The 115013-nt window shown below is 59.9% G+C and carries 102 protein-coding genes and 2 other RNA genes (1 of these 104 running past the window's edge); 42 read left to right on the top strand and 62 right to left on the bottom strand.

The genetic code is table 11. The annotated features are described in order from the left end of the window. Nucleotides 1–39: 39 nt before the first annotated feature. Nucleotides 40–348, bottom strand: coding sequence for a DUF2853 family protein (locus tag AC5I5B_RS02390; RefSeq protein ID WP_060727396.1), 309 nt, complete (start codon nt 346–348; stop codon nt 40–42). A 142-nt stretch (nt 349–490) separates the two neighbouring features. Between AC5I5B_RS02390 and ssrA the strand changes: the two genes are divergently transcribed. From ssrA to AC5I5B_RS02410, 4 genes are all read left to right on the top strand, one after another. Then, nucleotides 491–863, top strand: a transfer-messenger RNA (tmRNA) gene (gene ssrA / locus AC5I5B_RS02395). Nucleotides 864–1092: 229 nt separating this feature from the next. Next, nucleotides 1093–1605: an SspB family protein gene (locus AC5I5B_RS02400; RefSeq protein WP_020009331.1), complete on the top strand. Its 513-nt coding sequence runs from the start codon at nt 1093–1095 to the stop codon at nt 1603–1605. Between the two features lie 42 nt (nt 1606–1647). Next, entirely contained in the window at nt 1648–1851 is a 204-nt protein-coding gene (locus tag AC5I5B_RS02405) for a DUF4169 family protein (protein WP_111834743.1), read from the top strand. A gap of 112 nt (nt 1852–1963) precedes the next feature. Beyond that, nucleotides 1964–2173 (top strand): ribbon-helix-helix domain-containing protein, encoded by a 210-nt coding sequence (locus AC5I5B_RS02410; RefSeq protein ID WP_003507527.1) that lies wholly within the window; start codon nt 1964–1966, stop codon nt 2171–2173. A gap of 358 nt (nt 2174–2531) precedes the next feature. On the opposite strand, the gene AC5I5B_RS02415 is transcribed toward AC5I5B_RS02410, so the two are convergent. From AC5I5B_RS02415 to AC5I5B_RS02430, 4 genes are all read right to left on the bottom strand, one after another. Beyond that, complete coding sequence (locus AC5I5B_RS02415; protein ID WP_111834742.1) at nt 2532–6245, bottom strand: AsmA family protein; 3714 nt, start codon at nt 6243–6245, stop codon at nt 2532–2534. Nucleotides 6246–6336: 91 nt separating this feature from the next. Then, a complete protein-coding gene (locus tag AC5I5B_RS02420; RefSeq protein ID WP_495752294.1) occupies nt 6337–7749 on the bottom strand; it encodes an FAD-binding oxidoreductase in 1413 nt (470 codons plus the stop codon). Between the two features lie 59 nt (nt 7750–7808). Beyond that, nucleotides 7809–10955, bottom strand: a complete 3147-nt coding sequence (locus tag AC5I5B_RS02425; protein ID WP_080866284.1) for an efflux RND transporter permease subunit — start codon at nt 10953–10955, stop codon at nt 7809–7811. Next, nucleotides 10952–12100 (bottom strand): efflux RND transporter periplasmic adaptor subunit, encoded by a 1149-nt coding sequence (locus tag AC5I5B_RS02430; protein WP_495752295.1) that lies wholly within the window; start codon nt 12098–12100, stop codon nt 10952–10954. The genes AC5I5B_RS02425 and AC5I5B_RS02430 overlap by 4 nt, the downstream gene beginning before the upstream one ends. 224 nt (nt 12101–12324) lie before the next feature. On the opposite strand from AC5I5B_RS02430, the gene AC5I5B_RS02435 reads away from it, so the two are divergent. From AC5I5B_RS02435 to AC5I5B_RS02455, 5 genes are all read left to right on the top strand, one after another. Beyond that, nucleotides 12325–12735, top strand: coding sequence for a carboxymuconolactone decarboxylase family protein (locus tag AC5I5B_RS02435; protein ID WP_495752296.1), 411 nt, complete (start codon nt 12325–12327; stop codon nt 12733–12735). 100 nt (nt 12736–12835) lie between these two features. Next, nucleotides 12836–15310, top strand: a complete 2475-nt coding sequence (locus tag AC5I5B_RS02440; protein ID WP_077998920.1) for an ATP-dependent helicase — start codon at nt 12836–12838, stop codon at nt 15308–15310. Nucleotides 15311–15414: 104 nt separating this feature from the next. Then, a complete protein-coding gene (locus AC5I5B_RS02445; RefSeq protein ID WP_087744553.1) occupies nt 15415–16227 on the top strand; it encodes a glycosyltransferase family 25 protein in 813 nt (270 codons plus the stop codon). A 271-nt stretch (nt 16228–16498) separates the two neighbouring features. After that, on the top strand, nt 16499–16981 hold the full coding sequence (locus AC5I5B_RS02450) for a DMT family transporter (RefSeq protein ID WP_111834739.1): 483 nt from the start codon (nt 16499–16501) through the stop codon (nt 16979–16981). Continuing rightward, a complete protein-coding gene (locus AC5I5B_RS02455; RefSeq protein WP_111834738.1) occupies nt 16978–17403 on the top strand; it encodes a DMT family transporter in 426 nt (141 codons plus the stop codon). Before AC5I5B_RS02450 ends, AC5I5B_RS02455 begins: the two co-directional genes overlap by 4 nt. A 63-nt stretch (nt 17404–17466) precedes the next feature. Here AC5I5B_RS02455 and AC5I5B_RS02460 read toward each other — a convergent pair whose 3' ends face one another. After that, nucleotides 17467–18738 carry a DUF2778 domain-containing protein gene (locus AC5I5B_RS02460; RefSeq protein ID WP_099086068.1) on the bottom strand — a complete coding sequence of 424 codons (1272 nt, stop codon included), beginning with the start codon at nt 18736–18738 and terminating at the stop codon, nt 17467–17469. A 456-nt stretch (nt 18739–19194) separates the two neighbouring features. On the opposite strand from AC5I5B_RS02460, the gene pncA reads away from it, so the two are divergent. Next, nucleotides 19195–19821 carry a bifunctional nicotinamidase/pyrazinamidase gene (gene pncA, locus AC5I5B_RS02465; protein ID WP_111781808.1) on the top strand — a complete coding sequence of 209 codons (627 nt, stop codon included), beginning with the start codon at nt 19195–19197 and terminating at the stop codon, nt 19819–19821. Between the two features lie 151 nt (nt 19822–19972). Here pncA and AC5I5B_RS02470 read toward each other — a convergent pair whose 3' ends face one another. Continuing rightward, on the bottom strand, nt 19973–20209 hold the full coding sequence (locus tag AC5I5B_RS02470; protein WP_004430806.1) for a DUF2164 domain-containing protein: 237 nt from the start codon (nt 20207–20209) through the stop codon (nt 19973–19975). Between the two features lie 179 nt (nt 20210–20388). Here AC5I5B_RS02470 and AC5I5B_RS02475 point away from each other — a divergent pair, with 179 nt between their 5' ends. Together AC5I5B_RS02475 and AC5I5B_RS02480 are read left to right on the top strand one after the other, a co-directional pair. After that, the gene (locus AC5I5B_RS02475; RefSeq protein ID WP_060725086.1) at nt 20389–21108 is read left to right on the top strand and encodes an AzlC family ABC transporter permease; all 720 of its coding nucleotides are present in this window, start codon (nt 20389–20391) and stop codon (nt 21106–21108) included. Further along, on the top strand, nt 21105–21419 hold the full coding sequence (locus AC5I5B_RS02480) for an AzlD family protein (RefSeq protein ID WP_004430802.1): 315 nt from the start codon (nt 21105–21107) through the stop codon (nt 21417–21419). The genes AC5I5B_RS02475 and AC5I5B_RS02480 overlap by 4 nt, the downstream gene beginning before the upstream one ends. Here the strand turns inward: AC5I5B_RS02480 and AC5I5B_RS02485 are convergent. Further along, nucleotides 21416–23257 carry an aminopeptidase P family protein gene (locus AC5I5B_RS02485; protein WP_111834737.1) on the bottom strand — a complete coding sequence of 614 codons (1842 nt, stop codon included), beginning with the start codon at nt 23255–23257 and terminating at the stop codon, nt 21416–21418. The genes AC5I5B_RS02480 and AC5I5B_RS02485 overlap by 4 nt on opposite strands. Before the next feature lie 295 nt (nt 23258–23552). Here AC5I5B_RS02485 and AC5I5B_RS02490 point away from each other — a divergent pair, with 295 nt between their 5' ends. Beyond that, nucleotides 23553–23726: a hypothetical protein gene (locus AC5I5B_RS02490; protein ID WP_003522343.1), complete on the top strand. Its 174-nt coding sequence runs from the start codon at nt 23553–23555 to the stop codon at nt 23724–23726. 149 nt (nt 23727–23875) lie between these two features. On the opposite strand, the gene AC5I5B_RS02495 is transcribed toward AC5I5B_RS02490, so the two are convergent. The 3 genes from AC5I5B_RS02495 to AC5I5B_RS02505 form a co-directional block, all read right to left on the bottom strand. After that, a complete protein-coding gene (locus AC5I5B_RS02495) occupies nt 23876–24754 on the bottom strand; it encodes a 50S ribosomal protein L11 methyltransferase (protein ID WP_004430796.1) in 879 nt (292 codons plus the stop codon). 80 nt (nt 24755–24834) lie between these two features. Then, nucleotides 24835–25443, bottom strand: a complete 609-nt coding sequence (gene sco, locus AC5I5B_RS02500) for a cytochrome oxidase assembly protein Sco (protein ID WP_004430794.1) — start codon at nt 25441–25443, stop codon at nt 24835–24837. 140 nt (nt 25444–25583) lie between these two features. Then, nucleotides 25584–25880 (bottom strand): hypothetical protein, encoded by a 297-nt coding sequence (locus AC5I5B_RS02505; RefSeq protein ID WP_223564867.1) that lies wholly within the window; start codon nt 25878–25880, stop codon nt 25584–25586. A gap of 87 nt (nt 25881–25967) precedes the next feature. On the opposite strand from AC5I5B_RS02505, the gene AC5I5B_RS02510 reads away from it, so the two are divergent. After that, nucleotides 25968–26435: a chemotaxis protein CheW gene (locus AC5I5B_RS02510; protein ID WP_004430791.1), complete on the top strand. Its 468-nt coding sequence runs from the start codon at nt 25968–25970 to the stop codon at nt 26433–26435. Nucleotides 26436–26472: 37 nt separating this feature from the next. Here the strand turns inward: AC5I5B_RS02510 and AC5I5B_RS02515 are convergent, their stop codons facing one another. From AC5I5B_RS02515 to gcvA, 3 genes are read right to left on the bottom strand one after another with little or no spacing between them, the layout of a single operon-like run. Continuing rightward, complete coding sequence (locus AC5I5B_RS02515) at nt 26473–26964, bottom strand: CreA family protein (protein WP_004430787.1); 492 nt, start codon at nt 26962–26964, stop codon at nt 26473–26475. Between the two features lie 46 nt (nt 26965–27010). Continuing rightward, nucleotides 27011–27619 carry a 3'-5' exonuclease gene (locus tag AC5I5B_RS02520; RefSeq protein WP_004430786.1) on the bottom strand — a complete coding sequence of 203 codons (609 nt, stop codon included), beginning with the start codon at nt 27617–27619 and terminating at the stop codon, nt 27011–27013. A 43-nt stretch (nt 27620–27662) separates the two neighbouring features. After that, nucleotides 27663–28565, bottom strand: a complete 903-nt coding sequence (gene gcvA / locus AC5I5B_RS02525; RefSeq protein ID WP_020809655.1) for a transcriptional regulator GcvA — start codon at nt 28563–28565, stop codon at nt 27663–27665. A 197-nt stretch (nt 28566–28762) separates the two neighbouring features. Between gcvA and AC5I5B_RS02530 the strand changes: the two genes are divergently transcribed. Beyond that, nucleotides 28763–29692: a DMT family transporter gene (locus AC5I5B_RS02530; RefSeq protein ID WP_162695564.1), complete on the top strand. Its 930-nt coding sequence runs from the start codon at nt 28763–28765 to the stop codon at nt 29690–29692. Between the two features lie 180 nt (nt 29693–29872). Beyond that, entirely contained in the window at nt 29873–30406 is a 534-nt protein-coding gene (locus tag AC5I5B_RS02535) for a GNAT family N-acetyltransferase (protein WP_020809657.1), read from the top strand. A 6-nt stretch (nt 30407–30412) separates the two neighbouring features. Here the strand turns inward: AC5I5B_RS02535 and AC5I5B_RS02540 are convergent, their stop codons facing one another. From AC5I5B_RS02540 to AC5I5B_RS02580, 9 genes are all read right to left on the bottom strand, one after another. Further along, entirely contained in the window at nt 30413–31306 is an 894-nt protein-coding gene (locus AC5I5B_RS02540) for an aminoglycoside phosphotransferase family protein (protein WP_111834736.1), read from the bottom strand. Between the two features lie 64 nt (nt 31307–31370). Further along, nucleotides 31371–33545, bottom strand: a complete 2175-nt coding sequence (gene ligA / locus AC5I5B_RS02545; RefSeq protein WP_111834735.1) for an NAD-dependent DNA ligase LigA — start codon at nt 33543–33545, stop codon at nt 31371–31373. 116 nt (nt 33546–33661) lie between these two features. Further along, nucleotides 33662–35335 carry a DNA repair protein RecN gene (gene recN, locus AC5I5B_RS02550; protein ID WP_111834734.1) on the bottom strand — a complete coding sequence of 558 codons (1674 nt, stop codon included), beginning with the start codon at nt 35333–35335 and terminating at the stop codon, nt 33662–33664. Between the two features lie 16 nt (nt 35336–35351). Beyond that, nucleotides 35352–36218, bottom strand: a complete 867-nt coding sequence (locus AC5I5B_RS02555) for an outer membrane protein assembly factor BamD (protein WP_060725092.1) — start codon at nt 36216–36218, stop codon at nt 35352–35354. Nucleotides 36219–36451: 233 nt separating this feature from the next. Beyond that, nucleotides 36452–37411 (bottom strand): UDP-3-O-acyl-N-acetylglucosamine deacetylase, encoded by a 960-nt coding sequence (lpxC, locus tag AC5I5B_RS02560; RefSeq protein ID WP_004430769.1) that lies wholly within the window; start codon nt 37409–37411, stop codon nt 36452–36454. A gap of 271 nt (nt 37412–37682) precedes the next feature. Continuing rightward, a complete protein-coding gene (gene ftsZ, locus AC5I5B_RS02565) occupies nt 37683–39440 on the bottom strand; it encodes a cell division protein FtsZ (protein WP_020809663.1) in 1758 nt (585 codons plus the stop codon). A 91-nt stretch (nt 39441–39531) separates the two neighbouring features. Continuing rightward, a complete protein-coding gene (ftsA, locus tag AC5I5B_RS02570; protein WP_004442783.1) occupies nt 39532–40863 on the bottom strand; it encodes a cell division protein FtsA in 1332 nt (443 codons plus the stop codon). After that, on the bottom strand, nt 40860–41792 hold the full coding sequence (locus tag AC5I5B_RS02575) for a cell division protein FtsQ/DivIB (protein WP_004430763.1): 933 nt from the start codon (nt 41790–41792) through the stop codon (nt 40860–40862). The genes ftsA and AC5I5B_RS02575 overlap by 4 nt, the downstream gene beginning before the upstream one ends. Next, entirely contained in the window at nt 41780–42706 is a 927-nt protein-coding gene (locus AC5I5B_RS02580) for a D-alanine--D-alanine ligase (protein WP_004430761.1), read from the bottom strand. Before AC5I5B_RS02580 ends, AC5I5B_RS02575 begins: the two co-directional genes overlap by 13 nt. A 544-nt stretch (nt 42707–43250) precedes the next feature. Between AC5I5B_RS02580 and AC5I5B_RS02585 the strand changes: the two genes are divergently transcribed. Further along, nucleotides 43251–44555 carry an MFS transporter gene (locus AC5I5B_RS02585; RefSeq protein ID WP_004430756.1) on the top strand — a complete coding sequence of 435 codons (1305 nt, stop codon included), beginning with the start codon at nt 43251–43253 and terminating at the stop codon, nt 44553–44555. An 89-nt stretch (nt 44556–44644) separates the two neighbouring features. On the opposite strand, the gene AC5I5B_RS02590 is transcribed toward AC5I5B_RS02585, so the two are convergent. The 19 genes from AC5I5B_RS02590 to AC5I5B_RS02680 all read right to left on the bottom strand — a co-directional run bounded on the left by AC5I5B_RS02590 (nt 44645) and on the right by AC5I5B_RS02680 (nt 65304). Next, nucleotides 44645–45448: a GGDEF domain-containing protein gene (locus AC5I5B_RS02590; protein ID WP_111834733.1), complete on the bottom strand. Its 804-nt coding sequence runs from the start codon at nt 45446–45448 to the stop codon at nt 44645–44647. A 206-nt stretch (nt 45449–45654) separates the two neighbouring features. After that, the gene (murB, locus tag AC5I5B_RS02595) at nt 45655–46620 is read right to left on the bottom strand and encodes a UDP-N-acetylmuramate dehydrogenase (RefSeq protein ID WP_004430753.1); all 966 of its coding nucleotides are present in this window, start codon (nt 46618–46620) and stop codon (nt 45655–45657) included. Further along, the gene (gene murC / locus AC5I5B_RS02600; protein ID WP_004430751.1) at nt 46617–48032 is read right to left on the bottom strand and encodes a UDP-N-acetylmuramate--L-alanine ligase; all 1416 of its coding nucleotides are present in this window, start codon (nt 48030–48032) and stop codon (nt 46617–46619) included. Before murC ends, murB begins: the two co-directional genes overlap by 4 nt. Continuing rightward, complete coding sequence (gene murG / locus AC5I5B_RS02605) at nt 48029–49165, bottom strand: undecaprenyldiphospho-muramoylpentapeptide beta-N-acetylglucosaminyltransferase (protein WP_004430750.1); 1137 nt, start codon at nt 49163–49165, stop codon at nt 48029–48031. The genes murC and murG overlap by 4 nt, the downstream gene beginning before the upstream one ends. A 6-nt stretch (nt 49166–49171) precedes the next feature. Continuing rightward, complete coding sequence (ftsW, locus tag AC5I5B_RS02610) at nt 49172–50326, bottom strand: putative lipid II flippase FtsW (protein WP_004430748.1); 1155 nt, start codon at nt 50324–50326, stop codon at nt 49172–49174. Between the two features lie 5 nt (nt 50327–50331). Next, nucleotides 50332–51741 carry a UDP-N-acetylmuramoyl-L-alanine--D-glutamate ligase gene (gene murD / locus AC5I5B_RS02615; protein WP_080866292.1) on the bottom strand — a complete coding sequence of 470 codons (1410 nt, stop codon included), beginning with the start codon at nt 51739–51741 and terminating at the stop codon, nt 50332–50334. 3 nt (nt 51742–51744) lie between these two features. After that, nucleotides 51745–52845, bottom strand: a complete 1101-nt coding sequence (gene mraY, locus AC5I5B_RS02620; protein WP_004430746.1) for a phospho-N-acetylmuramoyl-pentapeptide-transferase — start codon at nt 52843–52845, stop codon at nt 51745–51747. 23 nt (nt 52846–52868) lie between these two features. Beyond that, complete coding sequence (locus AC5I5B_RS02625) at nt 52869–54302, bottom strand: UDP-N-acetylmuramoylalanyl-D-glutamyl-2,6-diaminopimelate--D-alanyl-D-alanine ligase (RefSeq protein WP_004430744.1); 1434 nt, start codon at nt 54300–54302, stop codon at nt 52869–52871. Next, nucleotides 54299–55768: a UDP-N-acetylmuramoyl-L-alanyl-D-glutamate--2,6-diaminopimelate ligase gene (locus tag AC5I5B_RS02630; protein WP_060727410.1), complete on the bottom strand. Its 1470-nt coding sequence runs from the start codon at nt 55766–55768 to the stop codon at nt 54299–54301. The genes AC5I5B_RS02625 and AC5I5B_RS02630 overlap by 4 nt, the downstream gene beginning before the upstream one ends. A 57-nt stretch (nt 55769–55825) precedes the next feature. Further along, a complete protein-coding gene (locus AC5I5B_RS02635; RefSeq protein WP_004430740.1) occupies nt 55826–57568 on the bottom strand; it encodes a peptidoglycan D,D-transpeptidase FtsI family protein in 1743 nt (580 codons plus the stop codon). Beyond that, nucleotides 57568–58128, bottom strand: coding sequence for a cell division protein FtsL (gene ftsL, locus AC5I5B_RS02640; protein WP_004430738.1), 561 nt, complete (start codon nt 58126–58128; stop codon nt 57568–57570). The genes AC5I5B_RS02635 and ftsL overlap by 1 nt, the downstream gene beginning before the upstream one ends. A 1-nt stretch (nt 58129) precedes the next feature. Further along, complete coding sequence (rsmH, locus tag AC5I5B_RS02645; protein ID WP_004430736.1) at nt 58130–59155, bottom strand: 16S rRNA (cytosine(1402)-N(4))-methyltransferase RsmH; 1026 nt, start codon at nt 59153–59155, stop codon at nt 58130–58132. Between the two features lie 14 nt (nt 59156–59169). Continuing rightward, a complete protein-coding gene (gene mraZ / locus AC5I5B_RS02650) occupies nt 59170–59610 on the bottom strand; it encodes a division/cell wall cluster transcriptional repressor MraZ (RefSeq protein WP_004430734.1) in 441 nt (146 codons plus the stop codon). Between the two features lie 401 nt (nt 59611–60011). Next, nucleotides 60012–60413, bottom strand: an RNA gene (gene rnpB / locus AC5I5B_RS02655) — RNase P RNA component class A. A gap of 56 nt (nt 60414–60469) precedes the next feature. Continuing rightward, entirely contained in the window at nt 60470–61660 is a 1191-nt protein-coding gene (locus AC5I5B_RS02660) for an FAD-dependent oxidoreductase (protein ID WP_111834731.1), read from the bottom strand. A gap of 59 nt (nt 61661–61719) precedes the next feature. Then, nucleotides 61720–62907, bottom strand: a complete 1188-nt coding sequence (locus AC5I5B_RS02665) for an FAD-dependent oxidoreductase (protein ID WP_080866298.1) — start codon at nt 62905–62907, stop codon at nt 61720–61722. A 92-nt stretch (nt 62908–62999) separates the two neighbouring features. Continuing rightward, a complete protein-coding gene (locus AC5I5B_RS02670; protein ID WP_003522187.1) occupies nt 63000–63539 on the bottom strand; it encodes a lytic transglycosylase domain-containing protein in 540 nt (179 codons plus the stop codon). A 248-nt stretch (nt 63540–63787) separates the two neighbouring features. Continuing rightward, a complete protein-coding gene (locus AC5I5B_RS02675; protein WP_035263585.1) occupies nt 63788–64567 on the bottom strand; it encodes an N-acetylmuramoyl-L-alanine amidase in 780 nt (259 codons plus the stop codon). Continuing rightward, a complete protein-coding gene (locus tag AC5I5B_RS02680) occupies nt 64564–65304 on the bottom strand; it encodes a J domain-containing protein (RefSeq protein WP_004430712.1) in 741 nt (246 codons plus the stop codon). Before AC5I5B_RS02680 ends, AC5I5B_RS02675 begins: the two co-directional genes overlap by 4 nt. Nucleotides 65305–65623: 319 nt before the next feature. On the opposite strand from AC5I5B_RS02680, the gene AC5I5B_RS02685 reads away from it, so the two are divergent. The 7 genes from AC5I5B_RS02685 to AC5I5B_RS02715 all read left to right on the top strand — a co-directional run bounded on the left by AC5I5B_RS02685 (nt 65624) and on the right by AC5I5B_RS02715 (nt 73300). Next, nucleotides 65624–66835, top strand: coding sequence for a pyrophosphate--fructose-6-phosphate 1-phosphotransferase (locus AC5I5B_RS02685; RefSeq protein WP_004430709.1), 1212 nt, complete (start codon nt 65624–65626; stop codon nt 66833–66835). Between the two features lie 52 nt (nt 66836–66887). Continuing rightward, nucleotides 66888–67523 (top strand): LysE family translocator, encoded by a 636-nt coding sequence (locus tag AC5I5B_RS02690; RefSeq protein ID WP_111834730.1) that lies wholly within the window; start codon nt 66888–66890, stop codon nt 67521–67523. A 125-nt stretch (nt 67524–67648) separates the two neighbouring features. After that, nucleotides 67649–68722 (top strand): lytic transglycosylase domain-containing protein, encoded by a 1074-nt coding sequence (locus AC5I5B_RS02695; protein ID WP_020009278.1) that lies wholly within the window; start codon nt 67649–67651, stop codon nt 68720–68722. Nucleotides 68723–68970: 248 nt separating this feature from the next. Beyond that, the gene (locus tag AC5I5B_RS02700) at nt 68971–70221 is read left to right on the top strand and encodes a BtaA family protein (RefSeq protein WP_060727415.1); all 1251 of its coding nucleotides are present in this window, start codon (nt 68971–68973) and stop codon (nt 70219–70221) included. After that, a complete protein-coding gene (locus AC5I5B_RS02705) occupies nt 70218–70937 on the top strand; it encodes a class I SAM-dependent methyltransferase (RefSeq protein ID WP_004430702.1) in 720 nt (239 codons plus the stop codon). The genes AC5I5B_RS02700 and AC5I5B_RS02705 overlap by 4 nt, the downstream gene beginning before the upstream one ends. A 234-nt stretch (nt 70938–71171) precedes the next feature. Continuing rightward, nucleotides 71172–71951: a glycoside hydrolase family 25 protein gene (locus AC5I5B_RS02710; RefSeq protein ID WP_060725255.1), complete on the top strand. Its 780-nt coding sequence runs from the start codon at nt 71172–71174 to the stop codon at nt 71949–71951. Nucleotides 71952–72073: 122 nt separating this feature from the next. Then, nucleotides 72074–73300 (top strand): lytic murein transglycosylase, encoded by a 1227-nt coding sequence (locus AC5I5B_RS02715; RefSeq protein ID WP_004430698.1) that lies wholly within the window; start codon nt 72074–72076, stop codon nt 73298–73300. Between the two features lie 465 nt (nt 73301–73765). Here AC5I5B_RS02715 and metF read toward each other — a convergent pair whose 3' ends face one another. The 3 genes from metF to ettA form a co-directional block, all read right to left on the bottom strand. Next, nucleotides 73766–74659, bottom strand: a complete 894-nt coding sequence (gene metF, locus AC5I5B_RS02720; RefSeq protein ID WP_004430696.1) for a methylenetetrahydrofolate reductase [NAD(P)H] — start codon at nt 74657–74659, stop codon at nt 73766–73768. Nucleotide 74660: 1 nt separating this feature from the next. Further along, nucleotides 74661–75674, bottom strand: a complete 1014-nt coding sequence (locus AC5I5B_RS02725) for an ArsR/SmtB family transcription factor (RefSeq protein ID WP_004430694.1) — start codon at nt 75672–75674, stop codon at nt 74661–74663. A 160-nt stretch (nt 75675–75834) separates the two neighbouring features. Next, nucleotides 75835–77484 (bottom strand): energy-dependent translational throttle protein EttA, encoded by a 1650-nt coding sequence (gene ettA, locus AC5I5B_RS02730; protein ID WP_004430692.1) that lies wholly within the window; start codon nt 77482–77484, stop codon nt 75835–75837. A 147-nt stretch (nt 77485–77631) separates the two neighbouring features. On the opposite strand from ettA, the gene AC5I5B_RS02735 reads away from it, so the two are divergent. From AC5I5B_RS02735 to AC5I5B_RS02750, 4 genes are all read left to right on the top strand, one after another. Further along, a complete protein-coding gene (locus tag AC5I5B_RS02735) occupies nt 77632–78582 on the top strand; it encodes an alpha/beta fold hydrolase (RefSeq protein WP_162692596.1) in 951 nt (316 codons plus the stop codon). Between the two features lie 100 nt (nt 78583–78682). Then, nucleotides 78683–79885: a succinate--glutarate CoA-transferase gene (gene caiB, locus AC5I5B_RS02740; RefSeq protein WP_111834728.1), complete on the top strand. Its 1203-nt coding sequence runs from the start codon at nt 78683–78685 to the stop codon at nt 79883–79885. Beyond that, on the top strand, nt 79882–81549 hold the full coding sequence (locus tag AC5I5B_RS02745; protein ID WP_162695563.1) for a thiamine pyrophosphate-dependent enzyme: 1668 nt from the start codon (nt 79882–79884) through the stop codon (nt 81547–81549). The genes caiB and AC5I5B_RS02745 overlap by 4 nt, the downstream gene beginning before the upstream one ends. Before the next feature lie 80 nt (nt 81550–81629). Then, nucleotides 81630–82382: a HugZ family pyridoxamine 5'-phosphate oxidase gene (locus tag AC5I5B_RS02750; RefSeq protein WP_004430685.1), complete on the top strand. Its 753-nt coding sequence runs from the start codon at nt 81630–81632 to the stop codon at nt 82380–82382. Nucleotides 82383–82654: 272 nt separating this feature from the next. On the opposite strand, the gene AC5I5B_RS02755 is transcribed toward AC5I5B_RS02750, so the two are convergent. From AC5I5B_RS02755 to AC5I5B_RS02765, 3 genes are all read right to left on the bottom strand, one after another. Beyond that, nucleotides 82655–82996, bottom strand: coding sequence for a RidA family protein (locus AC5I5B_RS02755; RefSeq protein WP_006310481.1), 342 nt, complete (start codon nt 82994–82996; stop codon nt 82655–82657). A 46-nt stretch (nt 82997–83042) separates the two neighbouring features. Continuing rightward, complete coding sequence (locus tag AC5I5B_RS02760; RefSeq protein ID WP_004430682.1) at nt 83043–83381, bottom strand: protein tyrosine phosphatase family protein; 339 nt, start codon at nt 83379–83381, stop codon at nt 83043–83045. A gap of 116 nt (nt 83382–83497) precedes the next feature. Continuing rightward, on the bottom strand, nt 83498–84331 hold the full coding sequence (locus AC5I5B_RS02765) for an aldose 1-epimerase family protein (protein ID WP_111797218.1): 834 nt from the start codon (nt 84329–84331) through the stop codon (nt 83498–83500). Between the two features lie 155 nt (nt 84332–84486). On the opposite strand from AC5I5B_RS02765, the gene AC5I5B_RS02770 reads away from it, so the two are divergent. Then, nucleotides 84487–85878 carry a L,D-transpeptidase family protein gene (locus tag AC5I5B_RS02770; protein ID WP_004430680.1) on the top strand — a complete coding sequence of 464 codons (1392 nt, stop codon included), beginning with the start codon at nt 84487–84489 and terminating at the stop codon, nt 85876–85878. Between the two features lie 68 nt (nt 85879–85946). Here the strand turns inward: AC5I5B_RS02770 and AC5I5B_RS02775 are convergent, their stop codons facing one another. The 3 genes from AC5I5B_RS02775 to AC5I5B_RS02785 are packed head-to-tail and all read right to left on the bottom strand — an operon-like array spanning nt 85947 to nt 88439. After that, nucleotides 85947–87152, bottom strand: coding sequence for an MFS transporter (locus AC5I5B_RS02775; protein WP_004430678.1), 1206 nt, complete (start codon nt 87150–87152; stop codon nt 85947–85949). Nucleotides 87153–87199: 47 nt separating this feature from the next. Next, nucleotides 87200–87847 carry a TetR/AcrR family transcriptional regulator gene (locus AC5I5B_RS02780; RefSeq protein WP_111834727.1) on the bottom strand — a complete coding sequence of 216 codons (648 nt, stop codon included), beginning with the start codon at nt 87845–87847 and terminating at the stop codon, nt 87200–87202. Nucleotides 87848–87884: 37 nt separating this feature from the next. After that, nucleotides 87885–88439, bottom strand: a complete 555-nt coding sequence (locus AC5I5B_RS02785; RefSeq protein ID WP_004430675.1) for a Crp/Fnr family transcriptional regulator — start codon at nt 88437–88439, stop codon at nt 87885–87887. A gap of 58 nt (nt 88440–88497) precedes the next feature. Between AC5I5B_RS02785 and AC5I5B_RS02790 the strand changes: the two genes are divergently transcribed. Then, nucleotides 88498–89016 carry a Spy/CpxP family protein refolding chaperone gene (locus tag AC5I5B_RS02790; protein WP_111834726.1) on the top strand — a complete coding sequence of 173 codons (519 nt, stop codon included), beginning with the start codon at nt 88498–88500 and terminating at the stop codon, nt 89014–89016. A 65-nt stretch (nt 89017–89081) separates the two neighbouring features. Here the strand turns inward: AC5I5B_RS02790 and AC5I5B_RS02795 are convergent, their stop codons facing one another. The 6 genes from AC5I5B_RS02795 to AC5I5B_RS02820 form a co-directional block, all read right to left on the bottom strand. Next, complete coding sequence (locus AC5I5B_RS02795) at nt 89082–89798, bottom strand: AAA family ATPase (RefSeq protein ID WP_099086046.1); 717 nt, start codon at nt 89796–89798, stop codon at nt 89082–89084. Between the two features lie 273 nt (nt 89799–90071). Then, entirely contained in the window at nt 90072–91217 is a 1146-nt protein-coding gene (locus AC5I5B_RS02800) for an iron-containing alcohol dehydrogenase (protein ID WP_080866307.1), read from the bottom strand. Further along, a complete protein-coding gene (locus AC5I5B_RS02805; RefSeq protein WP_080866308.1) occupies nt 91214–92602 on the bottom strand; it encodes an aldehyde dehydrogenase family protein in 1389 nt (462 codons plus the stop codon). The genes AC5I5B_RS02800 and AC5I5B_RS02805 overlap by 4 nt, the downstream gene beginning before the upstream one ends. Before the next feature lie 18 nt (nt 92603–92620). Beyond that, nucleotides 92621–93988: a glutamine synthetase family protein gene (locus AC5I5B_RS02810; protein WP_004430664.1), complete on the bottom strand. Its 1368-nt coding sequence runs from the start codon at nt 93986–93988 to the stop codon at nt 92621–92623. 66 nt (nt 93989–94054) lie between these two features. Next, nucleotides 94055–95569 carry an amino acid permease gene (locus AC5I5B_RS02815; RefSeq protein ID WP_004430663.1) on the bottom strand — a complete coding sequence of 505 codons (1515 nt, stop codon included), beginning with the start codon at nt 95567–95569 and terminating at the stop codon, nt 94055–94057. Between the two features lie 212 nt (nt 95570–95781). Then, on the bottom strand, nt 95782–96555 hold the full coding sequence (locus AC5I5B_RS02820; protein ID WP_020813584.1) for an N-formylglutamate amidohydrolase: 774 nt from the start codon (nt 96553–96555) through the stop codon (nt 95782–95784). A 176-nt stretch (nt 96556–96731) separates the two neighbouring features. On the opposite strand from AC5I5B_RS02820, the gene AC5I5B_RS02825 reads away from it, so the two are divergent. The 6 genes from AC5I5B_RS02825 (at nt 96732) to AC5I5B_RS02850 (ending at nt 102984) form a co-directional block, all read left to right on the top strand. Next, complete coding sequence (locus AC5I5B_RS02825) at nt 96732–97610, top strand: MurR/RpiR family transcriptional regulator (protein ID WP_026363416.1); 879 nt, start codon at nt 96732–96734, stop codon at nt 97608–97610. A gap of 290 nt (nt 97611–97900) precedes the next feature. Continuing rightward, a complete protein-coding gene (locus AC5I5B_RS02830) occupies nt 97901–99007 on the top strand; it encodes an ABC transporter substrate-binding protein (protein WP_004430660.1) in 1107 nt (368 codons plus the stop codon). A gap of 102 nt (nt 99008–99109) precedes the next feature. Next, a complete protein-coding gene (locus AC5I5B_RS02835; RefSeq protein WP_004430658.1) occupies nt 99110–99994 on the top strand; it encodes an ABC transporter permease in 885 nt (294 codons plus the stop codon). Beyond that, entirely contained in the window at nt 99991–100773 is a 783-nt protein-coding gene (locus tag AC5I5B_RS02840) for an ABC transporter permease (RefSeq protein WP_004430656.1), read from the top strand. Before AC5I5B_RS02835 ends, AC5I5B_RS02840 begins: the two co-directional genes overlap by 4 nt. Nucleotides 100774–100786: 13 nt before the next feature. Then, complete coding sequence (locus tag AC5I5B_RS02845; RefSeq protein WP_004430654.1) at nt 100787–101845, top strand: ABC transporter ATP-binding protein; 1059 nt, start codon at nt 100787–100789, stop codon at nt 101843–101845. Between the two features lie 95 nt (nt 101846–101940). Then, the gene (locus AC5I5B_RS02850) at nt 101941–102984 is read left to right on the top strand and encodes a zinc-dependent alcohol dehydrogenase family protein (protein ID WP_111834724.1); all 1044 of its coding nucleotides are present in this window, start codon (nt 101941–101943) and stop codon (nt 102982–102984) included. Nucleotides 102985–103025: 41 nt separating this feature from the next. Here AC5I5B_RS02850 and AC5I5B_RS02855 read toward each other — a convergent pair whose 3' ends face one another. Continuing rightward, nucleotides 103026–103664, bottom strand: a complete 639-nt coding sequence (locus tag AC5I5B_RS02855) for a hypothetical protein (protein WP_111834723.1) — start codon at nt 103662–103664, stop codon at nt 103026–103028. 331 nt (nt 103665–103995) lie between these two features. On the opposite strand from AC5I5B_RS02855, the gene AC5I5B_RS02860 reads away from it, so the two are divergent. Beyond that, on the top strand, nt 103996–104772 hold the full coding sequence (locus tag AC5I5B_RS02860) for an AAA family ATPase (protein WP_060725257.1): 777 nt from the start codon (nt 103996–103998) through the stop codon (nt 104770–104772). Nucleotides 104773–104850: 78 nt separating this feature from the next. Further along, nucleotides 104851–106182 carry an MFS transporter gene (locus AC5I5B_RS02865; RefSeq protein WP_111834722.1) on the top strand — a complete coding sequence of 444 codons (1332 nt, stop codon included), beginning with the start codon at nt 104851–104853 and terminating at the stop codon, nt 106180–106182. A gap of 70 nt (nt 106183–106252) precedes the next feature. On the opposite strand, the gene metH is transcribed toward AC5I5B_RS02865, so the two are convergent. Continuing rightward, nucleotides 106253–110026, bottom strand: coding sequence for a methionine synthase (gene metH / locus AC5I5B_RS02870; protein ID WP_111834721.1), 3774 nt, complete (start codon nt 110024–110026; stop codon nt 106253–106255). A gap of 178 nt (nt 110027–110204) precedes the next feature. Between metH and AC5I5B_RS02875 the strand changes: the two genes are divergently transcribed. Next, nucleotides 110205–111464, top strand: coding sequence for an AGE family epimerase/isomerase (locus tag AC5I5B_RS02875; protein WP_004430639.1), 1260 nt, complete (start codon nt 110205–110207; stop codon nt 111462–111464). 133 nt (nt 111465–111597) lie between these two features. On the opposite strand, the gene AC5I5B_RS02880 is transcribed toward AC5I5B_RS02875, so the two are convergent. Next, complete coding sequence (locus tag AC5I5B_RS02880; RefSeq protein WP_035212709.1) at nt 111598–112158, bottom strand: dual specificity protein phosphatase family protein; 561 nt, start codon at nt 112156–112158, stop codon at nt 111598–111600. On the opposite strand from AC5I5B_RS02880, the gene AC5I5B_RS02885 reads away from it, so the two are divergent. Further along, nucleotides 112051–112326, top strand: coding sequence for a hypothetical protein (locus AC5I5B_RS02885; protein WP_162690287.1), 276 nt, complete (start codon nt 112051–112053; stop codon nt 112324–112326). The genes AC5I5B_RS02880 and AC5I5B_RS02885 overlap by 108 nt on opposite strands. 42 nt (nt 112327–112368) lie before the next feature. On the opposite strand, the gene AC5I5B_RS02890 is transcribed toward AC5I5B_RS02885, so the two are convergent. After that, nucleotides 112369–112821, bottom strand: a complete 453-nt coding sequence (locus AC5I5B_RS02890) for a hypothetical protein (protein ID WP_080866314.1) — start codon at nt 112819–112821, stop codon at nt 112369–112371. 443 nt (nt 112822–113264) lie between these two features. Here AC5I5B_RS02890 and AC5I5B_RS02895 point away from each other — a divergent pair, with 443 nt between their 5' ends. Both AC5I5B_RS02895 and AC5I5B_RS02900 read left to right on the top strand, forming a co-directional pair. Continuing rightward, entirely contained in the window at nt 113265–113897 is a 633-nt protein-coding gene (locus AC5I5B_RS02895) for an outer membrane protein (RefSeq protein WP_004430633.1), read from the top strand. Nucleotides 113898–114108: 211 nt separating this feature from the next. Continuing rightward, nucleotides 114109–114480: a hypothetical protein gene (locus AC5I5B_RS02900; RefSeq protein WP_004430631.1), complete on the top strand. Its 372-nt coding sequence runs from the start codon at nt 114109–114111 to the stop codon at nt 114478–114480. A 264-nt stretch (nt 114481–114744) separates the two neighbouring features. On the opposite strand, the gene AC5I5B_RS02905 is transcribed toward AC5I5B_RS02900, so the two are convergent. Beyond that, a protein-coding gene (locus AC5I5B_RS02905) for a hypothetical protein (RefSeq protein WP_495752297.1) crosses the window boundary here: on the bottom strand, nt 114745–115013 show its end. 412 nt of this gene lie beyond the right edge of the window; only the last 269 of its 681 coding nucleotides appear in the window; the start codon falls outside the window, past its right edge — the gene reads right to left on this strand; it ends in the stop codon at nt 114745–114747.

Genomic DNA, 115013 nt, shown 5'->3' on the forward strand with positions numbered 1-115013 from the left:
AGAACCAATCACCTAATGCGGGCTTATCCCCGGATCAAATCAAAGCGACTGAAGCTTACCCAGTTCCTTGGCGACCAGATAGTAGAAAGTCACGCGCGACTTGGAGCGGTCCGCGGCCATGGCCTTGGCGACAGCATCGATCGCCTGATCGGCTGCACCGTCGGTAACGCCGAGCTTCTTGCCGCACCAGCTCGCCTTCACGCGCGCAAGCTCTTCCGGATCGGAAGCGGACACCAGCGAGGAATCCCGGTTGCGCAGGGCAATGCCGAGATGCTTGACGATCTTGCCGACAACGGCTTCGTCGGCTGCTGCGTCGTATTTCTTCACATCTGCGAGATAGTCAGTCATGTCCACTCCTTCGTGTGTCCCCGGCCCGGTGTTGCTTCTGGTGACCGGTTGCAGGGAGAATGGGACAGCAATCCCTCGTCGTCAAGAATTGTCTAAAGTGCGGGCCGCAATCACGAAACCTTTTCATGGAATTGTCATCACCCCCCTTTTCTCGGGCGGGCGAAACGCCTATATGAGCCTTGCCGGGGCAACCCGGCTATGGCGATAAACGGTCGGTGTAATAAACCTATTGGACCCGGGGGCGGTACCCGGCGCCTCCACCAAAAACCGGCGGGCTTTTCAAGATGAAGGCCGGCTTTTGATGGGGGCGAAATAGGATCGACAAGGGCGTAAAGATCGAACTTTTGCTCGGCATGATACCGCCGTTATCGGGTCACAAGTGTAGTTGCAAATGACAACAACGCTAAGGAATATGCTCTCGCTGCCTAATGGCGGTGCGGGAATTCCGCTCTAAGTCCTCACGGTTAGCCCCGTGAGGCGGGGTTCGGAGGTACCTGGCAACAGAAACCTCCACCTTCTCCATTTTGCCTGAATTGATTATATGATAGCTGACTTGCGAACGGCGTAGGCTTTTCCGTTGCTGCCGTTCAGGACATTGCGTATACTTGGGCAACGCGTGAGCGTCAGGATCGGAAATGATCCCGGCTCAAGGATTACGCGAAGATTCAAAGTGTTACAGCGTCCTTGGCGCGCGAGCCGCGCCGCACATGAAAAGACGTTCGAATAAGGGAAAGACAGGACCGCATGGGGCAGGATCATATCCGTTACGACATTCTCGCACAGGATGCCCTTCGCGGCGTTATTCGTAAGGTTTTGGGTGAAGTGGCCGCAACCAGCCGCCTGCCCGGCGACCACCATTTCTTCATTACATTCCTGACCGGCGCGCCGGGCGTGCGGATTTCCCAGCACCTCAAGGCGAAATATGCCGAACAGATGACCATCGTCATCCAGCACCAGTTCTGGGACCTCAAAGTAACCGAAACCGGCTTTGAAATCGGCCTCTCCTTCTCTGATACGCCGGAAAAGCTGGTCATTCCCTATAATGCCATCAGAGGTTTCTACGATCCTTCCGTCAATTTCGAACTCGAATTCGACGTGCCTCTGGCCGAAGAAGAAGAGATGGAAGAAGCCGAAATCACCGCTTATCCCGTTTCCCATGAGCCGAAGCCGGCTGCCGCTTCCGAAACGCCCAAGGCCGGCGAGGAAAAGAAGGAAGGCTCGGTCGTTTCGCTGGATGCCTTCCGCAAGAAGCAATAACGGCTTACCCCGAGCGTACGAGATCCGAGGAGACATATCCCCATGGCGGCCGATATCGTCAATCTACGTCAGTTTCGGAAACAGAAAGCCCGTAGCGAAAAAGAAAAGCAGGCGGAGCAGAACCGCCTGTCCTTCGGCCGCGGCAAGGCGGAAAAAAATCTCACATCAGCCCTGAACGAAAAAGCCGAAAAGGCGCTCGATCAGGGGCGGCTCGAAAAACCCGATGACGCGGTCGGCAAAGACTGACAAGCCGACAGACCGCGCGAATTTCGGGACTATCGGAAAAGAATCGCAAAACAGGGACTTGCTGGGGAGATATGATTCAGACCTCCAACCGGATCCACCGGAGACCGATCTGATGATCCGCAAGCACTCCGCGACGTTGCACGGCCACCGCACCAGCATTTCACTCGAGGACGCCTTCTGGGACGAGCTGAAAATCATTGCGGACAGACGCAAGATCAGTTTCGCGGCCCTGCTTGCCGAAATAGATGACAACCGCGCCGCCGACAGCAATCTGTCCTCGTCGCTGCGGGTTTATGTGCTGAACTGGCTGAAAAACCGCTGAGATTTTCTGACGTACGGTAAAGACACGCAATCGATCACGACCTGCGATGCCTCTATCCGGATTTGTCGTCCTAGACTACAAAAATTACTGCCGAAAACTCGTAACGCCGTGAAAGCATTCATTAAACATTAGCGGCCTAGTCTGCGCTGCAAGGCATTTCCCGTATTGCGTAGCCTTGCTTTCAAATACTGTTTCCAGACCTTTCCCATCCACCACGAGGCGTTCCGGGGCTCCCCCCGTTAGGGAACGAGTTTGCCGTGAGATTCTCGGCTCATGCTCGAGGATGATGCAACGTTCCGGGACAGGTTTCCGCACTTTCGCAATATGAAGGCCGATCAGCCTTACCCTGCCCGCAAGCTTACGGCGTGGCAGGAGCGTTTTCCGGCGCCAGTTGCCGGATGGCGTTTTCCGTCGGAGGCACCACCAGAACCGGCGCGGATTGCCGCTCGGGTACCGGCTGTTGCCCCTGTTCCTGCTGCTGTTGTTGCAACCGCTCCTGCTGTTCCTTTTCCTGGCGCAGACGTTCTTCGGCTGCCGCCTTCAGACGCGCCTCTTCGTCAGCCTTGGCCTTGGCTTCCGCCTCCGCCCGCTCCTTCTCGGCCTGCCGCTCGGCCGCCTGAGAGCGATAAAGCGCGACTTCGCGGCGCAGGCGCTGCTTTTCAAGAACACTCGCCTGCATGGCCTCCACCCGGCGGCGTTCCTTTTCGAAAGCCCTGAGCGACAGGTAATTGCTGAGCGCTGAAACATCGGTCGTCAAAGCCGGCGCGGCAAGCGGACCGTTATAGTTGAGACGCACCGATGGCTCGGCCCCTGCGACCGTTTCGGTACCGGGATTGAACAGAAGATCGAGGTCGCCATTCACGGTCGAAGCCGCAAGATCAACCGTCGCGTCGGCCGTCAGCGTTACGGGATCGATCCCCGCACGCAGATTCTGGAAATGAAGCGCGCCGCCATTCAGCGAGAACGGCAAGGCCACATCGCCAAGCCCGATTTCACCCTGCCACAGGCTCTGGTCCACCAGCGGCCGCACCTTGGGCGCGTCGATCGGCTGCTGCAAACCATCAGCCGCCTGCAGGATCGGCGGGAAGGCACCGGGATTAAGTCCCTTCAGCACAAGCCCGCTGGCCCTAATTTCACCCGATCCACCCGCTGATTTCAGCATCTCACCGACACTTTTGCCCGTCGATTCGGCCGTCAGGTCAACGGCCACCCGACCTGTCGCAACCGGCCCGTTGGCATTGGCCCAAAGGATCGGCTCCGGATTGGCATCGGTCACCGCGATCTTGGTGCGGAAAATGCCCGCACCTTCGCCCGTCGACATGGCAAGCCGCCCCGTCAGCTTACCGCCCATGAAGGTGCCGGCAACGTCATCGAGCGACAGACTGCCCGCATCATGCGTGACCCTGGCCGAAACACCGGTGACGGTACCAAAGGGACCGGCCTCGAAGCTTTCCGCTTTCAAGGCGAGCGAAGCCTTGAGCTGCGGGAAGGCTGGCATGGCCAGAGGCTTGGCATTGAGCGCTCCGGTTTCCGGGTCGATCACCGGCCCATAGATCGCATCCCCCAGCCAGGCGAGTTCGACGGTTCTGACGGAGAGATCACCGTCTACAGGATGGGGCGTGGCACGCTGGAATGTCAGATTGCCCGAGAAAGGGTTTCCGCCCGCCTGCCCGCCGATCGAGGAAAGTGCGATCTTTTGCCCGTCCACCGCCACTTTCGCATTGGCCTTCAGCGCCATGCCGCCGCCAAGCTGCGGCAGACCGACAGCGTTCATGATGAGGTATGGCTCGATGTCAGCGCTTTCGAGCGCCACATCGGCGCTGCCCTCGCCGAAATTGGCGGCCGAAACGGCAAAGGAACCGTTCATCGAAAAATGCGTCCGTTCCGTCGAGAAGCGCAGCTCCGTCTGGGCGGGTGAGCCGAGCGTGCCGTTGAGCTTGACCGAGAGAAGTCCTTCGCCATCCGCATCAAAAGGCAGCGGATCAAGCCCCGCCTGCCCGAACAGGATTGCGGTCGACTGGTTCTTCAGGACGGCTTCCAGCGACATGGCCGTATCATCGGTGATCGACAGGAAATCTGGCATCTTGGCAACGGCCGAGAGCCGGCTGCCATTGACGGTGCCGGAGACGGCGACATTGGCCCCGCCATTTTCGCTGTTGACGGAAACATCCATGGCAAGGTCGGAATTGGCGTACCATGGCGCGCTCGCCGCCAGACGGCTGAGGAATGGATGGTTTGGCAATTTCTGCTGCAGCATGGTGAAGAAAGGCTGCATGTCCGCAGCATGCAGGTTCACCGTGCCCTTGCCGGAATAATTCAGCAGCGAACCCTGCAATTGCCCTCTGGCCTTCACCTCCGCGCCGGCAATATCGCCGGCCGTCATGTTTTCAAGCGAGAGAATCCCGCCGGCCATGGTGAAGGCGGTTTCGACGTGATTGGCGGTCACACCGGCCATGTTGAACCGGTCGGCCTTGAATTTTGCGGTAATGCGGTGGTCGAGGACGGAACTGCCGACCTGATCGCCAAGCGCCAGACTGCCGAGCGCCCTCAGCGCATCGAGATCGATTTCGTTGCCCGACAGATCAATGGAGAGATTGGAAGTCTTGCCGTCGGAACGCCGCTCCAGCTCGCCCTTCAGCGAGGCATCGCCGATCGCAAGCTCCAGATTGTCGAAACGCTGATTGAGCGTCGTCAGTGAAACATCGGCGGAAAAACCGGCGGCATTGAGCTGGCGGATCGCCGGATCGACGGAACCGGAAAGCCAGTTCGCCAGCCCCGAAGGCTGGTTGGAGGCGAGCAGCAGATTGCCGTTGAAAGCGGGGCCGCCAAGCAGCGTCAGCGATCCCTTGGCTTCAAGCTGGGTCCTGCCCGGCAGCGTCGCCACGGCATTCACCACCTGCCAGCCACTGCCTTCCGGGCGCACATCCAGCCGGATGTCGCGGATGGTCGTATCGTCGGAAACGAGTGCGGGAAGGCTGATGCTCGCTTTGCCCGGCACCGGCGGAACCGGGATGCGGGCCACCATGGCCGCAAAGGCTTCAATGCGCTGGCGAACCGAGGCGGTGGGCTGGCGTGAGGTCTTGCCCGTTTGCACGACAGGCGGCGCGAAGCGGGCGACATCTATCTGCTGGCCGTCGGCCGTCAGCAGGAACTCTGGCTTGGCGCCGGTATCGAGCGTCGCCTCGCCCGTCACGACATAGGGATTTTCGCTGCCGCCGAGTTCCATGCGGTAACTCGGGATACGCACGCTTTCATTGGTCAGTTCAAAACTGCCGCGGGTGCGCGGCGAAGAAAACAGCGATTGGCCCGCCTGCTGCTTCTGCTTTTCATCCTCACGGAAACTGAAGGAGAAAGAACCGCTATAAGCGGGCTTTCCCGCCGTTGCAGCAATCGCACCATCGAGATCGACCTCGACCGGATGTTCGTCAGGCACCACGCGGACCCTGAGGCCCATGCGGCCGGCGGCATAATCCGGCTCGCTGCTGGAGAGCGAGAACGACCCCGGATGCCCGTCAATGGCGGCGCGCCCTTCGGCCTTCCACGGCCCGGCCAGCGAATTGGCGGACATGTCGGCGTTGAGACCGGTCACCACGCGATTGCGGCCGGATTGCTCGTCGATGAATTCGATCTGCCCGCCTTCGATCTGCACGCTTTCCAGAACCACGGTGCGGGCGGGAATTTCCGCCCGGCTGCCGCGCATCCAGTCCAGCGTGCCATCTTTCAGCAGCCTGATCTTCGCCTTGGGCTCCTCGATGCGCATGTCGAAGATGCGGGCCTCGCCCGAAAGGAAAGGCGCAAGCTCGGCATCCATGGAAAAACGCGCGACCTGAATGAGCGGCGATCCATCCGCATCCGTTCCGGCGCGCACATCATGCAGCGTTACCGAGGGGAAAGGCAGGATGCGGGCCTCAACGCGGCCATGCACAACCACCTTCTTGCCGAGAATACGGCTCGCCTGGTCTTCAAAATCGCGGCGGAAATCCGTCCAGTCGACGAAATAGGGAATAAGCAGCGCCGAGAACAGCACCACGGCCAGCAGTCCGCCCAGAAAAACCAGAATACGCCCGAGCACTGACCTGCATCTCCCTTCGCGAACGCTGCAAACCTATTCTTTTCTGCCTTAACGGCAAGCAGCCTTTTGTACCAATCAATTGTGAGGATGATCAGACAAGCCGGAACAACTTGCCCGGATTGAAGATATTATCCGGATCGAGCGACGTTTTGATGGCGCGCATCACATCCAGTGCATTGCCGGCCTCTTCGGCAAGAAAACTCATCTTGCCCTGGCCGATGCCGTGTTCGCCGGAGCAGGTGCCGTCCATAGCAATGGCGCGGCGGTTGAGACGGGCGACAAAGGCTTCGGTTTTCGCGACGCTTTCGGCATCCTTGCCATCAAACAGAATAAGGACGTGGAAGTTCCCGTCGCCCGCATGACCGACGATCGGCGCGAGAAAACCGTTCTCCTCAATATCCCGCTGCGTTTCCACCACGCAGTCAGCGAGGCGCGAAATCGGCACGCAGACATCGGTGGACAACCCATCGAGATGCGGTGCGAGCGCCCGCGACGCCCAATAGGCGTCATGACGCGCTTTCCAGAGCTTGTTGCGCTCGGCGGCATCGCTCGTCCAGCGGAAGTCGACGCCGCCGCATTCCGCCGCGATCTCGGCAAACTGCTGCGATTGCAGAGCCGCCGTCTCCTCGGTCCCGTGGAACTCCACGAAAAGCGTCGGCTTCTCCGCGTAGTTCAGGCCGGAATAGGCGTTGCACGCCCGCACCTGCACCTCGTCAAGCAATTCGATGCGGGCAACCGGAACGCCCATCTGGATCGTCATGATGACGGCATCGCAGGCCGCCTTGATCGTGTCGAAGGTGCAGACACCGCCGGCGATCTTTTCCGGAATGCCCTGAAGCCGCAGCGTCACGGACGTGATGACGCCGAGCGTCGCCTCGGCCCCCACGAAAAGCCGCGTCAGGTCGTAACCGGCGGAGGACTTGCGGGCGCGGCGAGCGGTGCGGATTTCCTCGCCATTGGCGACAACAGCCGTAACGGCAAGCACATTGTCTTTCATCGTGCCATAACGAACGGCATTGGTGCCTGAGGCCCGCGTCGAGGCCATGCCGCCGATCGAGGCATTGGCGCCCGGATCGATCGGGAAGAACAGGCCGGTATCGCGCAGATAGACGTTGAGGTCCTCACGCGTCACGCCCGGCTCCACCGTCACGTCAAGATCTTCGGCATTCACCTCAATGATGCGATTCATCCGGCTGAAATCGATGCAGATTCCGCCGTTGGGCGCATTGACCTGCCCTTCAAGCGAAGACCCCGTTCCGAAGGGAATGACCGGAACCTTGTATTGGGCGCAAGCCTTCACCACGGCCTTCACATCATCGGCGCTTTCGGCAAAAACCACGCCATCCGGCGCCTGCAGGGTCAAATAGGTGGTGGTGTGGCCATGCTGCTCGCGGAACGCCTGGCCCGTCTGGACCTTGTCACCCAACTGCTGCTTCAGCACCGCGAGCGCAGACGCAATGCCCTCTTCATTCCGCTCACCCGCAACAACGTCTTTCAGCGCCATCATCCATCTCCACCGCAACATCTGCCCGTAACGGATTCGATCCGTTACGAAATTCCGTCCTATTCCGCTGCGAGCAACGGCTTGTCCTCCTCCAGCGCCTTGCGGCGGGCGGCAAGTTCAAGCTCGCGATGGAGGCGGATTTCCTCATCCGCCTGCGGCTTGGCAAAGCGGGCGATGAGCAGATAGGAGACCGGCGTGATATAAAGCGTCACCAGCGTCGCGAAACCGAGACCGCCGACAATGACCCAGCCGAGCGCGATGCGCGCTTCCGCGCCCGCGCCCTGCGCCAGCACCAGCGGCACACCGCCGAGAATGGTGGCGATCATCGTCATCATGACAGGACGCAGGCGGATGCTGGTGGCCTTTTCAATGGCTTCCCGTACGGTCGCGCCCTGATCGCGCAGATGATTGGCGAATTCCACGATCAGGATGCCGTTCTTGGCCATCACGCCAACAAGCAGCACAAGACCGATCTGACTATAGACGTTGAGGCTCGATCCGGTGACCAGCAGCGCGATGACGGCGCAGGCAAGGCCGAGCGGCACCGTCGTCATGATGATGACCGAACTCAACACGCTTTCGAACTGCGCGGCCAGCACGAGGAAGATGATGGCAATGGCAAAACCGAAGGTCAGCAACATGCCGCTGGAGTTCTCCTCAAGCGTCGCCGCCTCGCCGAGCGGCAGCAGACGGGCGCCGGGCGGCAGGACGGATTGCGAAAGCTCGTTCACCTTCTCCAGCGCCTGACCGAGCGAAACACCGTCCTTCAGATTGGCCGTGAAGCCGACGGAGGGAAGCTGCTGCTCGCGATTGAGCTGCGGCGCGACCGCATTTTCCTTCAGCGAAGCAATGACCGACATCGGCACGATCTTGCCGTCGCCCGTTTTCAGGAAGACATTTTCAAGATCGGTCGGATCATTGATCGGCCGGGTGGAGGACAGGAGCCGCACCGGGATTGCATCGCCATCCACGAAAACGTCAACGACCGAGCGTCCTTCCAGCAGCGACTGCATGGCGCGTGACAGCCCGGTGATATCGATGCCGAGATCGGAGGCGCGCTCGCGGTCGATGGAAACGGAAAGCTGCGCCTGATTGGGCTCATTGTCGAAACGCGGCGTATCGAACAGGCCGCTTTCCTCCATGGAAAGCAGCAGTTTCTGCGTCGCCGCCGTCAGCGCCGCATAGTTGCTGCCGACCATCGCCATCTGCAAACCGTTGCCGGCGCCACGAATACGCAGGCTGTTCGGCTGCATCGCACTGCCGCGCAGCGCCGGCACCTTGTTGGCGGCGGACGTGACGTCAGCGGCGATCTGATTCTGGGTGCGCTCGCGATCGGCCCAAGGGGCGAGCGTCAGCACCATGAAACCGGTATTGGAGGAACCGTTCATGCCCGTGATGGAATAGATATTGCGGATTTCCCCGCTGTCGCGCAGCGGTTGCAGATTTTCCTCGATGCGCTGCAGCTGGTCGCGGGTATATTCAAGGCTGACGCCCTGCGGCGCGGTAACCCGCATCATGATCGAGGCACGGTCCTCGCGCGGCGTCAGCTCGTTCTGGATCATGCCGAAGGCAATCCACGACAGACCCGAAAAGATCAGCGCCACGATAATGACGATCAGCGGATTGTTCAGGCAGGCGGAAAGCGTCGACTTGTAGGTGGAGGCAAAGACATTGCCAAACCAGGCGAGCGGTCCCGTCTGTTCCTTCAACCCCTCCTTCAGCATGCGGGAAGCCAGCATCGGGCAGAGCGTCAGCGCCACGATGGAGGACAAGCCCACGGCGAAGGCCAGCACGAAACCGAATTCGCGGAACAGGCCGCCAAGCTGGCCCGGCAGGAAGGAGAGCGGAATGAAGACGGCGGCTAGCGTTGCCGTCGTTGCGATGACCGCGAAGAAGACTTCCTGCGTGCCGAGAACGGCAGCGGCGCGCGGCCCCATGCCTTCCGCCCGGCGGCGCACGATATTTTCCAGCACCACGATGGCGTCATCGACCACCAGACCGGTCGCAAGAACGATGGCGAGCAGCGTCAGAATATTGACCGAAAAGCCGACCATGTAGATGGCGACAATGGTGCCGATCAGCGCCACCGGCATGGTGATCGCCGGAATGAGGGTGGCGCGCCAGTCGCGCAGGAAGAGATAAAGCACGACGACGACGATGATCGCCGAAAGACCGAGCGCCAGTTCGACCTCGTGCAGCGCGCCTTCGATGAAGACGGCGTCATCACTGGTGACGACGATGCGTGTGCCTTCTGGCAGATTGGCCGACATGGCATCGACGGCGGCCTTCACGCCGGTGGAAATATTGAGCGTGTTGGACTGCGCCTGACGGATGACACCAAGACCGACACCCTGCACGCCATTGGAGCGCAGCGAGGTGGATTCGTCATCCGCACCGAGCATGACGGTTGCCACGTCGCGAAGGCGGATATTGTTCTTAATGAGAAGGTTGGAAAAATCCTCGGGCTTCGTCAGGCTCGCCGTGGCGCGCACGACAATGTCCTGCGTCGTGCTTTTCAGCGACCCCGCCGGCACGTCGAGTGCCGCGCTGGCGAGCGCGTTGGAAACATCGGTCACGGTCAGACCACGGCTGGCGAGTGCTGCCTGATTGAGATCGACGCGAAAAACCTTTTCCTGATCGCCATAAAGCTCGACATCGGCAACGCCGTCGACAGCAGCCAGACGGTCGATGATCTCGTCATCCACCAGCTTGGTCAGATCTTCCATGCTGAGCGTCGACGAGGTGACGGCAAGGCGCATGATCGGCTGGCTGTCGGAATCCGCCTTGATGATCTGCGGCTCGTCGGCATCATCGGGCAGCTGATTGGTGACGCGGCCAATAGCGTCACGCACATCGTTGGCCGCAACGGCCATGTCGACATTGTCGCCAAATTCCATCGTCACGCGGCTGGTGCCGAATTGCGAGTTGGAAGCGATGGATTTGATGCCGCTGACACGCGCCACCGCACCTTCGATGGTCTGCGTCACTTCCTGGTCGATCGTCTCAGGTGCAGCACCTTCATAGGTGGTCCTGACGCTGATCGACGGCCGGTCGACGTCGGGCAATTCGCGCACCTCGACGCCAACCAGAGCGGCGAGACCAGCCACGACCAGCAGCGTGTTGAGGACCGCCGCCAGAATAGGCCGGCGCACGAACAATGCGGTAAAAGCGAGCTTGGAATCCTGACCGGAAGGCGACTGCGTCATTGGCTGGCGACCTCCTCCGGTTTCGGCTGTTCGCCGACGCGGACAGCACCGCCTTCACGCACGCGCTGAAGGCCCTCGATCACGACAGGCTCGCCTTCCGCCAGCTCCGCCTTGACGAGAACCGCATCAGGGTTGCGCTGCACGATCTGCACCCGAACCTTGTTCGATTTGTTGTCGGTGACGCGCCAGACATAGGAGCCTTCCGCATCCCACTGCACGGCCAGAGGATCGACCGAAGCATAGGTCTCCCCGGCAAAACGCATGGTGACGCCGAAGGACATGCCGGCCCTCAGCTCGTCCTTCTCGTTACCGAACTTCGCCCGGATGCGGATCGTGCGGCTTGCTTCATCGACACGGTTGTCGACAGCTTCGATTTCACCCTTGAAGTTTTCGCCGGGACGCGAAATGGAGGTCGCCTCCACCGGCATTCCGACCTTGATCACGGTTGCAAACCGCTCGGGCGCCCAGAAATTGACGAGAATTTCCGACCGGTCGTCGATGCTGACGATGGTTGACTGCGTGGTAACGTTGTCGCCGATATTGGCGGCGACGATACCGGCCACACCCTCAATCGGCGCGACGATGTCGCGGCGCCTGAGATTGAGTTCGGCGGTGCTGAGCGCCAGCTTGGCGGACTCCTCGGCAATCTGCGCATCCATCACATCGAGGCGGGAGACGGATTTCAGGTTCTTGTAGGAACTGGATTTTTCAATCGCGCTGCGCAGCGCGACCTGCGCCTTGTCGCGTTCGATCACCTGCTCTTCGTCATCGAGCCGCGCAAGCACCTGCCCCTTCACGACGCGCGCGCCGGCGGCCGTGCGGATTTCTGAAAGCGTGCCCGATGTCTGCGGCATGACGACGACCGACTGGATCGCCTGGCCGTTGCCGATGGCGTTCAGCCGGTCATTGACCGTGCCCTTTTTCACGGGAGCCGTCACCACCAGGGTGGCGTTGCCGTTGCGCCGCGAACCACCATTCTGGCCTGCGGGCGAGCCGGCCGCTGCGACTTCTACCGCGCCTGCCGGCGTTTTGCCGAGCCCCATGCTGGCGAGCACATTGCGGGCTTCGGGCGAATAAAAGCCCCAGAGACAGAGCCCTGCTCCCACCACGGCCAGACTGACACCCACCTGTTTCCAGACCCGCATATAGTTCTCCGGTTGATCATCGCAGCATAAAGCAGCCCCTAAAGCGCAGGCTTCGGGACAGCAGCAGTATTCCCCCTCGTTTAAAACGAGGCAACGCACAAATCCGTTTCTTACGTAATTGTAATTTGTGATGGATTCTCGTCGAGCACACGACGAAGGCCATTTTTATCGCAAATATTCTTCAGCGCGGTAATCTGCCCACAGGAAAAGAACCGGAGGAAGCCATGAGCACCGTAACGAAAGTACAAAATCCCGAAGCCGATCCGCGCGTCAAGGCGGTATTTGACGACATCCGCACCACCCGCAAGTCGGGCTTCATCAATAATATGTGGCTCTACCTCGCCTTCGATCCTGACCTTCTGGAAAAGACATGGGCCGAGGTCAAGGCGGTGATGGCGACACCTTCGGCGCTCGACCCCGTGGTCAAGGAAATGCTTTACATCGCGGTGTCCGTCACCAATGGCTGCTCCTATTGCGCCCATTCCCACACGGCCGCCGCCAAAGCCAAGGGCATGACCGGCGAGCAGCACGCCGATCTCCTGCGGGTCATCGCGCTTGCCGCCAAGACCAACCAGCTTGCGGTGGCGCTGCAAGTCCCGGTGGATGCCGCTTTTGATGCCGACAGGCAGGCATGAAGCAAAAAATGCCTTGGAATAGGCGTTTTGACCGATGATACCGGAATAAAAGCAGAACGCGGTTCTGGCCTTTATATCCCGAATCACTACATTGGGCCGCATGAGCAACAGTTTCGACGATATGCCGTTCTTCGATGAAGAACCCGTGACGCCGCGCAGAGCGACGAATAATGCAGGCGCGGAAAGCGCCGGCGGGCTCGGCATTGCCGCCCGCGCGATGGCTGCGCGCGATCAGACGCGTGCTGCGCCCGATTATCTTTCCGGCCTCAACCCGGAACAGCGCGACGCCGTGGAAACGCTTGACGGACCCGTTCTTGTCCTTGCGGGCGCCGGCACCGGCAAGACCCGCGTTCTGACGACCCGCATCGCCCATATTCTCGCGACCGGCCGTGCTTATCCCAGCCAGATCCTTGCCGTGACCTTCACCAACAAGGCGGCCCGCGAGATGAAGGAACGTATCGGCGTTCTGGTCGGCGGCGCTGTCGAGGGCATGCCCTGGCTTGGCACCTTCCACTCCATCGGCGTCAAGCTTCTGCGCCGCCATGCCGAACTCGTCGGCCTGAAGTCGGATTTCACCATTCTCGATACGGACGACGTGGTGCGGCTGATCAAGCAGCTCATTCAGGCCGAAGGTCTCGATGACAAGCGCTGGCCGGCAAAGCAGTTTGCCGGCATGATCGACGGCTGGAAGAACAAGGGGCTGACGCCGCCGGATATTCCGGAGGGTGACAGCCGCGCTTTCGCCAATGGCAAGGGTCGCGAACTTTACACCGCCTATCAGAACCGGCTGAAAACACTGAACGCCTGCGACTTCGGCGATCTTCTGATGCACCCGATCAGCATCTTCCGCCGCCACACGGATATTCTGAAGGAGTATCACCAGAAGTTCCGTTACATTCTGGTGGACGAATATCAGGACACCAATACGGCGCAATATATGTGGCTGCGGCTTCTCGCGCAGCGCGCCAAGGACGAGCCGCAGAACGTCTGCTGCGTGGGTGACGATGACCAGTCGATCTATGGCTGGCGCGGCGCGGAAGTGGACAATATCCTCCGCTTCGACAAGGATTTTCCCGGCGCCAAGGTCATCAAGCTCGAACGCAACTATCGCTCCACCGAGCATATTCTCGGCGCAGCCGGGCATCTGATCGCCCATAATGAGGGCCGTCTCGGCAAGACGCTGTTCACCGAACGCAGCAGCCCTGACGATGAAAAAGTCGTTGTGCATGCCGCCTGGGATTCCGAGGAGGAAGCCCGCGCGGTCGGCGAGGAAATCGAACAGCTTCAGCGCAAGAACCACAAGCTGAACGACATGGCGATCCTCGTTCGCGCCTCCTTCCAGATGCGCGAATTCGAAGACCGTTTCGTGACGCTCGGCCTCAATTATCGCGTCATCGGCGGCCCACGCTTTTATGAGCGCCTCGAAATCCGCGACGCCATGGCCTATTTCCGCCTCGTCTGCCAGCCGGCCGACGATCTGGCCTTCGAGCGGATCGTCAATACGCCGAAGCGCGGCCTCGGCGATACGACCATCCGCAACCTGCACGACTATGCCCGCGCCCGTGATATTCCGATGCTGGCGGCAGCCGCCGATATCATCGAGACCGACGAGCTGAAACCGAAGGCCCGCAAGGCGCTGTTCGATGTGGTGCAGGATTTCCGCCGCTGGCAGGGTCTCCTGGAAAATACCGAGCACACCACGCTTGCCGAGCAGATTCTCGACGAAAGCGGCTATACCGCCATGTGGCAGGCCGACAAGACGGCCGAAGCGCCAGGCCGGCTGGAAAACCTCAAGGAACTCATCCGCTCGATGGAGGCCTTCGAGAGCATGCGCGGCTTCCTCGAGCATGTGGCGCTCGTCATGGATGCCGAGCAGAACGAAAATCTCGATGCCGTCTCCATCATGACGCTGCATTCCGCCAAGGGCCTGGAATTCGACACCGTCTTCCTGCCCGGCTGGGAGGAAGGCCTGTTCCCGCACCAGCGGGCTCTGGACGAAGGCGGTCGCTCCGGTCTGGAGGAAGAACGCCGCCTCGCCTATGTCGGCATCACACGCGCCAAGAAGCTCTGCCATATCTGGTTCGTCTCGAACCGGCGCATTCACGGGCTGTGGCAATCCACCCTGCCCTCGCGGTTCCTTGATGAACTGCCGTCGGCCCATGTGGATGTCGCGGCATCCGACAGCAATTACGGCGGTTATGGCGGACGCGGCGGCTACGGCCAGTCGCGCTTCGACAAGGCCGACCCCTTCACCAACAACTATTCCACCCCCGGCTGGAAGCGCGCGCAGCAGAACCGCAGCGACGCCACCCGCGACAATTGGGGCACCCGCTCCGGCCATGCGGTGGAACGAATCGGTTATGGCGAGAGTGGCCCGCGCACCCGTACGATAGAGGGCGAGCTGGTGGCGAAATCCGTCGCGGACAAGCCGTCGAAATTCTTTGTCGGCGACCGCGTTTTCCACCTCAAATTCGGCAACGGCAATGTTTCCGCCATCGAAGGTAACAAGCTGACGATCGACTTCGATCGCGCCGGACAGAAGCGCGTGCTGGATGGATTTGTGGAAAAGGTTTGATTCGACAACTATGAGTGCCCGCAGACCGCTTTTTCCGTAGCCCACGTCATGCCGTTGCAATAAAGGAGTTGCAATGGGGATGTGAAAACCGGGTGAGGACTGCTTTGCATATATTACCGAAAAGCCAGCGCAAGCTTGCGGTTTTCCTGATCAACATGGACAGCGCCACCAAACGCCTCGCGGATATGAACGCCCGCCTTGACGCCATGGGGCTGAAGGCGGAGCGCGTCCCCGGCGTCAATGGCAGGGAGCTGAATTACCCGATCCCGGAATTCAGCGAGATTTCCTACATGCTCATGCATGGCCGCCGCACCTCGCCGCCGGAAATCGGCTGTTATCTCAGCCATGTCGCCTGCGCCCAAAAATTCACGGAAGGCGACGCCGATATAGCACTCATCCTTGAGGATGACGTGGTCTTCGATGATGATTTTCTCAACGCCATCGATGAGGCGGTGCTGAACGGCGGCGACTGGGATCTGCTGAGGCTGACAACGGTCAGCAATGGCCGGAAATTTCCGTTCCGCCCGCTTTCCAATGGTCGTTCGCTCGCCATTGCGATCACGCGGGAAAAAGGGTCGGGAGCCTATCTCGTCAACCGCCGCGCCGGAAAATGGATATCGAAACTGATCCCCATGCGGCTCGCCTATGACATCGCATTCGATCTGGAATATCTCGCGGGCCTCAAGGCGGCGTTCATCTCCCCGCTTTGCGCCACGCAAGATGCGGACGGAGAAAGCCAGATCCAGAACAATCTGCGCATCTACCGCCTCCCGCGCTGGCGTTATTTCACCGTACTGCCCTATCGCGCCTTTCTGGAAACCAGTCGTTTCCTGCTGCGCGGCATCCGCTTCGTCATGGCGAAGGCGAAGGTGGCTATGGGAGGCGGCAAGGGCAAGACCGCTCCAGCCAGTCATTGAATTATCTGTCTTACACTTCGCCGGGCGTGAACCCGACAAGATAGACGGCCGCGACCACGGCTGCGATAAGGAAAATCGAAACGACGAAAATCGTCATCCGGTTCAATGGTTTGCGCGTCGTTTTCTTCATGCTGCAATAATGCGCGGCAGGGTGGCTTGTTCCGCAACGCACAGGATAATGTCGCGTGAAGCAGCAAAGCGGCGCAATTCGATTCCGCTTCAGGCACATATCGGCTAAAGCTCGGGTTCCTCTTCAGCTTTCCGGCCCGCCATGACAGACACGACGCATCCACGCCTCAACCCGCTGCATCTTGCCGCCGCCTTCGCCAGCGGTTGCCTTTTGACATTGATGGTGCATTTCAACGGTCAGCTTGCCCATTACGGCAATGCGCTGTTTTCCTCCTGGACAGCGCATGGAACCGGCACGGTGGCCGCCCTGATCTATCTCGCCATCATGCGCCCGAAGAAAGACGCAGCAGCACCGGCAAAACCGAAAGCGCCGCTCTGGGCCTATTGCGGCGGGGTGGTGGGTGCCGCCATCGTCATCCTCACCTCCACCGCCGTCAATTCGCCGCTGGCGCTTTCCGGCACCATTGCGCTTGGGCTTGGCGGACAGGTGATTTTCAGCCTCCTGGCTGATCTTTTCGGCCTCTTCGGTCTGCCCAAAAGAAAGCCGGACCTGCGGGACATGGCGGCGGTGGCGCTGATCCTGTGCGGCAGCGCGCTTATCATCCTTGTGGGGAGAACGGCATGATACTCTGGATCGCCATGGCCTTTGCCGGCGGCGTCTTCGTGGCGCTGAGCCGCCAGATCAACGGCCGCCTCAGCCTGTCGAACTCGCCGCTCATCGCCTCCTTCTGGAACCACATTGTCGGTTTTGGTGTGCTGACCGTCATCGGCCTTATTGTCGGCGGCCTCATTCCGCCGGGCGCCGCCGATGCGCCATGGCTCGCCTTTATCGGCGGCCCGATCGGCGTCGTTTTCATCGCTTCGGGAAGCTGGCTCATACCGCGCATCGGTGCGGTCAATACCGCCCTTCTGGTCATCAGCGGCCAAATGGTTTCAGGCGTGGTTCTTGATCTTTTCAGCGATCATCCGCCGAAAATCTGGGCAAGCGCACTTGGGATTCTGTTGATCCTGGCCGGCATGGTGCTGACACAGCGGCGCAGTCGCTAAAGCATTTTCAGTAAAAATGCGCAGCGGTTTTACGTCCGGAAAATGCGTAGAACTTAAGAAAGCTCAGGAGTCGCTGCCTCGCGAGAACATGCCGATCAGGGTCTTGCCGCCGCTTTTACCGCCGCTGCTGGCAAGTGTCGGCCGGTTACCGTTCAGTTTCGGCACCACCACCATGCGCTTGACTTCGCCGCGTTTGAAGGCCGCAAGGAAGCGCGAATAATCGCGGAACACAACGCAGCCGTTCGATTCACCGCGTTTTGCCAGCATGTAGGTGTGCGCCAGAAGACCGTCGCGGCCGTGCGGGTTGACGCCGCTTTCCGGTGTCAGACGAATGGCTTCGACTCCGTGGAACCGCGCCTCGCGCATCGTCAGACGATAGCTGGAGGGCGGCGTCGAACCGCGCATTCTCACATGCACGTAATCGGGGTTGTCGCGCATCTTGCCGATGCCGGAATGCGCTTCCAGCTTCTCGCCGTTCGGCATGTGCACGACACCGGAGGAAATATCGTAGATCGCCGTGCCGTTGCCGCGATCCGGCCACGGAACCGCATCCATCTTGCTCGGCTCGCGTATCGGATTATCAGGCTTTGCAAAGGCGAGCATGGCGCCGGTGCTCTGCTTGGGCGGCGCAGGTGCGCGCAGGGGAACCGGCGCATCAAAAGCAGGCGCCGAAGCAACCTCGGCCCTGGACGGTGTGGCAGGACGCGGTGACGGCTCGACCGCCTGAGCCGTCGCGACTTCAGGCCGGAAACTCGGCAGCGGCACATCATCGGGCAGCAGGCTGCTTGCTTCTTCCTCGATCTGCGGCCGCGCCAGCGCCACTTCAAATGCCGGATGCTGCGGAACGGCGCTCTGATAGGCGACCTCGGAGGTGCGTCCAAGCGCCGAATCGACGATTGCCGAAGGCTTGAGCGCGGCGAGTTCCTTAACGGTCGCCTGCCCTTTCGCGTTCGCTGCCGCGCCGAAGCGCTCGCCGAATTCCTTCGCACCAATCTCGGGCATGATGCCGGCAAGGCGAACAGCCTTCTGCTGGCCGTGGCTATGGTCACTCAAACGGGAAAACTTGCGGATGTGAATATCTCGCGCGGCCGTGCGGACAATCGCCGTTTCAGCCGAATCGAGCCTCGTCACCAGGGTCTTTTCAAACTGTCCGACACCATGCGAGGCAGCGGCCATGCTATGCAGCGAGGCAAAGGCTGCGACTGCGAAAAGGCTGGCAAAAACGCCGCCGCCGAGAAGCGCGGACATCCGTCCGAGCGAAGAGGATTTGCCTCTCTTGGCGGAAGACGAACCGGCAAAGCCGGCACCATTATAGGCCGCAGCAGAAAACGCCATGATACTCGTTACTCGAACCGTTCACGCATACCCGGCCGACGCCGGAGGGATTTTGGGACATCCGAAGAGCGGGCGGACACCACGCCGGTTTCGGAATTGACTGGTTCGAAGCATGACGAATTATGGTAACCAAAGTGTTTACGAGTCCCTGCAAAAATATTTCGTTAAGGTCTGCGCATTGTAAGGCGAAGGCAAAACAATGACTTGCGCGGGTACTGCGTGCATCCGCACTGCATCGTCCCGGGAAATACCCCTTAAAGGAGCGCCATCGGCCTAAAAATTTCCGTCGCCGCATTGTCAGGTAAATTCCGACTTGGCCGGAAATTTGCTGCAAATGCGGCAGGACTGCGACAGGGCAAGCCCCTGCCGGAAACACCCATGCTTACCGGAGAAATCGAAAGGGGCTTGATCCGCCAAAGCCGGCTTGGCATCCTGCCCTCAAAAGGGAGGCACATCATGAAGGCGCTGCTGCTCATCGATATCCAGAACGGGTTTTGCCCGGGCGGCAATCTGGCCGTTGCCGATGGCGACAGGGTCGTGCCCATCGCCAATGCCCTGATCGACAATGGCGGCTACGATCTCATCGTCGCCTCGCAGGACTGGCACCCGGAAAATCATGGCAGCTTCGCCTCGCAGCATCCCGGCAAGAAACCTTTCGACATGGGCGAACTCTCCGGCAAACCGCAGATGATGTGGCCGGACCATTGCGTGCAGGGTACACCGGATGCGGAATTCCACCCTGATCTCAAGACGGAAACCTTCGATTACATCCAGCAGAAGGGCGAAAACCCCGCCGTCGACAGCTATTCCGCCTTTCGCGACAATGATCAGGGCGCGACGACGGGACTGGCCGACTATCTGAACCGCCAGGGTATCACGCAACTCGACGTCTGCGGCCTCGCCACCGATTACTGCGTCAGCTTTTCGGTGCTCGATGCCCTCGACATGCTGCCTGATGTGAAGGTGCGTTTCATCGAGGATGCCAGCCGCGGCATCGATCCGCAGGGCATCAAGGCCGCGATTACCACCATGCGGGAAAAGGGCGCAATCGTTCTCAAAAGCCGCGACATTCTGCGGGACTGAAGAACACTGGGCTTACCACTCTCCTCATCCCTGTGCCCGTCACAGGAATCCAGCCGACGCGCGTCTGCGCGGCGAGAGAGTCTTTCCAGCCCAAGGACTTGGGCTGGCTGGATCCCTGTGACGAGCACAGGGATGAGGAAGGAGAGTGCCGTTACCGCGGCTTCGGTTTCTCCAGAACGTCGATATCGCCTGCTGCATCCTCAAGGCGTCTCAGGATCGCGGCATGCGCATCCCTGAGCCCCTCATTATAAAAAACATGCCCCAGCTCCTCTGCCAGAAAGTCGACGAAGATCTCCGCCTGCAGATGGCCGATCTCGGTTTCGGTCTCACGGGCAAGATAATCCCTGATACGTGCGGCCAGCGCGGCCTTTTCCTGCTTTTCCAGCATCGATCTTCCATCGTCTGACTGTTGAGGTGCACGAGAAGACGGCGGTGAAGCCGGCCCGGCACCGGCCATATGGGGCGATACCGTAACGGAAGCTTCAAGTTAATCAATCGATCCATTCATGCAATTCGTTTGCCAGCCGGACGGGACGGCGATAGAGCGGCGGCAAGGAGTTTCCAGACATGTTCAATGCAGATTTTCGCGAGGGATTGAAGAGCGGTTTCCCGATCGCCCTCTCCGCCGCCCCCTTCGGTGCGCTGTTCGGCGCCGTCGCAGTCGATAACGGGCTGAGCGTCACCGAAGCCACGATCATGAGCGGCACCGTCTATGCGGGTGCAAGCCAGCTCGTTGGTATCGAACTGTTCGGCCAGAAGGTTGCCCCCTGGCTGATCGTTCTTTCCGTCTTCGCCGTCAATTTTCGCCATATCCTCTATTCGGCCGCCATTGCCCGGATGATCTCGAACTGGTCATTCCTGCAAAAAGCCGCTGGTTTCTTCGTGCTGGTGGATCCGCAATTCGCCGAATCGGTCAGGAAATATGAAAATACCGGCACGGTCGGCTTTTCCTGGTACATGGGCTTTGCCGCGCCCGTTTATGTGCTGTGGCTGGCCATGACCATTCTCGGCGCATCGCTCGGCAATATGGTCGGCGATCCGAAAGCCATTGGCCTCGATGTGCTGCTGCCGATCTATTTCATGGGCATGGTGCTGAGCTTCCGTCAGCGGGAGAATTTCTACCCTGTCATGCTGGCAAGCGCGGTTGGCGCAACGGTTGCCTATCACATCGTCGGCTCCCCGTGGCATGTGAGCCTCGGCGCGGTCGCCGGAATTCTCGTTGCGGTCCTTTATCCGCCAAAACCGAACGGCGCATCGAATTCTGAAAACGGGGTGGAAACGCCATGAGCGACATGCTGCACGCCGATACGCTGATCCTGATCGCGCTCGCCGCCATCGCCACCTACCTCACCCGCATCGGCGGCTATGTTCTGATGACGCGGATGAAATCCATCCCGCCACGCATGGAGGCGGGACTGAACGCCGTTCCGGTCGCGGTTTTGACCACGCTCGTCGCACCCGCCTTTTTTGAAGGCGGATACGAGGTGAAGATCGGCATGGTGGCAGCACTTCTGGTCTGTCTGCGGTTTCCCGGCCTGACGATGCTGGCCGTCGGCTGGGCCATCGTCATCGCCATCAGGCATTTCGGGCTGCTTTAAGCGACCCGCTCCAATGGCTTCGTTGCGGCAACGAGCCACGCCTTAACCTCCTCGTCGGTGATCAAGGGAGAAAGCTTCTCCAGAACCCCGGCGTGATAGGTGTTCAACCAGTCGAGTTCTTCGTCGGTCAAGAGAGCGGTGACCACCAGCCTGCGGTCGATAGGGCACCATGTCAACGTCTCGAAGGAGAACATCGGCTGGTCACCGCCGGCGACCTCTTCCGCCTCGCGCACATAGATGAGGTTCTCGATGCGGATGCCAAAAGCGCCGGGCCGGTAATAGCCCGGCTCGTTCGACAGGATCATGCCGGACAGCAGTTCCTGCGTCGAAAGCCTTGAGATACGCTGCGGCCCCTCATGCACCGAAAGATAAGAGCCGACGCCGTGGCCGGTGCCATGGGCGTAATCCGCTCCCGCTTTCCAGAGCGCGATGCGCGCCAGCGGGTCGAGATCGCAACCACGCGTTCCCTTGGGAAACCGTGCGGTGCTGATGCCGATCATGCCTTTCAGCACCAATGTGAAGAAACGCTTCTGCTCCTCCGGAACGGCGCCGATCGCAATCGTGCGGGTGATGTCAGTGGTGCCGTTGACATATTGCGCACCGGAATCGACGAGGAACATCTCCCCATCCGCAAGTGTGCGGTCCGTATCCGTCGTGACGCGGTAATGGATGATGGCGGCATGTTCGCCGGCACCTGAAATCGTGTCGAAAGATACGTCCTTGAGCGGGTTTTGCAGCCCCTGCCCCACCTTGACCCGAGCGGCCTCGAGCGCCCTGACGGCGGCAATTTCGGTGACGCTGCCGGGCTGCTGACGGTCCAGCCAGCAGAGATATTCGACCATGGCCGCCCCATCCTGCACATGAGCGGCTGCCGAGCCGGCCAGCTCCGCCTTGTTCTTGCGCGCGCGCGGCAAGCGGACAGGATCAGCCTCCTCGATCAGGGTGCCGCCCGCCGCGGTAATCGCGCCGGTCAGCGCCACCGGCGTCAGATCGGCATCCACCATGACGCGACCTTTAGCGCTGGCAATGGCATGCAGGCGGTCGGCGATTTTCGAAGGCGGCAATTGTGTCGCGAGCTGCGCCAGATAAGCCTCGGTCTCAATGCCGGTCTTCCGCTTGTCGAGAAAAATATCCGCCCTGCCATCCGCATAGATGATGGCGCGCGCGAGCGGATGCGGCGTATGCGGCACGTCATTGCCGCGAACGTTGAAAATCCAGGCAATGGACGACGGATCGGTAACCAGCAGGGCATCTGCGCCCTTTGCCGAGACCGTTTCCGCCAGCGAGGCGATCTTTTCCTTCGCCAGCTTGCCGGTAAAGGCCTCGGGCTGGATAACGACGGGCTCCAGCGGCTCGGATGGACGGTCCTGCCACAGGACATCAAGCGGGTTCTTTTCGAGGAGAACGACCGAACCGCCTTTGCCGGCAAGCACCTTTTCCAGTCGCTTCAACTCCGCGCCGGTGTGCAGCCACGGATCGATGCCGAGCCGGAAACCCTGTGGAGCATGTTCGGCCAGCCAGACGGAGGGCGGCGCGCCAACCAGATCGCCGCCGCTGAAGATCGATTGATCGACCTGCGACTTGAGTTGCGTTGTGTAACGGCCATCGACAAAAACCACCGCCTCCGCGCGCGTCACCAGCGCAATGCCGGCGGAACCGGTAAAGCCGGTCAGCCATGAGAGGCGCTCGGCGCACTCAGGCACATATTCTCCCTGATATTCATCGGCGCGCGGCACCAGAAAACCGTCGATGCCGAGGGCGTCGAAACTGGCGCGCAGCGCCTCGACACGGGCCTTGCCGAATTGCGGCGCGGATTTGTTTTCGAAGGTCTGGAACATGAGCGTCTTTCGGGAACTGTCATGAGAAAAACTGTATGATCGCGCCATCAAACCGTTGGCGCGGCACGACAATGCCATGCGGACAAAGCCGGTTTCAAGCCATATATGACAGATGGGATTGCGACGATAAATTGTGCATGTTTCGCGAAATAAGTAATACTCAAGGCAATATGTCATGCGAAAAACGCATATCTACCCTGAGATATCCCCTCTAACCAAACAAAAACACATCGCTTATCTTCAGGGCAACACAGCGAGAGAGAGACACTCTCATGGCAAACAAGGATTTGAAGCAATGGCAAAATCTTTCCTCCGCACCGCCTTCGATCGCGTCGTTGAAGCACGCGAGCGTCAGGTCAGCCGCCACGTCAACGCCGCCCTTCTGAACCTCGACGACAAGTCGCTGGAAGCGCTCGGCATGAACCGCGCCGATCTGCGTCGCAAGGCAAAGTCCAGCTACGTATTCTGATAGTGTCCGGTGCGGAGATCCTCCCTCCGCCGCGCCGAACAGGAATACGTCGACCCGCTTGAGCAAACTCCTCCCATCTGCTCGCGGGTTTCCAGGCGGCGCGAAAGCGCCGCCTTTTCTTTTACCCCGAAAGGGATGCTGGGGAAGCTTCAGTCCTTGCGCAGGTGCAGCGTCACCCAGCCATTACGCCAGATCGTGCGGACATGGGAAAGCCGCGCGCCATTATAGGCGGAAAGCACTTTCCAGCGCTGTGACGCCAGAATGCCCGACAGGATGACGGTGCCGCCGGGCGCCAGATGCGTGACGAGCTGCGGTGCCATCTTGATAAGCGGCCGCGCCAGAATATTGGCAATGATGAGATCGAACGGGCCATGCTTGCGGAAAGCGTCCGAGTGGAAACCCGGCGCGGTCTCCAGCGCAAGCCCGGAGACGATACCGTTCAGCCGCACATTCTCCTTCGCCACCTTCACCGCGATGGGGTCGATGTCGGTTGCAAGCACGGGAATTGGACGCATCTTGCGTACAGCAATCGCCAGAACGCCGCTGCCGGTGCCGAGATCCAGCGCATTGCGCACCGTTCTCGCCCGCAGAACTTCCTCGATCATCTCAAGGCAGCCGGCCGTCGTGCCATGATGGCCCGTACCGAAAGCCTGCCCCGCCTCGATTTCGATTGCCAGATCGTTCGCCTGCACCTTATCGCGATCATGGGCGCCATACACGATGAAGCGCCCTGCCCTGACCGGCTTCAGCCCCTCGAGCGACTTGGCGATCCAGTCAACGTCAGGAACGGTCTCCTTCTCGATGACGAGACCGGGAAAGGCAGGAGCAAGCAGCGCGCTGACACGCTCGCGGAACTCTTCTTCCTGTTCAGCCATCAGATAGACCGAGGCTTCCCAGATATCGCGCTTTTCATCCACCTCGGTGGTGGCAATCGCGACATCCTCCTCGCCGAAATAGTCCGACATGAGATCGAGGATTTCACCCGCCTGGATTTCGGTCGTGGTGACGTAAAGTCGGATTTCGCTCACGGCGGGCTGCTTTCTCTGGCTAATAGTTCTGTGTCTGCCTTTGCCACAAAACCGCAGTCAGTCCAATAAGCCGCGCGTAATTAAACCTTCGTACCCTTCAGAAGATTCTGAAGTTTCTGCTCGGCGACATCGGGATTTTCCCCATAGGCAATCGTCCCCGCAAAGCGGCCATTGGCATCGAGCAGGATGACGGACGCCGTGTGATCCATGGTGTAATCGCCATTCGGATCCTTCTCGTCCACCGGCACCTTCTTGGCATAGATGCGGTAGCCCTTCAGCGTCTCGGCAATCTTGTCGGCCGGGCCGGTGATGCCGGTGATCCGCTTCGAGACGTTGGAGACATATTGCTGCATGATCTCAGGCGTATCGCGCTCGGGATCGACGGAGACGAAATAGGCCTGCAGCTTGTCGCCGGCCGGGTCCACCTTCTCCATCCAGCCGTTCAGCTCGAACAGGGTTGTAGGGCAGACCTCCGGGCAATGGGTGAAACCGAAGAACAGCGCTGTCGGCTTACCCTGAAAGGCTTTTTCGGTAATCGGCTGGCCGGTTTGCGCCGTCAGTTCGAACGGCACGCCATAGGCCGTCTCCACCATCTGCTCCCGGGTTTTCGTCATTTCGATCGTCAACCAGCTGACGACACCGGCGAGAACGAGCACGACAGCCCACAATACGATGCGAATATTTCTCATTTTCCAATCCTACCCCGAAAGCCGGCGGCATATCGCAGGCTCTGGCAGACAGATAACGAAAGGCGGTGGCGACGGCAAATCAACTGGACGTATTTGAGCCGACCGCGCTGATTTGTCACAAATCCGCAGCCGAAAAAACGTCAGAGGCACCAGGCGATGCCGCTCTGCACCGTAGACAGGAAAATATCCGTGCCGTGCCGCACCCAGCCGTCAAAGGCAAGAAGCACGATGGCAAGCGAGGCCACAGCCGCAAGACTTGCCAGAATAAACTTCAGCGGATGGGAAACGAGCGCGTTCATATGCCTATCATAACCTGTTTGCGTGGGCGCGAAAACCGCCAAAATACTGGGTTTTGCCGGCAGGCGCGGGGCAATTGTTAGGGAAAGTTTAAAATCTTGCTGTGCATTATGACCATAGCGGTTTTTAAGCCTCGACATGATGTCTCCCGGTCCATTATCCGGCTACCGCATAAAGCTCAATCCTGCGCGGGCCTGTTAGAGAGCCATCAGAGGAAACCTGCCGTCATGTCCAACGCCATCAAGCAATCCGGCGCATATCTCGAAATCGTTTCCTTCCATCTGAGCGATCAGGAATTCTGCATCGACATCATGGCGATCCGCGAAATCCGCGGCTGGGCGCCGGTTACCCCGATGCCGCACACCCCGCCCTATGTTCTCGGCCTCATCAACCTGCGCGGCGCCGTCATTCCCGTCATCGACATGGCCGGCCGCCTTGGCATGAAAATGACCGAGCCCTCCGAACGCTCCGCTATCATCGTCACCGATATCGGCGGCAAGCTGGTTGGCCTTCTGGTGGAGCAGGTCTCCGACATGATGACCATCCGCTCCGAAGACCTGCAGCCCGCGCCCGATATCATTCCGGAAGAGCAGCGCAGCTTCTGCCGCGGCATCGTCGCGCTGGAAAAGAGCATGGTCTGCTTCCTCAACCTCGACACGGTCATTGCCGACGAGCTGGCGCGCGAAGCAGCCTGATCCAGGCATCAATAACGCAATTGCGAGGGGGCGAGCCTTACGGCTTGCCCTTTTCCCATGTGACCTGCTGGTTATAGAGCGGCACCGTGGAAATCGCCATCTTGGCCGAACCGTCAGTCAGCTCCCGTGCATGCACCAGATAGATAAGCGTGTCATTGGCCTTGTCATAGACGCGGCTGACGACCAGCTTCTTCCAGACCAGCGACATGCCCTGCCGGAACACCTCTTCCCCGCCCTTCGAGAGATCGATATCGCCGATCTCCACCGGCCCCGTCTGGCTACAGGAAATGGCGTTGTTGGATGGGTCTTCAAACCAATTGCCGTTCTTCAGCCGGTCGATCACGCCGCGCTCGAAATAGGTCACATGGCAGGTCACGCCCTTGATCTTCGGATCGGCAATCGCCTCGATGACGATGTCGTTGCCGATCCAGTCGACGCCAACCTCACCCACGACCTGCGAATGCGCGGCAGTGACCGGAAGCAATGTCAGAAAGCCCGCAAACAAACCCGACAGAGTTTTCGTCGTCATCGCATCTTCTCCGTTACGCTGCTTCAAACATAAGTGCGCGGAACGGTTACGCAACCCGGGAGACGGCGCGTTTTTTCATGCTGCAGGGCTGGTAACCGGTGGAGGTGAGACGGCCTGCGACCATGCCGATCTTTTCCGGCAGGTCGCGAACATGGGTGACGCGCAGCGCCTTGGCCGCCGCAATCGACGCTGCCGCGCAGACAACGGCATCTTCGGCGGCATTATGGTGCACGAAACGCAGCTGGAGGTGATGGGCAATGACATTCAGCTTATGCGATTCCAGCTGCGGCCAGACGTGCCGGGCGATCTTGACGCTGCACAGATAAGAAAGATCGGGATAGGACTGCCGGTACTTGTCGAACGACGCCCGCATGACACTGAAATCGAAGGCGGCATTATGGGCGATCATCGTCGCACCGTGGAAGTCGTCGATGAACTCCTCCATCACCTCAGGGAATTCCGGCGCGTCCTCGACATCGGCAGGGCGAATCCCGTGGACGGCGATGTTGAAGGGCGAAAACCGCATGTCCTTCGGCCGGATGAGACGCTCCTCGACGCGAACGATCTCGCCGCCCTCTATCCACGCAAGCCCGACGGAGCAGGCGCTGCCCCGCTCCTCATTGGCGGTCTCGAAATCGATGGCGATGGTTTTCAAGAGTGATTCCCGTTGTTTCATTCCGGCATAAACCGGATTGACCTCAAAGAGAACCGGCCTCGGCTGAACGCGCTTCCGAAAGCATCCAGTCGATGAGCGTCACCAGATCGGGATTATCGAGCATACGCCTGGGATAAACGAGGAAATAGGCAAGCGTGCTGGCCATGTCCTTGCCGAAGGGGGCGATCAATGCGCCTTCCGCAAGCTCGCGGGAAACGAGCGAACGCCGGGTCAGCGCAATGCCGTGCCCGGCCTTGGCCGCATCCAGCGCGCCGTTGCTGTCGATGAAGACGGTGCCGCCGGTGGCATCGACATCAGATGCCCCCGCCGCCTCCAGCCACCGCCGCCATTCATTGCGGTTTTCATCATGCAGCAGGGGAACGGACTTCAGATCACCCGCCTCCTGAAGCGGCCCGTATTTTTCAAGAAGCTGCGGCGAGCAGACCGGCAGCGTGCTGTCATCGATGAAGCGGATACTCTCAAGCCCTTCATACCGGCCAAAACCATGCCGCACCGCCAGATCGACGTCGTCCCTTGAAAAATCCACCAGCCGGTTCGTCACGCTGATGCGGACATCCACATGCGGGTGTTGCTGCTGGAAGGCCGGCAATCGCGGCATTAGCCATTGCACGGCGAAAGTCGGGGTGCAGCTGAGCGTCAGAACGGTGATCTCAGATCGCGCCGTCAGTTCCGCCGTCGCCTCGCGCATCATCCGGAAGGCCGTGCGAAGCGCGCCGTAATAACGTTCCCCTTCACGCGTCAGCTGGATGCTGCGCGGTTTGCGGGAAAAAAGCTGCACACCAAGCCGCGCCTCCAGCTCCCGGATTTGCAGGCTAACCGCGCCGGGCGTGACATTCAGCTCATTGGAGGCAAGCGTGACGCTGCGATACCGCGCTGCGGCCTCGAAGGCCTGCAGTCCTTTCAGAGAAGGAAGTTCGGCTGCCATGATTTAGCTCACCTCAATTATCGCACGAGAAACAATCGTTTGAAAACACCATAAAACAGGGAGTAAATAGACGCAACAAGACCTGAAATGCAGTGAAAGCCATCCAACTTCGATTTGAGCTAAACTCAACCGATATCGGGTGGATGGCGGCGGTCCCGTCTGCGATCATGTCGATGCTCATGCTTTGGGAGATGATGATGGCGATACAGAAACAGATGGATGCCCGCGAATGGGCGATGCTTGTCGCGCTTTCGCTCCTGTGGGGCGGATCGTTCTTTTTCATCGGTGTCGCGGTCAAGGAATTGCCGCCGGTCACCATCGTTACGCTGCGGGTCACCCTTGCCGCCACAGCGCTTCTAATCGTCTGCCGCATCATGGGCCTTCGCCTGCCGCGCGAAGGGGCGGTGTGGCGTGCGTTTTTCGGCATGGGCCTGCTGAATAACATCATTCCCTTCTGCCTGATTGTCTGGGGCCAGACCCATATTGCCAGCGGGCTTGCCTCGATCCTCAATGCCACGACGCCCCTCTTCACCGTCATCGTCGCGCACTTTCTGACCGCCGACGAGAAGATGACCGGCAACAAGCTCACTGGCGTGCTGATCGGCTTTGCCGGCGTGGCGACCATGATCGGCCCGGTCGCCTTTACCGGCTCATCCGGTCTCTGGGGCCAGATCGCCATTCTTGGCGCGGCCGTCTCCTATGCCTTTGCCGGCATTTTCGGCCGCCGCTTCAAGGCCATGGGCGTGCCGCCACTGATGACCGCCACCGGCCAGATTTCCTCTTCAACGCTGATGCTGATCCCGGCCGCCCTTCTCATCGATAAGCCTTGGACACTCGCCATGCCGAGCCTTGGCACCTGGGGCGCGCTGATCGGCATCGCCCTGCTGTCGACGGCGCTCGCCTACCTCATCTTCTTCCGTATTCTTGCCAGCGCCGGCGCCACCAACCTTGCCCTCGTCACCTTCCTCATCCCCGTCAGCGCCATCCTGCTCGGTTCGCTGCTGCTCGGCGAGCAACTGGAAATGAAGCACTTCGCCGGCATGGCAATGATCGCCGCCGGTCTTGCAGCGATCGACGGCAGGCTGCCGGCGAAACTCAGAAGCCTGCTGCGCAACGCACCGGCTTGACAGCGCTACACGGCAAAAGCATTCTGCGCGCATGATCGCGAAACAGAACACCACCCGTCGCCATACCATCACCGGCCACCCGGCAGGGAAAGGTATGTCGTCGCGTTAAGCGATCCATTTCCACCCTGCCATTAGAGCAGGGTTCGCAAGCCTGCTCCCATACGCCCCAAGGAGACAGGCATGCAGAACGTGAAATTTGCCGATAATGAAGATGATCAGTTCCAGTTACGCGACATCCTCCTGCGCGCACCGCGCCTGGATGATGCCGAAGCCCTGACCGAACTGTTCAACCTGCCGGGCGTCCGTCACGGCACGCTACGGCAACCTTTCCAGTCTGTGGAAAAGACCAGAAAGGCAATGGAGAACCGCGGTCCGAACGATATTTCGATCATAGGCGAATGGCGCGGAAAGATCGTCGCCAATGGCGGGTTGTTTCGCAGGGCAGGACGACAGGCCCATATCGCCGACCTGGCGATCAGCGTTCACGACGATCTCGCGGGAAAAGGGGTGGGGTCGCACCTTCTTGGGGCGCTGATCGACACAGCGGATAACTGGCACGATATCCGCCGCATCGAGCTCAACGTCTTCACGGACAATCTCCCGGCAATCCGGCTCTACGAGAAATTCGGTTTCGAGCGCGAGGGCACCCTGCGCAACGATGCCTATCGTGATGGAAAATACGTCGATGCCCATGTGATGGCACGACTTCGATAGGCGCTTTCAGCGTAGAAGGTGATCCGCAAACACTTCCCGAATGGTCCGCCGCGACCATTCGGCCATTCTTTCGTTCCGCCCGCGCTCGGCATCCAGCACGATCAACGCCTTCCACAGCGCCCAGCCGCGCCCGCGCTGCCATGTGGCATCATCAAGCTCCAGCGCCTGACGAAAAACGGCACGGCTTTCGGCATTGAGCACATTCCAGGCGAGAATGAGATCGGAAGATGGATCGCCGACGCCGGAACTGCCAAAATCGATGACGGCTGAAAGGCGGCCGTTCTGCACCAGCAGATTGCCCTCGGCAATGTCGCCATGCACCCAGACACCCTGCCCCTGCCAGCGGCTGGAAAGCGCCAGCTGCCAGATCTCCATGGCCAGCGCATGATCCACCTCATCGGCAAGGCGTGCTGCCGAGGCCCGCGCCTCCCCGTCATAGACCGAGAGGGACCCGCCGCGATGAAAGTTATGCGCGCCCGCGCGTGGGCCATCCGAAGCATCCACGCCGTGCAATGTTTTCAAAAACGCTGCAATATCAATAGCGACAGTCGAAAGATCGACGCGCTCCAGATGCCGTGCGAGAGGTTCGCCCTCAAGCCAGCGATAGACGGACCAGCAGAACGGATAGCCTTCTCCCGGCTGCCCCAGCGCCAATGGTGCAGGGATCGGAAAAGGCAGGAGCGGTGTAAGCGCCGGCAGCCACCGGTGCTCCTTTTCCACCTGCGCAACATAACGGGCGGCACTTGGCATGCGGATCAGCATGTCGCCACCAAGGCGAAAGCTGCGATTGTCCCAGCCGCTCAGTTCCACCGGCCGGACCTCGAGATCGGCCCATTGCGGAAACTGGTTGGTGACCAGCGCCCGGACCTGCTGTGTGGTGACGACGATGCGGTCATCCATGCTGTGCTCTCCGTCTCAGGCGCAAAGCTTTAGCGGCAGAGGACAACATTGCCATGACGGCGCATCAGCCGCCGATCAGCGCCAGCCACTCGTCTTCATCCATGGTCTGAACACCCAGTTCCGCCGCTTTGGCAAGCTTGGAACCGGCTCCCGGTCCTGCGACCAGAATATCGGTCTTTTTCGAGACGGAACCCGCAACCTTGGCGCCGAGGCTTTCGGCCCGGGCCTTAGCCTCATCGCGGGTGAACTTTTCCAGCGAACCGGTAAACACAACCGTCTTGCCTGCCACCGGGCTGCCTTCGGTAGAGGGCTTTTCGGCCTCCTTCGGGCGAAGCTCCCGTATCAGACGGTCGATGACATCGAGATTGCGCGGTTCCTTGTAGAACTCGATGATGGCGCGGGCCACCACCTCGCCAATGCCGTCGATGCTGTTGAGTTCGGCCCAGGCATCGCTCGCCGGATCGGCCGCCGCCTTCATGCTCTCTTCGAAATGTTCGTAAGTGCCATAGGATCGCGCCAGAAGCTTCGCCGTGGTCTCGCCCACATGACGAATACCGAGCGCGAAGATCAGCCGGTGCAGATCGATCTCGCGGCGGGCGTCGATGGCATCGAACAGCTTCCTGACGCTGACCTTGCCGAAGCCGTCGATATTCTCGAGCTTGGTGAGCGTAGACGCCTCCTGCCGAACCTTCAGCGTAAAAATATCCGGTGCGGTCTTGATCGACAGGGTGGGATCGTCGCTTTCGAAGAAGAAGTCGATCTGCTTGGTGCCAAGCCCTTCGATATCGAAGGCATTGCGCGAGACGAAATGTTTCAGGTGCTCTACGGCCTGCGCCCGGCAGACGAAACCGCCGGTGCAGCGCGTGACCGAATCGAGCTTGCCGGTCTTTTCGTTGCGCTCCCGCACCGCATGGCTACCGCAAACCGGACATTTCTCCGGGAAGGCATATTTCGCCGCCTCGGCCGGGCGCTTCTCCAACAGCACATCCAGAACCTGCGGAATGACATCGCCGGCGCGTTGCACAATGACCGTGTCGCCAATGCGGATATCATGATCCTCCGGGCGGATGCGCTCGCCGCTATTGCCGATACCTTCGATATAATCGGCATTATGCAGCGTCGCATTGGTGACAACGACACCGCCGACGGTGATCGGGGTGAGACGCGCGACCGGCGTCAAGGCGCCGGTACGTCCCACCTGAATTTCAATGTTCTCAACCGTCGTGAATGCCTGCTCGGCCGGGAATTTATGCGCGGTCGCCCAGCGCGGGCTGCGCGAGCGGAAGCCCAGTCTCTCCTGAAGGTCGAGCCGGTCGACCTTATAGACCACACCGTCGATATCATAATCGAGATCGGGCCGCGCAACGCCGATTTCATTATAATGTTCAAGCAATTGCTGGGCGGAGGTGAATCGCTTCATCAGCGGATTGACCGGGAAGCCCCATTCCCTGAACTTCTCGACGATGCCGTATTGCGTATCGGCAATCCGCGTCGGCTGGCCGCCATTCGAAACCTCACCCAGGGCATAGGCAAAGAACCTGAGTTTGCGTTTCGCCGTCACATTGGCGTCGAGCTGGCGCAGGGAACCGGATGCCGTGTTGCGCGGGTTCACATAGGTCTGCTTGCCTTCCGCTTCCATAGTCGCATTGAGCGCCAGAAAGTCGCTCTTCGCCATATAGACCTCACCACGAACCTCCACCACATCGGGCGCGTCCGAAGGCAGCTCGTTCGGGATTTCCTTGATGGTCCTGATATTGGCGGTGACGTTTTCGCCCGTCGTGCCGTCACCACGCGTCGCCGCGGTCTTCAGCCTGCGGTTCTCGTAGCGGATCGACATGGAAAGCCCGTCGATCTTCGGCTCGGCGGTAAAGGCGATGGAATCATCAGGCAGATGCCCGAGGAAGCGATAGACAGAACTCACGAAATCCCGCAGATCCTCTTCCGAAAACGTATTGTCGAGCGACAGCATCGGCCGCGCATGCACGATTGGCGCAAAGGTCGGAAGCGGCGCGAAGCCGACTTTCTTCGATGGGCTATCGGCCCGCACCAGCGCTGGAAAAGCCGTCTCGATGGCATCGTTGCGCCGCTTCAGCGCATCATAATCGGCGTCCGAAATCTCCGGCGCGTCCTTGCCGTGATAAAGGGCGTCATGGCGAGCAAGCTCGGCCGCCAGAAATGCGAGCTCGGAAGAGGCTTCAAGCTCGGTGAGGTTTTCGACGGATTTCTGGTCTTTCGACATGACGGCCTCTTTTCGGAATTACCGAACGCTTTTAGCCGAAATAACAAACATTAAAAACAGTTTTGCCGCTGGACTCACAACGCCGAAAGGCGCTCCAACGGCATTGTCGCGAACGATCAGTCCTTGGCGGCAAGCAGACGAGCGGCCGCAGCCCTCGCCTCGTCCGTTACCGATGCGCCGGCGAGCATGCGGGCGATCTCTTCGGTGCGGTGTTTCGGCTCCATGGTGGCCACGCGCGTGGCGATGCGCTCGCTGCCGTCGCCGGATGGGCCTTTGGAAATGAGGAGATGAGTGGCAGCCCGTGCGGCCACCTGCGGCGCATGGGTGACGGACAGGACCTGCACGGTTTTCGACAGGCGGCGCAGCCGCTGGCCGATGGCATCCGCCACAGCGCCGCCAACACCCGTATCGATTTCGTCGAACACCAGCGTCGGCGCCGATCCGCGATCGGCGAGCGCCACTTTCAACGCCAGCAGGAAACGGGACAGTTCGCCGCCCGAGGCCACCTTCATGATCGGACCGGGGCGCGTGCCCGGATTGGTCTGGACGTGAAACTCCACCGTATCGATACCGTCAGCCGTCGCCTGCTCGGGATCGGAGGTCACCTCGACGGTAAACCGCGCCCGCTCGAGCTTCAGCGCCGGAAGCTCGGCCATGACAGCGTTGGAAAGCGCTTCCGCCGCATTGCGGCGTTTGTCGGAAAGCGATTGGGCGGCACGGTCAAAATCGGCCTTTACGACGCCGAGATTGGCCTCGAGCTTGCCGAGTTTTTCTTCACCGGCATCGAGATCGGCGAGATCGGCCACCATTTTTTCGGCAAGAGCCGGCAGGTCTGGCACGGCGACATTATATTTACGGCCCGCCGCGCGCAGCGCAAAAAGCCGCTCTTCCACCCGCTCCAGCTCACGCGGATCGAATTCGGTGCGGCGCAATGCCGCTTCCACTTCCATCTGCGCATTGGAAAGGCTGTCCAGTGCTGCATCCAGCAATTGCACGGTGTCTTCAAGCAGGCCGGGAGCCTCGTGGCTCTTGCGCTCGAGCCGGCGCATCATCGATGCAATGACAGGCACGGGCGAGGCATTGCCGTTCAGAAACTCGCTGGCCTCAGCGATGTCGCCGGCAATGCGTTCGGATTTCTGCATCGCCGCCCGGCGCTCGGCCAGTTCTTCCTCTTCACCGTCACGCGGCGAGAGCGTTTCCAGTTCCTCAACGGAAGAGCGCAGGTAATCCGCCTCGCGCGCCGCCGCCTCCACCTTGGCGCGGTGCGTCTTCAGAGCCCGGTCAGCATCTTTCCAGGTGCGGTAGAGGCCCTGAACAGCGCGAGCCTCATCGCTCAGCCCGGCAAAGGCATCCAGCAGCGTCCGGTGTGCATCGGTGTCGACAAGCGCGCGATCATCATGCTGGCCGTGGATTTCGACCAGGAATTGACCGAGCTGGCGCATCATCTGCACGCTGATGGCCTGATCGTTGATATAGGCCTTGGTGCGCCCGTCAGAGGATTGCACCCGGCGGAAAATCAGGTCGCCGTCGTCATCGAGACCGTTTTCGCGCAGGAGAAGCCGGGTCGGGTGATTGTTCGGGACTTCGAAAGTGGCAGTAACCTGCCCCTTTTCTTCACCGTGGCGCACAAGGCCGCCATCGCCGCGGCCGCCAAGCGCCAGCGAGAGACTATCGAGAAGAATGGATTTGCCCGCACCCGTCTCGCCCGTCAACACGGAAAGGCCTGCCTCGAAACCGAGGTCAAGCCTTTCGATCAGAACGATATCGCGAATCGAGAGCTGGACCAGCATGGCCTATGCCCCGGTCTCAGGCGCCGATAAGCTTCTTGCCGGCGCGCGAAATCCAGGACCCCTTGTTTTCACGCGGCTCCAGCCCCTGACCCTTCAGCAGCTTGTAGGAATCCGCATACCATTGGCTATCAGGATAGTTGTTGCCGAGAACGGCGGCCGCTGTCTGTGCTTCATCCACCAGGCCCATAGCGTAATAGGCCTCAGTCAGACGCGCCAGCGCTTCCTCGATCTGGTTGGTGTTCTGGTACTGCTCGACGACGATGCGGAAACGCGAAACGGCGGCGAGATATTCCTTGCGCTCAAGGTAATAACGACCGACCTGCATTTCACGGCCGGCGAGCTGGTCGCGGGCGAAACGGATCTTGGCCTGCGCGTCAGCGACATATTCCGAATCGGGATAGTCATTGACGACCTTGTTCATCGCCTCGACGGTGCGCTGTGCTGCGCGCTGATCCTGCGTCACGTCGGAAATCTGCTTCGAATAGGCAAGGCCGATCATGTACTGAACATAAGCGGCGTCCTTCGAGCGTGGATATTGCCGCAGGAAGCGGCTGCCGTTCGTGATGGCCACATCGTTCTTGTTGGTGCGCGTGGCAATGAAGGTCTGCATGACAAGCGCCTTCTGGCCCCATTCGGTAAAGGGATATTGCTTGTCGATCGCCTCGAACTTGCGTGAGGCCTCCGTCATGTTGCCGGCGTTCATGTTGGCAAGCCCCTGCTTGTACAGAACGTCAGGCGGATCGGTCTCGACGCCGAGCTTGGTAATGTCGATATCCGGATCGGACTGGCAGGCCGTGACGACGACACTCGCGCCGACCAACATCAACGAAACGGCGATCCCCCGCATCGTACCCTTCATTGCACCAGACCCTACATGCTTCATTCGACAGTTCCCACTTCCCGCGCAAATACATAAGCATCGGCTTTGCACTGGCGTTCTAGCCATAAAAGCATCCGCAGGGCAACGCAATGATGACGCATTAACGCATTTTTATGGCATCGACCCATGCAATCGCATGAATATCAGACGATATAACGCAACTTCTTGTTCGCATCACGAAAAAGCCGCCCCAAGGGGAGCGGCTTTTTCTGTCAATTGATAGCCTGCGAAGGAACTCAAGCAGACCAGGGTGCGAATTCCGGCATGTTGACCGCAACGAATTCGCGGGCGCGCACCATCTGGTTGCGGGCAGCCGGAGCCTCGACGATCTCGTAAGCGGTGCGGTCGCTCAGCAGGGCCTTCAGCGCATTCGCATTGACCTTGTGGCCGCCGCGATAAGAGCGGTAACAGCCGATGAACTGCGCGCCGGCAAGCGCCAGGTCGCCCACGGCGTCCAGCGTCTTGTGACGGACGAATTCGTCCTTGGCGTAACGCAGGCCTTCCATGTTGATGACGCTGTTGTCGTCGGAGATGACGACCGAGTTCTCAAGCGAGGAACCGAGCGCATAACCGGCGGCCCACAGACGCTCCACGTCACGCATGAAGCCGAAGGTGCGGGCGCGCGACAGTTCATTCTTGAACGTATCCGCCGTCAGGTCGCCCTTCCAGGACTGCTTGCCGATCAGCGGCGTGTCGAAATCGATGTCGACTTCAAAACGCGTGCCGTCATAGGGACGGAACTCCGCCCAGGAGGCACCCGAATCGATGCGCACCGGCTTGGTGACGCGGATGTAACGGCGCTTCACGCCCAGGTTCTTGATGCCAACAGATTCGATCGCCTCGATGAAAGGTGCGGAGCTGCCATCCATGATCGGCGCTTCCGGACCGTCAACCTCAACGACGAGGTTGTCGAGGCCCATGGCGTAGATGGCAGCCATGACGTGCTCGATCGTCGCTACCGACTGGGAGAGCGAACGGCCGAGCACGGTGCACAGATCGGTATTGCCGACATTGGCCGAAACCGCCTTAAGCTCTGTAACACTGCCATTATCGTGAAGGCGGTGAAAGACGACGCCCGTTCCGGCTTCTGCAGGCTGGAAGGTCATCGAGACCGGATTGCCGGAATGCACGCCAATGCCTTTAAGCTGAACAGCATGTGCGATAGTTGTCTGAAATCCGAGCAGTCCGATAGTCATGCGTCTATGCCTTTTTTGCAAACCGCGCTGCTTCAGCCAGCGCCGTTCAAGTTTTTCAAGCCGGTTTTTAACGACCGGAAAAGTCAATCTGTTCCTTCACCCAGCCTCATACATACGCACATGTAGGTGCCACGACAAATCACTGTTCGTTTCGGATTGTTACATGCGTAAGCCATTGAAAACGCGAATTAATTTAGTATTAACAACGTAAAATAAACAAAACGCCCGGATCGTGTGATCCGGGCGTTTCAAGAGGCTTATGGAATCGCCTTTAGTTCGACTGGCGGCGCAGGAAGGCCGGGATTTCCAGCTGGTCATCGTCGTGATGGCTGGACGAGGCAGGCGTTGCACGGCCGTGGTCGTCAAGCTGGCCACGACGCGGTGCGTAGAGGCTTGCTTCCGGCGAAAGCGGTGCGCGGCGCTGCTGCGGAGCCATGCTCGGCGCATCCATCATGTCGGAAGGAACTTCTTCCTCTTCACGGCGACCAAGCGAGTTGGTGATGCGCTTCAGAAGACCCATCGGGCCACGCTCTTCCTGTGCGGCAGGAGCGGCATGGGTGCGGTGGTCCAGCTCGGCCTTCACGACCGGCGGGAAGTCTTCGACCTTCGGCATGCGAACCGGCTCAGGCTGACGGGCAACCGGCGCGGGTTCCTGGTAGACAGGAGCCTGCGGCTGCTGCATCCGCGGAGCCTGAGCGGCAACCTGTTCCGGAGCGTGATAGACCGGCGCCTGCGCAACCGGTGCCGGAGCGGCCTGCTGAACCGGCTGGGCCGGACGGAGGGCAGCCGGTGCTTCAGCCGGGGAAGATGCGAACAGCTTGCTCTGCGGACGGAAATCCTGGGCGGGCTGCTGGTGTGCGGCGAAACCGAGTTCACGTTCCATTTCGGCTTCCGCCGAACGGATGGTCTGGGCGATCGGGTCTACGGCCTTCTGTGCCTGCGAGACTGCTGCAGGCTGTACTGCGGCCGGTGCGGGAGCAACGGCCGCGGAAGGACGGATAAGCGGCTTGGCAACAGCAGCTGCGGCGCGCATCTCGGCAATGTTCTGTTCGCCAACGCCAGCAACGCGGTCAATGCCGGTTGCGACGACGGAGACGCGGATGAGGCCTTCAAGCGCTTCGTCGAAGGTTGCGCCGAGGATGATGTTGGCATCCGGATCGACTTCTTCGCGGATACGGGTCGCCGCTTCGTCGACTTCGAAGAGGGTGAGGTCGCGACCACCGGTGATGGAGATCAGGAGGCCCTGCGCGCCCTTCATCGAGGTTTCGTCGAGCAGCGGGTTAGCGATCGCCGCTTCCGCAGCCTGCATTGCGCGGCCCGGACCGGAAGCTTCGCCGGTGCCCATCATTGCGCGGCCCATTTCGCGCATGACCGAACGGACGTCGGCGAAGTCGAGGTTGATAAGACCTTCCTTCACCATCAGATCGGTAATGCAGGCAACGCCGGAGTAAAGAACCTGGTCGGCCATGGCGAAGGCGTCCGCAAAGGTCGTCTTGTCATTGGCAATACGGAAAAGGTTCTGGTTCGGAATGACGATCAGCGTATCGACGGACTTCTGCAGTTCCTCGATGCCCTGTTCGGCAAGACGCATGCGGCGGCCGCCTTCGAAGTGGAAAGGCTTTGTGACGACGCCGACCGTCAGGATGCCCTTGTTGCGCGCAGCCTGTGCGACGACCGGGGCAGCACCCGTGCCGGTGCCGCCGCCCATGCCGGCGGTGACGAAGCACATGTGGGTACCGTTCAGGTGATCGATGATCTCGTCGATGCACTCTTCAGCAGCCGCGCGGCCGACTTCCGGCTGGGAGCCGGCGCCGAGGCCTTCGGTGACGTTGACGCCGAGCTGAATGACCCTGTCTGCCTTCGTCATGGTCAACGCCTGAGCATCCGTGTTGGCGACGACGAAGTCGACGCCCTGGAGGCCAGCCGTGATCATGTTGTTGACAGCGTTACCACCACCGCCACCGACACCGAAGACGGTGATGCGTGGCTTCAGCTCTGTGATATCAGGCTTCTGCAGCTGTATCGTCATTTTAACATTCCTTCTTTCTCTGGCCGCATCGCCCCGCTGGCCGATTCTTGAAACTCAACTCTGAAACCTCCGACTTGCGCCACGAGGCCACTCAAAAACTCTCTTTCAGCCATTGCCCCACCCGGGCTATCCGGCCGCTACCGTTACCAAACGGCGAGAACATTCCGCCTTGCGCCGCATGAATTTCGATGTCCGCCACCTGCGGGTAGATCATCAGTCCGCAGGCGGTTGAAAATGCCGGTCCCTTCGCCGCCACCGGAAGACCGGCAACCCCCATGGGGCGGCCGATGCGAACGTTGCGGGCGAGAATGCGCCGTGCCGTTTCCGGCAGCCCCGTCAGCTGGCTTGCGCCGCCGGTCAGGACAACGCGCTTGCCAACGATGGGACTGAAGCCGGACTTCTGGATACGATCACGGATCAATTCCAGCGTCTCTTCGATACGCGCCCGCACGATGCGGGTTACAAGTGCTCTTGAAACTTGCGATGGTTGATCGCGATCATCTTCGCCAATCGGCGGGATCGAAATCATGTCGCGCTCATCCGCGCCATTCAGCAAAGCCGAACCATGCACCACCTTCAGTCTCTCCGCATCTTCGATTCGTGTCGAGAGGCCTCGTGCAAGATCTGTCGTGACGTGATGGCCGCCAAGGCCGATTGCGTCGGTGTGAATGAGACGGCCTTCGGCAAAAACAGAGATCGTCGTGGTGCCGCCACCCATGTCGATGGCCGCGCAGCCAAGCTCGACTTCATCGTCCACCAGAGCGGCAAGACCGCTGGCATAGGGCGTCGCCACCATGCCTTCCACGGAAAGATGCGCGCGGTTGACGCAAAGCTCGAGGTTCTTCAGCGCCGTGCGTTCGACAGTCACGACATGCATATCGACGCCGAGAAGATCGCCATACATCGACAGCGGATCACGAATGCCGCGCTCGCCATCCAGCGAATAGCCCGTCGGCAGAGAATGCAGGATCGCCCGGTCCTGACGCATGGACTGCTGGCTTGCCGCCACCAGAACCTTGCGCAGGTCACTTGCTTCCACTTCCTGACCGCCGAGATCAATGCTCGCGGTATAGATATCGCTCGCCAGTCTTCCAGCCGAAACATTGACGATCAGGCTGTCGACGGTAAGTCCCGCCATACGCTCGGCCGCATCGACCGAAAGACGGATCACGCCTTCCAACGCGTCAAGATCAGCAATCACGCCGGATTTCACGCCACGCGAACGCTGGTGGCCAATGCCGATGATTTCGACCTTATGGGTGCGGCCGGGCAGGATTTCGCTTTCCTGGCGCGGCGTCAGCCGGCCGATCATGCACACGACCTTGGTCGAACCGATGTCCAGCACCGAAACGATATGGCTGCGTTTGGAAGAAAGCGGCTTCAGGCGAGGCAGGCCGAAATGGGAAGAACCGAAAAAGCTCATGTGTTCTTCTCCGCCTTCTTGAGAGCCTTGGTGCGCGCATCGACAGCGGCCTGGCGGCGCTCCGTGGCGCCCTCGGTCAGCTGGATCGTGGTGCGGTCCGCAAGCCGGAGATCGACGGCGGCGACATCGCGCGACAGCACCTTTTCCTCGAGATCGAGCCGCGCCAGCAATTGCAGCGCCTGCGGCAGGTTTTCTTCCGGCAGCTTGACGACGATGCCGTTGTCGAGGTGCAGATCCCAGCGGCGACCGGCAATGCGCACATAGGCGCGGACGCGGTTGCGGATTTCCGGCCAGTCGGCCAGCTGCTCGACGAAACCGGCAGCGCCCGTTTCCGCGTCGCGTCCAACGAACAGCGGCAGGGAAGCGAATTTATTGTCACGCAGCGGCGCGATGACGCTGCCGCTCTTTTCGATCAGCGACAGTTCCGAGCCATGCTGCCAGATGCCGAAGGCCTGGCGTTCTTTCAGGCGAACCTCGATCGTCTTCGGGTAGACCTTGCGGATATCCACGTCTTCCACCCAGGGAAGCTGCACGAGCTTGCGGCGCGCCGCATCGATGTCGAGTGCAATCAGCGAGGTGCTGCCATCAAGGCCGAGAAGCTGGAAGACATCGATTTCGGAGGTCTGCAGATTGCCGGAGACCTTCACGTCCTCAACGGCGAAACCCGCAGCAGAGGTCGTCGCCTGCGTAACGATATTCGTGTGGCCGCCGAGCGACATGCCATAAAGGCCAGTCACCGCGTAGAAGGCGACGGCCGAAATCGTGCCGGTATGGGCGGGAATATGGATGCGTCCGGTCGCAAGGCTGACGCAGAAGCGCACGACACGACGCAGCGGGCGCGGCAGCACCATGCGATCGTCGGCATTTGCCGTCGCTGCGAATTGCTCGCGCTTTTTTGCCGTCGACTTTTTGCCGGTCACCGCAAACACGAAGCGTCCTCCACCATCCAGCTGACAAGGTTACCAAAGGAGCGGCCAGCGTGGGCCGCCATTTCCGGCACCAGGGAGGTCGGCGTCATGCCCGGCTGCGTATTCACTTCAAGCCAGATAACTTCGCCATCTTCTGAGAAGCGGTCGTCGTAACGAAAGTCTGAACGGCTTACGCCACGGCACCCGATCGCCCGATGCGCCATAACCGCCAGTGTTTGAATTTTTTGGTAAATTTTCGGTGAAATTTCTGCCGGAATGACATGTTTCGAGCCACCAGCAGCGTATTTAGCGTCAAAATCATAGAAATTGTGACCGAGCGGCACCACTTCGGTGACGCCAAGCGCCTCGCCGTCGAGCACGCCGCAGGTCAATTCGCGGCCATGGATGTAGCGCTCGACCATCACCTGATCGCCATAACGCCATTCCGACGAAGTGAGGATTTGCGGCGGATGCGATTGGTCTTCCTTGACGATGACAACGCCGAAGCTCGAACCTTCACGCACCGGCTTCACCACATAGGGTGGAGCAAGCGGATGTTCGCTGGTGAAATCGAAGCGGTTCATGACGCGCTCGGCAGCAACCGGCACCCCGGCAGCCGCAGCGACTTTCTTCGCCTGCGCCTTGTCCATGGCGAGTGCGGAAGCCAGCACGCCGGAATGTGTATAGGGAATGGCCAGATATTCGAGAATACCCTGAATGGTGCCGTCTTCACCGAAGGGACCGTGCAGCGCATTAAAGGCGACATCCGGGCGCAGCTCATCGAGCACGGCCGCGACATCGCGCCCCACATCGACCCGGGTGACCTTGTAGCCCTCGCCCTCAAGCGCGAGCGCGCAGGCATTGCCCGACGACAGGCTGACTGGCCGCTCCGACGAAAACCCACCCAAAAGAACAGCTACGTGCTTGCCGCCCATCGATACCTCTGACACCAACTCTCCGTTACGAACCACGCTCCGAACCGACCGAATTTGAAGAGCGGTGATTCTGGCACATGACCCTTGAGATCAGTTAAACGCCATTAAGGTTAATGAATCGTTTACTTTCGTTAACCACCGCGCCCAACGTGCCGAGTTCCGTTAAAGAATCAGCACCGATCCGGATTCCCTCCTTGGAATCAGAGAGTTGCATGGATTGCAACATGCAGGTTTTCAATGATCGGAAATAAAATCGCACGAGCGCAACTGCTGCTCCGCGATAAAGGCAAGATCGAAACGTTAACGGACGGGATTATTCCCCAGGGAAAATTATCTGGCGTTTCAGCGTTTTAAAACCGCAGCCTGAATCAGTCTCTCAATCGCCGAAGCGCATCCGGCAGCACGCAGCCGAGCCTGTCGCATTCATCAATCACATTATTTGCATTATTTCTTTTTTAGCATTCCATAGGAACAAAAATTGCGTTAACGCAGACATCGCCTCCCAAGGCATGACATTGCAATCATCCAAAATGGAAACAATACCATGACCGACGCGATATCTCCGGTATCGCCGACCGCTGACAATTCGAACGCTGTAAAGACAAATTCGCCTGCACGAGTTCTCACTGCCAGCCTGGTCGGCACGACCATCGAGTTTTTCGATTTTTACGTTTACGCCACGGCCGCAGTGCTCGTGTTCCCCGCCTTGTTCTTTCCGAACAATGACCCGATGACGGCGCTTCTGGCGTCCTTCGCCACCTTCTCCATCGCCTTTTTTGCCCGTCCGCTGGGTGCTGTGGTCTTCGGTCACTATGGTGACCGCGTCGGCCGCAAGACGACACTTGTCGCCGCGCTACTGACCATGGGTGTATCGACCGTCGTGATCGGCCTCCTGCCCTCCTATGAGACCGCCGGCGTCCTTGCACCGCTGTTGCTGGCGCTGTGCCGCTTCGGCCAGGGCTTTGGCCTTGGCGGCGAATGGGGCGGCGCCGTCCTGCTCGCCACGGAAAACGCGCCTCCCGGCAAGCGCAGCTGGTACGGCATGTTCCCGCAGCTTGGCGCACCTGTCGGCCTGTTCCTCTCCTCCGGCGTGTTCTGGATCCTGCTGCACTTCATGTCGCAGGAAGCGTTGCTCAGCTGGGGCTGGCGCATTCCCTTCGTCGCTTCGATCATTCTGATCGCGGTCGGCATGTGGGTTCGCCTGTCGATCACCGAGACGCCCGACTTCCAGAAGGCGATCGAGAAGGAAGAACGTGTGGCCGTTCCGGTCGCGGAACTGTTCCGCAACCACAAGCGCAGCCTCGTGCTCGGCACCTTCGTGGCGCTGGCCACCTTTGTGCTCTTCTACATCGGCACCGCCTATCTGCTGTCCTATAACGTCAAGGTCCTGAAAATCCCGTTCCTTGACGCGCTGGAAGTGCAGATTCTCGGCTCCATCGTTTTCGGCATCTTCATCCCGATCGCCGGCAAGCTCGCCGAAAAATTCGGCCGTCGTGAAATTCTGATCATTACGACGGTGCTGATCGGCCTGTTCTCCTTCCTGCTGCCCGGCCTGATGACCGGTAGCGAAGGCTCCATCTTCGTCTTCGCGGCCCTTGCCATGATGCTGATGGGCATGACCTACGGCCTGATCGGCACGGCGCTCGCAGCCCCCTTCCCGACCCGGGTGCGCTACACCGGCTCGTCGATCACCTTCAACATGGCCGGCATCTTCGGCGCATCGCTGGCGCCTTACATCGCCACATGGCTGCAGGTGAATTACGGCATGGGTTATGTCGGCTACTACCTCTGCGTATCCGCCATCATAACGCTGGCCTGCATTCTGCTTTCCCGCAAGGACGAAGTCTGAGCCACACAAGCGTTCCGAATATGGGAAGGCCCGCGAAACCTGGCGTTTCACGGGCCTTTTGCTATTCAGCATCTTTTACTGGAAACGCTCTAGGCGACGGACTGACGGATATCCCGCTGGCCCGCCACGCAGATACGATTACGCCCCGCGCCCTTTGCCTGATAAAGCGCAAGATCGGCATTATGCAGGACTTTTTCAAAGACTTCGGCGTCCTTCCGGAAAGCCACTCCGATCGATATGGTGACACCGATCCGCATATCCTGATAGTCGACCGGCACCGCCTCGATGCTCGCCCGCAGCCTTTCGCAAACATCCAGAAACGATGACGACCCTGTCTCGCGCACGACGACGAATTCCTCGCCGCCTATTCTGGCGACTTTGGCAGAGGCGTCAAAGGAAGCACGTATCCGCTGTGCGACGCTGGAAATCACCGCGTCACCGGCCAGATGGCTGAACCTGTCGTTCACCGACTTGAAATGATCGATATCGAGGAACGCGACGCAATAATGCTGACCGAGATTCATGCATCCGGCATAAAGCCCGAGCCGATTGCTGAGGCCAGTCAATGCATCGGTATGGCTCAGATGCAAAAAACGCTCGTGCGATTGCGCAAGAATCTTCACTTCCCTGGCATTGAGCCAGCAGACCAGCCACGTCATCGTGAATGCGATGACGGAACACAAGGTCACGCCGAGTATAAGACCGTTGACAAGGTCCGTCACCAGCCCGAACTGCGCCAGGAGAACCAGACCGCCGGAACATATCAGCAGAGCCAGGATCGTTGTGACACAGGCAACCCGAAACGAAAATTCCAAAGGTTCAAGCCGCCTGCGGCCCTCTGGCGTCGCAATCGAAAAACTCATCATTTCGATCAGTTTTCTCCAGAGATCCAAGACCGTCTCCAATAGTACCTAAATCAAATCACTGAAAATTCTTGTCAAACACCCTTTGATCGACGAGCGGCATGCTATCTGAGATAACATGCCGCTCGTCGCTTATGTCAAAAAACTATAAGATACAACTATTGACCGACCGTTACGGCCAACGCCAACGGTCATATGACGGAGAAGCCCCTGTAAGAAAATCGGAAGCCAAAAACTCAGCTTCCCAGAAAAGGCTCCACCTCACGGCCCGGCATGAAAAGCCCCAGCCGCTTGATTTCCCACTCCAGCCGGATACCCGACTTCTCGAACACGCGCTTGCGGATGGTCTCACCCAGATATTCCAGATCGTAGCCGGTCGCATGGCCGGTATTGATCATGAAATTGCAATGCAGTGATGACATCTGCGCGCCGCCGATGACCAGACCGCGGCCGCCCGCCTCATCGATGAGTTCCCATGCGGAATGACCTTCGGGATTCTTGAAGGTCGAACCACCAGTCTGCTCACGGATCGGCTGAACTGTTTCGCGATGGTGACGCACGGCGTCCATATCGGCGCGGATTTTCGCCTTGTCTTCCGGATAACCCTCGAACAATGCGCCGGTGAAGATCAGGCCCTTGTCGGCGCCGGAATGGCGGTAGCTGTAGCCCATATCGGCATTGGACAGCACATGCTGTTTGCCCTGACGGTCAACCGCATAGACTTCCACCACGCGCTCGCGCGTCTCACCGCCGTTTGCGCCCGCATTCATACGCAGCGCACCGCCGATGGAGCCGGGAATGCCGTAATAGAAATGGAAGCCGCCAATGCCGTTATCCATGGCCATGGCCGCAATATGCTTGTCCGGGCAGATCGCACCGGCCTTGATGCGGTTTTCGCCGGCAAGCTCCACCTGGCCGAAACCTTTGGCCGACAGACGGACGACAACGCCCGGGATGCCGCCATCGCGCACCAGAAGGTTGGAGCCGACGCCGACCACCGTCAGCGGCACGTCTTCCGGCAGAATTTTCAGGAAGGCAATCAGATCATCGGTATCGTGCGGCTGGAACATGACTTCCGCCAGACCGCCGGCTCTGAACCACGTCACGCGGTCCATGGGCGCATCCGGTGTCAGACGTCCCCTCAGTTCGTTTACCCCGTCGCCGAGCCTCCCCAGCAATTTAACCCCATCGACCTGTCTCATTCAGACTTTCCTGATATGCTCTTCAATTCCGAAGGCAGCGCTGCTGCCCATTGCGTGATATTTCCAGCCCCCAAGAGAACCACGAAATCACCCGGATTCGCAATGCCTGCAACCACTGAGGCGAGATCTTCCCGTTTCTCAAGAAAACGGGCGTCACGATGGCCGGCGGCCTTGATGGCCGAAACCAGCGCTTCCGAACTTGCGCCTTCGATCGGATCTTCGCCCGCAGCATAAACCGGGGCAAGAAGAATCGTATCCGCATCGTTGAAACAATGCGCGAAATCGTCAAACAGGCTGGAAAGGCGGCTGTAGCGGTGCGGCTGATGCACCGCGATGATACGGCCATTGCAGGCTTCCCGCGCCGCCGCCAGCACAGCCTTGATCTCGACCGGGTGATGACCGTAATCGTCGAAGACCTGTACGCCATTGGCTTCGCCCGTCAGCGTGAAACGCCGCTTGACGCCTGCGAAGGAGGCGAGACCCTTCTTGATGTCAGCTTCCGAAATACCGAGACGATTGGCGACGGCAATCGCGGCCGTCGCGTTCGAAACATTGTGTCGGCCGGGCATCGGCAGGACGAGATCCTTGAAGGAGAATATCTTGCCGGTACGACGACGGCGGATTTCCACGTCGAAAACCGAGCGTGTGCCATCGATGCGCACATTCGAAAAACGCACGTCGGCCTGCGGGTTTTCACCGTATGTGATGACCTTGCGATCCTCGATGCGGCCGACCAGCGCCTGCACTTCCGGGTGGTCAAGGCACATGACGCCGAAGCCGTAGAACGGCACGTTCTCGACGAACTGGCGGAACGCCGCGCGCACAGCATCAAAATTGCCGTAATGGTCCAGATGCTCCGGATCGATATTGGTAATGACGGCCACGTCGGCCGGCAGCTTCAGGAAGGTGCCGTCGGATTCGTCGGCTTCCACCACCATCCACTCGCCCTCGCCCATACGCGCATTGGTGCCATAGGCATTGATGATGCCGCCATTGATGACGGTCGGGTCGAGATTGCCGGCTTCCAGCAGGGTCGCGACCATCGAGGTGGTCGTCGTCTTGCCGTGGGTGCCGCCAATGGCGATGGCGTTACGGAAACGCATCAGCTCGGCCAGCATTTCGGCACGGCGAACGATCGGCAGGTGTTTTTCCCGCGCGGCGATGAGTTCCGGATTGTTCTTCTTGATGGCGGTGGAAACGACCACGACCTCGGCGTCACCGAGATTGTCCGCCGTATGGCCGACGAACACCTCGATGCCCTTGTCGCGCAGACGCTGCACATTGGCGCTGTCGGCCTGATCCGACCCCTGAACGCGGTGGCCGAGATTGTGAAGCACTTCGGCAATGCCGCTCATGCCGATCCCGCCTATGCCGATGAAATGGACAAGGCCTATGGCTTTCGGCATCTTCATGCCCCAACTCCTTCATTCTTCTTCTTGAATTCCTGTACGGACTGGCCGGAAGCAATGGCCTCCACCAAATCGGCCAGCACATCCGCCGCATGCGGTTTACCCGTTGCCTTGGCCGCCGCTGCCGTTGCCGAAAGACGATCCGGTTCCGAAAGCGCCGAGGACAGGAGGCCGGAGAGCTTCTGCGGCGACAATTCCGCCTGCTTGATGACGCTAGCCCCGCCCGCCGCCGAAAGTGCTGCCGCATTGGCGGCCTGATCGTGATCCAGCGCATGCGGATAAGGCACGAGAATGGACGGGCGGCCGATCACCGACAGCTCCGATACCGTCGAAGCGCCCGAGCGGCTGATCACCAGATCGGCCTCGCCGATGCGCGACGCCATGTCGCCGAAGAAGGGCGAAACGTCAGCCTTTACGCCAAGCTTCTGGTAGGAGGCGATGACGCTGTCCTTGTCTTCAGGACGCGCCTGCTGGGTGACGACGATGCGCTTACGCTGCTCGTCTTTCAGCAGGCAGATAGCCGCAGGCACCGCGCTCGAAAAGAACTGCGCGCCCTGGCTGCCGCCGAACACGACAAGCTGAAAAGTTTCACCCGTCTGCGACGGGGTATAGGGAATTTCAGAAGCCGCCAGCACCGCCGGGCGCACCGGATTGCCGGTCGCCACCGTCTTGTCGGAATATTGGCCATTGGCGGGCGGCAGGAAGCCGCCGGCGATCGCCTTCACACGGCCTGCCAGCGCCTTGTTAGCGCGACCCATCACTGCATTCTGCTCATGAATGATGGAAGGCACGCCAAGGCCGGTGGAAGCCAGAAGCGGCGGCACGGTGGGATAACCACCGAAACCGACAACCGCGACCGGCTTCAGTTTCGCCACCAGCCGGCGCGCCGCGCGCAGGCCAACCCAGAGCTTCCAGAGCGAACGCGCCACGGAAATCGGGTTTTTCGAGCCGATGGTGGCAGACGGCACCACATGGATTTCATCCGCCGGGAACTTGCCGGCATAACGCTCAGCGCGGCTGTCGGTGACGAGATGCACCTGATAACCGCGCGCCTTCAGCGTATGCGCGAGCGCCTCCGCCGGAAAAACATGGCCGCCGGTTCCCCCGGCGGCAAGAAGAACAATACCCTTGCTCATGATCGTTTACTCCGCGGGAACGCCGGAACCGACGCGGAAGAAACTCCGCTCCTGCGCCCGCTTTTCGGGTCTGTGGCGTGTCAGCGCCAGAAGGAAGCCGGCGGTCACGCAGATCGCCATCATCGACGAACCACCATAGGAAATCAGCGGTAGCGTCATGCCCTTGGCGGGCATCAGCTCGAGATTAACGCCGATATTGATCATCGACTGCATGCCGATCTGCAGCACGAGACCGGCCACGGCAAAGCGGCAGAAATCGTCCTTCTCCTTGAAGGCGTGCGACAGGCCGCGCAGCACGATGAAGGCGAAGATCGCAACGAGGAACATGCAGAAAACGATGCCGAATTCTTCCGCCGCCACCGAGAAGATGAAGTCGGTATGGCTGTCGGGAATGATGCGCTTGACGATGCCTTCACCCGGTCCGCGACCGAACCAGTCACCACGAATGATCGCTTCGCGTGCGGTATCGACCTGAAACGTATCGCCCTCACCCGTCCAGAACCGGTCGATACGACCGGCGACGTGCGGCAACATGAGATAGGCAGTCACAATGCCGCCGACGCCAAGGCCGCCAAGCATGATGATCCAGAACCACGGCACGCCGGCCATGAAGAACATGCCGCCCCAGACCACGGATGTCAGAATTGTCTGGCCGAAGTCCGGCTGGGCGATCAGGAGTGCCGCCACGATGCCGAAAGTGATGATGGCGAAGAGATTGCCCGGAATTTCCGGATGGCGCGCCCGCTCGGCAAAGAGCCATGCGCAGACGATGACGAAGGCCGGCTTCATGAATTCCGACGGCTGGATCGAGAAGGTGCCGATGGAAATCCAGCGCCGCGCACCCTTGACCTCGATGCCGAAGAACAGCGCGAAGATCATCATCAGCAGCGAGGCGATCAGCATGATGACCGCCACACGGCGCACCTGGCGCGGTGACAGGAAGGAAAGGCCGACCATGATCGCCAGCGACGGCACCATGAACATCGCCTGACGTTCCACGAAGAAGAAGCTGTTGAGACCGATACGCTCGGCAACCGCAGGCGACGCTGCAAAGGACAACATCAGGCCAATGCCCATCAGCGCGATGAACGCCGCCAGAAAGAAACGGTCGATGGTCCAGAACCATTCCGCGACCGGACCTCGATCAACTCGGCTTACCATGGCCTTCAGCCCCCTTTTCCAGAGTCAACCAGCATCGTCATGCCATCGAGCGCCGCGACCTGCGCGACGAACGAATCACCTCTGATTTCAAAGTTCTTATATTGATCGAAGCTTGCGCAAGCCGGAGACAACATCACGATATTGCCGGCCGTCGCATCTTTTTCCGCATCCGCCGCCGCATGCTGCACCGCTTTGTCCAGCGTGCCGGATATTTCGTATGGCACGGCCTCGCCAAGCGTTGCGGCAAATTCCGCCGCCGCTTCACCGATCAGATAGGCTTTGGCGATGCGCGGAAACAGCGGCGAAAGGCTGGTAATGCCGCCCGCTTTCGGCAGACCGCCGGCGATCCAGTAAATGCGGTCGAAACTCGAAAGCGCTGGCGCTGCCGCATCGGCATTGGTCGCCTTGCTGTCGTTGACGAAAGTGACATTGCCGCGCCGGCCGACCGGCTGCATGCGATGTTTGAGGCCGGGGAAGGATTTGAGACCGGCGCGGATTTCCTCTTCCGAAACACCCACGGCAAGGCAGGCGGCAATTGCGGCCGCCGCATTCTGCGCATTGTGGCTTCCACGAAGAGTCTGGATACCGTCGAGATCGACCAGCAGCGAGAAGGTGCCGCCATGCGCCCGCAGGATGTGGCTGCCTTCGGCATAAAGACCTTCGGAAACAACATTGCGTTTCGAAATGCGCTCGACCTTCACGCCGGCACGCTCGATGCGGTCGGCAATCAGCGTCGAATGGCTGTCATCCACACCGACGATAGCCGTGCCGCTGCCCGCCACCAGCCGTTCTTTGACGTCGGCATAATGCTGCATCGTGCCATGCCGATCGAGATGGTCAGGCGTGAGGTTAAGCAGAATGCCGGCAGTCGGATTGATCGTCGGCGCCAGATCGATCTGGTAGGACGAGCACTCGACCACGTAAAAGCGCTGCGCCTTCGGTGGATCGAGGCTCAGCACCGCCGTGCCGATATTGCCGCCGAGCTGCGTATCGCGGCCCGATGCCTTGAGAATATGCGCGATCAGCGCCGTCGTCGTCGACTTGCCGTTGGTGCCGGTGATGGCGATAAAAGGGCAATCCGGCGCATGGGCGCGCCGCTCGCGGATGAAAAGCTCGATATCACCGATGATCTCCACGCCCGCTGCCTTCGCAAGGTCGACCGACCAGTGCGGCTTCGGATGCGTCAACGGCACGCCGGGCGCCAGCACAAAGGAAGAAAACGAGGCCCAGTCTATCGTGTGCAGGTCCGCCGTGGTGATGCCTTCGGCCTCGGCCTTCGCGACGCTGTCGGGATTGTCGTCGAAAGCAACGACATCGGCTCCGCCGGCAACCAGCGCCCGGGCGGTAACGAGGCCCGAACCGCCGAGCCCGAAGAGAGCGACTTTCTTACCCCTAAACGACGTGACCGGGATCATCGCTCACCTCAGCTTCAGGGTGGCGAGGCCGAGCAGCGCAAGGCCCACGGAGATGATCCAGAAACGGATCACCACCTGGCTTTCCGTCCAGCCTTTTTTCTCGAAGTGGTGATGGATCGGCGCCATCAGGAAAACGCGCCTGCCGGTGCGCTTGAACCAGAATACCTGGATGATGACCGACAGCGTTTCCATCACGAAGAGACCACCGACAATCACCATGACGATCTCGTGCTTGGTGGCGACAGCGATCGAGCCGATCAGGCCGCCGAGCGCCAGCGAACCCGTATCGCCCATGAAGATGGCGGCAGGCGGCGCGTTGAACCACAAGAAGCCGAGGCCCGCGCCGATGACCGCGCCGACGATAACGGCAAGCTCACCCGTGCCAGGCACGAAATTGATCTGCAGGTAATTGGCAAAAACCGCGTTGCCGGCGAGATAGGCGATCACGCCGAAGGTAGCGGCAGCGATCATGACGGGCACGATGGCAAGCCCATCGAGACCATCCGTCAGGTTCACCGCGTTACCCGCACCGACGATGACGAAAGCACCGAACAGCACGAAGAAATAACCGAGATTGATCACGAGTTCCTTGAAGAAGGGAAAGGCGATGGAGCTGCCGAGCGTGCCGCCATGCGGTGCGGAAGCTAGCGCCATCTTCATCATGAAGAACACGGCAATCGCCGCAATCAGGAATTCGATGCCGAGACGGGCCTTGCCGGAAAAACCCTTGTCGCTCTGTTTCGTGACCTTGAGATAATCGTCGTAAAAGCCGATTGCCCCGAAACCGAGCGTCACCATCAAAACGGCAACGACATAGACATTCGAGAGGTCGCCCCAGAGCAGCGAACCGCCGAGGATACCGGCAAGGATCATCAGCCCGCCCATGGTCGGCGTGCCGGCCTTCTTGAAATGCGTCTGCGGCCCATCGGCACGGATCGGCTGGCCCTTGCCCTGACGCACGCGCAGCGAGTTGATGATGGCCGGTCCAAACAGGAAGACGATCAACGCAGAGGTGAACATCGCCGCCCCCGCCCGGAAGGTGATGTACCGGAAGAGGTTGAAGACTTGAATTTTATCCGACAGTTCGACGAGCCAGATCAGCATAATTGCCCTTTCAAAAGGCTATTTCAGACTTGGCGTTCCGTCTCGGGGAATGCCGGATACTTGTCAAGCAGCGCGGCGACAATCTTGCCGAAACCGAGGCCAAGTGACGATTTTACCATCAGCGCGTCTCCCGGTTGCACCCATTGCAGGGCGAAATCGGTGAGTTCCGCCGTCGTCGGGAACCAGATGACGGTCACGCTATCAGGCAGCGCATCGCGCAGCGCCGCCATTGCCTCGCCCGCAAGCCACACATGTTCGATACCGGCTGCGAGCAACGGCCCGGCCAGTTCCTCATGCAGCTGCGCGGAAAACTCACCCATCTCCAGCATATCGCCGAGAACGGCGACGCGCCGGCCGTGACCCTGCGTTTCCGTTTCCGCCAGCACGGCAATCGCGGCGCGCATGGAGGCCGGATTGGCATTGTAGCTTTCATCAATCAGCAGGAAGGAGCCGCCATTGATGGAGAGATGGTGGCGCTGGCCACGCCCCTTCACCGCCTCGAGCGATCCCAGCGCCTCAAAGGCGCGGTCGAGATTGGCGCCCGTTACGGCAACCGCGCCAAGGACCGCCATGGCGTTATCGGCGATGTGCCGGCCGGGAATATTGATGTGCAACTCGCTGGTTTCGCCGTTCAGTATCGCCCAGATCGTCGAGCCCGTCGCCGTGCTCTCGAAATCCGCGAGGCGGAAATCCGCCTTGGCGTGCTGCCCGAAGGTGAGGATATGTTCGATGCCCTGTTCCTGCGCCGCCTCTTCAAGCTGCTCGAACTGGGCATTATCGCGGTTGAGGATGACGGAACCACCCTCCTCCAAACCTTCGAAAATCTCGGCCTTGGCTGCGGCGATCTCTTCGATATTCTTGAAATTGCCGAGATGGGCAGGCGCAATCGTGGTGATGATCGCCACATGCGGGCGGACCATCTTCACCAGCGGCCGGATTTCGCCGGAATGGTTCATGCCGATTTCGAACACGCCGAATTCCGTATCGGCGGGCATGCGCGCCAGCGTCAGCGGCACACCCCAATGGTTGTTAAAGGAAGCCACTGCCGCATGCACCCGGCCGGATGGGGCCAAGGCCTGCCGCAGCATTTCCTTGGTCGTCGTCTTGCCGACCGAGCCGGTCACCGCGATGATGCGCGCTGACGTTCTTTCACGCGCCGCGATGGCGAGTTTACCGAGTGCGGTAAGAACATCTTCCACGACGATCATCGGCACCGTCAGACGGCCAAGAGCCGGCAGTTTGCCTTCGGCCACGACGAGCAGACTGGCCCCGTTGGCGACGGCAAAACTCGCATAGTCATGGCCGTCAACCCGGTCGCCCTTGATGGCGAAAAAGGCCTCGCCGGCTTTGACAGTCCGGCTGTCGATGGAAATGCCGGTGATTCCGGTCGACAGGTTGCCCACGGGGCGTCCTGCCGTAATGGCGATCATGTCGGCGACTGTCCATAACCAGCTCAAATTTTCGATCCTTCCAGCCCTGCCAGTGCAGCGCGCACCTGTTCATGATCGGAAAACGGCAGCGTCACGGAACCGACGATCTGCCCCTCCTCATGCCCCTTGCCCGCGACGATCAGCGTATCGCCATGCGACAGCATCGACACCGCATGCCGGATCGCCTCCGCCCTGTCGCCGATTTCCAATGCGCCGGGTGCCGCCGCCATGACTTCCGAACGGATCGTCGCGGCGTCTTCCGAGCGCGGATTGTCGTCGGTGACGATGACGATGTCGGAAAGCCGCGTCGCAACCTCGCCCATGATCGGGCGTTTGCCCTTATCACGGTCGCCGCCGCAGCCGAAGACGGTGACGATGCGGCCAGAGGTGAAAGGCCGGACCGAGGTCAGCACGTTCTCCAGCGCATCCGGCTTGTGGGCGTAATCCACATAGGCGAGCGCACCGTTCCCCGTCTGGCCGACAAGCTCCAGACGTCCGGCAGCACCGATCAGCTTCTCAAGCGCCTTGAGCGCTGTTGTCGCGGCAACGCCGGTGGACATGGCGAGACCTGCAGCGACGAGAGCATTCGCAACCTGAAAATCACCCGCCAGCGGGATGTCGACTTCATGGATCACGCCGTCATGATGCACTTCGATCATCTGCTTGTGACGGAAGTGCTCCACCCGTTTCAAGGTCAAATAATCACCCTTGCGGCCGACGGTGCGCACATCGAGACCCGCTTCGCGCGCCGCCCGGATTGCCTGGTCCGACCACGGATCGTCAGCAAAGATCACTGCGGGAGAGCCCTTCTCCATCAGCGTATCGAAGAGCCGCATCTTCGCGGCCATATAGTCCTCGACGGTCGGATGATAATCCATGTGGTCGCGGCCAAGATTGGTGAAACCGGCGGCTGCCAGCTTCACTCCATCGAGACGGCGCTGGTCAAGACCATGGCTGGACGCCTCCATCGCCGCATGGGTCACGCCTTCGGCCGCAAGTTCGGCGAGAAGCGCATGCAGCGTCACCGGATCGGGCGTGGTGAGCGCGCCATAATCCTCGCGGCCGGGAGCGATGACGCCCGTGGTGCCGATCTGGGCGGCGGCATGGCCGGCGAAAGCCCATATCTGCCGCACGAAGGAGGCGACGGACGTCTTTCCGGCAGTGCCGGTGACGGCGACCATGGTTTCCGGCTGTTTTCCGTAAAAACGGGAAGCGGCAAGGGAGAGATAAAGGCGTGGGTCCGTGACGGAAAGCACCGGCACATCAGCCTCCAGCGCGTGTCCGGAAACGACAGCAACCGCACCCTTGGCAACCGCGTCCTTTACATAGGCCGCGCCATCCGCCCTGGTGCCCGCAACCGCCACGAACAGGCTGCCGGGCGCAGCCTTGCGGCTGTCTGCGGTGATCCCCCCGATTTCGATCGCCCCGATCTCAGACAGGAGCAATTCTTTCAATTCCGGAAACGCATTTCCGGATATATCTCGCAAATTCATCGACTGTGTCCGTCTTGTCCCCCCGGCGCGAATCGCCGGAATATCATAAGCTAACAATCAATAAGACACGAGCAAGGCCGAGCCATCCTTGCCGAACTTCGGCTTCACGCCCAGCACCGCCGCCGTGCGGGTGATGATATCGCGCACCATCGGCGCCGCAGAGGTGCCGGCAAGCGCTGCGCCGTTGCCCTTGTCCGTCTTCGGCTCATCGATGAAAGACAGCACGACATATTGCGGATCGTCCATCGGAAAGGCCGAGAGGAAGGCGTTGAAGTTCTTGTCGTGCACGTAACGTCCGTTGACGACCTTGTCGGCCGTACCGGTCTTGCCCCCGACGTTGAAACCATCGACGCGCGCGTTGCGGCCCGAACCGTTGACACCATTCCATTCAAACAGAAAACGCATGTCCTTGCTGGCGCCGGGTTTCAAAACCTGCTTCGCCACCTGATCGGCCTGTTCGCGGGTACGCGGCAGGAAAGTCGGTTCGATCAGTTTGCCGCCATTGACGAGTGCTGCACCGGCGACTGCCGTCTGCAGCGGCGTCGTGGAAACGCCGTGGCCGAAGGAAATGGTGATGGAGTTGATCTTCTTCCATTCGCGCGGCTGCGACGGCAGCGCCACTTCAGGCAATTCGGTCTGCATGCGGGTCAAAAGGCCAAGCCGCGTCAGGAATTCCTTGTGGCCTTCCGTTCCCACGGTGTCGGCGATCTTGGCCGTGCCGATGTTGGACGAAAACTGGAAGATTTCCGGCACCGAAAGCATTCGGCCCTTGCCGTGGAAGTCCTTGATGGTGAAACCGCCGATGCGGATCGGATAACGCGCATCGAAAGTATCGCCGAGACGGACGCGGCCCGAATCGAGACCCATGGCAATCGTGAAGGACTTGAAGGTGGAACCCATTTCGAACGTGCCGTTCGACATGCGGTTGAGCCAGCCTTCCTTGGCACCTTCGGCCGGGTTGTTCGGGTCGTAATCCGGCACGGAGGCCATGGCGAGCACTTCGCCGGTATGCACATCCAGAACCACCGCGCCAGCGCCGATCGCCTGGAACTTGGTGATGGCCGAGGTCACGACTTCACGGACAATGGACTGCACGCGCAGATCGATGGATAGCTTCACCGGTTCCAGCGGCTGGTCGCTGGTCATGCCGAGCGCCGTCAGATCGGCAAGGCCCTGGCTGTCGACGTAACGTTCCATGCCGGCAACGCCACGGTTGTCGATGTTGACGTGGCCGACGACATGCGCAGCGGTCGGCCCGCCGGGATAAAAGCGGCGCTTTTCCGGACGGAAGCCGACGCCGGGAATACCGAGCGCAAGAATCTGGCTTTGCTGCTTCGGCGTCAGCTGACGGCGCAGCCACTGAAAGCGCGAATTGGAAGAAAGCTTCTGATAGGTGCCGCGCTGGTCGAGATCCGGCAGGACAGTACGCAGCTTCTCAATGGCCTCGTCGATATCGACGATGCGATGCGGTTCGGCAAACAGCGAGACGGTGCGGATATCGGTGGCCAGAACCTCGCCGTTGCGATCAAGAAGATCGGGGCGCGACGCCATCAGCCGGTCTGCGGGCGCGATGCTCGACACTGTTTCCTGTTCCGCCATGCCATATTGCACGAGACGGCCGCCCACGACGGCATAAAAGGCGACAAAACCGAAAATCAGAAGGCCAACGCGGCTTTTCGCCTGGGCGGCCCGCTTCTTGCGGGCGCCCTCAAACGCCGCATGGTCGGTATAGACACCGGTGGTGCTGGCGGAAAAGTGAGCCTTGCTCTTCAAAACCATGACGCGGGAGAGAAAAGACATCAGCGGTTCACCGATCCTGTTATGGTTTCATCCATATCGCCGGTTTCATCACCAGCGGCGGCGGAGGCGACCGGTACAGGCGCCGGTGCCGGACGTGAAACGCGCGCACGTGGCGTGGGCACCGGAACGCCGTTGACAGCGATCTGGCCCGCAGGCGGCGATTTGGGCTTCGAAGCGCCACCGAGGGTAGCCCCCGGCTTGGAGCCATTGACGGCGGCGGCGATGACATCCTCGACGCTCATACCTTCAGGCTCAGGCGGCTGCGGCAATTGCGAGCGCAGCATGGGCAACTCGCGCGGCTGCGCCAGCTGCGTCGGCAGCGTCGGCGAAAGACCGAGTTCCGTTTGATAGGCATTCACCAGACGGTGCAGACGGTTCGGCTGCGTCAAGAGCGCCCAGTCGGCCCTCAAAAGATCGATCGTATCCTTTTCAAGCTTGATCTCGGCCTCCAGCTTGCGGACTTCCTCAAGCTTCAGATCGGCCTTGTGCTTGATCGAATAGGTCACCACAGCCGCAGCGACCATGACCCCCATCAAGATGACATCGAAAGTGCGCAGCATATCAGCCTCCCATCTTTTCAAGGCTGGCGAGATCAGGAAGCTCGAAAATCGAGAAATCTGCAGCGCGCGCCGGGGCTGTGGTGCGCAGGCCAGCGCGAAGCTTGGCCGAGCGAGCCCGCGGATTAAGTTCCGCCTCCTCGTCGCTGGCGGCGATCATTGGCTTGCCGATGTTCTCGAAAATGGCCGGCTTATCCTCCACCATCGGCAGATGCCGGGAACCGGCGGCCTTGCCCGAACGGTCGGAGAAGAATTTCTTGACGATACGGTCTTCCAGCGAATGGAACGTGACGACGACCAGCCTTCCGCCGGGCTTCAAAACCTGCTCGGCGGCAAACAAAGCCTGCGCCAGCTCGCCCAGCTCATCATTGACGAAAACGCGCAGCGCCTGAAACACGCGCGTTGCGGGATGGATCTTGTCCTTCGCCTTGCGCGGCGTGACGATCTCGATAAGGCCCGCCAGATCACGGGTGGTTCGGAACGGCTCTTCCGCCCTCTTCTTTTCAATGGCGCGGGCAATGCGGCCGGGCTGCTTCTCTTCACCGAGAAAACCGAAGATGCGGATCAGATCGCTGACCTTGGCGCGATTGACGACATCGGCCGCCGAGACGCCGGAAGCGGACATGCGCATATCGAGGGGGCCGTTTTTCTGGAAGGAAAAACCGCGCTCGGCCTCGTCGATCTGCATGGAAGACACGCCGATATCGAGAACGACGCCGTCAAGCCCGCCTTCAGGCGCATGCTTCGCGAGATCGGAAAACTGAGACTGAATAAGCGAGAGCCGGCCGCCATTGGCGGCAACCATGGCCTGGCCGCCAGCGATCGCGGTCGGATCGCGGTCGAGCGCGATGACATTGGCGCCCTGATCGAGAATGGCCTGGCTATAACCGCCGGCGCCGAAAGTACCATCGAGAATGATCTTGCCGGGCGCAGGCTCCAGCGCGGCAATGACTTCGCGAAGCAGGACAGGGATGTGACGCTGAGGTCCGCCATCGGCATCAGAAGATCGTCCGCCAGAATTCGCCGCCATCCCGTGTCCCCGTCCTATGCGGGGCGAGCAGCCGAAAAACCGCGCCCCGCTCTTGCTTCCGCCTGCGCCGCCAAAAACGCATCCGGTTGCCAAAGCTGAAAATGATCCGCCCGCCCAACGAAGGTGACCTCGGTGGATATGCCGGTGAATTCCCGCACAAAATCCGTCACCATCAATCGACCTTCCTGGTCGAGCTTCATGAAAACGCCGCCGCCGTGAACCAGCAGCGACATTGCGTTCGCCTCTGGCGAGAAAGCATCCATGGACGCAATCTGCCGCTCGTAGCGCTCCAGCAAATCCGGACCGCCGACACTGATTGCCGGAAACGCAAAATCCTGGAGACAATAAAGCTCCTGAATGCCGCGCTTCGCCAGCACCGAACGAAACGGAGACGGAACCGAGACGCGCCCCTTGGCGTCGATCCTGTTCGTCACGTTCGATAAAAAGCGGTCCATTACTCAACTCGCCAAAACCGCATGCCGCAAAGCGATCCATCCGCTCCGCAGCCGACACCGGTACGCACGACACATCGCCAAGCGCCAGGGCGACATGCCCTGCAGCAGCCCCTCGTAGGCTCCTCACTCGTTTCAGCGATTGCGGGTCAAAAACACGACCCAATGTGGTGTGCATTTGGGATATCATGGGACACTATGGGCGTCAATGGGAGAAGCCGGCACGATACCGACTTCGCATCGGAAATTCATAAGCCGTTAAGTTTAACGAATGGTTTACTTGACGCGCGACGATGCGCTTTCGCTGCGTGAAAATTCGCCGCAAAACAACAATTTCTCTTTTATGAAACAACGGGATAACTAAATCCCACACGAGACCTGCACTTCAGTGCCGGAAAGGAAAATTCGCCAGTTGGCCTGTAAGCCGGGTTCTGTATGGCCCCGGTTTGACCCGGAACGTGGCAGCCATTCATCTGGGACGGCATTTGCATGCCGCCTCGCGCAACCCACCCGGATGACGGGCCTGGAAACCGGCTGTGAACGGGCTTTCGCCCATCCCGTGTCATCCCTATTCGGTCTTGCTCCCGGTGGGGTTTACCTTGCCGCCGCTGTTACCAGAAGCGCGGTGGGCTCTTACCCCACCCTTTCACCCTTACCATGCGATGCATGGCGGTTTGCTCTCTGTGGCACTTTCCCTGGGGTCACCCCCGCCGGACGTTATCCGGCACCGTATTTCCGTGGAGCCCGGACTTTCCTCACCTTACCGTCTTTCGACATTGGTAAAGCGCGGCTGCCCGGCCAACTGGCATGGGCTCCATAACCATGTTCCGGGGCGAAAGCCACCGAAAAGCGCAGGCAAGGACTAAAGAAATGCGGGTTTGAAATCCGTTGAGAAGGCCCCGTCGGCGATTTCTCCGTCCCGCAGCAGCACAGCGCCAAGCCGGCCGATCTCATCGGAGCTCTTGGCCGCCGTGCCGTTGCCGCCGGTCAGAACCGCGATGCGCGACGAGGCGGTGAAACCGATGGCCGGATAACCGCTCCCCGTTTTGGAGACGACGCAGGCGGCCATCGAGACACGCGAGAGATCAATGGAAGGCACCAGCGTTCCGACGATGTCAGAGAGATGATCCCGCACGCTTTCACGTCCGCCGGAGCGGAACCATTCCCGGATTTCCGGATCGCTGCCCAGCCTCTTGTCATCGGGATCGCCGCCGATCTTCAGGTAGAATTTGCCATCGGGATAGCGCACCGGCGGCAGCAGATAGATATGTTTTGTCGGCTCTCGCGGCTCATAGATCAGCGATGGCATGTCCGCATATTGCGCAAGGTCACCCTCGTCTATCTCGAAGAAAGCGACGGTGCGTGCATAGACATTAAGCGCCACCGGCTGCGGCAGAAGATCTTTCATGATCGAGAAGCCGCCGGCCGCCACCAGCACCCGGTCTGCGGTATAAACCGCGCCCGAGGCCGTCTGAACCGATGCCCGGCCACCCTCTTCCCGCGTCGAGACGACGATATCATCGATAAGCGAGACACCTGCCTTTTCAGCGAGAACAGCCTGCGCCTTCACCAGCGCACGCGGATTGACGTATCCGGCATTGTTCCTCTCGAACACTCCCTCACAACCCGGCTCGAAGGAGAAATAGGGAAAGCGGTTTTCGAGGTTTTCCCCGTCCAGCAGTTCCGTGGAAACGCCAAGCCGTGCCGCCGCCGTGCGGACATCATCGACAAAAGGATTATCGCCGCCCCGTTCGGGCCCCACCATCAGGCAGCCGACCGGTGCATAAAATTCAACGCCGCTTCTTGCGGCAATATCGGCATAACGCGCGATCGAGCGATTGGCGAGCAGCGCCCAGTCGGCGTCACCATCGATGGTGCGGGTAATCCGCGCTTCATCATAGTGGCTGGCGAAGACACCCTGATGCGATTTGATGTCGGCAGGTTCACCGGGACCGATCAGCGCGACGCCATCCGCCGTTTCCGCCAGATGGCGGGCGGCGGCCGCACCCATCATGCCGCGACCCACGACAATATATTTGAAATGTCCCGACATGCCGCCCTCTTTACCCGCTCACTTCCGTCGCAACCTTTTAGCCGCTTCGTCCGTAAATGTCAGACGAAAACCGGCGACATTTCAGCGGCGAATTCATCCTCGGTCAGCTGGCCGTTCAGAAGCAGCACAGCACCCAGCCGTCCAATCTCGTCCGAAGACTTGGCGGAGACGAAATTGCCGCCGGTCAGAACCGCGATATTGGAGGATTGCGTATAGCCGATATAGGGATAGCCGCTACGGGTAATGGAGGCGACACAGGAGCCGGAGGTCACGGGGCAGCCGGCAAGCTCCGGCATCAGGGATAGCGCCCGCTTTTTCAAAAATTCCACCTCACCCGGCGTACCGTCCGAGTGGAACCAGTCTACCGCTTCGGTGAGCGTTTCAAGCCTGCCCTTCTCGCTTTCTCCGCCGATCTTCAGATAGACATTGCCATCGGGATAACGCACCGGCGGCAGGATATAGACGATGTCGTCCTCGGTTTCCGCGAGCACGATGGTGGAAGGCATCGCACCGAACAGGGCCTGCCTCGCCTCATCCAGCTCGAAAAACACGATGGTACGGCCCGTTGCCGCCATATCGACCGGCGATGGAAGAAGTTCCGCCATGTTGGTAAAACCGCCCGCCGCGACAATGACCTTTTCGGCGGTATGGACGGCCCCTTCGCGGGTCGAAACCTCCACGCCATGGGAGGTGTCGCGAATATGCGCCGCCGTCTCACGCAGCAGTTTCGCGCCCTGCACCTCGGCAACGGCGCACTGCGCTTTCACCAGGGCGCGTGGATTGACGTGACCGGCATTCTGCGCCTCGAAATAACCGCTGTGATCGGCCGGCAGGGAGAACATCGGAAACCGGTCTACCAGCACATCACGGCCCAGCGTCTCTACGCCGAGATCAAGACGGTCGGCCGAGGAAAGGGCGCGCGAGACATAATCTCCCGCAAGACCCTTGCCGTTGCCGGTGAAAAGGCAGCCTGCTTCAGTGAAAAAGCGGATACCGCTTTTGGCCTCGATCTCCGCATAACGGCGGATGGAGCGTTGCGCCAGTTCCGCCCAGACCGGATCGCCGTCAAACCCGCGTGTGATGCGCGCCTCATCGTAATGACTTGAAAACACACCTCGATGGGTCTTGCGATCGGCGGGTTCGCCCGGTCCGATCAGCGCCACGCCATCCGTTTGCGCCGAAAGATGCCGCGCCGCGGCCGCTCCCATCATCCCGGCCCCGACGACGATATATTTGAAATCCGGCATGTCATGCTCCGTATCAGCTTTGCTTCTGACTACAGCATGCCGGGCCGAACCGGAATCGCTTTTCGCAATTTAACAAGCAATGCAAACCGGCCTCAGCCGGCCAGCAGCGCCTGCACCTTGCCGCAATAACGCTTGGAGACCGGGTTCATGCGGGTGGCGCCATGGCCGGCATTGTAACGCAGGATCGTGCTGCAGACCTGGCCCCCGCCCAGCTGGTGCGCCGTCGCCAGATATTGCATGCCCCAGCGAATATTGGTCTCGGGATCGTAGAGCGCCTTGGTGGTGCCGCGATAGCCCATCATCCGCGCCGTTGCCGGCTTGATCTGCATCAGCCCGACCTCGCCTGCGCTGCCGCGGGCCTTCGGATTGAACTTGCTTTCGACCGAAACCACGGCATGCGCCAGATTGGTGGGAACGCCGTAACGCTTGGCATATTTGACGATCAGATCGGAATAATCGTTCCTGAGCGAGGAAGGCAGGCTCTTTTCGGGGATGGGATAACCGGGCTTGCGGAAGAAGGTCTCCAGCGTCACGGTTTTGGTCTTGACGTCCTCGTCTTTGGCAAAAGCAATCCCCGCCTGCGAAGCGAGCATAACAACGCCCGCCACGACAGCAACAACAACCCTGTTCATATGTAGAAAAATTCTCCAGATCGGATGACCGGAACAATGAAGCGACACAAATAGTCTGCGCCCGGAAAGTCGATCGCGACCTTCCGCTGTCCAGTCTCCTTGATTGATATTGACGGTAAGTTCCCCTGAAGAACGACACCGCATGCAGTGACGTTCTTAAACTTCCTCAATGCGGATTAACTGTGGCACAAGAAAAAAAGCGACTTGAACACGCTGGAAAAGCGGGAATGCTTTTCCAGAATCGGCGGTTAAGCGCCCGAAAATCTCGGCAGGCTGGCGATCAGCCGGTGCAGCGTGTCAATGGTGGAGAAATCCGCGATGCCATCCACCAGAGCGGGGCGGAAATGCCGCTGGAAAGCAGCCACGGCGCCTTCGGTTTTTTCGCAATAAGCGCCTGTTATTTCAACGCCATAACCATAAATGGACAGCATCGACTGCAGCGCTTCGACCGGCTGGCCATGGTCCCCGCGCTGAAAAAAGCGCCCGCCACGGATCGGCGCAGGCTCCACCCAATGGCCGACACCTTGCTGCGACAGGATGTCCCACGGGAATTTTTCACCCGGATCGACCTTGCGGATCGGGGCGACATCCGAATGCGCTAACACCCTTTCAGGGGCGATATTCCAGCGCTGGCCGCAATCGCGACACAATTCGATGACGGCTTCGATCTGCTTTTTCGGAAATTCCGGCAGGCCGCCTGGATGGCCCTGATTGGCAATTTCGACACCAATAGAGCGGGAATTGATGTCTTCGTCCCCCGCCCAGGTACTTTTGCCCGCATGCCAGGCACGGCGGGTTTCCGACACGAGCTGGATGACGCGCCCGTCCTCGAAGACGAAATAATGGCTGGAGACCTGGCTTTCGGGATTGCAGAGCCATGACAGCGCACCATCGGCCGTCGTCATGCCGGTATAGTGCAGAAGAATGATGTCAGGACCGGCTACACCCAGCCTTTCGCCATGATTAGGCGAAGGCGCAACGGCTGCGCCCCCGAAATCCGGGGTAAAATCCGGCAGACATTCACTCATGCGACGCGGCGTTCTTTCTCAATGGCCGCATAAGCGGCGTTGAGAGCCGCCATACGCTCATTCGCGGCCGCATGCAATTCCATGGGAACGCCGCGGGCGATGAGCTTGTCGGGATGGTGTTCGGCAACCAGCGTTCGGTACCGCTTGCGGATATCCAGAAAATCGTCCGAAGGTGAAACACCGAGTACGCGGTAAGGGTCGCGCCCGTCCATGTGGACGTGCCGCGCCATGATCGTTTCGAAATGATCTTCGGTGATACGGAAGATTTCCGCGATCCGGCCGAGGAAGGCCAGTTCCCGCTCGTGGATCAGCCCGTCGGCCTTGGCGATGTGGAACAGGCCGTCGATGACACTTTCCAGCATCTCGCAATTGGCGTGCCCGGAACCGCAAAGACCCGCCAGCCGCTCCGCATAGGCTTCGTAACCTGCAACGTCCTGACGCGCGAGGTTATAAAGACGAGCGACGTTCTTGGCTTCTTCTTCCGGGAAATCGAAAATCTGCCGGAAAGCGCGAACCTCGGCATCGTTGACGACCCCGTCGGCCTTCGCCATCTTGGCGGAAAGTGCAATGATGGCCACGGAAAAGGAAACCTTGCGGCGGGTTTCCGGATCACCTTCGAAAAGGGTGCGGATGGCTTCCACCACGCGCCCGAGTGCACCGCCTGCCGCGTCGCCGATTGCGCCGAGCAGCCGTTCCCACAGGGATGAAATTTGCAGACACGCGAAATCGAACATCATGCGACAAGCATGACGGGATATTGCCGCGAATGCAATATGTCCAGCGGTCCGGCGGCATTAACTTTTATTCATCTTTGCGACAGTTTTGCTTCAGGAACAAGAGCGCGGCAGACGATGGGACCACGGTTTTCCACAGACGGCAGATAGCCGGCCACCGGCTATGCCGATTGAAACGATTATATTCCACCACTTTGCTCAAGCCGCTGAAAAACCGCGAGAAATCCGCGTTTTTCTTCATAAATTCACTTTACACCTACACGCGGCTGTCGCATCCATTTGCCAGACATGTCTTTGGGTATATGTGAAAAGGAGAGCCATGATGGCCAAACAGAAAGTCGCAATGCTGACCGCGGGTGGCCTTGCGCCCTGTCTCTCTTCGGCCGTGGGCGGCCTGATCGAGCGTTACAGCGACATTGCGCCCGAGATCGACATCATCGCTTACCGCTCGGGTTATCAGGGCGTGCTTCTGGGTGACCGTATCGAAATCAACAAAGACATGCGGGAAAAAGCGCATCTGCTGCACCGTTACGGCGGCTCGCCGATCGGCAACAGCCGCGTCAAGCTCACCAATGCCGCCGATTGCGCCAAGCGCGGTCTGGTCAAGGAAGGCGACAATCCGCTGCGCGTCGCCGCTGACCGGCTGGCGGCCGACGGCATCACCATTCTCCACACCATCGGCGGTGACGACACCAACACGACGGCTGCGGACCTTGCCGCCTATCTCGGCGCGAACGGCTATAACCTCACCGTCGTCGGCCTGCCGAAGACGGTGGATAATGACGTGGTGCCGATCAAGCAGTCGCTCGGCGCCTGGACGGCCGCCGAAGTCGGCGCCTCCTTTTTCGACAATGTCAGCAACGAGCAGAGCGCTGCACCGAAGACCTTCGTCATCCACGAAGTCATGGGCCGCCATTGCGGCTGGCTGACGGCCGCCACCGCCCGCGCCTATATCCAGAAGACCAGCGGCAATGAATATGTCGAAGGCCTGATGATGAACACGCAGATGAAGAACATCGACGGCATCTACCTGCCGGAAATGGCCTTCGACATCGAGGCGGAAGCCGAGCGCCTGAAGGAAATCATGGACAAAAACGGCTATGTCACGCTGTTCGTGTCGGAAGGCGCCGGCCTTGATTCGATCGTTGCCGAACGCGAAGCGTCCGGAGAGGCCGTCAAGCGCGACGCCTTCGGCCACGTCAAGATCGACACGATCAATGTTGGCGGCTGGTTCCAGAAGCAGTTCGCCAGCCTCATCGGTGCTGAACGCTCCATGGTGCAGAAATCAGGCTATTTCGCCCGCTCCGCCGCCGCCAATGGGGACGATCTGCGCCTCATCCAGGGCATGGTCGATCTCGCGGTCGAAAGCGCGCTCAACAAGGTCTCCGGCGTCACCGGCCATGACGAAGACCAGAATGGCAAATTGCGGACGATCGAGTTTCCGCGTATCAAGGGCGGAAAGCATTTCGACCTCTCTGCAAAATGGTTTACCGAAGTGATGGAACACGTCGGTCAGCCGTTCACAGCGGCCTGATTTTACGATAGTCTAAAATAAGACGGCGACAGGGAGGGCAAGGAGGAAGAGAATGTCTGGACAGGCCTGGCTGATTTTTTGTGCAGCATGTGCCGTTGTGTTCGCACTCCCCTCTCCCCTTGTATTCTCTGTTGCCTCCTATGCCGCCATCGGCGGCAAAAAGACGGTCTTCGCCTCCGCTGTCGGCGGCGCGCTCGGCATCGTCACGGCCATGATGATTTCGGCCATTCCGGTGGCCGGTCTCGCCTACCTGCCGCAATCCTTCGTGGAAATCGTGCAATGGGCCGGCATCGGCTGGCTGATGCTGTTTCTGTTGTGGACCTTCGCCACGCCGGCCGCCCAAGCGGCCAATGCCGATAATGACAATCTGCCGGGCAAATCCTGGAGCGGCATTTTCCGCGATTGTTACGCCATTGCCGCTTTGCGCCCGCGCTACTTCACTTTCTTTCTGGCGCTGTTGCCACAATTCGTTTCCACGTCAGGCAACACAATTGAAACGCTCGCCATGGCGCAGGCCGCCATCCTGCTTCTGGCGCTTGTGATTCTGACCGCGCAGGCGCTGTTTGCAGGCCCGACGCTCGCGCTGGTGCGCCGCATGTCGGGCGACAAGAAAATCCGGCCGAAATACCGCACTCACTTCATTTCCGGCCGCGCTGTCAGCGCCGGATACAGGCGCATCGCAGCCTGAAAAACCGGGCCGCCACGTCCCGGCTTGCCGCTATCCTTACAATAGGTTAATGAAGGCTCGACGGGACACTGCCTGCTTCGCTCGACGCGGGGGTATCGAAAGACAGGCATAACGAAGGCGGCAACATGCGAAATTCGGGCAAATTCCGCGGAAGAAGTGCACTTCTTCTGTCTTCCACCGTGGGTCTGGCACTGGCATTGAGCGCATGCACAAGCGTCGAATATACCGCGAAGGAAGGGCCTAACGGCCCGAAGATCGCGACGGTCAATCCCGCTACCACTCCTGCGCAAACATCGACGCAGCCGGCAACGGCCGAAGCCGCAGCGGGCGCAACCTCGGCAGCATCAGCGGTGCAGACCGCCGAAACCGCAACCTCTTCCCAGCCAGCAGCACTTCCCACTGCCGTCGCCGTCAAGGGCGGACGCGTGGCCCTGCCGCCGGCGTCCGAAATCGCAGCCGCCGCAGCCATCACCGCCCAGATGCAGCCGCACCAGACGGAAGTGGCTCAGGCCGCAGGGGCGACATCCGCACCCACCGCCGTTGCAGCACTCGCGCCGACAGGTGCCGCTCCCGCGGCAGCAGCCATCGAAACGGCGGCCAAGCCGGCTGCCCACAATGCCGCCGCCGATCTGCCGCAGGTGGTTGCCATCAAGGGCAGCTTCCCTCCCGCACCGCCGCCGCCCGGCTCGCCCTCCATCGGCACCGAACTGACGGCGGAACGCAAAGTCATTCCGCTACCGAAGCCGGACAGCACGGTTCTGGCTTATGCCGCCGGCCCCACCAATGCCGCACTTGCCGCCATCCGGCAGAACGAATCAATGACGGCGCCGCTCAATTCCGCGCCGGCTGGACGCGAAAAGCTGAGCGGCCTTATTACCAAATACGCCACCATGTATGATGTGCCGGAAGATCTGGTTCACCGCGTGGTGCAGCGCGAGAGCCGATACAATCCCGGCGCCTATAGCAGCGGCAATTTCGGCCTGATGCAGATTCGGCACGCCACGGCCCGCTCCATGGGCTTCGATGGCCCCGCCTCCGGCCTCTTCGATGCCGAAACCAATCTCAAATACGCCGTCAAATATCTGCGCGGCGCATGGGTTGTGGCTGGTAACGACCGCGACAATGCCGTCCGGCTTTACGCACGCGGTTATTATTACGATGCCAAGCGCAAGGGCATGCTGCACGTTCTGCGCAAGTGATGGCCTCTGGCGGCGCTGGGAGCGCCGTGCAGCTAAGCGGCTTTTCCAAATAAACGCCGCGACGTTTTTTCGTCATCCTCGGGACCAGCCCGAGGATGACGCCGTATCCAATGGAAGCTTATCGGCAATCCGAGATAAGGGCTGGTTTTCCACCGTCTCCTTTATTCCCCGCCTTTGCCCACAGCCCCTGTCATCAAATTGTAGTGTCACGGCTGTAGACGCCTCTCAATCGACTGAGAGGTGAACATATGACAAGTGCGGCACCCAAGACCGGCTTCAGCAAGAACACAAAACTGAAGTCCGCATTGCTCCAGCACAAGGCGCTCTCAAAAAGCGGATTGTCCGAGCGCTTCTTCGGCGTCCTCTTTTCCGGCCTCGTCTATCCGCAGATCTGGGAAGACCCTGAGATCGACATGGAAGCGATGGAGCTTGGCGAAGGCCACCGCATCGTCACCATCGGCTCAGGCGGCTGCAACATGCTGGCCTATCTCTCCCGCAACCCTGCCAGCATCGATGTGGTTGATCTCAACCCGCATCACATCGCGCTGAACAAGCTGAAGCTTGCCGCGTTTCGCCATCTGCCGGCCCATCAGGATGTGGTGCGCCATTTCGGCCGCGCCAACACCCGCAGCAACAGCCACGGTTATGACCGCTTCATCGCCGAGCATCTCGACGCCACGACCAAGGCTTACTGGTCGAAGCGCACCCTTTCCGGCCGCCGCCGCATCTCGGTGTTCGACAGGAACATCTACCGTACCGGCCTGCTCGGCCGCTTCATCGGCGCCGGCCATCTCATGGCCCGGCTGCATGGCGTGAAACTCACCGAAATGGCCAAGACCCGGACGCTGGACGAACAGCGCCAGTTTTTCGACAACAAGGTCGCACCGCTATTCGACAAGCCGGTAGTGCGCTGGCTGACGAAGCGCAAAAGCTCGCTTTTCGGCCTCGGCATTCCGCCCCGACAATATGACGAGCTGGCAAGCCTTTCCGACGACGGCACGGTTGCCTCCGTGCTGAAGGAGCGGCTCGAAAAGCTCGCCTGCAACTTCCCGCTCAGCGACAATTATTTCGCCTGGCAGGCCTTCGCGCGCCGTTACCCGGAGCCGCATGAAGGCGCACTGCCTGCCTATCTCAAGCCGGAATATTACGAGACGATCCGCAACAACACGGCGCGCGTCGCAGTGCACCACGCCACCTATACCGAGCTTCTCTCGCGCAAGCCGGCAAGCGCCGTCGACCGCTACATCCTCCTCGACGCGCAGGACTGGATGACGGACGTGCAGCTCAACGAATTGTGGTCGCAGATCAGCCGCACCGCCGCCTCGGGCGCACGCATCATCTTTCGCACCGCCGCCGAAAAGAGCGTCATCGAAGGTCGGCTTTCCCCTGATATCCGCAACCAGTGGGTCTATCTCGAAGAGCGCTCCAACGAGCTCAACGCCATGGACCGCTCGGCCATCTACGGCGGCTTCCATATTTACGAGAGGGCTATGGCATGAAAACCATCGGCGAGAATGTGGGCCTTGCAGACAGCGCGCATGCGAGCCTGATGGACCGCATGTATCGCCACCAGCGGCATATCTACGATATAACCCGCAAATATTACCTTCTCGGCCGCGACAGGACCATTTCCGGCCTCAACGTGCCGAAGGGCGGCACGTTGCTGGAAGTGGGCTGCGGCACCGGTCGCAACCTGCTGCTGGCCAGCCGCAAGTTTCCGGACGCGAAACTGTTTGGCCTCGACATTTCCGCCGAAATGCTACTGACCGCCTCCGAGAATTTCGCCGGCAAGGCGGAACGCCCCATTCTGCGCGTGGCCGATGCCACCGCCTTCCGTGCTTCTGAATTCGGCCAGTCCGAAGGCTTCGACCGCGTCATGATCCCCTATGCGCTGTCGATGATACCGGACTGGGAAAAGGCGATCGAACAGGCGCTCACGGCGGTAAAACCAGGCGGTTCGCTGCATATTGTCGATTTCGGCCAGCAGGAACAGTTGCCGAATTGGTTCCGCACGCTTCTGCAAGCCTGGCTCACCCGCTTTCACGTTACGCCCCGCGCCAATCTCCGCTATGTTCTGGCCAATATGGCCGGCCGTTTTGACGGTAACCTCGAATTCGAGGAAATCGCCCGGGGCTATGCGTGGCGGGCTGTCATCACACTTCCGGTCGTTGAAGCGCAGCAGCCGAAAATCCACCGCATATTGGCCGACGCCTGATTCCCGGGGGCGGTGCGAATCTTTGGGGGCCAAAGGGGGGGCGACCTCAAGGCTCCTGCCGGGCCAGATTTCGGCGTTAAAACCGCAAACCGCTTCGAATCCAGCGACTTGCGGGGTGCAAAAAGCACGTTGCCCCTTGCCATATCAGTTTGTTTACCATGTTATGCATAAATCGGGAGATACGGCGCGCCATTTTGCTGCCGTGGGATGGGCAACATTTTCATCAGGATTCCAATGCGGCTGCGTTTATCGGCACTATTGTCGGCTTTGCTGTTGATCGGCGGCTGCACCTCCACCAGCTATGACCTGCTGGAAACCGCATCCGTTTCCAAACCGAAATTTTCCGATACCGATCCGCAGGATTTCGGCATGAACAACCCGCACCGTCATGAGGTGCACGGCATCGACGTGTCCAAATGGAATGGTGATGTCGACTGGCAGACCGTCCGCAAGTCAGGTGTTTCCTTCGTCTTCATCAAGGCGACAGAGGGATCGGACCGCATCGATCCGAAGTTCGGCGACCATTGGCGTAGCGCGGCAGCCGCGGATATTCTGCACGCGCCCTATCATTTCTATTATTTCTGCTCGACAGCGGATGCCCAGGCGGACTGGTTCATTCGCAACGTGCCAAAGGATGCCGTCACCCTGCCGCCGGTTCTCGACGTGGAGTGGAACCCCTCCTCGCCCACCTGCAAGACGCGCCCGGCGCCGGGCGTCGTTCGCACCGAGATGCAGCGTTTCCTTGATCGTATCGAGGCCCATTATGGCAAGCGCCCGATCATCTATACCTCTGTTGATTTCCACCGCGACAACCTCGTCGGTCAGTTCAAGGATTACCATTTCTGGGTGCGTTCCGTTGCCGCCCATCCGGCCAAGATCTACGAAGATCGCAAATGGGCCTTCTGGCAATATACGGCAACCGGCGTCGTGCCCGGCGTAAACGGTCCAACCGACATCAATGTCTTTGCCGGCACGGAGAAAAACTGGCGGAAATGGATTGCTTCGGCCAAATAAGACGGCCAAGAAGCAACACTTTCGAAAAATCGGCGTTGTTCTGCAACGTCAGATCGCACGGTCCGTTTTTTTGTCGCAAACATATGGGTAAAGCGGGCTAACAACCTATCGAGGAAATTCCCATGCCCACGTTCCGGTCGCGCAGCATCGTTTTTGCCGCCGCTTTGTCGCTTCTTTCCACCGCCTCCGCCTTCGCCACCCCGCCCGTTGCCTCGCCTGAGGATCCCAAGCAGGTTGCCTGCGGCGGCGATCTCGGCGCATTCCTTGAAGGCGTGAAAGCCGATGCGCTCGCCAAGGGCATTCCGGCCGATGCTATTCAGAAGGCGCTTGCGGGCGCGCAGATCGATCCGAAAGTGCTCTCGCGTGACCGCGCCCAGGGCGTCTTCCGCCAGACCTTCCTGGAATTCTCCCAGCGCACCGTCAGCCAGGCCCGTCTGGATATCGGCCGCAAGAAGCTGCAGGAACTCTCCTCCACCTTCGCCCGCGCCGAAGGTGAATATGGTGTACCGGCCGGCGTCATCGCCGCCTTCTGGGCCATGGAGACGGATTTTGGCGCCGTGCAGGGCGATTTCAACACCCGTAACGCGCTGGTGACCCTTTCGCATGATTGCCGCCGCCCGGAACTCTTCCGCCCGCAGCTACTGGCATTGATCGAAATGGTCCAGCATGGCGATCTCGATCCCGCTGCCAACACCGGTGCGTGGGCCGGTGAAATCGGCCAGGTGCAGATGCTGCCCAAGGACATCATCGCCTTCGGCGTCGATGGTGATGGCGACGGTCACATCAACGTCAAGAGCAGCGCCCCGGATGCGATCCTGACGGCTGCGAAATTCATCCAGCATCTCGGTTTCAAGAAGGGCGAACCCTGGATCCAGGAAGTGTCGCTGCCGGAAAACCTGCCCTGGGAAAAGTCCGGCCTTGGCGGCCCGCTGACCGCCGGTGACTGGTTCGCGCTGGGCGTAACCCCGCGCGACGGCAACAAGAACTTCGCCACCCTGCCCGCGGCCCTCATCATGCCGCAGGGGCGCAAGGGACCGACCTTCATCACCTATCCGAACTTCAACATCTATCTGGAATGGAACCAGTCGTTCATCTACACGACCTCGGCCGCGTATTTCGCCACCCGCCTGATGGGCTCCCCCGTTTACAACAAGGGCAATCCGGAGCCCGGTTTCGATGACGCGACGATGAAGGAGCTTCAGACCAAGCTCGAAGCGCGCGGACACAATGTCGGCAAGGTGGATGGCATTCTCGGTTCCGGCACCCGCGTCGCCATCCAGAAGGAGCAGCAGCGTCTCGGACTGCCCGCCGATGGCTGGCCGTCTACCGCACTTCTGCAGGCGCTTTAAGCAATCTTAACGGCGCCTTCCGGCCTTTAATCTATCGGCCGGAATCAAGGCATAAAGTGTTAATCTCGACCTGATGACTGGGGATAACACCCCGGTCATTTACTTTTTTTAAACATATGAAGCACTGCGTGATAAGAAAATAATCTTTTATTTTCAATTAATTACAGAAAATCCTTTTTTATATCGCCTGGCGACGTGCTGCACTGCATCACAAAAACCGCTTTTCAACCGCCACAAAACGGTCATATTATCGAACCTGTCAACAAGAGGAGGCACCCATGGGACTTACAAAATCTCTCAATGCCTTGGCAGTCGGTTTGGCGTTTTTGTTCGTAGCGATGATGCTTTTCATCTGACGCGACGTGAAGACCAAACGCAGATAAGAACCGTAGATGACACGAGTTTAAAAAGCGCAGGCCCCGAGGGACCTGCGCTTTTTTCATGTCGGTACTCTGCTGCTTTAAGTCAGGCGGCGCTGCGGCGCAGACGCTCCAGCCCAAGATTTTCAAGCACAGCGTCGACCAGCGGCGCGCGGTTCATGGTGTAGAGGTGGAACTCATTGACACCGCGACGCTGAAGATCGGCGATCTGTTCGGCGGCAACCTCCGCAGCCACGCGGGCACGACCCTCCAGATCGTCGTCATAGCCTTCAAAACGCTCATCCAGGAAACCGGGAACGCTGGTGCCGCAACGGCCGGCGAAACGCTTGAGCTGGGTGAGGTTCTGGATCGGCATGATGCCCGGAACCACCGGTATGGTGATCCCCGCCGCCGTCACCCGCTCCATATAGCGCTCGAACACGTCGTTATCGAAGAAGAACTGCGTCAGCGCACGCGTCGCGCCATTATCCGCCTTGCGCTTCAGCATATCGATATCAACGGCATCGCTCGCGCTCTCGGGATGTTTTTCCGGATAGGCCGAAACGGAAATCTCGAAATCGCCGATCTCGCGCAGTCCCTTCACCAGAGCCGCCGCGTTCTCGTAACCTTCCGGATGCGGCTGGTAAGCCGTGCCGATGCCGGTGGAGGGATCGCCACGCAGCGCCACGAAATGGCGAACGCCGGCGTTACGGAACTCTTCTATGACCTGATGCACGTCCTCACGGCTGGCATCCACGCAGGTCAGATGTGCTGCGGTCGACAGATGGCTGTCACCGATCATGCGGCGCACCGCATCCAGTGTCGGCGCTTTTGTGGATCCACCGGCGCCATAGGTGACGGACACGAAATCCGGATCCCACTTCTTCAGCTCGGCAACCGTTTCCCAGAGCTGGGTTTCCATCTCGGCATTCTTGGGCGGGAAAAATTCGAAAGACAACCGGATATCGCCATCACGGCGTGCGGTTTCCGACCTCAACATATCATGCCCTCCCGGCAGCAAGTAAAACGGCCTCTTGCACCACATCGTCTGCCATCAGCAGCCGCTGGTCTCGGGCAACCCAGATCGTCACGTCCAGAGCTTCGTCAGACGCTTTTTCAGAATGAAGATCGACGGCGCGGTCCGGAGCAAGTCCGGCCTTTTTCAGCCATTCTTCCATCAGCGGATGCGAGAAACCGAGCCGCACATGCGCATGTTCATCGCGCAGATATTCGAAGGAATGCGGCGCAAGGTCGATGACGATCAGCCGCCCACCGGGACGCAGCATGCGCGCGGCTTCCGAAAGCGCGATTTCCGGCTGGTCGAGGAAATGCAGGACCTGATGGATAACAATCAGATCGAAATCCTGTCCTTCCAGCGGCAGATTGAGAATATCGCCATGACGGACCGAGGCATTGACCACGCCCGCCTTGTCGAGATTGGCACGCGCCACCGACAGCATGTCACGGCTGGCATCGACGCCGATCGCGCGGCGATAGATGCCGCTCAGAAGCTGCAGGATACGGCCGGTACCGGTGCCCAGATCGAGAAGCGAATCGACAGGCGTGGTGCCCACCAGCTTCAGGAGCGCGCCTTCCACGGCCTCGTCACTGACATGCAGGCGACGCAGTTCGTCCCAGGCGGAAGCATTGCGGCTGAAATAATCCTGCGCCCGCTCCGCCCGCACCCGCTTGACAGTGGCAAGCCGTTCACTGTCACGCTGGAGAACGGCATCCGACGGCGACGCGGCGCCAAGCAGCTGCCGAACGACACCCGCAGGTTCGCCATCCTGCCGCAAACGGAAATAGGCCCATGCGCCTTCCTGATAACGCTCGATAAGCCCCTCTTCCGTCAAAAGCTTGAGGTGACGGGAGATACGCGGCTGCGACTGGCCGAGGATTTCGGTAAGATCGGTAACCGTCAGATCGCCTGCCGCCAGAAGCGCAAGCAAGCGAAAGCGTGTCGTCTCACCCGCCGCTTTCAACAGATCCACCAATTTGTCCAGACCGAACGTCACTCTGCCGTGCCTCGCAAGCTAATCAAGATATAAAGATATCTTTATGTCGATGTGGCGTTCGATGCAAGCGTAAAGTGTCGTGCGAGACGATCATGTCCACTTATTACACGGAAAAAGGCCCGCTTTACGGCGGGCCTTTCTTGAAGAGATGATGAAAGGATCAGCGTGTCAGGCGCTTGTAGCTCACGCGGCCGGGCTTGATGCTTTCCGGGCCGAGGCGGCGGACCTTGTCCTTTTCGTAGTCTTCGAAGTTGCCTTCGAACCATTCCACATGGCTGTCACCCTCGAAAGCGAGGATGTGGGTGGCCAGGCGGTCGAGGAACATGCGGTCGTGGCTGATGATAACGGCGCAGCCGGCGAAGGCTTCCAGCGCTTCTTCAAGCGCTGCCAGCGTTTCCGTATCAAGGTCGTTGGTCGGTTCGTCGAGCAGCAGCACGTTGCCGCCGGCCTTCAGCATCTTGGCGAGGTGCACGCGGTTACGCTGACCACCCGAGAGGTTGCCGACCTTCTGCTGCTGATCGCCGCCCTTGAAGTTGAAGGCGCCGCAATAGGCGCGCGAGTTCACTTCGAACTTGCCGAGCTTGATGATGTCGTTGCCGCCGGAGATTTCCTCCCAGACGGTCTTGTCACCCGCCAGCGTATCGCGGCTCTGGTCGACATAACCGAGCTGAACCGTCTCGCCGACAGTTACCGAACCGCTATCCGGCTGTTCCTGACCGGTGATCATCTTGAACAGCGTGGACTTACCCGCACCGTTCGGACCGATAACGCCGACGATGCCGCCGGGCGGCAGCTTGAAGGAAAGGTTTTCGATCAGCACGCGGTCGCCATAGGACTTGGTGAGGTTCTCGGCCTCGATGACAACGCGGCCAAGACGCTCGGCAACCGGAATAACGATCTGCGCGTCGCCGGGACGGCGGTTTTCAGCTGCTTCCACCAGTTCGTCATAGGCCTTGATACGGGCCTTGGATTTCGTCTGGCGTGCCTTGGGGCTGGAGGCGATCCACTCGCTTTCGCGGCTGATTGCCTTCTGGCGCGATGCATCTTCGCGGGCTTCCTGCTGCATGCGCTTGGCTTTCGCCTGCAGGTAAGCGGAGTAGTTGCCTTCATAGGGAATGCCGCGGCCGCGGTCGAGCTCGAGAATCCAGCCCGTGACGTTGTCGAGGAAGTAGCGGTCGTGGGTGATCATCATCACGGCGCCGGGATAGTCGCGCAGGTGCTTTTCAAGCCACGCAATGGTTTCCGCATCAAGGTGGTTGGTCGGTTCGTCGAGCAGCAGCAGGTCCGGCTGCGACAGCAGCAGGCGGCACAGCGCCACGCGGCGGCGTTCACCACCGGAAAGGCCTGTTACGGCTGAGTCACCGGGCGGGCAACGCAGGGCGTCCATGGCCATTTCGACCTGGTTTTCGAGGTCCCACAGGTTCTGGCTGTCGATGATGTCCTGGAGCTTCGCGCCCTCATCCGCCGTTTCGTCGGAATAGTTCATCATCAATTCGTTGTAGCGGTCGACGATTGCCGTCTTGCTCGCCACGCCTTCCATGACGTTTTCCATCACGGTCTTGTTTTCGTCGAGCTTCGGCTCCTGCTCGAGATAACCAAGCGTCGCGCCTTCGGCCAGCCATGCCTCGCCGGTATATTCCTTGTCGAGACCGGCCATGATCTTCAAAACAGTCGACTTACCGGCGCCGTTCGGGCCGAGGATACCGATCTTGGCGTCGGGGTAGAAGGAGAGATGAACGTTCTCCAGAACCTTCTTCGCGCCATAGGCCTTGTTCAGCCCGGCCATGTGATAGATGAATTGACGTGCCATTGTAGCGAATGCTCCACATCGGATTTTTAAGAGTACGTATCGGGAAATTTGCCGCTATGTAGGGTAATTAGGGCCTTGGGGCAACCTCTGGCACGATTATGACCCCATGATTATGACAAGGGATGTTATGGCAGGACAGGCGCGATCATGAATGAAACGACCGACGACTTGGCCTTCAGCCGTATTGAGAGACTGGAAGCCCCCTCCGGCGCATCCATCGCCTTTCGCCACCAGCCCTCCGCCCTTTCCCCGGCGCGCGGCGTGCTGATGATCTGCCACGGGCTGGTTGACCATGCAGGCCGCTATCGCCGGTTCGCGGATGTGATGTCGAAGCAGGGTTTCGAAGTCTATGCCCACGACCATCGCGGCCATGGCCGCACGAGAGCGGCAGATGCGCCTCTCGGCCGTTTTGGCTGGAAGGACGGCGCGGAAAAGGTCGTTGCCGATGTCATGGCGATGCGCCGGATGGTTGGCGAAAGGCACCCCGGCCTGCCGGTGATCCTGTTCGGCCATTCCATGGGTGGCCTCGTGGCGCTTAACACCGCCGTCAGCCATCCGGATGCCTTCGACGGCCTGTCGATCTGGAATTCCAATCTCAATCCCGGCCTCATGGGCCGTGTCGCGCAGGTGCTGCTGCGGCTGGAAAAAATGCTGAAAGGCTCGGATGTGCCGAGCGCCATTCTGCCGAAGGCAACCTTCCGCGCATGGAATGCCCGAATGCCGGAAAGGCGCACCCATGCCGACTGGCTGAGCCACGACAGGGCGGCGGTGGACGCCTATGTGGAGGACCCGCTCTGCCAGTTCGAGGCCAGTGTTTCCCTGTGGCAGGATGTTTTCCAAATGTCCTTTCGCGCACCGAAACTCATCGGGCGCCTGCCAAAAGCCTTGCCGCTTCTGCTTGTCAGCGGCGATCAGGACGCCGCCACCAATGACGGCCAAGAGATCGTCTGGCTGGCGGAGCGTTTCCGGGAGGCCGGTTTCAGCCATGTCGAGCACACGATCTACAAGGGCATGCGGCACGAGACCTTGAACGAGATCGGCTGGCAGGCCGTGGCGGCGGATTTCGCCGCCTGGTGCGGGCGCGTCGTCGGCGATTGAGGCGGCCTTTGCCGAAACGGAATAAGTCCATGAGATAAAATCACATGCGACGCGGCAAGCAGCGGTCTATAAACCGGCAGACACAAATACCGGGGGACAGATGACCGACATGCCGAACAGGAAACCGCCGCTATCAGGCATTCGCGTCATCGAGCTGGCGCGTGTTCTGGCCGGTCCCTGGGCAGGGCAGATGCTGGCCGATATGGGCGCTGATGTCATCAAGGTGGAAAACCCCGAGGGCGGTGACGATACCCGCGCATGGGGCCCGCCCTTCGTCGAAGATGCCGATGGAGAAAACCTCTCCGCCGCCTACTATCACGCCACCAATCGCGGCAAACGCTCCATCGTTGCCGATCTGAAGACGCCCGAGGGTTGTGAGCTGGTGCGCCGGCTGGTGCGCACCGCCGATGTCGTCATCGAGAATTTCAAGCGCGGCGGGCTTGCCAAATATGGCCTCGATTACGAGAGCCTGCGGGCGCTCAATCCGAAGCTGATCTATTGCTCCATCACCGGCTTCGGCCAGACCGGGCCTTATGCCGATCTCGCCGGATACGACTATATCGTGCAGGGCATGTCCGGCTTCATGTCGATCACGGGCGAAGCCGACGGACAGCCGATGAAGGCGGGTGTTGCGGTTGCCGATATCTTTACCGGCATCTATTCCGTGTCAGCCATTCAGGCAGCCCTGATCCACGCCATTCGATCAGGCGAAGGCCAGCACATCGACATGGCGCTTCTCGACGTGCAATCGGCCGTGCTGGCCAACCAGAACATGAATTACCTGATTTCCGGCAAGCCTCCCGTCCGACTCGGCAACGCCCACCCGAATATTTCCCCCTATGAGGTGGTGCCGACGGCCGATGGCTTCCTCATCCTCGCGGTCGGCAATGACGGCCAGTTCCGCCGCCTCTGCAATATTCTCGGCATCGGTGCGATTGCCGATGACGAACGTTACGCGACGAACAAGGCCCGCGTGGCCCATAAAGCAGAAGTCCGGCAGATCGTGTCCACGGAAACCTTGAAATGGCAGAAGCGCGATCTTCTGACCGCCTGCGAAAAGAACGCCGTCCCGGCCGGGCCGATCAACTCCATCGAGGAAATGTTCGCCGATCCACAGGTTCAGGCACGTGGTCTTCGCATTGATCTGGAGGCCGAAGACGGCACCGTCATCCCCGGTGTCCGCACACCGATTATCATGTCGCAAACGCCGCTGCGCTATGAACGCCCGAGCCCGAAGCTCGGCGAACATCAGGCGCAGGTGCTGGCCGAACTGGAAAACATCGAAAGGACCACGACGCCATGACTGCAGCCGGAATGAAAAGAACAGGCGGGCAATTGATCGTCGAAGCGCTGAAAGCCAATGGCGTCTCCCGCGTTTCCTGCGTTCCGGGCGAAAGCTATCTCGCCGTGCTGGATGCGCTTTATGAAAGCGGCATCGAAACCGTGGTCTGCCGCCAGGAAGGCGGCGCCGCCATGATGGCCGACACCTGGGGCCGGCTGACCGGCGAACCCGGCATCTGCATGGTGACCCGCGGTCCGGGCGCAACCAACGCCTCGGCCGGCCTGCATATCGCAAGGCAGGATTCCATTCCGATGATCCTCTTCATCGGCCAGGTGCAGCGCGAAGCGCGTGAGCGCGAGGCCTTTCAGGAAGTGGAATATCGCCGCGCCTTCACCGAATTCGCCAAATGGGTGGGCGAGATCGACGACGCCCGCCGCATTCCCGAATTCGTCACCCGCGCCTTTGCCGTCGCAACCTCCGGCCGCCCCGGCCCGGTGGTGCTGACGCTGCCCGAAGACATGCTGGTGGAAGAGGTCGAAGCGCCCCAGGCGAAGCCCTACACACCCGTCGAGGCACATCCCGGCCCGTCGCAGATGGCCGCCTTCACAAAAATGCTTGATGAGGCAAAGCGCCCGGTCTTCATCATCGGCGGCACGCGCTGGTCCGAGGAAAGCGTCGCAGGCTTCAAGGCTTTTGCGGAAAAGCACAAACTTCCCGTCGGCTGCTCCTTCCGCCGCCAGATGCTGTTCGATCATCTGAGCTCCTCCTATGCGGGCGATGTCGGCATCGGCATCAACCCGGCGCTGGCGAAGGAGATCAAGGAATCCGACCTCGTGGTTCTGCTCGGCGGCCGCCTCTCCGAAATGCCGTCTTCCGGCTATACGCTGCTCGACATCCCCTACCCGTCGCAGAAACTCGTCCATATCTATCCGGAAGCGGAAGAACTTGGCCGCGTTTATCGACCGGATCTGGCAATCTGCGCCGCGCCGGATGATTTCGTTAGCGCCCTCTCCTCGCTCACGCTTTCTGCAAATGCCGCATGGGCGGACCGCACCGCCGCCATGCATGCGGCCTATCTGAATTGGTCCACGCCACCACAGACCGGCCCCGGCGCGGTGCAGATGGGTCCGATCATGGACTGGATCGAGGCCAATGTGCCCGAGGATGCGATCTTTACCAATGGCGCGGGCAACTATGCGACCTGGGTGCATCGCTTCCATCGTTTCCGTCGCTACAACACGCAATCGGCGCCAACATCAGGCTCGATGGGTTACGGCCTGCCGGCGGCGGTTGCCGCGAAGCACCTTTTCCCGGAGCGTGAGGTGATCTGCTTTGCAGGTGACGGCTGTTTCATGATGCACGGACAGGAGTTCATCACCGCCGTGCGTTACGGGCTGCCGATCATCACCGTGCTGGTCAATAACGGCACCTATGGCACCATCCGCATGCATCAGGAGCGGGAATATCCCGGCCGTGTCAGCGGCACCGATCTCGTCAATCCGGATTTCAACGCCTTTGCCAAGGCCTATGGCGGCCACGGCGAAACGGTGGAAAAGACCGAAGACTTCGCCGCCGCCTTCGAACGGGCCCGTGCAAGCGGCAAGCCGGCCATCATCGAAGTAAAGCTGGATGCGGAAGCGATCACGCCGACACGTACCCTGACGCAGATCAGGACCCGCACCTGACATTGCCCTCCGATATTGGTGATGGACACGGCTCCGGCATGGTGTAAATCCTGACTGAGACTCACAGCTTAGGATACGACATGCCGGACGCAGCCCCTCCCGTCATCACTCCACGCGGCGCGAAGATCGAACCCTCGGCCGGCGCGCCTTTCGAGGCGGTGCGCGTAGCCCGCGACGTGCTGCACACATCCCGCACGGCAGCGCTCGCCACTCTCGATCCCGTCAGCGGTTATCCCTATACGACCGCAACCAATATCGGCATCGAGCCGGATGGCACGCCGTTCTTCTTCGCGGCCGGGCTGACGCTGCACGCCCGCAACATGGAGGCCGACCCGCGCATCTCGCTGACACTCGCCCCCTTCGGCAAGGGCGATGCGTTGACGCTGCCAAGGCTGACACTGGTGGGCAAGGCGGAACAAATCGGCCCGGATGAAGTTCCACTCGCCATCGGGCGCTACATTGCCCGTTATCCCAAGGCCAAGCTCTATCTCTCCCTGCCCGATACGCGGCTTTACCGGCTGCGGACAGAGGGCGTGCAGATCAATGGCGGCCCGGCCCGCAACGCCAGCAACATCACGCCAGCCGATCTGCGCACCGATCTATCAGGTGCGGAAGAGTTGATGGCGGCGGCGGAAAGCGAAGCGACCCGCCTCAACGCCATCAAGGGCGAAGCATCCCGGCTTGCCGTTCTGGCCGGCGCAAAATCAGGCCGCTGGACGATCACCTCCATCGACCCGGATGGAATCGATCTCGCCTCGGCCAGCGATCTGGCGCGGCTGTGGTTTGCTGAGCGGGTGACGACGTTGAAGCAATTTGAGAAGGCGCTTGCTTAGCCGGTGAGGTGACAGGCGCAAGCGATTCAAAAACCATGAAATTGCTTCTACTTGGCATTTTGTGGCCATGTCGCCCCGTCACCCCGGACTGGATCCGGGTCCAGCGCGATCAAGTCTTTGATCGCAGAAGACTCTTTTTACGGCGCAGGCGCGGCGTGGCTGGATGCCGGGTCAAGCCCGGCATGACGGGGAGAGTTTTTTGACCCCATCCCATCAAAAAAGGCCGGGCTGCAATCCGCAACCCGGCCTTTTCTCAGAAATCAAACCGTTGCTCAGAGAGCAGCGGTCACGATGAATTCAACCTTGTAGTCCGGCGTCGCAAGCGCTGCTTCGCTGGTGGCGCGGGCCGGCGGGTTTGCCGGGTCGATCCAGCCTTCCCAGACGGCGTTCATTTCGCCGAAGGTGGACATGTCGGAGAGGTAGATGATGGTCTGCAGGATCTTCGACTTGTCGGAACCGGCAGCGGCCAGCAGGCGATCGACTTCAGCGAGAGCCGACTTGCTCTGCTCGGTCACACCAGTGCCTTCGCCAACCTGGCCGGCCAGGTAAACGGTGTTGCCGTGAACGACGGCGCCGCTCATGCGCTTGCCCGGCTCGATACGCTTGATGGTCATGGAAAACTCCTGTTGATTGGCATTAAAAATCTAGATGCGCGGAAAATCAGCCGCGCAGGTGATGGGTCTTTTCGTAGATCGCCGTCGAGCGCGCGCCGGAGCGGCAATAACCAAGCATCGGGCGCTGCAATTCGTCCAGCGCATCCACCATGCCCGTAACGGCATCGGCGTCGACGCCGTAACGTCCAACAGGCACATGCATGATGGTGAGGCCAAGCTGCTCGGCACGCTCGGCAATATCGGCAAAAAGCGGCTGGCCCTCTTCTTCGCCGTCGGGGCGGTGGCAGACGATCGACTTGAAGCCGAGCGCCTTGATCTCGTCCAGATCAGCAACGCTGATCTGTCCCGTTACCGAATATTCGTCGTCTATGCGCCTGATATCCATGTCATACCTCCGCTGAAACCGGCGTCCGCGCCGCTGGCTGTCATCCTTAAATCCGCATCCGATGTAAGCGGTCAAACCCCATGCGTCAATGATGCGTGGCCTTCATTCGGTACAGCTCAGAGGATGGAAAAGCGCAGGCCGAAGGAACGGCTTTCGCCCGGCTGAAGAATATTGAACTCGCCCGCCGCCTCAAGCTGGCTACGCCCCACCCAGCGATGCGAAACCGGCTCGATGCCGAGCACATTGGCGGGCTCCTGCTGGTTACGCCACATCTGCAGATAGGGCAGCGTGTCCGTGCGAAAACGCACGGTCAGCGTCTTCCCGCTGATGGCCGCAATCGGCCCAAGCTTCAATTCCGCCCATTCATCTTTTCCAGCAGAGACACAGAAAACATTGCCCGGCTCCTCGCCAAAACGCCAGCCATGGCCGCCGCCCTCCAGCATCGCGCCTTCGAGCCGCACGGCATCGTCAAACAGGCGGGCGCCGACATTCATGTGATACATCAGGAACACCGGGATCGGCCGCTCGGACGTATTGACGATCCTGTCATCAAGGCTGACTTCACCGCTTTCGCCATCGATGCTCCATGTCCGTTCCAGCAGCGCTGTGCCACCATCGGCAAGCTTCACGGGAACCTCGACACGCGCCAGCGCATTGGACTCCTGAACATCAAAGACGATGATCGTCGCGGGATGCGAGGAGAAGGAGCCATGCAGCGGATATCGACGCCCCTCACCGTCGCCGTCGATCGGTTCGGGATGGCGGATATGGTCGGGACCGCAGGTGAACAGAAAGCCTTCCAGCGAATGGTCGATACGCGCATCGCCATCATCGGGAATGGCGCGGCCGGGCGCGATATCAATGCCATCGACGACGCAGGCGCCGATATCGAAAACGGAGGTTTCATCGAGGAAAATGCGTGGCGACCTGCCAGCCTGAAACGAACGCAAGATAACCTCCCTGTGGCACTAAAAACGCATGGTTCACGGAAACGCTACTAACCGTGACGGAAATTAAGATTGCATTAACCGCGAATTCACCTTTTTCACAATAGGGTCAAGATTGCGGTGTGTTTATCGGTGAACAAGCAAGGGATAGCAGAATCGTGAAACAGTTTCTTAACGCAGCTCTGGGTCTGACGGTCGCGCTGGTGGCGGTTTTCGCCCCGCTGCAGGCTGGTGCGCAGCAGCGTTATGGCGACCAACAGCAGACAATGCTGGTCACTCCGGACGGTCGTGTGCTCGACTTCATGCCGGAGCGCGGTGATATCGTCATCAGCCGTGATGCGATGGGTCGCACGGTGTTTTACGACCAGTACGGCAATCTCCTGGCCACCGAAATGCCCTCCGGTTATCAGCAGCGTCAGCAGGCACGCCAGCGCGACACCACCTATTATCCGCCCGCCCCCGGCGGCCAGTATCGCGAGCCGCAGCGCGACTATGGCTATCAGGACAATGGCAGCGTGCGCGATTACCGCGAATATCGCGGCGACGGCTCCGACGACAATTTCTATACCGGTTCCGTTCCCGCGCCCGGCGCGGTTGAAAGCGGCCCACTCGGTCAGCCGATGCCCGGCGAGAGCACCACGGCCGCCGTTCCGCAGCCGGATCACCTGATTGAGCGGCATACGCCGGTGACCACACCGGTCAACCGCTCGCGTCAGGAAATCGTCGCGCTGCAGACCTTCCTTGATCGCGAGGGCATCTCGCCCGGCGTCATCGACGGCAAGATGGGCGACAACGTCAACAAGGCGATTGCCGCCTGGCAGGACATGACCGGCGAAAAGCTCGATCCGAACAACTCCGATGATATTCTGGAGCGGCTTCGCGCCTCCGGCGGCATGCCGATCGTGGATTATACGATTACCGCCGCCGACGCCGCCGGTCCCTATGTCGCCTCCATTCCGGACGACTATGCCGCAAAATCACAATTGCCGGCCCTCTCCTTCACCTCCACGTCCGAGGCGCTGGCCGAACGCTTCCACATGGATGAGAACTACCTGAAGGAACTGAACCCCGGCATCGATTTCTCCGTGCCCGGCACCATCATCAAGGTGGTCAATCCGGGTGAGACGAAGAAGGGGCAGGTCGCCCGTATCGTTGCACACAAGGGCATCAAACAGGTCTTCGCTTATGGTCAGGACGGCAATCTGATCGCCGCCTATCCCGCCACCATCGGCTCCACGGATACGCCGTCGCCGAGCGGCACGCATACGGTGGAGCGCATCGCGCTCAATCCGGGCTACACCTATAATCCGAAGATCAACTTCAAGCAGGGCCAGAACGACAAGATCCTGCAGATCCCGCCGGGTCCGAACGGCCCGGTCGGCACGGTCTGGATTGCCCTGTCGAAGCCGACCTACGGCATTCACGGCACGCCGGAACCGTCCAAGATCGGCAAGACCAACAGCCACGGCTGTATCCGCCTGACCAACTGGGATGCGACCGAACTGGCGAAAATGGTCCGTCCCGGCGTGGTGGTCGAATTCGCGGAATAGATTGACTGGAACAAAAAAAGAAAAAGCCCGGCGGTTTGGTCCGCCGGGCTTTTTTCGTTGATGGAGTTTCAGTCGCGCTTTTCCGTCAGGAAATATAGAAGGGCCGCCACCGGCAAGGCGAAGCCGATCCACGAGGCGGCCTGCCATTCGCCGACAGCATAGGCCCAGCCGCCCACGGCGGAACCGATCGCACCGCCCATGAAGAACGTCGCCATGTAGATGCCGTTCAGGCGGCTGCGGAATTCCGCTCCGAGCGTAAAGATCGCCCGCTGGCCGAGCACCAGATTGGTGGTGACGCCGAAATCCAGAACGATGGCAGCGACGACCAGAATGGCGAGCGCCAGATGTGAGCCTTCAGGCGCCAGATGGGTGACGGCGAAGGAGAGCGCCACCGCCACCAGTGCAAAGAAGGTGGCCGCACGCGTCCAGCCGCGATCGGCCATCCGCCCGGCGATTGGCGCGGCCACGGTGCCGGCCGCACCGGCCAGTGCAAAGAGCGCAATCTCACCCTGGCTCAGATTAAAATGCGGTCCGCTCAGATAAAGCGGCGTCGTGGTCCAGAACAGGCTGAAAGCCGCAAACAGGAAGGCATGATAGATCGCCCGCCGCCGCAGGATCGGCGTGTGAAGCGCCAGCCGGCCCATCGAGGCCATCAAGGCCCCATAGCTCAGCCGCGCATCGGGCATGCGGGTGGGCAGAAGCCGGAAAAGCACCACGGCAAGAAGCGCCATGACTGCCGCAGATGTCAGAAAAACACCGCGCCATGACACCACTTCCGACAGGAGGCTGGATACCGGCCGCGCCAGCATGATGCCGGCCATCAGCCCGCTCATGACATTGCCGACGACCCTGCCGCGAATGGCGTGCGGCGCCATATGGGCGGCATAGGGAACGATGACCTGTACCGCGACCGAACTGACGCCGACGAGAAAGGCCGCAATCAGAAACGGGGCCGCATGCGGCGCGAATGCCGCTCCCACAAGGGAAAGCACCGCCATCGCGACGGAACTGACGACCAGCTTGCGGTTTTCAACGAGATCGCCGAGCGGCACGACAAACAGCAGACCGATACCGTAACCGATCTGCGTTAGCGTCACGATAAGGCCGGTAGCGCCGGCGGAAAGACCAAGTTCCGCCCCGATAATGCCGGCAAGCGGCTGGCCATAATAAAGGTTGGCGGCAATCAGTCCGCAGGCTGTCGCCAAGAGGAAAGTCAAAGCCGGGGAAATGGATGTTGCCTCAACATCATCCCCTTCAATTACACGCGTCGTCATCATTTTCTCCAATATGGAAACAATCGTTTCCTAAATAATCACAAAAATCACTCGGCAAGCCTCATGGCGATATCCACCACGGCCACCATGTCTTTGAGGCTGCGCCCCGTCTTTCCCACCACGCGCATGCCGTACATCATGCACAACATCGCCCGGGCGAGATCATCGGGATCAGCCTTTGAACCTACGGAACCATCCTTCTGCCCTTCGGCAACGAGACGGGCGACGATGCGCTCCCTCGCCTTCACAGCCCGCTCGACCACAACTGCAATGTCGTCATCCAGGGCCGCCAGATCGGCAGCAGCACCAACCACCAGACATCCGTCAGAACCGACACCACCATGCGACCGTTCCGCATAGAACATCAGGCCTGCCCTAAGGCGCTCGTAACCGGTATCGAAACCGGCCACCGCTGCCTCGAAACGCTCGGTCTGTACGATCCTGTAGCGCTCCATCGTGGCGATGAACACGGCCTTCTTGTCCTTGAAGGCCTTGTAAAGACTGCCCTGCGCCAGTTCCATCGCATCGGTGAGATCGCCAACGGAGGTGGCGTGGTAACCGCGTCTGGAAAAGACACGGATCGCGCCATCAAGCGCATGATCGAGATCGAACTCGCGTGGCCTGCCGCGATGGCGCTGTTCCTGAGAATTGGGTTGGGCGATATTGGTCATGGCCGCAATATAGGAAACGATCATTTCCAAATCAAGCAGATAATTTGTCGCCTGCGCCCGGTTAGTCGGATGAAGCCGGGCGTCTCGCTATTTCCCGATACAACGCCTCGGCAGAAACGCCTATTTCAGCTGCGAGGCCCTTCCATTGACCCTTGGGCGGAAGCCTGCCTTCGTTGACGGTGATCCATGCATCGAGCCGCGCACTGACCGAGCGCAGCGCCAATATTTCCGCACGCGTTCTGACATTTTTCAGCTCGCCGGAAATATGGCTTATCCATTCCAGCGCGAATGCTGGCTCGCGTTCAAGCAATTGCCGCAGCGTGCCGATTGGCACGAACAATGCGCGCCCTGCCGTCATCGCAATGGCGTCGCAGTGATATTGCTGCGAGAAGACCGAGGCTTGGGCAAGAATCGCCAGGGGCCCCGCGCGCTGCAACACCGCACTATGTCCATCCGCCTGAAACCGCATCAGGTGGACGTAACCCTCGGCGACCAGCGCCAGCATGTGAATGGGGTCGCCCTGATGAAAAAGGTATTCACCTTTTTCAAAGGATCGGGAGATGGACGCCCTCGGGCGAAGCTGGTCAAAAATCGAACTCGACATGATTTCTATCATGTCCGGCAAACCGGCCGGCTGGCAAGCTCAGGGGATCGCAACAGCTCGGACAGCACCCATGAAATTCACGGTTCCTGTATTTCTCATCGCTTTTCTCCCCCTCTCCACTATTGCGGAAGAGCAGCATCGCCACCAGTCTCCCTATGCGGGCCAGCAGAGCCGAACCATCAAAAGCCTCTCGGCCGAGGATATTGCCGAACTGGAACAGGGAGGTGGATGGGGCTTTGCGAAGGCCGCCGATCTCAACGGCATGCCGGGTCCCTCACATGTCGGAAAGATGGCGACCGAACTGGCGCTGACGGCGGAGCAGACCGCCGCCGTCGAGCAGCTGTTTCAAACCATGCGAAAAGATGCCGCGACAGAAGGCAGGCAAATGATCGCCGGCGAAGCGGCGCTGGATGCGAGCTTCCGTAACGGCGCAATCGATGCGGATCAACTGCGCGCGCAGCTCGACCGTATTGAAGAAAGCCGCGCCAGGCTGAGATACATCCACCTTGCCGCTCATCTCGAAACGGTGAAGCTGCTGACCAAGGAACAGATCGCACGTTACAACAAGCTGCGCGGCTATGCGCCTTAACGAGCCGGAAAATGTCCTCTGGCCTTAAGCAGGCGGATGGAGCCGCCCTGCCCTGGGGGCAGCTCTCAGGCGGCCTGGCGGGTGAAAAGGCGCGCAGGTTGCGTGCCGAGCCGCAGAAGCCGTTGCGGCAGAAGGCCGACGACCTCCGTCGCGAAGGCTTTCGCATTCTCCACGGCCTTGTCGATATTGCTGACCTTGTCCTTGTCGAGACAGAGAAGCGTGCCGCCGTAATCGAAAATATCGCGATAGGCCGCTCTCTCGACAATCGGTGTATTGAGAACCGAGACGTTCTTTTCCGCGAGCAGCATCTTGACGAGCAGTAGGGAGCGTGTCGCCACCATGGCATTGACCCGCGTCAGCACGATGGAATGGGCTATCGCCTTGCCCATCTTGCGGTTCAGGAATTCGATATGATCGAGAACCTCGGCGGCGCCGCGCGCATCCATGGCTGAGCCCTGTACCGGGATCAGTACATGATCGGAAATACCGAGCGCCATCGTCAGAAGCGGCGTTTTCGCTCCCGGAAGGTCGATGATGAAACAGTCGGTGTTGGCCTTGTTTTCGCGAATATGGCCCTCGAGCGAGGCCATCGTCACATGCGAAATCACCGAAAGATTTTCGATCTCGCCTGATAATTCGTGCCAGCGGGAAATCCACAATTGCGGATCGGCATCCAGCACCGTCACACGGTGGCCGCTGCGGGCAAGTTCGGTTGCCAGAAGCAGTACGGCGGTGGTTTTTCCCGCGCCGCCCTTGGTGTTGGCAAAAGTAATGACAGGCATGATATTCCCGATTGATCAGAGCCGTTTAATGCTCATTCACGCACCGAAGCAATTCATGGTGCTTTCCGTAATCTTAACGAACAGGGTTAATAAAAGGCTAAGAACGGTTATGCCGCGCAACGAAAAGCCCGCGATGGAGTATCGCGGGCTGTCGATAATTGGCAGCGTCCTCTTCGGGCTTACATCGCACGGCGTGAAGGCGCGGCATATTTCCTCTCCCCGCCGGGGAGAAGCCTCTCGAGCTCTCACAAGCCTGACGAATAAAGGCTATCCCTAAAAGCAGTCCTCGAACAGTTTCCTGGTATTCTCCAGCGTCATCGGCACCGGATTGCCGCCGCAGCTCGGATCCTTGATCGCTTCCGCCGCCAGCTCATCGATGCGATCAGGCTTGATGCCCATGGCGGTCAGGTTATCAGGCACGCCGAGTTCCTTGCGAAGCTCCAGCACATAGTCATAGAACCCATCGAAACCGCCGGAAATGCCGAGATAGGCAGCCGCGCGGGCAATCTTGTCTTCGATGGCCGGGCGATTGAAGCGCAGCACCGCAGGCATGACAACAGCATTGGTCATGCCGTGATGGGTGTTGTAGACCGCACCGATCGGATGCGAGAGCGAGTGAATGGCGCCAAGTCCCTTCTGGAAGGCAACCGCCCCCATCGCTGCCGCCGCCATCATATTGGTGCGTGCTTCGATGTCAGTACCATCCTTATAGGCGCGCGGCAGGAATTCCTTGACGAGACGCAGACCCTCAAGTGCCACACCGGCACTCATCGGATGGAAGAACGGCGAGGAATAGGCTTCGAGGCAATGGGCAAAGGCATCCATGCCCGTTCCCGCCGTGATGACCTTCGGCATGCCGACCGTCAGCTCCGGATCGCAGATGACGACGCCGGGCAGCAGCTTCGGATGGAAGATGATCTTTTTCACATGGGTCTGCGAATTGGTGATGACGCTGGCGCGGCCGACTTCCGAACCGGTGCCCGCCGTCGTCGGCACAGCGACGATCGGCGCGATCTTGGCGGCGTCCGCCCGCGTCCACCAGTCGCCGATATCCTCGAAATCCCAGACCGGGCGCGTCTGCCCGGCCATGAAGGCGATGGTCTTGCCGAGATCGAGGCCCGAACCGCCGCCGAAGGCGACGACGCCGTCATGGCCGCCATCGCGATAGGCTTTGACGCCGGCTTCCATGTTGATCTCGTTGGGGTTCGGATCAACATCGGCGAAGATCGCCCGGCCAAGGCCAGCCTCTTCCAGCACGTCGAGCGCATGTGCGGTGATCGCCATGTTGGCAAGGCCGCGATCGGTCACGAGCAGCGGCTTTTTGATGCCGAGCGTCTTGCAGGCTTCCGCCAGTTCCTTGATCCGGCCACGGCCAAGCTTGACGGCGGTGGGATAGCTCCAGTTGGCGACGATATTCATTTCGTGACTTTCTTCAGATGGTAGGATTTCGGTCGGGTCAGGTTCTGGAAGCCGAGAATGGAGAGCGAGCCGCCGCGGCCCGTTTCCTTCACACCGGTCCAGCAAAGGGCGGGATCGAGATAATCGGCGCGGTTCATGAACACGGTTCCGGTTTCGATCTCACGGCCGATCCGCCCGGCGCGTGCGGCATCCTGCGTCCAGAGCGAGGCGGTGAGGCCATATTTGCTGTCGTTCATCAGCGCGATGGCTTCGTCGTCATTTTTGACCTTCATGATGCCAAGCGCGGGGCCGAAGGTTTCTTCGGTCATGAACTCCATGGAATGATCGACATTGACGAGGATTTGCGGCGCGACATATGCCCCCTCGCCGTCATCGGCGGGGAAAAGCTTCGGATCGACCAGAGCCTTGGCACCCTTTGCGACGGCGTCTGCGATCTGCGCGCGCACCACCTTGGCGAAACGTTTGTTGGCCATCGGCCCGAGCGTCGTTTCCTGTTCCAGCGGATTGCCGAGCTTGTAGTTGGACACCCAGGCGACGGACTTCTCGACGAATTCGTCATAGAGGTTTTCATTGACGTAGATACGCTCGATGCCGCAGCAGCATTGCCCGGAATTATAGGTGGCGCCATCCATCAGCGTATCGACGGCGGCGTCGAGATCGGCGTCCTCCATCACATAACCGGGGTCCTTGCCGCCGAGTTCAAGACCGAGGCCGGTGAAAGTGCCGGCAGCGGCACGCTCGATGGCGCGGCCGCCTTCCACCGAACCGGTGAAGTTGACGAAATTGAACAGCCCTTCGGAAATCAGCGCCGAGGTCGTGGCATGGTCGAGGAAGACATTGATGAAGACATCGTCAGGCACACCGGCCTCGACGAAAGCCCGCACCATGCGCTCGCCGACCAGCAGCGTCTGCGCCGCGTGCTTGATAACAACCGTATTGCCGGCCATCAGGGCAGGCGCGACGGTGTTGATCGCCGTCATGTAGGGGTAGTTCCACGGGGCGATGACGAAGACCACGCCATGCGCCTCACGCTCGATGCGGCGTTCGAAATTGCCGCTCTCCTCGATGACGAGGGGTGCCAGCGCATCGGCCGCGATGGAAGCGACATAGTTGGAGCGCTCATTGAAACCCTTGAACTCGCCACCATAACGAACCGGACGGCCCATCATATGCGCCAGCTCCGGCACAACTTCGGCCACCATTTCGTTAAGGCGCGCCACGCCTTTCAGAACCAGCTGAACGCGGTCCTCAAGCGGACGTCGCGCCCAGTCCTTTTGCGCCTTGCGCGCTTTCGAAACGGCGGCGCGCGCCGCTTCCAGCGACATCGCCTCCCGTTCGGCATAAACCGAGCCGTCGATGGGCGAGATATTCTGGATCATGGTCATGATGTTTTCCCGTAATGATTAGGCTCGTTCGAAACCGCGCGCCACTTCCCAGTCGGTCACGCGGCGGTCGTATTCTTCCTGTTCCCACCGTCCGGCATGGACATAATGGTCGATCACGTCGTCGCCGAAGGCCTTTCGCAGCATTTTCGATCCGTCCAGAAAGGCGGTGGCGTCACGCAGGGTCTTGGGTATCTCGCGCACGTCCTTGCCGCCATAGGCGTCGCCGACAAAAGCGGGCTCAAGTTCGAGTTTATTTTCGATGCCGTCAATGCCTGCCGCAAGCAAAGCCGCCATGGCGAGATAGGGATTGAGATCGGAGCCGCCGACGCGGCATTCGATGCGGATGCCCTTGGTGCCTTCGCCGCAGAGGCGATATCCCGCCGTGCGGTTGTCGAGGCTCCAGATCGCCTTGGTGGGCGCAAACGTGCCGGCCATGAACCGCTTGTAGGAATTGATATAGGGGGCGAGGAAATAGGTGATCTCGCTGGCATGAGCGAGAAGCCCGGCAACATAATGCCGCATCAGCTCCGACATGCCGTGCTTGGCGTCCTTGTCGAGGAAAGCAGGCGTCTTGCCGTCGACGCTCCACAGCGACTGATGAATATGCGAGGAACTGCCGGCGGCATTGTAGTTCCACTTCGCAAGGAAGGTCACAGCCTTGCCCTTCGACCAGGCGATCTCCTTGGTGGCGTTCTTGATGATGGCGTGCCGGTCGGCCATGGTCAGCGCATCGGCGTAACGAACGTTGATTTCCGCCTGGCCGGCGGATGCTTCGCCCTTGGAATTTTCGACCGGAATGCCGGCGCCCTGCAAGCCCTTGCGCAGCGCCCGCATGACATCCTCTTCCTTGGTCGTCTGGAAGATATGATAGTCTTCATTATAACCGCTGGCGAGGTTCAGCCCCTTGTAGCCGTTGGCGCGCGCCGCATCGAAGGTCTGGTCGAACAGGAAGAACTCCAGTTCCGTCGCCATATAGGCTTTCAGCCCCATGGCCTCCAGCCGCGCCACCTGCTTTTTGAGAAGCGCGCGCGGCGAATGCGGCACTTCTTCATGGGTGTGATGGTCAAGCACGTCGCACAGCACCAGCGCCGTGCCTTCCAGCCAGGGCACCCGCCTTAGCGTCGAAAGATCGGGCTTCAGCACATAATCGCCGTATCCCTTTTCCCAGCTTGAGGATTTGTAACCGGGAACGGTTTCCATCTCCATGTCGGTGGCAAGCACATAGTTGCAGCTATGGGTTTCCTCAAAGGCGCTTTCGACGAAGAATTCCGCCTGGAACCGCTTGCCCATCAGACGCCCCTGCATGTCGACAAGGCAGGCCAGAACCGTGTCGATGCGCCCCTCGGCGACATCCATTTTAAGCGCGTCGAATGTGTAGCTCGTCATTTTTGTCCGTTCCCTTTTATTGTGGCGATCGGGCGGCCGGGATGCGGCCGCCCGTTTGTTTGTGCATCAGGCCTTTGCAGCCGCTGCGGTAACCGCAGCCTGCTTGTGCTCCATCGCGAATTCCTCTTCCGGCGACAGGATGAGGCGATGGCGTCCGACAAAGGCAAAATAGGCGATCGCCACGGCAAACCAGACGGCGACCCAGAGCACGCCCTTGGTGAAGTTTGGATCCTGGATCTGGTAAAGCAGCGTGACGATGGCGATGATAACAGTCAGCACCGCGCCCGGAATGCCGAAGGGCGAGCGGAACGGCCGCTCGATATGCGGCAGGTTTTTCCGCAGCAGAATGAAGGAAATCGCCTGCATGATGTAGGAGAACATCGCGCCGAACACTGCCATGTTCAAAAGCACGCTGCCGATGATGCTGCCGCCCTGTTCCGCACCCAGCGAGAACCAGATGACAAGCATGACAGCGAGGCCGACAATTGCGCCGGAGATATTGGCAACATACGGTGTGCGGTATTTGGAGTGTGTGATCGACAGAACGGTCGGGAAATAACCCGCACGCGACAGCGAATAGATCTGCCGGCCCTGCGCATAAAGGATCGTATGGAAGCTGGCGATCAGGCCGGTCAAGGCAACGAGACCCAGTACCACCACGCCGCCATCGCCGTAGATCGCCTTGAAACCATCAAGCAGCGGCTCGAGCGAGGAGCTGAGATGGAAAGCGCCAACGCCCGGCAGGGATGGGTTGAGCAGCACGATCATGAAGGCCGAGACCATCAGCGTCACCATGCCGAGAATGATGCCCTTGGGCATGTCTCGTTTGGGATCGACCGATTCTTCAGCCGCCAGCGGCAGCTGCTCGATGGCGAGGAACAGCCAGACCGCGAAAGGCAGCGTGGCGAGAACGCCCGAGAAACCGAAGGGGAAGAAGGAACCGCCACCTTCCGGCAGCTCCACCGCCTTGCCATCAGGTCCGACACCGATATTGAGCGCGAAACGCGAAAAATCGATATTGGGAATGGCGCTGATCCAGAAGAACACCAGAACGGCGAGCGAAATCAGTGTGATAACAAGTGTGACCTTGAAGGAAAGCTCAAGTCCGAAGACATTGAGCGCAAGAAAGATCAGATAGAACGCTATCCACACGAAGGGTGAATAGGCCGGATCAAGGCCGAGAATGGAGTTCACATAGGCCGTGATGAAGGTGACGACAACCGCCGGCGTCAGCACATATTCGACATTCTCGCAAAGTCCGGTGATGAACCCGCCCCATGGACCCATGGCCGTGCGGGCGAAGGAATAGGCCGCACCCGTATGCGGCAAGGCCGGGCTCATTTCCGCGATCGAAAATGTCAGCCCGAGATACATGATGGCGATGATGATGCCCGCCACCAGCATGCCGCCCCAGCCACCGGTGGAAAAGCCGAAATTCCATCCGGAAAAATGGCCAGAAATAACCGCGCCGACGCCGAGTGACCAGAGTGACCACACGCCCGCATAACGGGATAGTCCGCGTTTTTCGAAATAGGATGCATCAGCCTTCTTGTAGCTGACGCCTGATGATGAACTGTCCATGCCCTTCTCTCCTGATAAGAAAAAAACAAGCCAGTCAGCCGTTATTGGCCGATTGTGCCCCAGTTTCCGGCTTCACGCGGGTGCTTCCCTCGCTCTGCCGCACGCACTTGCTGTTCCCTTGCCGCTTCGCGCCTTTCCGGCTTTATTGAATGGCGGCAGTCTCGTCTCAATGGCCGGCCCCGGTGCTTCACCATCGGCCAGCCCTTGCTCCCTCACCCGTCAATCGATGAGAGCGCCTTCTCCATGAGCTCATGGAGAAAACCGGCAATGGCCGCCTGATCTCCTTCATTGGCGATGAGATCGTTGCGGATTTCGATCATGACGTTCAAAAGCCCGTCCGGCAGCGCATGCAGCCGTAGCGTATGCGTCACACCGTCTTCCGGGCCATAAGGATCATTGCGATTGACCCTGAGCGAAGATCCTTCGGCGCCCGCCAGCATCGCATCCGCCAGGCGGCTGTCGCTATCGTGCAGGATGCCGATCTCAACCTCGCGGAACCGGCCGTGATAAACGGGCGTGAAACTGTGAATGGTTACCACAACCGCCTTGCGGCCATCCGCCTGCCGCTTAGCGATGATCTCGCTCACCCGATCATGAAACGGCACATAAAGCGCTGACGTGCGGGCGAACCGCTCCGCTTCGCTGAGCTCGAAATTGCCGGGAATATCGTAAATCTCGCTTTTCACCGGCATGGCGGAAGGCGATTCGGGCGGCCGGTTACAATCATAAACGAGACGCGAAAACCGCTGGTAGACGAGCGTGGCGTCAAATTTTTCAGAAAGCAGCCGGGCAACGGCGAGAGCGCCCGGATCCCAGGCCGCATGGCTCGAAAGCACCTCCGGCGAAAGACCCAACGTGCCGTATTTCTGCGGGATGGTGGCGGAGGCATGCTCGCAGACGAGAAGGACATCGCCTTTCGCCGCCGCATTCTCAACGCCGACGGCCTGCCCTTCCGCTTCTGTGAAAAACCGTGAACGCACCGTCATGCACGAACCCCACCCGGAAACCCCGTGTTCCGCCAATGACGAAAAGAATTCTTCACATTATTGCGAGTGTCAAATGGAATTTTGAAATTTTCTCTTCATTTTCCCCATTGACTCGATAGCTGGCACAGATGTTTATTTTAGCCATGCACCGGCAGAAGACCGGAAAGGGGAAAAATTTGCGCAGCACGACGGCGACCGTGTCGGATGTCATCCATGCCCATTACGGCGCGCTGACCCGTTCGGAAAAACGGCTGGCGGAAAGCCTGCTCGGCAACTACCCCGTCTCCGGCCTCGGCAGCATCACCACGATCGCGGAAAATGCCGGCGTTTCGACGCCAACGGTGGCGCGCATGGTGCAGAAACTCGGTTATAAGGGCTATCCGGAATTTCAGGCGCATCTGCATCAGGAACTGGAAGCAACGATCTCCGGACCCGTCGCCAAACACGACCGCTGGGCCACCAATGCGCCCGGCCTGCACATTCTCAACCGCTTCGCCGACGCCATTACCGGCAATCTGCGCGATACGCTGAGTGACCTCGACACCGCTGTCTTCGACAATGCCGCCGCGCTGCTTTCCGACCGCAAGCGCAGTATCTATTTCGTGGGTGGGCGCATCACCGGCGCGATTGCCGAATATTTCTTCACCCATATGCAGGTGATCCGCCCGAAGACGACGCTGATGTCGTCCAATTCCAGCGCCTGGCCGCAATATATGCTGAACATGAGCGCCGGCGACGTGCTCGTCATATTCGACATCCGACGCTACGAGCACGACATGACGACGCTCGCCGAGGTGGCCAAGGCCAACGGCGTGCAGATCATCCTCTTCACCGATCAATGGACATCGCCGGTGGCGCGCCATGCGCTGCACATTTTCCGCGTCAGGATCGAGGCTCCCTCGGCATGGGATTCCTCCGTTGTCACCCTGTTCGTGGTCGAAGCCCTGATCGAGGCGGTGCAGAGCGGCACCTGGGATGAAACCAAGGAACGCATGAACGCGCTGGAAGGCCTGTTTGAACAGACACGGCTGTTCCGCAGGCCGGAAAGAACATGAATTTGCATAGCCGGCATACGACTTGACGCGGATGCCGCACGCTGATTGGATACCTGTCATCGCCACCAGCACGATAAAACAGGGGAAAACACCAAGCTGGGGAACGCATCTGGTCTAACGGACGACAACGGGCAACTCCCGCAATTACAGGCATACAATCCTGATAATGGCGGAAAACGAGTGTAAAGTGGCGGAATCCGGATAAATAATTTGTAATCTGGCCGTCACATTAGCTTCATCGAGAATCCGTATCAGCGTCCGCAATATGAGAACACGAAGAGGAGAAAAAAGTGATCTCTCACTGCCGCCGACTGCTTGCTACGACCACCGCGCTGGTCATCGCCTCCACCGCGATTGCCGCCGCTGAACCGAGCGCCGAACTGATCGCCGCCGCCAAGAAGGAAGGCATGTTGACCACCGTCGCGCTGCCGCACGACTGGTGTGGTTACGGCGACGTGATTGCCGCTTTCAAGGCAAAATACCCGGAAATCACCGTCAACGAGCTGAACCCCGACGCCGGCTCCGCCGATGAAGTCGAAGCCATCAAGGCGAACAAGGACAACAAGGGCCCACAGGCTCCTGACGTCGTTGACGTCGGTCTCGCCTTCGGCCCGCAGATGAAGGCCGAAGGCCTGCTGCAGCCTTACAAGGTCTCCACCTGGGACGAAATTCCTGACAATGTGAAGGATCCGGAAGGCTACTGGTACGGCGACTATTACGGCGTCATGTCGATGTTCGTGAACAAGGACCTCGTCAAGAACACGCCGAAGGACTGGGCAGACCTGCAGAAGCCGGAATATTCCGGTCAGGTAGCGCTTGCCGGCGATCCGCGCGCCTCCAACCAGGCGATCCTCGGCGTTCTCGCCGCCGGTCTTTCCACCGGTGCGAAGTCTGGCAAGGAAGCCGGTGAAGCCGGCCTGAAGTATTTCGCCGACCTCAACAAGGCGGGCAACTTCCTTCCGGTCATCGGCAAGGCCGGCACGCTGGCCCAGGGTGCGACCCCGATCATCATCGCCTGGGACTATAACGCCCTTTCCTGGAAGAAGACGCTGAACGACAACCCGCCGACGGAAGTTGTCGTTCCTGAGAAGGGCGTTCTCGCCGGCGTGTACGTTCAGGGCATTTCCGCCTACGCACCGCATCCGAACGCTGCAAAGCTCTGGATGGAGCATCTCTACTCCGACGACGGTCAGCTTGGCTGGCTGAAGGGCTATTGCCACCCGATCCGCTTCAACGCCATGGTCAAGGCCGGCAAGGTTCCGCAGGAACTGATCGACAGCCTGCCGCCGGCAGCAGCCTATGAAAAGGCGATCTTCCCGACGCTCGAGGAAGTGGACGCCAACAAGGCTGCCGTCACAGGCGGCTGGGACAAAGTCGTCGGCGCGAACGTGAAGTAAACTGTTGAAAAAGCACCCCGGCCGATCAAAGCCGGGGTGCTTCTTTTATAATGAATACCTTAATAGACAGACCGTTTTGAAAGCGGCGTTTGGGGACAAGGCATGTCATCGACCAACACCGGCGGACCATCCGATGCGGGCAGGAAACTGCCTCTTCACTGGATAGGGATCGTACCTTTTGCCGTTTTTGTTCTGCTGTTTCTGATCCTGCCGACGATGAAGATCGTCATCGGCGCGTTTCAGCAGACGGATGGCAGCTTCACGCTGGAAAACATTGCCGGGCTTTTCACCTCATCGATCCTTGCCGCTTACTGGATTTCGATCAAGATCAGCCTTGCCTCGGCAGCGCTCGGCTGCCTGATCGGCTTTGCCGTGGCCGCAGCCGTGGTGCTGGGTGGCCTGCCGCAGCGCATCCGCGGCCCGCTTCTCACCTTTTCCGGCGTCGCTTCGCAATTTGCCGGCGTGCCGCTCGCCTTTGCCTTCATCGCCACGCTCGGTCCGGTCGGCCTGCTTACCGTTTTTCTGAAGACGCAGGTCGGCGTTGATCTCAGGCTTTTGGGCTTCAACATCCTGTCTTTCTGGGGCCTCACCGTCACCTATCTGTTCTTCCAGATACCGCTGATGATCCTCATCATCACGCCGGCACTTGATGGCCTGAAGCGCGAATGGCGCGAAGCGGCGGAAATTCTCGGTGCAACCGGCCTGCAATATTGGCGCATGGTTGCCTTCCCCATCCTTTTGCCGTCGTTGCTTGGCACCATGTCGCTGCTGTTTGCCAACGCCTTCGGCGCGGTGGCAACCGCGATCGCGCTCACCGGTTCCTCGCTCAATATCGTTCCGATCCTGCTTTTCGCGCAGATCCGTGGCGACGTTCTCGGCAATCCGCATCTCGGTTATGCGCTTGCCTTCGGCATGATCGTCGTCACAGGCATCGCCAATGCACTTTATATCTGGCTGCGCGCCCGCAGCGAAAGGTGGCTGAAATGAAGCGTTTCTTCGCCTGGGGCGCGCTGATTTTCGGCCTGCTCTATTTCGCCCTGCCGCTGATCGGCATGACCAACTTCTCGCTGAAAATGCGGCGCGGCGAATATTCCTTCGACGCCTATGCAAAGGTGCTTACCGATCCGCGTTTTCAGGAGACCTTCAGCTATTCCGTCGTGATGGCGCTGTTCACCATCGTCTTCGGCGTTCTGCTGGTCGTGCCAACGGCCTATTGGGTGCGTCTGAAACTGCCGGGCCTGCGGCCCTATATCGAATTCATTACTCTTCTGCCGCTGGTCATTCCTGCCATCGTCATCGTGTTCGGTTACATCAGGCTTTACAACACCTCCAGCTGGCTGCCGCTGACCGGCACGACCTTCGGCACAAACCTTCTTCTGATGTTCGGATATGCCACGCTCGCCCTGCCCTACATGTACCGCGCCGTCGACACCGGTCTCAGGACCATCGACGTCTCGACGCTGACGGAAGCAGCGCAAAGCCTTGGCGCGGGGTGGACGACCATCCTGTCGCGCATCATCCTGCCCAATGTTCTGGTCGCGGTGCTCTCGGGCGCGTTTTTGACCTTCGCCATCGTCATCGGTGAATTCACCATGGCGGCCCTTTTGAACCGCCCGGCCTTCGGCCCCTATATGCAGCTGCTCGGCGCCAACCGCGCCTATGAACCCGCGGCCCTTGCCGTGATTTCCTTCGGCATCACCTGGGGTTGCCTGGGTCTGATCCAACTCGTTTCACGCTACCAGAAGGGCGCGCCTCCCAAGGCCTGAGGACAAGATTTTCATGAGCTTTTTGACACTTAGCAATATCAAGAAATCCTTCGGCTCCGTGCAGGTCGTGCATGATTTCAACATGGCCATCGAAAAGGGCGAGTTCGTCTCCTTTCTTGGACCATCGGGCTGCGGCAAGACCACCGTGCTGCGCATGATCGCCGGTTTTGAAATCCCGACTGGCGGATCGATCGTCATCAATGGCAAGGACCAGACGACGCTGAGACCAAACCAGCGCAATATCGGCATGGTGTTTCAGGCCTATGCGCTGTTCCCGAACATGAATGTCTACGAGAACGTCGCCTTCGGGCTCAAAGTCGCCGGCAAGCCGAAAGCCGAGATCGATGCGCGCGTAAAGGAAATGCTCCAGCTTATCCATCTGGAACATCTGGCGGACCGCTACCCCTATCAGATGTCGGGCGGCCAGCAGCAGCGCGTGGCGCTTGCCCGCGCTCTGGCCCCGAAGCCGGAAGTTCTTCTGCTCGACGAGCCGCTTTCGGCGCTCGACGCCAAGATTCGCGTCTCACTGCGTGAGGAAATCCGCCAGATTCAGCAGAAACTCGGCATCACCACCATTTTCGTGACCCACGATCAGGAAGAGGCCCTGTCGATTTCTGACCGTATCGTCGTCATGAATGGCGGCCGCGCCGACCAGATCGGCACGCCCTTCGATATTTACAACAAGCCCGCGACCCGCTTCGTCGCCTCCTTCGTCGGTACGCTCAACCTCATCGACGCGACCATCGTGGATTCCTCCTCCAACACCATCCGTGTCGGAGAGCAGCAGATCACCCTCCACAAGCCGGTCGATGCGGCGAACGGCGAAAAAATTACTCTTGCCCTGCGACCGGAAGCGGGCTCGCTCGGCAGTGATGCGAAAGGCGATGTCGCCATTTCCGGCACGGTCACCTCCAGCCAGTTCCTCGGCTCCGTCATCCGCACCCGCCTCGATCTTGGCGGCTCGACCCTGTCTTTCGACATGTTCAACGATCCCGGCACAGCGCCCCCCGCCGTCGGTGAGCCGGTGACGCTGAAATTCGCGGCCGGCGACCTGATGGTCATCAAGGACTGAACCACCTTTCCGGATGCAAAACCGCTCCGCCCCCTTGCTGGAAATGGTAGAGCAGGTATCACTTCGAACCTGCATACCAACGATGTGAGGCCATGATGCGCGCGCTTTATTACGAACGATTCGGCGAAACCCCGGTAGTCGCATCCCTGCCCGATCCGGAACCGACCGATGGCGGCGTCGTCATCGCGGTGAAAGCGACGGGCCTGTGCCGGAGCGACTGGCACGGCTGGATGGGGCATGACCCGGATATTCGCCTGCCGCACGTTCCCGGTCATGAATTTGCCGGCGTCATCGCCGCAGTCGGCAGACACGTCACCCGCTTCAAGACCGGCGACCGCGTTACCGTTCCTTTCGTGTCCGGCTGCGGCCATTGCCATGAATGCCGTTCCGGCAACCAGCAGGTCTGCGAAGCACAGTTCCAGCCCGGCTTCACCCATTGGGGTTCCTTCGCCGAATATGTCGCCATCGACTATGCCGACCAGAACCTCGTGCATCTGCCTCAATCGATGAGCTACGCCACCGCCGCTGGTCTTGGCTGCCGTTTCGCCACCTCCTTTCGTGCCGTGACCGATCAGGGACGCCTGAAGGGCGGCGAATGGCTGGCGGTTCATGGCTGCGGCGGCGTCGGCCTCTCCGCCATCATGATCGGCGCTGGTCTTGGCGCGCAGGTCGTCGCCATCGACATCGCCGAAGACAAGCTTGAGATGGCTCGGCAGCTCGGCGCGACCGCGACAATCAACAGCCGCACGGTTGCCGATGTTGCCGAAGCCGTGCGCGAGGTGACAGGCGGCGGTGCGCATGTCTCGGTCGATGCCCTTGGCCACCCGCAGACCTGCTGCAACTCCATCAGCAACCTGCGCCGGCGTGGACGTCATGTACAGGTGGGCCTCATGCTCGCCGACCATGCCATGCCCGCCATTCCCATGGCCCGGGTGATCGCCCATGAGCTGGAAATCTACGGCAGCCACGGCATGCAGGCGTGGCGTTACGAGGATATGCTGGCCATGATCGAAAACGGCAAGCTCGCGCCGGAAAAACTGATCGGCCGGCACATTACGCTTTCCGAGGCCGCAACCGCCATCCCCGCCATGGACAGCTTCAGGGAAAGCGGCATCAGCATCATAGACCGGTTCGAATAGTCCGGGTCCTGCGGCAGTTCGCGGTCGGAGCCGGGTCAGGCTCAGGCGTTCCTGCGCCCGAAAGCCCGGACAGGAGCGCTGGCCCGGGAAGGCGCCTGCCCTGAAGAAGGTGCAGGCACACGTGCGCCGGGATTCGCCTCGCTGTCGCTCCATTGGCGGTTCAACAGTTGTTTCTTGCGAATTTCCAGCGGGTCGGACACGGCGTCCGCCGAGCCACTGTCAGTGACGGCTGGTGTCGTCAGTGACCGCGCAAACCACCGTATGATCTGTAGCCCCTTGTGGATGAACACAAAAAAGCCGACCACGAGCACGGCGATGAAAATCACGAAGCCCCAGCGGCTGTTCTGCTCGTCACGGGCTGCCCGTTCCATGCGGTGTTTGGTCGTTGGATCAAAACCAAGCGTCGCCTTCAGGCTCGTAATATCCGCATGGCTGAGCTTGGTATAACGGTCGCCGTTATACAGAACATAGCCGCTAGTGCTACCATTCAGATAACCGAGATCGAGGGCATTCCCGTCCCGAAGGAAAGCTGGAGTGTTCGGCAGATCATAGACGAGATCGATCGTCTCACCGCCGCCAAATCCGGGTATGGCAAATAATCGAACCTTCCGCGCCTCTGCCCCACTCGCGAATATCGCGGAAAAAAGGGTCACGGCGGAAAATAGTGCAATGTAATTCATCCATTCCCCACAACAGCAATGAGAATGCATGACGATTGACATCACTGTATTAATACGGAGTATATATCTGGTTTAGTCTTTTAATTACACAATAGTTATTATATCCAATCGTATATATGAAATCATACTATATTACAAGTTATGAATTATTATTTTATAATACACTAAGAAATATAGCCCTGCAAAGCCGAATTGAGACCGAACAGTCCGGCGCCATTGGCGCAGGCCGCAGACCACGTTAAACTGCAGTCCTACTGACACACCTCGGGTCTCCAAGACGCGCCGAGGCTCACCACCTCCGCACAGGATGGATATTGGCAAGGACTGCGACATGCTGTTTCTCGACAGCGTAACCATGAAGGAAAGCACGGGCGGGAGGGATGATTACCCTTTCTCGGTTCCGGCGCTGCGCCATCTGGAACGCCTCGAATTCAAGACGCCAATCACCTTTTTTGCCGGCAATAACGGCTCCGGCAAATCGACGCTGCTGGAGGGGCTGGCGGCGGGGATGACGGCTTATGCCATCGGCAATCACGGCCAGGTGGCCGGCGACCTCTATCTCCAGCATGCCGAGACCGTGGCGAAGTCTTTCTATTTCGCCCGTAAGAAATATCCGAAGATTCGCATGTTCCTGCGCGCGGAAGATGTCCTCGGTTATGTCCGTCGCCAGAATGAGGAGGCGCTGGACGATTTTCGCTGGGAGCGGGAGAAGGCTCTGAAAAAAGGCGAAGACTTTCCCGAGGAAACTCCGGAGACGTTTCGCGGGATCATCAGGAACAATGCCATAGACCGGCGGTCGCATGGCGAGGGTTTTCTCGACATTCTGCACCGGCGGGTCCATGGCGCCGGCCTCTATTTTCTCGACGAACCGGAAAGCCCGCTTTCGCCGCAAAAACAGCTCGAACTGGCGGCCCTCATCCGTGACGCCGCCGATAGTGGCGGCCAGTTGATCATCGCCACCCATTCACCGGTGCTCTTGGCCATTCCCGAGGCGACGATTTATTGTTTCGATGAGGATGGCGTCACCGAGCGCCTCTATGACGAGCTGGAGAACATCAGCTTCCTGCGACGCTTCCTCGACCGTCCCTCGAAATACCTGAGCGATTGAACATCGATAAGGCTTGAAATCGCGCTGCGCTTGCCGCATGCCCATAAGTAATACGTAATTTAGAAAAGAAGCAGCTTCATGTCTCCCACCACCACACCGGCAGCAGCCCGGCCACTCAACAGCCAGGATTACAAAACTCTCGGTCTTTCGGCCCTGGGCGGTGCGCTCGAATTTTACGACTTCATCATTTTCGTATTTTTCGCGACTGTCATCGGCCATCTGTTTTTCCCGCCGGAAATGCCCGACTGGCTGGTGATGATCCAGACCTTCGGCATCTTCGCCGCCGGTTATCTGGTGCGGCCGCTGGGCGGCATCGTTCTCGCGCATTATGGCGACCGTTATGGCCGCAAGCGCGTCTTTGCCTTCTCGATCCTGCTGATGGCCCTCTCCACGCTGGGCATGGCGCTGATGCCGACCTACGCCACCATCGGCGTCGCCGCCCCCATCCTGCTCATCATCCTGCGCATGCTGCAGGGTGCTGCCATCGGCGGTGAAGTACCGGGGGCCTGGACCTTCGTTGCCGAACACGTGCCGTTCCGCCGCGTCGGGCTTGCCTGCGGTTTTCTCACATCCGGCCTCTCTTTCGGCATCATGCTGGGCTCGCTAATCGCTTTCGCCATCAACTCGCTCTTCACACAGGAAGACGTGGCCGGTTACGCCTGGCGCATTCCCTTCCTGCTCGGCGGCATTTTCGGCCTCATCGCTGTTTATCTGCGCCGCTGGCTGGAAGAAACGCCGATCTTCATGGAGATGAAGAAGTCAAAATCGCTGACGGACAAGCTGCCGCTCGGGCTGGTACTGAAGCACCATATGCGTGGCGTAATCATCTCCGCTCTGCTGACATGGGTTCTGTCGGCCGCCATCGTCGTCACGACGCTGATGACCGCCACCTTCCTGCAGAAGCTCTATGGCTACACCCCGACGCAGGCGCTCGCCGGCACCAGCTTCGGCACGCTGTTCCTGATCTTCGGCGTCATCATCGCCGGCGCCCTGATCGACCGTATCGGCTCCGGCCTCTTCTTCATGGGCGCGAGCATCTTTTTCGGCATCGCCACCTTCACCTTCTACAGCTACGCCGGCACCTCGCTTCAGACCATGTTCGTGCTTTATGGCGTGATGGGCCTCTCTGTCGGCATGGCGGGTGCGGTGCCCTATGTCATGGTCCGCGCCTTCCCGGCATCGGTCCGTTTCTCCGGCCTATCCTTCGCCTACAACGTCTCCTATGCCGTCTTTGGCGGGTTGACGCCGATCGGCGTGACGACGGCGCTTGCGATCAATCCGATGGCCCATGCCTGGTATCTGGTCTTCATCGCCATCCTCGCCTTCGCGATCGGCCTCTACCTCTATCTGCGCGGCAGCGAGATCGAGAGCCATGTCGGCATCGAGGAACTGGCGGCGTTAAGGTCGTAAGTTCAACAGTTAACAAAAAAAGCGCGGGCAAAACCCGCGCTTTTTTATTTCAACGACGATGAGTGAAACCTCACGCAGCGCTGTCGATTTCCTCGGCAGCATTCGTCGGCACGTAGTTGAGAACAGGCCCGAGCCAGCGCTCCACCTCTTCCACCGGCATATCCTTGCGGCGTGCATAATCCAGCACCTGGTCGCGCTCCACCTTGGCGACACCGAAATAATAGCTCTCGGGGTGGCCGATATAGAGGCCTGACACCGACGAGCCGGGCCACATGGCATAGCTCTCCGTCAGTTCCACGCCCGCCGCATTGGTGGCGTCGAGCAGGGCAAACAGCGTCTTCTTTTCGGTGTGATCGGGCTGGGCCGGATAGCCGGGCGCGGGGCGGATACCGGCATAGGCCTCGCCGATCAGCTCGTCGCCGGCAAACGCTTCGTCCGGCGCATAACCCCAGAACTCCTTGCGCACGCGCTCATGCATGCGTTCAGCAAAAGCTTCCGCAAAGCGGTCGGCCAGCGCCTTGACGAGGATGGACGAATAATCGTCATTCGCCCGCTCGAAACGCTCGGCAATCGCCACTTCCTCGATACCCGCCGTCACCACGAAACCACCGACATAATCGGCAACGCCGCTATCGACAGGCGCCACGAAGTCGGACAGCGCCACATTGGGACGACCGTCGCGCTTGGAAAGCTGCTGGCGCAGCGTGAAGAAGGTCGCAAGCTCTTCCTTGCGGCTCTCATCCGTGAACAGCCTGATATCGTCGCCCACCGCATTGGCGGGCCAGAACCCGATTACCGCGCGTGGCCGGAACCAGTTCTCCTCGATGATCTTCTTCAGCATGGCCTGCGCATCGCTATAAAGCTGACGCGCCGCTTCACCCTGCTTTTCATCCTCGAGGATCGCCGGGAAACGGCCCTTCAACTCCCAGGTCTGGAAGAACGGCGTCCAGTCGATGTAACGGGAAAGCTCCTCAAGATCGTAGGTTTCGAACACCTTGGTGCCGAAGAACTGCGGCTTGACGGCGCTATAGCTCGACCAGTCGATCTTGTGCGCATTCTCCCGGGCACGGGAAAGCGGCAGGCGCAGCTTTTCGCGCTCGTTGCGGGCATGGGCCTCCGCCACCTTGGCATATTCGCTGCGAATGCCATCGATATAAGCGGGCTTCTGCTCGGCGGAGAGAAGTGCCGACACGACGCCGACCGCGCGCGAAGCATCGGTGACGTAGATCGCCTGACCCTGCTCGTAGCGCGGATGAATTTTCACGGCCGTATGCACGCGGCTCGTCGTTGCGCCGCCGATCAGAAGCGGAATGTCGAAACCCTGCCGCTCCATTTCAGCCGCCACATGCACCATCTCATCCAGCGATGGCGTGATGAGGCCCGAAAGGCCGATCACGTCAACCTTTTCGGCAATAGCCGTTTCAAGGATTTTCGTCGTCGGCACCATCACGCCAAGATCGATGATCTCGTAATTGTTGCAGGCGAGGACGACGCCGACGATGTTCTTGCCGATATCGTGCACGTCGCCCTTCACGGTTGCCATCAGCACCTTGCCGGCAGCACTACGCTCAGACCCGCCATTGAGGCGTTTTTCCTCTTCCATGTAAGGAAGCAGCACGGCCACGGCCTGTTTCATCACGCGGGCGGATTTCACCACCTGCGGCAGGAACATCTTGCCCGAACCGAAGAGGTCGCCGACCACATTCATGCCGGCCATCAGCGGCCCTTCGATGACGTGCAGCGGACGCTCCGCCTTCTGGCGCGCCTCTTCCGTATCGGTCTCGATGAAATCGGTGATACCGTTGACCAGCGCATGTTCCAGACGCTTCTCGACGGGAAGTTCGCGCCAGGAGAGGTCCTGCACCTTGGTGTCCTTGGCGCCTGTGCCGCGGAAACGCTCAGCCACCTCGAGCAGACGCTCCGTCGCGTCGTCGCGGCGGTTCAGCACCACGTCCTCGCAGGCCTCGCGCAGTTCCGCATCGATATTGTCGTAAACCGCAAGCTGCCCGGCATTGACGATGCCCATATCCATGCCAACCTGAATGGCGTGGTAGAGGAACACGGCATGCATCGCCTCACGCACCGGCTCGTTGCCGCGGAAGGAGAAGGACAGGTTGGAAACACCGCCGGAAATATGCGTGAGCGGCATGGTTTCGCGGATGGTCTTGGTGGCCTCGATGAAATCAACGCCGTAATTATTGTGCTCTTCGATACCCGTCGCCACCGCAAAAACGTTCGGATCGAAGATGATGTCTTCCGGTGACAGGCCGGCCTTTTCGGTCAGCAGCTTATAGGCGCGCGAGCAGATTTCCACCTTGCGCTGATAGGTGTCGGCCTGCCCGACCTCGTCAAAGGCCATGACGACGACCGCCGCACCGTAATTGTGAACGAGCCGCGCCTGCTGGAGAAACTTCTCCTCGCCTTCCTTCAGCGAAATCGAGTTGACGATGGGCTTGCCCTGAACGCATTTCAGGCCGGCTTCGATGATCTCGAACTTCGAGCTATCGATCATGACAGGCACGCGGGCGATGTCAGGCTCGGCGGCGATGAGGTTCAAAAACTCCACCATCGCCTTTTCGGAATCGATCAGGCCTTCATCCATGTTGATGTCGATGATCTGCGCACCGTTCTCCACCTGGTCACGGGCAACGGCGAGAGCCGCCGTGTAGTCGCCAGCGGTGATGAGCTTACGGAACTTGGCCGAGCCGGTGACGTTGGTGCGTTCGCCGACATTGACGAAGGGAATGTCCTTGGTCAGCACGAAGGGCTCAAGGCCGGAAAGCGACATGAAGGGCTTGTGCTCGGGAATCGGGCGCGGCTTGTAATCCTTGACCGCTTCGGCAATCGCCCGGATATGCTCGGGCGTCGAACCGCAGCAGCCGCCGACGATGTTGACGAGACCGTCGCGCACGAAGCCTTCCACCTGCCGCGCCATCATCTCAGGCGTTTCGTCATACTGACCGAATTCGTTCGGCAGGCCGGCATTGGGATAGGCGCAGACGAAGGTATCGGCGACGTCAGACAGTTCCTGCAGATGCGGACGCATCGCATCCGCACCAAGCGCACAGTTCAGGCCGATGGTGAAGGGGTTGGCGTGACGCACCGAATTCCAGAACGCCGAAGGCGTCTGACCGGAAAGCGTGCGGCCGGAGAGGTCGGTAATCGTGCCTGAGATCATCACCGGCAGGCGGATGCCCTTGGCCTCGAAACGCTCCTCGCAGGCGAATATCGCCGCCTTGGCGTTCAGCGTATCGAAAATCGTCTCGATGAGGATGATATCGGCACCGCCGTCGATCAGGCCGTCGATCTGCTCGCCATAGGCAATGCGCAGATCGTCGAAGGTGACGGCGCGGTAACCGGGATTGTTCACGTCAGGCGAAATAGAGGCCGTGCGGTTGGTCGGGCCGATGGCGCCGGCCACGAAACGGCGGCGGCCGTCTTCCCGCTCGGCGCGCTGGGCGGCGCGGCGGACAATCTGCGCCCCTTCGCGGTTGAGATCGTAGACCGCATTTTCCATCTCGTAATCGGCCTGCGCGATGCGTGTGGACGAAAACGTGTTGGTCTCGAGAATATCCGCACCCGCCATGGCGTAGCGGTAGTGAATTTCTTCGATGGCGTCGGGCTGGGTCAGGATCAGAAGGTCGTTATTGCCCTTCTGGTGACAGGCGCAGCCGATGAAACGGTCGCCGCGAAAATGGTCTTCGTCAAAACCCAGACCCTGGATCTGCGTGCCCATGGCACCGTCGAGAATGAGGATGCGTTCGCTGGCAGCCTCGCGCAGCGCCTTGAAAATTTCCGCGCCGTCGCGCTTTGCCCCTTCAGGGCCAAACAGATCGTCAAACACGGGCACACTCCTCATTTCGATTTGCAAGATCGCAAGTCGTCAAGTCACATAAAGATATGTTTATGTCAATATATCTTCAAGGGACAGGCATGGCTTTGCGTCGTTGCGTCACGTTACGAAATATCGCTGACAGATGACAGGTTTATACGGCAAGGATATAAGCCGAAGCAGCAAACGCATGGAGGACGCAATGCCCGAAGACGATCACAACAGCCGCAACTGGAATACCCTGCCCTGGCACCGCCAGTGGCTGGTGAAACAGGCCGAGGGACTTTTCGACTTCTTCCAGTATCGCGCCCTCAATCCCGCCGGCGGTTTCTTCGATCTCGACGCCAAGGGCGCGCCGCTGCAGGCAAACGATCCCGTGCGCGGCATCCATGCCTCTGCGCGCATGGTGCATTGCTTCTCCATCGGCCACCTGCTTGGCCGGCCGGGCTGCGGCGATATCGTCGATCACGGCATGACCTATCTCTGGAACAAGCACCGCGATGGCGAACATGGTGGTTATTTCTGGCAGGTGAACGATGCCGGCCCAGTGGACGCCACCAAGCAGGGTTATGGCCACGCCTTCGTGCTTCTGGCCGCCTCTTCCGCCAAGACCGTCGGCCACCCGCTGGCCGACCCGATGTTGGCTGATATTACCGAAGTGCTGGAAAGTCGTTTCTGGGAAGAAAAACATGGCGCCATCGCCGAGGAATTCAATCGCGACTGGTCGCCCATCGACAATTATCGCGGCCAGAACTCCAATATGCACCTCACCGAAGCGCTGATGGCCGCCTATGAGGTGACCGGCGACAATAACTATCTCAGCAAGGCCGAACGCATCGCCGATCTCGTCATCCGTCGCCGCGCCGGCGAGCTGGATTTCCGCGTGCCCGAGCATTTCGACGACAACTGGACGCTGGACAAGGACTATCGCGGCAACGAAATGTTCCGCCCCTCCGGCTCCACCCCCGGCCACTGGCTGGAATGGGCGCGTCTCATCCTGCAATTGTGGATACTGGGCGAACGCCGCCACGACTGGATGCCGGTCGCGGCCAAATCCCTCTTCGTGCAGTCCATGGCGCTGGGCTGGGACCGGGAAAAGGGCGGCTTCTTTTATACGCTGGACTGGAATGACAATCCCGACAAGCGGGCAAAGCTCTGGTGGCCCATGTCCGAGGCGGCGGGTGCGGCCCATTTCCTCAACGAGAACCTGCCGGCGGATGGCTTCTACGAAGACAGCTATCGTCGCATCTGGAGCACCATCGCCAACAACTTCATCGACCATGCCAATGGCGGCTGGCATGAAGAACTGACGGAAGATCTGGTTCCCGCCCACACGCTATTCCCAGGCAAGGGCGATATCTATCATGCGCTCCAGGCCTGCCTCATCCCGCTTTTCCCGGCGACGGGCAGCCTGACGAAGGTGATCAAGGAAAGCGGCGGGGATTATTAAGGCGCTCTGCGGCCAATAGCCCCTCTGCCGTCATGCTCGGGCTTGTCCCGAGCATCTGCGGCCTATGTATCGGACGCAAAGTGGCTGGATCCTCGGCACAGGGCCGAGGATGACGTCGAGCATAAAGCAACCCTCAAAACCCGATGGTTTCCTCGAAATCATCCCAGGACTGGTACATTTCATAGCGCCCGATTCCGGGGATCGGCACATGCCCGTAATAGGGCGAAAGCTGAAACTCGGCTGCCGCTTCGCCCTTGCCAGCCACAGCAGCCACATAGATGGCGGAGGCAAGCCCGGTGCGGTTGGCGCCATGTTCACAGTGGATGAGAACAGGCTTTTCCGCATTGCGCAGCACGGCCGCCAGCGTTTCCGAATCCTCCACCGAGACCTTTTCGCTTGAACTCAGCGGATAATCGACAAGCCGGATGCCATTGTTTTTCGCCGCGCGGCTTTCGGCTTCATACCAGCCTTCACGCTTTTCATCGCGCAGGTTGATGATCGTCTTGATGCCATAGGCCTTGGCATAGGCCGCGATGTCCTTGCCGCTCGGCTGGGCCGAACGATAGAGTTCGCCGGGAATGACTTCATGGAAATTTCCGGTCAGCTGGCCGATGCCCATATGCGCACCCGCCAGAACCGGCAGGGCGACAAGGCCAATGGCCGTTATTTTCAGAAACTTCAAAACAATACGCAAAACATCAACCCGCGACATCAATCGAATGAAGGGGGAAGTGGCATCGCAAATGGACGAAAACAAGTCAGCGACCATCCCGACCCGTTCCGGCGCGGACGATGGAAGTTGACCTTTCCGCCCGAAGCAACTGTGATGCAAGGGTTTTACGACGGCCGCTCACCGGAGTGAAAATTCTCAAAATACCGTGATCGCCGGAAGCAGTCGAACCGTTCAGTCGAATTCTGCGGATATGACGGTAACGCGCCATTCCAGACGTTGCGGCTCTACCCTTTCATTGTTGCGCAGCCTGAAGGAACGGCAGGCCGCGAACGTCTCCCCGGCCTCGATCCGTCTTTCGCTCACCTGATAGGGATCGAAGGTGACCGAGGCGCGGAAGGCCGGTTCGAACCCTTCGAGCGTATAGGTCAGCCGCTGCACCGCGACATTATTGTCGTTGCGGAAGCTGAGGCGGATTGGCAATGCCGCATCCGGGCAGGCCGCGTCGAAGCCGGCGGTCGCGACGATATGGTCAAGCCGCTGGTTGCCGCGCCGCCAGTCATAAATCACAAAGGCGGCGGTGGTCGTCCAGATCAGCAACAGGCAGATGACAACGGATTTGAGATGCCGCGGAAACGCAATGAGGGTGAGGAGAAGAATGGCGCTGAGAACGGCTCCGACAATCACGTCGTCCCTCCTCCGCTAAAATAAAGCCTCATGTGAACTCATCCTCCCATGCCCTTTCCGCCCGCAACGATCCCCCTCACCGGGAGGTCGCGACGGTGTACTCTCAGCCGCAGCTTATGCCGCTTCTGGCGCAGCGCAAAGCACCGGCCCGCCGTGGTCAACCACAACTCTATGGTCGCGTCCCCCGCTGTCAAGACAACCAAGCGTGACACCCGCCCACCACTTTTCCGGACCTTTGACGAAACACCAAAGGGAACCAAACGCGGCTGAAGGCGTTCGCAGCATCAGAACAGCATGGCGGGGCGATAAAACGCCGCGAACCGGGGCAAAGGCGGCAGCAAGGCCGGGAGGACACGAGCGCCTCTTGGAACCGCCGAACCCCGCCCCATATTAAAAGCAGCTAATCTATGCTATGGATGTCAGTCAGCTCAGGGAGAAAACCGATGAAAACGCTGATCGTAACGTCACTCCTGGCCCTGTCGGCCAGCACCGCAATGGCCGCGGATGCCGTCTACGAAACGCCCGCACCTCCGGTCGCGCAGGAAACCCTGCCGGTCTTCACCTGGTCTGGCCCCTATCTTGGTATTCAAGGCGGCGCGGGCTGGGCAAATGGCGATTTTTCGGCCGGCGGCCCGGTCGCCTCGGATAATTTCGATGGCGGCATTCTCGGCGCCTTCGTTGGTTACAATTACCAGTTCGACAATAATCTGGTGCTCGGCATCGAAGGTGATGTCGATTATAACTGGAACGACAATGACTATGCCGGCGTGCAGATCGGTACCGACTGGCAGGGTTCCGTTCGCGGCCGCGTCGGCTATGCCTTCGACCACGCCCTGCTCTATGCCACCGCTGGCTGGACCGCGACACGCGGCTTCATCGAAACGCCCGGAGCCGGCAAGGACAGCACCACGTTCAACGGCTATACCGTCGGCGCGGGTCTGGACTATGCCTTCACCGACAACGTGTTCGGCAGGCTGGAATATCGATACAACGACTATAGCGACAAGGACATCTTCGGTATCAACACCGATGTCGACCAGCACACTGTGAAAGTGGGTCTCGGCGTGAAGTTCTGATCGCGACCGAAGGATTTCGACAAGAAGCCCGGCCGTCCGCCGGGCTTTTTTATTGCGGAAAGCGTGCATCTTCCGCGATCCTGCAGTCGGAAATCAGGAAAATATGAACCGCTTGAAAATGAGATATTCACAGGCCGTTCACCCGTCCCGTGCCATCATCCGGGCATAATGAGCCTCTATCTCCCGAAGCAGGCTTATGGAGTAGCCCCCGATGAAAAAGATAATTCTTTCCACTATTGCCGCGCTGGTCGCCACCGGCAGCATTTTTGCATCCTATGGCACCGCTGCCGCGCAGGACTATCCCTATCGCCCGCGCTACGACCGGGGTTATGACCGTGGCGGCCCACCTCCGCCGCCCTACCGCGAACATCGCCGCCACAATGATGGCGCAGCGATTGCCGGCGGCCTCGCCGCAGGCGTCATCGGCGGCCTGATCGGCGGCGCCATCGCCAACGGCAACGGCGGCCCCCGCTACTACGAACCGCCACCGCCGCCCCCGCCGCGCTGCTGGTTCGAAGACCGCCGCGTTCCCAATTCTTATGACGGCGGCTGGCATACGGAGAGTATGCGGGTTTGTAACTGACCCGATAGCTGAAAACTCAATCTAGATGATCCGATCAGCCTAACCGGCTGGTCGGATTTTTGTTGGATGGAACAAAAAATCCAGAAGAGGGCGATGATCGATAAAATAGGGATCCGCTGCCTGGAATCTCGCTATTTTGTCTAAAATATGAGAAAAATGGTGGGCCCGGAGGGAACCTAATTTCGTTTGAAAACAATTGGTTACAATTGCAGAACCACAAAATTATACCACGTTCTCAGTTGATGTATTGAGACGTATCGGGACCTAAAGCCTCTCAGTGAACGATTTTACTTCTCGCCAGTTTTCGAGGTTGTCGTCGAGAATGAGCGCGCCGTTCTCCAGTTTTCCGACTTCGAGACCTCGGGCCCAGTCGATCTCCAGCACCTTCACACCAAAACCGGGCGTAGGCTCGCGGGCTACCGCCAGAATGATGTTCTCCGCCGCAGAGACCGGGACTTTGAATTGCCCCTGAACAAGTGTCGTGATGGTAATATCGTATTTCGCCCCGCGGATGATCGCGTGCATGTCTATCG

The sequence above is a fragment of the Agrobacterium sp. genome (genome assembly GCF_059499945.1).

Excerpts from the sequence above, each read along its gene's own strand:
- AC5I5B_RS02390 (WP_060727396.1), bottom strand. The coding sequence starts at position 348 with ATGACTGACTATCTCGCAGATGTGAAGAAATACGACGCAGCAGCCGAC.
- AC5I5B_RS02400 (WP_020009331.1), top strand. The coding sequence starts at position 1,093 with ATGGGGCAGGATCATATCCGTTACGACATTCTCGCACAGGATGCCCTT.
- AC5I5B_RS02405 (WP_111834743.1), top strand. The coding sequence starts at position 1,648 with ATGGCGGCCGATATCGTCAATCTACGTCAGTTTCGGAAACAGAAAGCC.
- AC5I5B_RS02410 (WP_003507527.1), top strand. The coding sequence starts at position 1,964 with ATGATCCGCAAGCACTCCGCGACGTTGCACGGCCACCGCACCAGCATT.
- AC5I5B_RS02420 (WP_495752294.1), bottom strand. The coding sequence starts at position 7,749 with ATGGCGCTGAAAGACGTTGTTGCGGGTGAGCGGAATGAAGAGGGCATT.
- AC5I5B_RS02425 (WP_080866284.1), bottom strand. The coding sequence starts at position 10,955 with ATGACGCAGTCGCCTTCCGGTCAGGATTCCAAGCTCGCTTTTACCGCA.
- AC5I5B_RS02430 (WP_495752295.1), bottom strand. The coding sequence starts at position 12,100 with ATGCGGGTCTGGAAACAGGTGGGTGTCAGTCTGGCCGTGGTGGGAGCA.
- AC5I5B_RS02435 (WP_495752296.1), top strand. The coding sequence starts at position 12,325 with ATGAGCACCGTAACGAAAGTACAAAATCCCGAAGCCGATCCGCGCGTC.
- AC5I5B_RS02440 (WP_077998920.1), top strand. The coding sequence starts at position 12,836 with ATGAGCAACAGTTTCGACGATATGCCGTTCTTCGATGAAGAACCCGTG.
- AC5I5B_RS02450 (WP_111834739.1), top strand. The coding sequence starts at position 16,499 with ATGACAGACACGACGCATCCACGCCTCAACCCGCTGCATCTTGCCGCC.
- AC5I5B_RS02455 (WP_111834738.1), top strand. The coding sequence starts at position 16,978 with ATGATACTCTGGATCGCCATGGCCTTTGCCGGCGGCGTCTTCGTGGCG.
- AC5I5B_RS02460 (WP_099086068.1), bottom strand. The coding sequence starts at position 18,738 with ATGGCGTTTTCTGCTGCGGCCTATAATGGTGCCGGCTTTGCCGGTTCG.
- pncA (WP_111781808.1), top strand. The coding sequence starts at position 19,195 with ATGAAGGCGCTGCTGCTCATCGATATCCAGAACGGGTTTTGCCCGGGC.
- AC5I5B_RS02470 (WP_004430806.1), bottom strand. The coding sequence starts at position 20,209 with ATGCTGGAAAAGCAGGAAAAGGCCGCGCTGGCCGCACGTATCAGGGAT.
- AC5I5B_RS02475 (WP_060725086.1), top strand. The coding sequence starts at position 20,389 with ATGTTCAATGCAGATTTTCGCGAGGGATTGAAGAGCGGTTTCCCGATC.
- AC5I5B_RS02480 (WP_004430802.1), top strand. The coding sequence starts at position 21,105 with ATGAGCGACATGCTGCACGCCGATACGCTGATCCTGATCGCGCTCGCC.
- AC5I5B_RS02485 (WP_111834737.1), bottom strand. The coding sequence starts at position 23,257 with ATGTTCCAGACCTTCGAAAACAAATCCGCGCCGCAATTCGGCAAGGCC.
- AC5I5B_RS02490 (WP_003522343.1), top strand. The coding sequence starts at position 23,553 with ATGGCAAAATCTTTCCTCCGCACCGCCTTCGATCGCGTCGTTGAAGCA.
- sco (WP_004430794.1), bottom strand. The coding sequence starts at position 25,443 with ATGAGAAATATTCGCATCGTATTGTGGGCTGTCGTGCTCGTTCTCGCC.
- AC5I5B_RS02505 (WP_223564867.1), bottom strand. The coding sequence starts at position 25,880 with ATGTCGAGGCTTAAAAACCGCTATGGTCATAATGCACAGCAAGATTTT.
- AC5I5B_RS02510 (WP_004430791.1), top strand. The coding sequence starts at position 25,968 with ATGTCCAACGCCATCAAGCAATCCGGCGCATATCTCGAAATCGTTTCC.
- AC5I5B_RS02515 (WP_004430787.1), bottom strand. The coding sequence starts at position 26,964 with ATGACGACGAAAACTCTGTCGGGTTTGTTTGCGGGCTTTCTGACATTG.
- gcvA (WP_020809655.1), bottom strand. The coding sequence starts at position 28,565 with ATGGCAGCCGAACTTCCTTCTCTGAAAGGACTGCAGGCCTTCGAGGCC.
- AC5I5B_RS02530 (WP_162695564.1), top strand. The coding sequence starts at position 28,763 with ATGGCGATACAGAAACAGATGGATGCCCGCGAATGGGCGATGCTTGTC.
- AC5I5B_RS02535 (WP_020809657.1), top strand. The coding sequence starts at position 29,873 with ATGCAGAACGTGAAATTTGCCGATAATGAAGATGATCAGTTCCAGTTA.
- AC5I5B_RS02540 (WP_111834736.1), bottom strand. The coding sequence starts at position 31,306 with ATGGATGACCGCATCGTCGTCACCACACAGCAGGTCCGGGCGCTGGTC.
- ligA (WP_111834735.1), bottom strand. The coding sequence starts at position 33,545 with ATGTCGAAAGACCAGAAATCCGTCGAAAACCTCACCGAGCTTGAAGCC.
- recN (WP_111834734.1), bottom strand. The coding sequence starts at position 35,335 with ATGCTGGTCCAGCTCTCGATTCGCGATATCGTTCTGATCGAAAGGCTT.
- AC5I5B_RS02555 (WP_060725092.1), bottom strand. The coding sequence starts at position 36,218 with ATGAAGCATGTAGGGTCTGGTGCAATGAAGGGTACGATGCGGGGGATC.
- lpxC (WP_004430769.1), bottom strand. The coding sequence starts at position 37,411 with ATGACTATCGGACTGCTCGGATTTCAGACAACTATCGCACATGCTGTT.
- ftsZ (WP_020809663.1), bottom strand. The coding sequence starts at position 39,440 with ATGACGATACAGCTGCAGAAGCCTGATATCACAGAGCTGAAGCCACGC.
- ftsA (WP_004442783.1), bottom strand. The coding sequence starts at position 40,863 with ATGAGCTTTTTCGGTTCTTCCCATTTCGGCCTGCCTCGCCTGAAGCCG.
- AC5I5B_RS02580 (WP_004430761.1), bottom strand. The coding sequence starts at position 42,706 with ATGGGCGGCAAGCACGTAGCTGTTCTTTTGGGTGGGTTTTCGTCGGAG.
- AC5I5B_RS02585 (WP_004430756.1), top strand. The coding sequence starts at position 43,251 with ATGACCGACGCGATATCTCCGGTATCGCCGACCGCTGACAATTCGAAC.
- murB (WP_004430753.1), bottom strand. The coding sequence starts at position 46,620 with ATGAGACAGGTCGATGGGGTTAAATTGCTGGGGAGGCTCGGCGACGGG.
- murC (WP_004430751.1), bottom strand. The coding sequence starts at position 48,032 with ATGAAGATGCCGAAAGCCATAGGCCTTGTCCATTTCATCGGCATAGGC.
- murG (WP_004430750.1), bottom strand. The coding sequence starts at position 49,165 with ATGAGCAAGGGTATTGTTCTTCTTGCCGCCGGGGGAACCGGCGGCCAT.
- ftsW (WP_004430748.1), bottom strand. The coding sequence starts at position 50,326 with ATGGTAAGCCGAGTTGATCGAGGTCCGGTCGCGGAATGGTTCTGGACC.
- murD (WP_080866292.1), bottom strand. The coding sequence starts at position 51,741 with ATGATCCCGGTCACGTCGTTTAGGGGTAAGAAAGTCGCTCTCTTCGGG.
- mraY (WP_004430746.1), bottom strand. The coding sequence starts at position 52,845 with ATGCTGATCTGGCTCGTCGAACTGTCGGATAAAATTCAAGTCTTCAAC.
- AC5I5B_RS02630 (WP_060727410.1), bottom strand. The coding sequence starts at position 55,768 with ATGAATTTGCGAGATATATCCGGAAATGCGTTTCCGGAATTGAAAGAA.
- AC5I5B_RS02635 (WP_004430740.1), bottom strand. The coding sequence starts at position 57,568 with ATGTCTTTTCTCTCCCGCGTCATGGTTTTGAAGAGCAAGGCTCACTTT.
- ftsL (WP_004430738.1), bottom strand. The coding sequence starts at position 58,128 with ATGCTGCGCACTTTCGATGTCATCTTGATGGGGGTCATGGTCGCTGCG.
- rsmH (WP_004430736.1), bottom strand. The coding sequence starts at position 59,155 with ATGGCGGCGAATTCTGGCGGACGATCTTCTGATGCCGATGGCGGACCT.
- mraZ (WP_004430734.1), bottom strand. The coding sequence starts at position 59,610 with ATGGACCGCTTTTTATCGAACGTGACGAACAGGATCGACGCCAAGGGG.
- AC5I5B_RS02660 (WP_111834731.1), bottom strand. The coding sequence starts at position 61,660 with ATGTCGGGACATTTCAAATATATTGTCGTGGGTCGCGGCATGATGGGT.
- AC5I5B_RS02665 (WP_080866298.1), bottom strand. The coding sequence starts at position 62,907 with ATGCCGGATTTCAAATATATCGTCGTCGGGGCCGGGATGATGGGAGCG.
- AC5I5B_RS02670 (WP_003522187.1), bottom strand. The coding sequence starts at position 63,539 with ATGAACAGGGTTGTTGTTGCTGTCGTGGCGGGCGTTGTTATGCTCGCT.
- AC5I5B_RS02675 (WP_035263585.1), bottom strand. The coding sequence starts at position 64,567 with ATGAGTGAATGTCTGCCGGATTTTACCCCGGATTTCGGGGGCGCAGCC.
- AC5I5B_RS02680 (WP_004430712.1), bottom strand. The coding sequence starts at position 65,304 with ATGATGTTCGATTTCGCGTGTCTGCAAATTTCATCCCTGTGGGAACGG.
- AC5I5B_RS02685 (WP_004430709.1), top strand. The coding sequence starts at position 65,624 with ATGGCCAAACAGAAAGTCGCAATGCTGACCGCGGGTGGCCTTGCGCCC.
- AC5I5B_RS02690 (WP_111834730.1), top strand. The coding sequence starts at position 66,888 with ATGTCTGGACAGGCCTGGCTGATTTTTTGTGCAGCATGTGCCGTTGTG.
- AC5I5B_RS02695 (WP_020009278.1), top strand. The coding sequence starts at position 67,649 with ATGCGAAATTCGGGCAAATTCCGCGGAAGAAGTGCACTTCTTCTGTCT.
- AC5I5B_RS02700 (WP_060727415.1), top strand. The coding sequence starts at position 68,971 with ATGACAAGTGCGGCACCCAAGACCGGCTTCAGCAAGAACACAAAACTG.
- AC5I5B_RS02705 (WP_004430702.1), top strand. The coding sequence starts at position 70,218 with ATGAAAACCATCGGCGAGAATGTGGGCCTTGCAGACAGCGCGCATGCG.
- AC5I5B_RS02710 (WP_060725255.1), top strand. The coding sequence starts at position 71,172 with ATGCGGCTGCGTTTATCGGCACTATTGTCGGCTTTGCTGTTGATCGGC.
- AC5I5B_RS02715 (WP_004430698.1), top strand. The coding sequence starts at position 72,074 with ATGCCCACGTTCCGGTCGCGCAGCATCGTTTTTGCCGCCGCTTTGTCG.
- metF (WP_004430696.1), bottom strand. The coding sequence starts at position 74,659 with ATGTTGAGGTCGGAAACCGCACGCCGTGATGGCGATATCCGGTTGTCT.
- ettA (WP_004430692.1), bottom strand. The coding sequence starts at position 77,484 with ATGGCACGTCAATTCATCTATCACATGGCCGGGCTGAACAAGGCCTAT.
- AC5I5B_RS02735 (WP_162692596.1), top strand. The coding sequence starts at position 77,632 with ATGAATGAAACGACCGACGACTTGGCCTTCAGCCGTATTGAGAGACTG.
- caiB (WP_111834728.1), top strand. The coding sequence starts at position 78,683 with ATGACCGACATGCCGAACAGGAAACCGCCGCTATCAGGCATTCGCGTC.
- AC5I5B_RS02745 (WP_162695563.1), top strand. The coding sequence starts at position 79,882 with ATGACTGCAGCCGGAATGAAAAGAACAGGCGGGCAATTGATCGTCGAA.
- AC5I5B_RS02750 (WP_004430685.1), top strand. The coding sequence starts at position 81,630 with ATGCCGGACGCAGCCCCTCCCGTCATCACTCCACGCGGCGCGAAGATC.
- AC5I5B_RS02755 (WP_006310481.1), bottom strand. The coding sequence starts at position 82,996 with ATGACCATCAAGCGTATCGAGCCGGGCAAGCGCATGAGCGGCGCCGTC.
- AC5I5B_RS02760 (WP_004430682.1), bottom strand. The coding sequence starts at position 83,381 with ATGGATATCAGGCGCATAGACGACGAATATTCGGTAACGGGACAGATC.
- AC5I5B_RS02775 (WP_004430678.1), bottom strand. The coding sequence starts at position 87,152 with ATGACGACGCGTGTAATTGAAGGGGATGATGTTGAGGCAACATCCATT.
- AC5I5B_RS02780 (WP_111834727.1), bottom strand. The coding sequence starts at position 87,847 with ATGATCGTTTCCTATATTGCGGCCATGACCAATATCGCCCAACCCAAT.
- AC5I5B_RS02785 (WP_004430675.1), bottom strand. The coding sequence starts at position 88,439 with ATGATAGAAATCATGTCGAGTTCGATTTTTGACCAGCTTCGCCCGAGG.
- AC5I5B_RS02790 (WP_111834726.1), top strand. The coding sequence starts at position 88,498 with ATGAAATTCACGGTTCCTGTATTTCTCATCGCTTTTCTCCCCCTCTCC.
- AC5I5B_RS02795 (WP_099086046.1), bottom strand. The coding sequence starts at position 89,798 with ATGCCTGTCATTACTTTTGCCAACACCAAGGGCGGCGCGGGAAAAACC.
- AC5I5B_RS02800 (WP_080866307.1), bottom strand. The coding sequence starts at position 91,217 with ATGAATATCGTCGCCAACTGGAGCTATCCCACCGCCGTCAAGCTTGGC.
- AC5I5B_RS02805 (WP_080866308.1), bottom strand. The coding sequence starts at position 92,602 with ATGACCATGATCCAGAATATCTCGCCCATCGACGGCTCGGTTTATGCC.
- AC5I5B_RS02810 (WP_004430664.1), bottom strand. The coding sequence starts at position 93,988 with ATGACGAGCTACACATTCGACGCGCTTAAAATGGATGTCGCCGAGGGG.
- AC5I5B_RS02815 (WP_004430663.1), bottom strand. The coding sequence starts at position 95,569 with ATGGACAGTTCATCATCAGGCGTCAGCTACAAGAAGGCTGATGCATCC.
- AC5I5B_RS02820 (WP_020813584.1), bottom strand. The coding sequence starts at position 96,555 with ATGACGGTGCGTTCACGGTTTTTCACAGAAGCGGAAGGGCAGGCCGTC.
- AC5I5B_RS02835 (WP_004430658.1), top strand. The coding sequence starts at position 99,110 with ATGTCATCGACCAACACCGGCGGACCATCCGATGCGGGCAGGAAACTG.
- AC5I5B_RS02840 (WP_004430656.1), top strand. The coding sequence starts at position 99,991 with ATGAAGCGTTTCTTCGCCTGGGGCGCGCTGATTTTCGGCCTGCTCTAT.
- AC5I5B_RS02845 (WP_004430654.1), top strand. The coding sequence starts at position 100,787 with ATGAGCTTTTTGACACTTAGCAATATCAAGAAATCCTTCGGCTCCGTG.
- AC5I5B_RS02850 (WP_111834724.1), top strand. The coding sequence starts at position 101,941 with ATGCGCGCGCTTTATTACGAACGATTCGGCGAAACCCCGGTAGTCGCA.
- AC5I5B_RS02855 (WP_111834723.1), bottom strand. The coding sequence starts at position 103,664 with ATGAATTACATTGCACTATTTTCCGCCGTGACCCTTTTTTCCGCGATA.
- AC5I5B_RS02860 (WP_060725257.1), top strand. The coding sequence starts at position 103,996 with ATGCTGTTTCTCGACAGCGTAACCATGAAGGAAAGCACGGGCGGGAGG.
- AC5I5B_RS02865 (WP_111834722.1), top strand. The coding sequence starts at position 104,851 with ATGTCTCCCACCACCACACCGGCAGCAGCCCGGCCACTCAACAGCCAG.
- AC5I5B_RS02875 (WP_004430639.1), top strand. The coding sequence starts at position 110,205 with ATGGAGGACGCAATGCCCGAAGACGATCACAACAGCCGCAACTGGAAT.
- AC5I5B_RS02885 (WP_162690287.1), top strand. The coding sequence starts at position 112,051 with ATGGAAATTTCCGGTCAGCTGGCCGATGCCCATATGCGCACCCGCCAG.
- AC5I5B_RS02895 (WP_004430633.1), top strand. The coding sequence starts at position 113,265 with ATGAAAACGCTGATCGTAACGTCACTCCTGGCCCTGTCGGCCAGCACC.
- AC5I5B_RS02900 (WP_004430631.1), top strand. The coding sequence starts at position 114,109 with ATGAAAAAGATAATTCTTTCCACTATTGCCGCGCTGGTCGCCACCGGC.